The 115343-nt window shown below is 72.3% G+C and carries 95 protein-coding genes, 4 tRNA genes and 2 pseudogenes (2 of these 101 cut by a window edge); 23 read left to right on the top strand and 78 right to left on the bottom strand.

Going from position 1 to position 115343, the window contains the following annotated elements:
• Window positions 1-1195, top strand: partial view of a GH1 family beta-glucosidase gene (locus ABZ385_RS08330; protein WP_358910471.1) — the 3' portion only. The gene continues 158 nt to the left of window position 1, outside the view; only the last 1195 of its 1353 coding nucleotides appear in the window; the start codon falls outside the window, past its left edge; the stop codon is at window positions 1193-1195.
• Window positions 1196-1211: 16 nt separating this feature from the next.
• Here ABZ385_RS08330 and ABZ385_RS08325 read toward each other — a convergent pair whose 3' ends face one another.
• From ABZ385_RS08325 to ABZ385_RS08310, 4 genes are all read right to left on the bottom strand, one after another.
• Window positions 1212-1892, bottom strand: a complete 681-nt coding sequence (locus ABZ385_RS08325; protein WP_358586389.1) for a TetR/AcrR family transcriptional regulator — start codon at window positions 1890-1892, stop codon at window positions 1212-1214.
• A 214-nt stretch (window positions 1893-2106) separates the two neighbouring features.
• Window positions 2107-3060, bottom strand: coding sequence for a GTPase Era (gene era / locus ABZ385_RS08320; RefSeq protein WP_358586387.1), 954 nt, complete (start codon window positions 3058-3060; stop codon window positions 2107-2109).
• A gap of 113 nt (window positions 3061-3173) precedes the next feature.
• The gene (locus tag ABZ385_RS08315) at window positions 3174-3530 is read right to left on the bottom strand and encodes a cytidine deaminase (RefSeq protein WP_358586385.1); all 357 of its coding nucleotides are present in this window, start codon (window positions 3528-3530) and stop codon (window positions 3174-3176) included.
• Between the two features lie 47 nt (window positions 3531-3577).
• The gene (locus ABZ385_RS08310; protein ID WP_358586424.1) at window positions 3578-4405 is read right to left on the bottom strand and encodes a helix-turn-helix transcriptional regulator; all 828 of its coding nucleotides are present in this window, start codon (window positions 4403-4405) and stop codon (window positions 3578-3580) included.
• Window positions 4406-4618: 213 nt separating this feature from the next.
• Here ABZ385_RS08310 and ABZ385_RS08305 point away from each other — a divergent pair, with 213 nt between their 5' ends.
• Complete coding sequence (locus ABZ385_RS08305) at window positions 4619-6049, top strand: MFS transporter (protein WP_358910469.1); 1431 nt, start codon at window positions 4619-4621, stop codon at window positions 6047-6049.
• Window positions 6050-6218: 169 nt separating this feature from the next.
• Here ABZ385_RS08305 and ABZ385_RS08300 read toward each other — a convergent pair whose 3' ends face one another.
• From ABZ385_RS08300 to ABZ385_RS08265, 8 genes are all read right to left on the bottom strand, one after another.
• Window positions 6219-6575, bottom strand: a complete 357-nt coding sequence (locus ABZ385_RS08300) for an MmcQ/YjbR family DNA-binding protein (protein WP_358910467.1) — start codon at window positions 6573-6575, stop codon at window positions 6219-6221.
• Window positions 6572-7876: a hemolysin family protein gene (locus ABZ385_RS08295; protein ID WP_358585975.1), complete on the bottom strand. Its 1305-nt coding sequence runs from the start codon at window positions 7874-7876 to the stop codon at window positions 6572-6574. The genes ABZ385_RS08300 and ABZ385_RS08295 overlap by 4 nt, the downstream gene beginning before the upstream one ends.
• A gap of 4 nt (window positions 7877-7880) precedes the next feature.
• A complete protein-coding gene (gene ybeY, locus ABZ385_RS08290) occupies window positions 7881-8378 on the bottom strand; it encodes an rRNA maturation RNase YbeY (protein ID WP_358585977.1) in 498 nt (165 codons plus the stop codon).
• 12 nt (window positions 8379-8390) lie between these two features.
• The gene (locus ABZ385_RS08285) at window positions 8391-10478 is read right to left on the bottom strand and encodes a PhoH family protein (protein ID WP_358910465.1); all 2088 of its coding nucleotides are present in this window, start codon (window positions 10476-10478) and stop codon (window positions 8391-8393) included.
• A gap of 203 nt (window positions 10479-10681) precedes the next feature.
• On the bottom strand, window positions 10682-11785 hold the full coding sequence (locus tag ABZ385_RS08280; protein WP_358585981.1) for a PfkB family carbohydrate kinase: 1104 nt from the start codon (window positions 11783-11785) through the stop codon (window positions 10682-10684).
• A 64-nt stretch (window positions 11786-11849) separates the two neighbouring features.
• A complete protein-coding gene (locus tag ABZ385_RS08275; protein WP_358910463.1) occupies window positions 11850-13154 on the bottom strand; it encodes a glucarate dehydratase family protein in 1305 nt (434 codons plus the stop codon).
• 11 nt (window positions 13155-13165) lie between these two features.
• On the bottom strand, window positions 13166-13336 hold the full coding sequence (locus tag ABZ385_RS08270) for a hypothetical protein (RefSeq protein WP_358910461.1): 171 nt from the start codon (window positions 13334-13336) through the stop codon (window positions 13166-13168).
• A gap of 2 nt (window positions 13337-13338) precedes the next feature.
• The gene (locus ABZ385_RS08265) at window positions 13339-13509 is read right to left on the bottom strand and encodes a hypothetical protein (protein WP_358910459.1); all 171 of its coding nucleotides are present in this window, start codon (window positions 13507-13509) and stop codon (window positions 13339-13341) included.
• A 283-nt stretch (window positions 13510-13792) separates the two neighbouring features.
• Between ABZ385_RS08265 and ABZ385_RS08260 the strand changes: the two genes are divergently transcribed.
• On the top strand, window positions 13793-14149 hold the full coding sequence (locus ABZ385_RS08260; protein WP_358586010.1) for a hypothetical protein: 357 nt from the start codon (window positions 13793-13795) through the stop codon (window positions 14147-14149).
• On the opposite strand, the pseudogene ABZ385_RS08255 reads toward ABZ385_RS08260, so the two are convergent.
• From ABZ385_RS08255 to hrcA, 9 genes and pseudogenes are all read right to left on the bottom strand, one after another.
• Window positions 14071-14236, bottom strand: a pseudogene (locus ABZ385_RS08255) (DUF4158 domain-containing protein); the annotation flags it as partial. The gene ABZ385_RS08260 and the pseudogene ABZ385_RS08255 overlap by 79 nt on opposite strands.
• Before the next feature lie 25 nt (window positions 14237-14261).
• Complete coding sequence (locus tag ABZ385_RS08250) at window positions 14262-15263, bottom strand: adenosine deaminase (protein WP_358585986.1); 1002 nt, start codon at window positions 15261-15263, stop codon at window positions 14262-14264.
• 40 nt (window positions 15264-15303) lie between these two features.
• The gene (locus ABZ385_RS08245) at window positions 15304-16209 is read right to left on the bottom strand and encodes a ribonuclease Z (RefSeq protein ID WP_358585988.1); all 906 of its coding nucleotides are present in this window, start codon (window positions 16207-16209) and stop codon (window positions 15304-15306) included.
• Window positions 16210-16224: 15 nt separating this feature from the next.
• Window positions 16225-16578 (bottom strand): histidine triad nucleotide-binding protein, encoded by a 354-nt coding sequence (locus ABZ385_RS08240; protein ID WP_358585989.1) that lies wholly within the window; start codon window positions 16576-16578, stop codon window positions 16225-16227.
• A gap of 261 nt (window positions 16579-16839) precedes the next feature.
• Entirely contained in the window at window positions 16840-17424 is a 585-nt protein-coding gene (locus ABZ385_RS08235) for a hypothetical protein (RefSeq protein WP_358910457.1), read from the bottom strand.
• A gap of 82 nt (window positions 17425-17506) precedes the next feature.
• Window positions 17507-18247 (bottom strand): 16S rRNA (uracil(1498)-N(3))-methyltransferase, encoded by a 741-nt coding sequence (locus ABZ385_RS08230; protein ID WP_358910455.1) that lies wholly within the window; start codon window positions 18245-18247, stop codon window positions 17507-17509.
• Window positions 18244-19326, bottom strand: a complete 1083-nt coding sequence (locus tag ABZ385_RS08225; RefSeq protein WP_358910453.1) for a nitronate monooxygenase — start codon at window positions 19324-19326, stop codon at window positions 18244-18246. The genes ABZ385_RS08230 and ABZ385_RS08225 overlap by 4 nt, the downstream gene beginning before the upstream one ends.
• Window positions 19327-19693: 367 nt before the next feature.
• Window positions 19694-20830 (bottom strand): molecular chaperone DnaJ, encoded by a 1137-nt coding sequence (gene dnaJ, locus ABZ385_RS08220; protein WP_358585996.1) that lies wholly within the window; start codon window positions 20828-20830, stop codon window positions 19694-19696.
• Window positions 20831-21847 carry a heat-inducible transcriptional repressor HrcA gene (gene hrcA / locus ABZ385_RS08215; protein ID WP_358585998.1) on the bottom strand — a complete coding sequence of 339 codons (1017 nt, stop codon included), beginning with the start codon at window positions 21845-21847 and terminating at the stop codon, window positions 20831-20833.
• A gap of 217 nt (window positions 21848-22064) precedes the next feature.
• On the opposite strand from hrcA, the gene ABZ385_RS08210 reads away from it, so the two are divergent.
• Both ABZ385_RS08210 and ABZ385_RS08205 read left to right on the top strand, forming a co-directional pair.
• Window positions 22065-22799, top strand: coding sequence for an MBL fold metallo-hydrolase (locus ABZ385_RS08210; RefSeq protein WP_358586004.1), 735 nt, complete (start codon window positions 22065-22067; stop codon window positions 22797-22799).
• Between the two features lie 35 nt (window positions 22800-22834).
• A complete protein-coding gene (locus tag ABZ385_RS08205) occupies window positions 22835-23713 on the top strand; it encodes a DUF3097 domain-containing protein (protein ID WP_358586000.1) in 879 nt (292 codons plus the stop codon).
• 81 nt (window positions 23714-23794) lie between these two features.
• Here ABZ385_RS08205 and hemW read toward each other — a convergent pair whose 3' ends face one another.
• Both hemW and ABZ385_RS08195 read right to left on the bottom strand, forming a co-directional pair.
• Window positions 23795-25027: a radical SAM family heme chaperone HemW gene (hemW, locus tag ABZ385_RS08200; RefSeq protein WP_358910452.1), complete on the bottom strand. Its 1233-nt coding sequence runs from the start codon at window positions 25025-25027 to the stop codon at window positions 23795-23797.
• A 340-nt stretch (window positions 25028-25367) separates the two neighbouring features.
• Window positions 25368-27245 (bottom strand): SpoIIE family protein phosphatase, encoded by a 1878-nt coding sequence (locus ABZ385_RS08195; RefSeq protein ID WP_358910595.1) that lies wholly within the window; start codon window positions 27243-27245, stop codon window positions 25368-25370.
• A 417-nt stretch (window positions 27246-27662) separates the two neighbouring features.
• Here ABZ385_RS08195 and ABZ385_RS08190 point away from each other — a divergent pair, with 417 nt between their 5' ends.
• The gene (locus ABZ385_RS08190; protein ID WP_358910593.1) at window positions 27663-31781 is read left to right on the top strand and encodes a HAMP domain-containing protein; all 4119 of its coding nucleotides are present in this window, start codon (window positions 27663-27665) and stop codon (window positions 31779-31781) included.
• A 95-nt stretch (window positions 31782-31876) separates the two neighbouring features.
• Here ABZ385_RS08190 and ABZ385_RS08185 read toward each other — a convergent pair whose 3' ends face one another.
• Window positions 31877-33766 carry a long-chain fatty acid--CoA ligase gene (locus ABZ385_RS08185; RefSeq protein WP_358910450.1) on the bottom strand — a complete coding sequence of 630 codons (1890 nt, stop codon included), beginning with the start codon at window positions 33764-33766 and terminating at the stop codon, window positions 31877-31879.
• A gap of 320 nt (window positions 33767-34086) precedes the next feature.
• Window positions 34087-35958 carry a translation elongation factor 4 gene (gene lepA, locus ABZ385_RS08180; protein ID WP_358910448.1) on the bottom strand — a complete coding sequence of 624 codons (1872 nt, stop codon included), beginning with the start codon at window positions 35956-35958 and terminating at the stop codon, window positions 34087-34089.
• Between the two features lie 217 nt (window positions 35959-36175).
• On the opposite strand from lepA, the gene rpsT reads away from it, so the two are divergent.
• A complete protein-coding gene (gene rpsT / locus ABZ385_RS08175) occupies window positions 36176-36442 on the top strand; it encodes a 30S ribosomal protein S20 (RefSeq protein WP_055564969.1) in 267 nt (88 codons plus the stop codon).
• Between the two features lie 412 nt (window positions 36443-36854).
• On the opposite strand, the gene holA is transcribed toward rpsT, so the two are convergent.
• Entirely contained in the window at window positions 36855-37841 is a 987-nt protein-coding gene (holA, locus tag ABZ385_RS08170) for a DNA polymerase III subunit delta (RefSeq protein ID WP_358910446.1), read from the bottom strand.
• Between the two features lie 191 nt (window positions 37842-38032).
• Here holA and ABZ385_RS08165 point away from each other — a divergent pair, with 191 nt between their 5' ends.
• A complete protein-coding gene (locus ABZ385_RS08165) occupies window positions 38033-38278 on the top strand; it encodes a hypothetical protein (protein ID WP_358590142.1) in 246 nt (81 codons plus the stop codon).
• A 35-nt stretch (window positions 38279-38313) separates the two neighbouring features.
• Here the strand turns inward: ABZ385_RS08165 and ABZ385_RS08160 are convergent, their stop codons facing one another.
• The 6 genes from ABZ385_RS08160 to leuS all read right to left on the bottom strand — a co-directional run bounded on the left by ABZ385_RS08160 (window position 38314) and on the right by leuS (window position 48094).
• On the bottom strand, window positions 38314-39198 hold the full coding sequence (locus ABZ385_RS08160) for a YceI family protein (RefSeq protein WP_358587278.1): 885 nt from the start codon (window positions 39196-39198) through the stop codon (window positions 38314-38316).
• A 194-nt stretch (window positions 39199-39392) separates the two neighbouring features.
• The gene (locus ABZ385_RS08155) at window positions 39393-42026 is read right to left on the bottom strand and encodes a ComEC/Rec2 family competence protein (protein ID WP_358910445.1); all 2634 of its coding nucleotides are present in this window, start codon (window positions 42024-42026) and stop codon (window positions 39393-39395) included.
• Window positions 42023-43249, bottom strand: a complete 1227-nt coding sequence (locus tag ABZ385_RS08150) for a ComEA family DNA-binding protein (protein ID WP_358910443.1) — start codon at window positions 43247-43249, stop codon at window positions 42023-42025. Before ABZ385_RS08150 ends, ABZ385_RS08155 begins: the two co-directional genes overlap by 4 nt.
• A gap of 131 nt (window positions 43250-43380) precedes the next feature.
• Window positions 43381-44226: a DegV family protein gene (locus ABZ385_RS08145; RefSeq protein WP_358910441.1), complete on the bottom strand. Its 846-nt coding sequence runs from the start codon at window positions 44224-44226 to the stop codon at window positions 43381-43383.
• Window positions 44227-44333: 107 nt separating this feature from the next.
• Window positions 44334-45068 carry a hypothetical protein gene (locus ABZ385_RS08140; RefSeq protein ID WP_358910439.1) on the bottom strand — a complete coding sequence of 245 codons (735 nt, stop codon included), beginning with the start codon at window positions 45066-45068 and terminating at the stop codon, window positions 44334-44336.
• 125 nt (window positions 45069-45193) lie between these two features.
• The gene (gene leuS, locus ABZ385_RS08135; protein WP_358910438.1) at window positions 45194-48094 is read right to left on the bottom strand and encodes a leucine--tRNA ligase; all 2901 of its coding nucleotides are present in this window, start codon (window positions 48092-48094) and stop codon (window positions 45194-45196) included.
• A gap of 440 nt (window positions 48095-48534) precedes the next feature.
• Between leuS and ABZ385_RS08130 the strand changes: the two genes are divergently transcribed.
• Complete coding sequence (locus tag ABZ385_RS08130) at window positions 48535-49578, top strand: hypothetical protein (protein WP_358589849.1); 1044 nt, start codon at window positions 48535-48537, stop codon at window positions 49576-49578.
• Window positions 49575-51167, top strand: a complete 1593-nt coding sequence (locus ABZ385_RS08125) for an NADH-ubiquinone oxidoreductase-F iron-sulfur binding region domain-containing protein (RefSeq protein ID WP_358910436.1) — start codon at window positions 49575-49577, stop codon at window positions 51165-51167. The genes ABZ385_RS08130 and ABZ385_RS08125 overlap by 4 nt, the downstream gene beginning before the upstream one ends.
• 67 nt (window positions 51168-51234) lie before the next feature.
• Here the strand turns inward: ABZ385_RS08125 and ABZ385_RS08120 are convergent.
• A tRNA-Ala gene (locus ABZ385_RS08120) sits at window positions 51235-51307 on the bottom strand.
• A gap of 122 nt (window positions 51308-51429) precedes the next feature.
• Here ABZ385_RS08120 and ABZ385_RS08115 point away from each other — a divergent pair.
• Window positions 51430-52659: a glycosyltransferase 87 family protein gene (locus ABZ385_RS08115; RefSeq protein ID WP_358910434.1), complete on the top strand. Its 1230-nt coding sequence runs from the start codon at window positions 51430-51432 to the stop codon at window positions 52657-52659.
• Here ABZ385_RS08115 and ABZ385_RS08110 read toward each other — a convergent pair.
• From ABZ385_RS08110 to ABZ385_RS08070, 9 genes are all read right to left on the bottom strand, one after another.
• Window positions 52628-52861, bottom strand: a complete 234-nt coding sequence (locus ABZ385_RS08110; RefSeq protein WP_358586772.1) for a hypothetical protein — start codon at window positions 52859-52861, stop codon at window positions 52628-52630. The genes ABZ385_RS08115 and ABZ385_RS08110 overlap by 32 nt on opposite strands.
• A 3-nt stretch (window positions 52862-52864) precedes the next feature.
• A complete protein-coding gene (locus ABZ385_RS08105; protein WP_358586770.1) occupies window positions 52865-53047 on the bottom strand; it encodes a hypothetical protein in 183 nt (60 codons plus the stop codon).
• Window positions 53048-53229: 182 nt separating this feature from the next.
• A tRNA-Ala gene (locus ABZ385_RS08100) sits at window positions 53230-53302 on the bottom strand.
• Window positions 53303-53443: 141 nt separating this feature from the next.
• On the bottom strand, window positions 53444-54085 hold the full coding sequence (locus ABZ385_RS08095; RefSeq protein ID WP_358586769.1) for a histidine phosphatase family protein: 642 nt from the start codon (window positions 54083-54085) through the stop codon (window positions 53444-53446).
• Window positions 54082-54525 (bottom strand): ribosome silencing factor, encoded by a 444-nt coding sequence (gene rsfS / locus ABZ385_RS08090; RefSeq protein ID WP_358586766.1) that lies wholly within the window; start codon window positions 54523-54525, stop codon window positions 54082-54084. Before rsfS ends, ABZ385_RS08095 begins: the two co-directional genes overlap by 4 nt.
• A 99-nt stretch (window positions 54526-54624) precedes the next feature.
• A complete protein-coding gene (locus tag ABZ385_RS08085; RefSeq protein ID WP_358910432.1) occupies window positions 54625-56382 on the bottom strand; it encodes an LCP family protein in 1758 nt (585 codons plus the stop codon).
• Between the two features lie 19 nt (window positions 56383-56401).
• On the bottom strand, window positions 56402-57052 hold the full coding sequence (gene nadD, locus ABZ385_RS08080; protein WP_358586763.1) for a nicotinate-nucleotide adenylyltransferase: 651 nt from the start codon (window positions 57050-57052) through the stop codon (window positions 56402-56404).
• A gap of 81 nt (window positions 57053-57133) precedes the next feature.
• Window positions 57134-57298 (bottom strand): hypothetical protein, encoded by a 165-nt coding sequence (locus ABZ385_RS08075; protein WP_358586761.1) that lies wholly within the window; start codon window positions 57296-57298, stop codon window positions 57134-57136.
• 86 nt (window positions 57299-57384) lie between these two features.
• Entirely contained in the window at window positions 57385-57633 is a 249-nt protein-coding gene (locus tag ABZ385_RS08070) for a hypothetical protein (RefSeq protein ID WP_358586775.1), read from the bottom strand.
• Between the two features lie 100 nt (window positions 57634-57733).
• On the opposite strand from ABZ385_RS08070, the gene ABZ385_RS08065 reads away from it, so the two are divergent.
• Window positions 57734-58822, top strand: coding sequence for a M48 family metallopeptidase (locus ABZ385_RS08065; RefSeq protein WP_358586759.1), 1089 nt, complete (start codon window positions 57734-57736; stop codon window positions 58820-58822).
• 31 nt (window positions 58823-58853) lie between these two features.
• On the opposite strand, the gene ABZ385_RS08060 is transcribed toward ABZ385_RS08065, so the two are convergent.
• The 5 genes from ABZ385_RS08060 to proB form a co-directional block, all read right to left on the bottom strand.
• Window positions 58854-59918: a hypothetical protein gene (locus ABZ385_RS08060; RefSeq protein ID WP_358910430.1), complete on the bottom strand. Its 1065-nt coding sequence runs from the start codon at window positions 59916-59918 to the stop codon at window positions 58854-58856.
• Between the two features lie 66 nt (window positions 59919-59984).
• On the bottom strand, window positions 59985-60602 hold the full coding sequence (locus ABZ385_RS08055) for a hypothetical protein (protein ID WP_358910428.1): 618 nt from the start codon (window positions 60600-60602) through the stop codon (window positions 59985-59987).
• A 66-nt stretch (window positions 60603-60668) separates the two neighbouring features.
• Window positions 60669-61961, bottom strand: a complete 1293-nt coding sequence (locus ABZ385_RS08050; protein WP_358910427.1) for a glutamate-5-semialdehyde dehydrogenase — start codon at window positions 61959-61961, stop codon at window positions 60669-60671.
• Between the two features lie 81 nt (window positions 61962-62042).
• Window positions 62043-62531, bottom strand: coding sequence for a hypothetical protein (locus ABZ385_RS08045; RefSeq protein WP_358586751.1), 489 nt, complete (start codon window positions 62529-62531; stop codon window positions 62043-62045).
• Window positions 62532-62747: 216 nt separating this feature from the next.
• The gene (proB, locus tag ABZ385_RS08040; RefSeq protein WP_358586749.1) at window positions 62748-63875 is read right to left on the bottom strand and encodes a glutamate 5-kinase; all 1128 of its coding nucleotides are present in this window, start codon (window positions 63873-63875) and stop codon (window positions 62748-62750) included.
• A 265-nt stretch (window positions 63876-64140) separates the two neighbouring features.
• Here proB and ABZ385_RS08035 point away from each other — a divergent pair, with 265 nt between their 5' ends.
• On the top strand, window positions 64141-66231 hold the full coding sequence (locus ABZ385_RS08035; RefSeq protein WP_358910425.1) for a hypothetical protein: 2091 nt from the start codon (window positions 64141-64143) through the stop codon (window positions 66229-66231).
• Window positions 66232-66366: 135 nt separating this feature from the next.
• Here the strand turns inward: ABZ385_RS08035 and obgE are convergent, their stop codons facing one another.
• From obgE to ABZ385_RS07945, 18 genes are all read right to left on the bottom strand, one after another.
• The gene (gene obgE, locus ABZ385_RS08030; protein WP_358586745.1) at window positions 66367-67806 is read right to left on the bottom strand and encodes a GTPase ObgE; all 1440 of its coding nucleotides are present in this window, start codon (window positions 67804-67806) and stop codon (window positions 66367-66369) included.
• 111 nt (window positions 67807-67917) lie between these two features.
• Entirely contained in the window at window positions 67918-68172 is a 255-nt protein-coding gene (gene rpmA / locus ABZ385_RS08025) for a 50S ribosomal protein L27 (RefSeq protein WP_010986870.1), read from the bottom strand.
• Window positions 68173-68186: 14 nt separating this feature from the next.
• Window positions 68187-68507, bottom strand: a complete 321-nt coding sequence (gene rplU / locus ABZ385_RS08020; RefSeq protein WP_055566950.1) for a 50S ribosomal protein L21 — start codon at window positions 68505-68507, stop codon at window positions 68187-68189.
• A 196-nt stretch (window positions 68508-68703) separates the two neighbouring features.
• Window positions 68704-70056: a phospholipase D-like domain-containing protein gene (locus ABZ385_RS08015; RefSeq protein WP_358586743.1), complete on the bottom strand. Its 1353-nt coding sequence runs from the start codon at window positions 70054-70056 to the stop codon at window positions 68704-68706.
• Between the two features lie 223 nt (window positions 70057-70279).
• Complete coding sequence (locus ABZ385_RS08010; RefSeq protein ID WP_358910423.1) at window positions 70280-74581, bottom strand: Rne/Rng family ribonuclease; 4302 nt, start codon at window positions 74579-74581, stop codon at window positions 70280-70282.
• Window positions 74582-74817: 236 nt separating this feature from the next.
• Entirely contained in the window at window positions 74818-75618 is an 801-nt protein-coding gene (locus ABZ385_RS08005) for a TIGR03936 family radical SAM-associated protein (RefSeq protein ID WP_358910421.1), read from the bottom strand.
• A gap of 131 nt (window positions 75619-75749) precedes the next feature.
• Complete coding sequence (locus ABZ385_RS08000) at window positions 75750-77057, bottom strand: hypothetical protein (protein WP_358910419.1); 1308 nt, start codon at window positions 77055-77057, stop codon at window positions 75750-75752.
• A 6-nt stretch (window positions 77058-77063) separates the two neighbouring features.
• Window positions 77064-77555 (bottom strand): GNAT family N-acetyltransferase, encoded by a 492-nt coding sequence (locus ABZ385_RS07995; RefSeq protein ID WP_358910591.1) that lies wholly within the window; start codon window positions 77553-77555, stop codon window positions 77064-77066.
• 60 nt (window positions 77556-77615) lie between these two features.
• The gene (locus ABZ385_RS07990) at window positions 77616-79541 is read right to left on the bottom strand and encodes a TIGR03960 family B12-binding radical SAM protein (RefSeq protein WP_358590298.1); all 1926 of its coding nucleotides are present in this window, start codon (window positions 79539-79541) and stop codon (window positions 77616-77618) included.
• A 50-nt stretch (window positions 79542-79591) separates the two neighbouring features.
• Window positions 79592-81199 (bottom strand): CYTH and CHAD domain-containing protein, encoded by a 1608-nt coding sequence (locus tag ABZ385_RS07985; protein ID WP_358910417.1) that lies wholly within the window; start codon window positions 81197-81199, stop codon window positions 79592-79594.
• 48 nt (window positions 81200-81247) lie between these two features.
• Window positions 81248-82444 (bottom strand): rod shape-determining protein RodA, encoded by a 1197-nt coding sequence (rodA, locus tag ABZ385_RS07980; RefSeq protein ID WP_358582217.1) that lies wholly within the window; start codon window positions 82442-82444, stop codon window positions 81248-81250.
• Window positions 82444-84672, bottom strand: coding sequence for a penicillin-binding protein 2 (gene mrdA, locus ABZ385_RS07975; RefSeq protein WP_358697664.1), 2229 nt, complete (start codon window positions 84670-84672; stop codon window positions 82444-82446). Before mrdA ends, rodA begins: the two co-directional genes overlap by 1 nt.
• A 58-nt stretch (window positions 84673-84730) precedes the next feature.
• The gene (gene mreD, locus ABZ385_RS07970; protein ID WP_358582212.1) at window positions 84731-85405 is read right to left on the bottom strand and encodes a rod shape-determining protein MreD; all 675 of its coding nucleotides are present in this window, start codon (window positions 85403-85405) and stop codon (window positions 84731-84733) included.
• Window positions 85406-85417: 12 nt separating this feature from the next.
• Window positions 85418-86398, bottom strand: coding sequence for a rod shape-determining protein MreC (gene mreC, locus ABZ385_RS07965; RefSeq protein WP_358910415.1), 981 nt, complete (start codon window positions 86396-86398; stop codon window positions 85418-85420).
• Between the two features lie 161 nt (window positions 86399-86559).
• Window positions 86560-87579 (bottom strand): rod shape-determining protein, encoded by a 1020-nt coding sequence (locus tag ABZ385_RS07960; RefSeq protein ID WP_030564059.1) that lies wholly within the window; start codon window positions 87577-87579, stop codon window positions 86560-86562.
• A 370-nt stretch (window positions 87580-87949) separates the two neighbouring features.
• Window positions 87950-88363: a nucleoside-diphosphate kinase gene (gene ndk, locus ABZ385_RS07955; RefSeq protein ID WP_055702325.1), complete on the bottom strand. Its 414-nt coding sequence runs from the start codon at window positions 88361-88363 to the stop codon at window positions 87950-87952.
• A 79-nt stretch (window positions 88364-88442) separates the two neighbouring features.
• Window positions 88443-88808 carry a DUF4233 domain-containing protein gene (locus tag ABZ385_RS07950; RefSeq protein ID WP_358582207.1) on the bottom strand — a complete coding sequence of 122 codons (366 nt, stop codon included), beginning with the start codon at window positions 88806-88808 and terminating at the stop codon, window positions 88443-88445.
• A gap of 5 nt (window positions 88809-88813) precedes the next feature.
• Window positions 88814-90340, bottom strand: a complete 1527-nt coding sequence (locus ABZ385_RS07945) for a folylpolyglutamate synthase/dihydrofolate synthase family protein (RefSeq protein WP_358582204.1) — start codon at window positions 90338-90340, stop codon at window positions 88814-88816.
• A gap of 144 nt (window positions 90341-90484) precedes the next feature.
• On the opposite strand from ABZ385_RS07945, the gene ABZ385_RS07940 reads away from it, so the two are divergent.
• The gene (locus tag ABZ385_RS07940) at window positions 90485-91501 is read left to right on the top strand and encodes a rod shape-determining protein (protein ID WP_358582202.1); all 1017 of its coding nucleotides are present in this window, start codon (window positions 90485-90487) and stop codon (window positions 91499-91501) included.
• 257 nt (window positions 91502-91758) lie between these two features.
• Here the strand turns inward: ABZ385_RS07940 and ABZ385_RS07935 are convergent, their stop codons facing one another.
• Window positions 91759-92919 carry a histidine kinase gene (locus ABZ385_RS07935; protein ID WP_358910413.1) on the bottom strand — a complete coding sequence of 387 codons (1161 nt, stop codon included), beginning with the start codon at window positions 92917-92919 and terminating at the stop codon, window positions 91759-91761.
• Between the two features lie 135 nt (window positions 92920-93054).
• Here ABZ385_RS07935 and ABZ385_RS07930 point away from each other — a divergent pair, with 135 nt between their 5' ends.
• On the top strand, window positions 93055-93735 hold the full coding sequence (locus tag ABZ385_RS07930) for a hypothetical protein (protein WP_358582198.1): 681 nt from the start codon (window positions 93055-93057) through the stop codon (window positions 93733-93735).
• Between the two features lie 65 nt (window positions 93736-93800).
• Here the strand turns inward: ABZ385_RS07930 and ABZ385_RS07925 are convergent, their stop codons facing one another.
• Complete coding sequence (locus tag ABZ385_RS07925; protein WP_358582196.1) at window positions 93801-96425, bottom strand: valine--tRNA ligase; 2625 nt, start codon at window positions 96423-96425, stop codon at window positions 93801-93803.
• A 136-nt stretch (window positions 96426-96561) separates the two neighbouring features.
• Between ABZ385_RS07925 and ABZ385_RS07920 the strand changes: the two genes are divergently transcribed.
• From ABZ385_RS07920 to ABZ385_RS07905, 4 genes are all read left to right on the top strand, one after another.
• The gene (locus tag ABZ385_RS07920) at window positions 96562-97395 is read left to right on the top strand and encodes a hypothetical protein (protein WP_358582194.1); all 834 of its coding nucleotides are present in this window, start codon (window positions 96562-96564) and stop codon (window positions 97393-97395) included.
• A 172-nt stretch (window positions 97396-97567) separates the two neighbouring features.
• Window positions 97568-98608, top strand: coding sequence for a hypothetical protein (locus ABZ385_RS07915; protein WP_358910412.1), 1041 nt, complete (start codon window positions 97568-97570; stop codon window positions 98606-98608).
• A gap of 124 nt (window positions 98609-98732) precedes the next feature.
• Window positions 98733-99761 (top strand): hypothetical protein, encoded by a 1029-nt coding sequence (locus tag ABZ385_RS07910; protein WP_358910410.1) that lies wholly within the window; start codon window positions 98733-98735, stop codon window positions 99759-99761.
• 37 nt (window positions 99762-99798) lie between these two features.
• Window positions 99799-100605, top strand: a complete 807-nt coding sequence (locus tag ABZ385_RS07905) for a hypothetical protein (RefSeq protein ID WP_358910408.1) — start codon at window positions 99799-99801, stop codon at window positions 100603-100605.
• A gap of 86 nt (window positions 100606-100691) precedes the next feature.
• Here ABZ385_RS07905 and clpX read toward each other — a convergent pair whose 3' ends face one another.
• From clpX to ABZ385_RS07880, 5 genes are all read right to left on the bottom strand, one after another.
• Window positions 100692-101978 carry an ATP-dependent Clp protease ATP-binding subunit ClpX gene (gene clpX / locus ABZ385_RS07900; protein WP_358582183.1) on the bottom strand — a complete coding sequence of 429 codons (1287 nt, stop codon included), beginning with the start codon at window positions 101976-101978 and terminating at the stop codon, window positions 100692-100694.
• 166 nt (window positions 101979-102144) lie between these two features.
• Entirely contained in the window at window positions 102145-102846 is a 702-nt protein-coding gene (locus tag ABZ385_RS07895) for an ATP-dependent Clp protease proteolytic subunit (protein WP_358582181.1), read from the bottom strand.
• A 62-nt stretch (window positions 102847-102908) separates the two neighbouring features.
• Window positions 102909-103514: an ATP-dependent Clp protease proteolytic subunit gene (locus ABZ385_RS07890; protein WP_358582228.1), complete on the bottom strand. Its 606-nt coding sequence runs from the start codon at window positions 103512-103514 to the stop codon at window positions 102909-102911.
• Window positions 103515-103814: 300 nt separating this feature from the next.
• On the bottom strand, window positions 103815-105200 hold the full coding sequence (gene tig, locus ABZ385_RS07885; protein WP_358910406.1) for a trigger factor: 1386 nt from the start codon (window positions 105198-105200) through the stop codon (window positions 103815-103817).
• 126 nt (window positions 105201-105326) lie between these two features.
• Window positions 105327-105403: transfer RNA gene (locus tag ABZ385_RS07880), tRNA-Pro, on the bottom strand.
• A gap of 166 nt (window positions 105404-105569) precedes the next feature.
• Between ABZ385_RS07880 and ABZ385_RS07875 the strand changes: the two genes are divergently transcribed.
• Window positions 105570-105640, top strand: a tRNA-Gly gene (locus ABZ385_RS07875).
• A gap of 88 nt (window positions 105641-105728) precedes the next feature.
• Here the strand turns inward: ABZ385_RS07875 and ABZ385_RS07870 are convergent.
• Window positions 105729-105923, bottom strand: a complete 195-nt coding sequence (locus ABZ385_RS07870) for a hypothetical protein (RefSeq protein ID WP_358582176.1) — start codon at window positions 105921-105923, stop codon at window positions 105729-105731.
• Between the two features lie 622 nt (window positions 105924-106545).
• On the opposite strand from ABZ385_RS07870, the gene ABZ385_RS07865 reads away from it, so the two are divergent.
• Window positions 106546-107751 (top strand): acyltransferase family protein, encoded by a 1206-nt coding sequence (locus ABZ385_RS07865; RefSeq protein WP_358910405.1) that lies wholly within the window; start codon window positions 106546-106548, stop codon window positions 107749-107751.
• 74 nt (window positions 107752-107825) lie between these two features.
• Here ABZ385_RS07865 and ABZ385_RS07860 read toward each other — a convergent pair whose 3' ends face one another.
• The 3 genes from ABZ385_RS07860 to ABZ385_RS07850 all read right to left on the bottom strand — a co-directional run bounded on the left by ABZ385_RS07860 (window position 107826) and on the right by ABZ385_RS07850 (window position 112143).
• Window positions 107826-110285, bottom strand: coding sequence for an FtsX-like permease family protein (locus tag ABZ385_RS07860; protein ID WP_358910403.1), 2460 nt, complete (start codon window positions 110283-110285; stop codon window positions 107826-107828).
• Window positions 110285-111112 (bottom strand): ABC transporter ATP-binding protein, encoded by an 828-nt coding sequence (locus ABZ385_RS07855; protein ID WP_358910401.1) that lies wholly within the window; start codon window positions 111110-111112, stop codon window positions 110285-110287. The genes ABZ385_RS07860 and ABZ385_RS07855 overlap by 1 nt, the downstream gene beginning before the upstream one ends.
• A 143-nt stretch (window positions 111113-111255) precedes the next feature.
• Window positions 111256-112143, bottom strand: a complete 888-nt coding sequence (locus ABZ385_RS07850; protein WP_358910399.1) for a hypothetical protein — start codon at window positions 112141-112143, stop codon at window positions 111256-111258.
• A 346-nt stretch (window positions 112144-112489) separates the two neighbouring features.
• Here ABZ385_RS07850 and ABZ385_RS07845 point away from each other — a divergent pair, with 346 nt between their 5' ends.
• Both ABZ385_RS07845 and ABZ385_RS07840 read left to right on the top strand, forming a co-directional pair.
• A complete protein-coding gene (locus ABZ385_RS07845; RefSeq protein ID WP_358582226.1) occupies window positions 112490-113338 on the top strand; it encodes a helix-turn-helix transcriptional regulator in 849 nt (282 codons plus the stop codon).
• A complete protein-coding gene (locus ABZ385_RS07840) occupies window positions 113298-113645 on the top strand; it encodes a DUF397 domain-containing protein (RefSeq protein WP_358582224.1) in 348 nt (115 codons plus the stop codon). Before ABZ385_RS07845 ends, ABZ385_RS07840 begins: the two co-directional genes overlap by 41 nt.
• 272 nt (window positions 113646-113917) lie before the next feature.
• Here the strand turns inward: ABZ385_RS07840 and ABZ385_RS07835 are convergent.
• Window positions 113918-114202, bottom strand: a pseudogene (locus ABZ385_RS07835) (sulfite exporter TauE/SafE family protein); the annotation flags it as partial.
• Window positions 114203-114422: 220 nt separating this feature from the next.
• On the bottom strand, window positions 114423-115343 hold the 3' portion of the coding sequence (locus ABZ385_RS07830; RefSeq protein ID WP_358582164.1) for a PP2C family protein-serine/threonine phosphatase. The gene runs 255 nt beyond the window's last position; only the last 921 of its 1176 coding nucleotides appear in the window; its start codon lies off the right edge, out of view — the gene reads right to left on this strand; the stop codon is at window positions 114423-114425.

The raw sequence follows: 115343 nt of genomic DNA, 5'->3' as shown, positions 1-115343 counted from the left end.
GACGGCCGCCGTGGCCTGCGACCACTACCACCGCTACCGCGAGGACGTGGCGCTGCTGCGCGACCTCGGCGTGGACGCCTACCGCTTCTCCGTCTCCTGGCCCCGCGTGCTGCCCACCGGCACCGGCCGGGTGCATGCGGCGGGCCTGGACTTCTACGACCGCCTCGTGGACGAGCTGTGCGCGGCGGGCGTGCGGCCGGTCGCCACCCTCTTCCACTGGGACACCCCGCTGGCGGTGCAGGAGGCGGGCGGCTGGCTGAGCCGGGACACGGCCGAACACTTCGCCGCGTACACCGCCGTCGTCGCGGCCCGCATCGGTGACCGCGTCGAGAAGTGGATCACCCTCAACGAGCCCGCCGAACACACCCTGCTCGGCCACGCGCTCGGCCGGCACGCGCCCGGCGAGCGGCTCCTGTTCGACGCGCTGCCGGCCGCCCACCACCAGCTCCTCGGCCACGGACTCGCGGTGCGGGCGCTGCGCGCGGCGGGCGCGCGGGACATCGGCATCGCCAACTCACACGGCCCGACCTGGCCCGCGTCGGCCGCCGATGAGGACACGGCCGCCGCCGACCTCTACGACGTACTCCTCAACCGCCTCTTCGCCGACCCGCTGCTGCTGGGCCGGTACCCGGACGGCTTCGGCGCGTCGATGCCCGCCGACGATCTCGACGCCGACCTGGCGGTCATCTCCGAGCCGCTCGACTGGTACGGGATCAACTTCTACCAGCCGACGAAGGTGGGCGCCCCGCTCCCGCACGCCACCGAGTTCGCGGGATTGAGCCTGCCGCCCGAACTGCCCTTCGCGCCCCGGGAGATCGAGGGCCACCCGGTCACGGACTTCGGCTGGCCCGTCGTACCCGAGGCCCTCACCGAACTCCTCACCGCCTTCCGCGACCGCTACGGCGACCGCCTCCCGCCGCTCGTCGTCACCGAGAACGGCTGCTCGTACCAGGGGCTGGACGACCAGGAGCGGATCGCCTACCTGGACGGGCACCTGCGGGCCCTGCACCGGGCCCTGGCGGCGGGCGTGGACGTGCGCGGCTACTTCGTCTGGTCGCTGATGGACAACTTCGAGTGGGCGGAGGGCTACCGGCAGCGCTTCGGCATCGTCCACGTCGACCGCGCCACGCTGGAGCGCACCCCGAAGGCGTCCTACCACTGGCTGCGCGCGGCCCTGCGGGCGCGGCGCGCGTGACGCGCCGCGCGCCGGATCAGGGGCGCGGTCCGAGGCCGGCGGCCACGGAGTGCGCGGCGGCCGAGGGCGTGTCCCCGGCCGCCACGGCGAAGTCCCGCAGCGTTCCGGCGAGCACGTCGTCGGGGGCGTACTCACCCAGGAAGTAGCCCGCGCCGGCCAGTTGGGCGAGGCCGTGCATGGAGCCGAAGAGCTGACGCACCAGCAGGTCGGGGTCGGCGTCCGCCCGGAAGCGGCCCGCCTCGACGCAGCGACGGATCGCGTCACGCGGGAAGCGCAGCATGAACGTACCGATCCGCCGGTCCTCGTCGGACAGTTCGAACCCGGCGAGGACCGAGCCGCCGAACATCACGGCGTACACGTCGGACTCGGCGCGGGCGAACTCCTGGTAGACGCGGCAGAGTCCGGCGAGCCCGGCGACGGGGTCGGCGGGGTCGGCGCGGCGGCACTCCTCCTGGACCCGTGCGCCGAACCGGGCGAAGCCCTCCCGCATCACCTCGCGCACCAGAGCGGGCATCGAGCCGAAGTGGGTGTAGACGGCCATCGTCGACGCGCCGACCGCCTTGACCAGGCGTCGGGCGCTCAGCGCCGCCGGGCCCTGCTCGGCCAGGACGCGCGCGGCCTCGTCGAGGAGACGCCGGCGGACGTCGGCCGGCTCCCGTCCGCCGGTCGTTCGCCCGCTCGGGCTTCCGGTTGACATCCGCGCAGCATAACGCTGTGATGGCTATAACAGCGTTATGCCGTCCTGCCGAAAAAGACCGCGCGCCACCCGTACACGGGAATGCCGGTCCGCCCCGCGTGGTTGCCGAAGGCGGCGGGGCGCAGCGGCGGGACGGGGGTCCACCGCTGCGCCCCGCCGCTTTCGGATGCCGTGGGCGCCCCGCGCCCTGTGGCGCGTCCGGAGCGTGTCCTGCCTAGAAGCCGAGCTTGCGCAGCTGGCGCGGGTCGCGCTGCCAGTCCTTGGCGACCTTCACGTGCAGGTCGAGGAAGACGGGCGTGCCGAGCAGCGCCTCGATCTGCTTGCGGGACTTGATGCCGACGTCCTTCAGCCGCTTGCCCTTGGGGCCGATGATGATGCCCTTCTGGCTGGGCCGCTCGATGTAGACGAACGCGTGGATGTCGAGCAGCGGCTTGTCGGCGGGCCGGTCCTCGCGGGGCAGCATCTCCTCGACCACGACGGCGATGGAGTGCGGCAGCTCGTCGCGGACGCCCTCCAGCGCGGCCTCGCGGATCAGCTCGGCGACCATCACCTGCTCGGGCTCGTCCGTCAGGTCGCCCTCGGGGTAGAGCGCGGGCCCCTCGGGCAGCAGCGGCACGATGAGGTCGGCGAGCAGGCCGACCTGCTGGTCGCCGACGGCGGAGACGGGCACGATCTCGGCCCACTCGAAGCCCAGCTCCTTGCCGAGCTGGTCGATGGCGATGAGCTGCTCGGCCAGCGTCTTGCTGTCGACGAGGTCCGTCTTGGTGACGATCGCGATCTTCGGCGTCTTCTTGATGGAGGCCAGTTCCTTGGCGATGAACCGGTCGCCGGGGCCGAGCTTCTCGTTCGCCGGCAGACAGAAGCCGATGACGTCGACCTCGGCCCAGGTGGTGCGCACGACGTCGTTGAGCCGCTCGCCGAGCAGCGTGCGCGGCTTGTGCAGGCCGGGGGTGTCGACCAGGATCAGCTGGGCGTCCGGCCGGTGCACGATGCCGCGCACCGTGTGCCGGGTGGTCTGCGGCTGGTCGGCGGTGATCGCCACCTTCTTGCCGACCAGAGCGTTCGTGAGGGTGGACTTGCCCGCGTTGGGGCGGCCGACGAAGCAGGCGAAGCCGGCGCGGTGGACGGCCTCGGACGGCTCGGCTGATGACGGGGTACGAACGCTCATGGCGCCCATTGTCCCTGATCCCGGGAGCGCCGCCGTACCGTGCGGCCCCCGCCGCGGGCCGGGGCCGGGAAAACAGCGGCTTCGGCGCGTCCGTCCCCGTCCTCGGACCGGCGCTACTCGCCCGCGGCCACCCGGGACCTGACCTCGCCGTCGGGCCCCGCCAGGAACACCGGCACACCGGCCCCGCCGAGGTCCCGCACCGCGGCGAGGTCCTCCGCGGGCAGCTCCGGCGCGCCGGAGACGACCGCCGCGGCCTCCAGGGACTCGGCGCCCGAGGCGACCGCCATCGCCACGGCCGTCCGCAGCGCGGACAGCCGGAGCGAGTCGAGCGCGACGGTCCCCGCCACGTACGTACGTCCCGTCTCGTCCCGCACGGCCGCGCCCTCGGGCACGGCGTTGCGGGCCCGGGCGGAGCGGGCGAGGGTGACGATCTTGCGGTCCTCGGGACCGAGGTCGGTGCTCTGCGTCATGGCACGAGCATAAGGAGGCGCGGACCGGCCAGCGGGCCCCGGGTGGATCAGCCCGCGACCGAGCGGATCGCCTCGCGGCGTCCCTCGGCCGAGGCCAGCCACGCCAGCTTGCCCGCCGTGTCGGTCTCGGCGTGGGGCAGCGGGGTGTGCAGCACGATGGTGAGGTCGGGCCGCGCGGGCACCTTCAGCTGCGTGGACTCCAGGAACAGCGTGCCCGCGACCGGATGCTCGATCTCCTTGGCGACCTGCCCGCCGGGCATGATGTCCCGCCGCTCCCACAGCTCGGCGAACTCCGCGCTCACCGCCTTCGCCTCGGCGATCACCGCGGCGAAGCCGTCGTCCCCGGGCTGGTCCGAGCACGCGGCCCGGTACATCGCCACCACCTGCGGCGCGTTGCGCTCCCAACTGCTGGCGCGAGCGCGGTAGATGGGGTCGGCGAAGAAGGTGAGCAGGCAGTTCTCGGAGGTCTCCGAGCGCATGCCGAGCACGGAGGCGGCCGCGTCGTTGTACATGACGCAGTTCCAGTACGCGTCCATGATGTGCGCCGGGTAGGGCATCCACGTGTCGATGATCCGGCGCAGGCCCGCGCACATGTTCATGTCGTCCCGCGCGACCTCGGGCGGCGGCGGGTTGAGTCCGGCCAGCACGTACAGATGGCGCCGCTCGGCGCCGCTGAGCCGCAGGACGCGCGCCACGGCGTCCAGGACCTGCGGGGACACGGAGATGTCCCGGCCCTGCTCCAGCCACTGGTACCAGGACGCCCCGACGCCGGCGAGCACGGCGACCTCCTCGCGGCGCAGCCCCGGCGTGCGCCGCCGCCCGCCACCGCCCGGCAGGCCCGCCTCCTCCGGGGTGATCCGCGCGCGGCGGCTCATCAGGAACTCCCGCAGCTCCCCCAGCCTGCGCGCCTTGGAACTCTCCGCGGCGTACGGCGTCTCCGAGGTATCCGAGGTGCCCGATGTGTCCGAGGTCTCCGCGACCGATGCTGACGACATGTGTGGCGCTCCCCCAAGCCCTGACTGGTGTTCCGACCACCAGCATAAGTTCCCGCTCCCCAGCGTTGTTCCGGCTGCCGCAGGCTCATGGCCATGGCGATCGACACCTCACCCGCTCCCTCTCCCCAAGCCGCACCGCCGGCGCCGCACCCCCACGGCCCCGCGCTCTCCTCCCGTGACCGGCTCGTGCTCTTCGTCCTGTGCGCCGCGCAGTTCATGGTCTCGCTGGACTTCTCCGTGCTGAACGTGGCGCTGCCGGTGCTCGGCGCCGATCTGGGCATGAGCCACTCCGCGCTCCAGTGGGCGGTCACCGCCTTCGCGCTGCCCTCGGGCGGCTTCCTCCTCCTCTTCGGCAGGATGGGCGACCTGTTCGGGCGGCGCAGGCTCTTCCTCGCCGGGCTCGCGCTGTTCGGCCTGGCCTCGCTGCTCGCCACGTTCGCATGGGACCCGGCGTCGTTCCTGGCCGGGCGGGCGCTGCAGGGCGTGGGCGCGGCGGCCATCGTGCCCACCGGCATGTCCCTGCTGACCACGACCTTCCCCGAGGGCCCGCAGCGCGACCGGGCGCTCGGCATCTCCGGCACGCTGCTCTCGCTCGGCTTCACGGTCGGCATGGTGCTCGGCGGCGTACTGACCGACACGCTCGGCTGGCGCTCCACGATGGGCCTGCTGACCCTCTTCGCGCTGATCGTGCTGCCGCTGGCGCCCCTGCTGCTGCAGGAGTCCCGCACCCCGGAGCGCCCGCGCCTGGACCTGCCCGGGGCCGCCACGGTCACCGGCGGTCTCCTCGCCCTGATCTACGCCCTGTCCACGGCCGCCGAGCGCGGCTTCGGCGGCACCGACGTGATCGTCACGCTGGTGGCGGGCGTGGTGCTGCTCACGGCGTTCGGCTACGTGGAGTCGCGGGCCGCGGCCCCGCTGGTCTCCCTGCCCATGCTGCGGCGCCGCACGGTGGCGTGGGGCAACCTCGCCGGGCTCGTCACCTTCTCGATGATGTCGACGGTCGTCTTCGTGCTGACCCTGTACCTCCAGGAGGTCCTGCGCCTCTCGGCCTTCGAGACGGGCATGGTCTTCGGCGTGCAGGGCGTCCTGTCGGTGGTCGCCGGGATGTACGCGCCGAAGGTCATCGGCCGCTTCGGGGCGCGCCGCACCCTGGTCGGATCGCTGCTGGGCCAGGGCCTGTTCGTGGCGACGCTGCTCGGCATCGGCGAGAGCGGCTGGTCGGCGTACCTGGCCACGGCGGCGGTGTCGGTGGCGAGCATGTTCCACCTGGGCGCCATCGTCGCGTACGGCGTGACGGTCACCTCCGGGGTCCCCGACGAGGAGCAGGGTCTGGCGACGGGCCTGGTCACCTCGACCCAGCAGGTGGGCATCACGATCGGCATCCCGCTGCTCGGCATCCTCGCGACGACCGCGCCGGACCTGCTCACGGGCGTCCGGACGGTCCTGCTCATCGACGCGGTGGCGGTGCTCGCGGCGGCGGTACTGGTCTTCGCGGGCCTGCGCCGCGGCGCCGCCCGCGCCTGACGGTGCCGACGACGGCCCGCCGCTCAGCGGCGGGCCGTCGCCCCGTGCGGCGCGCGGCGGAGCACGGCGGCGGGGGCCGGCCCCGACACCATCGCACGGACCATTCCACTCCGAGGTCCTTTGCCGGGCAGCCCGGAGCGGGAGAGTGCGCCCGCGTACCAGCAGTCGCTCAGGGGCGGTCCAGGCGCAGTCGTTGTGCTCGGGGCAGGCCCGCGACCACCAGGTCGTACGAGTCCTCGATCAGCTCCCTGAGCTGCTGGTCCGGGAGGGCGCCGTCGACCGTGACGGTGTTCCAGTGGCGCTTGTTCATGTGCCAGCCGGGCACGATCTCGGGGTGTGCGGCCCGCAGCTGCACCGCCATGTCCGGATCGCACTTGAGGTTGACGGTCAGCGGGCTCCCCGCGAGGGCCGAGAGCGCGAACATCTTCCCCGCCACCTTGAAGACCGAGGTCTCCGGCGTGAACGGGAAGTCCTCCATCGCGTCGTTGAAGGACAGGCAGAACGAGCGCAGCTCCTCGGGCGTCATCCGGCTTCCTCCTCCTCGGTCGCGCCCGCGGGCTCGACCGGCTCCACGAGCACCGTGACGATCTTGTTGCGGCGGCCGGCCGCCGACTCCGCGGTGAGGGTCAGCTCCCGGCCGTCCGGCAGCGGCACGACCGCCGACGCGCCCGCGATCGGCACGCGGCCCAGCTGCTTGGCGAGCAGGCCGCCGACCGTCTCCACGTCCTCGTCGTCGAACGCGTCGAGGCCGAACAGCTCCCCGAGGTCGCCGATGTCGAGGCGGGCCGTCACGCGGTAGCAGCCGTCGGCCAGCTCCTCCACGGGCGGCAGCTCGCGGTCGTACTCGTCGGTGATCTCGCCGACGATCTCCTCCAGGATGTCCTCGATGGTCACGATGCCGGCCGTGCCGCCGTACTCGTCGATGACCACGGCCACGTGGTTGCGCTCCTGCTGCATCTCGCGCAGCAGGTCGCCCGCGTTCTTCGTGTCCGGCACGAAGGTCGCCGGGCGCATCGCGGTCGACACCAGCTCGGACTCGCTGTCGCGGTTGATGTGCGTCTTGCGGGCCAGGTCCTTCAGATACACCATGCCGACGATGTCGTCCTCGCTCTCCCCTGTCACGGGTATGCGCGAGAAACCGGAGCGCAGCGCGAGGGTGAGGGCCTGGCGGATCGTCTTGAAGCGCTCGATGGCGACCAGGTCGGTGCGGGGCACCATCACCTCGCGCACCAGGGTGTCGCCCAGCTCGAAGACGGAGTGCACCATGCGGCGCTCCTCGTCCTCGATCAGGGACTCCTTCTCGGCGAGGTCGACCATCGCGCGCAGCTCGGCCTCGGAGGCGAACGGGCCGCGCCTGAAGCCCTTGCCGGGGGTCAGGGCGTTGCCGATGAGGATGAGCAGGGGCGGGATCGGGCCCATGATCCGGGCCAGCGGCAGCAGGACGTACGCCGCCGCGGTCGCGGTGTTCATCGGGTGCTGGCGGCCGATGGTGCGCGGCGAGACGCCGACGGCCACATAGCTGACGAGGACCATCACCCCGATGGCGACCGCCAGGGCCTCCCAGGTCGCGGTGAACTCCTGGAGGCAGGCGTACGTCACGAGGGCGGAGGCGGCCATCTCGCACGCCACCCGCACGAGCAGCGCCACGTTGAGGTAGCGGGTGGGGTCGGCGGCGACCTGCGCGAGTTTCGCGCTGCCCCGGCGCCCGGAGCGCACCGCCTCGTCCGCGCGGAAGCTGGAGACGCGGGCGATGCCCGCCTCGGCGCAGGCCGCGAGCCATGCCACGACGACCAGGGCGACGGCCCCGGCGATCAGCTGGAAGCTCATGGCGCTACGAGACGGTGGGCGCCGGGGAGGGCCCGGTGAGGCCCTTCTCGGCACGCCAGCCGTCGACGATGGCGGCCTGGAGGCCGAACATCTCGGCCTTCTCGTCGGGCTCCTCGTGGTCGTACCCGAGCAGGTGCAGCACACCGTGGACGGTCAGGAGCTGGAGCTCCTCGTCCATGGAGTGCTGCGTCGGCGCCTCCTTGCCCTGCCGCACGGCGACCTCGGGGCAGAGCACGATGTCGCCGAGGAGGCCCTGCGGGGGCTCGTCGTCGTCCTTCATGGGCGGCCGCAGCTCGTCCATGGGGAAGGACATGACGTCCGTGGGCCCCGGCAGGTCCATCCACTGGATGTGCAGCTGCTCCATGGCGTCGGTGTCCACGACGATCACCGACAGCTCGGAGAGCGGGTGGATGCGCATCCGCGCGAGGGCGTAGCGGGCGATGTCGAGGATCGCCTGCTCGTCGACCTCGGTTCCGGATTCGTTGTTGACGTCGATCGACATGGTGGTGCTGGTCTACTTCCCGTCGCGGCTGTCGTGCTGCTCGTACGCGTCGACGATACGGCCGACCAGCTTGTGCCGGACGACATCGTGGGACGTGAGCCGGGAGAAGTGGATGTCCTCCACTCCCTCCAGGATCTGCTGGACCTCGCGCAGACCGCTCTTGGTGCCGCCGGGCAGGTCGACCTGGGTGACGTCACCGGTGATGACGATCTTCGAGTCGAAGCCGAGCCGGGTCAGGAACATCTTCATCTGCTCGGCGCTGGTGTTCTGCGCCTCGTCGAGGATGATGAAGGCGTCGTTCAAGGTGTTGTGCGTCAGCAGGTAATCCTGCGTGACGTACAGCGAGTCCTCGGCGGCCACCTGGATACAGACGGCCTCCTCCCGGCCCGCGGGCTCGATGCTGTCGATGAAGCGCATCGGACGCCCGCCGCCGCCGGCCGCGTGATACTTGTCGCGCTTGCGGGTGAGGCGGAATGGCTCGATGCCTTCCGGGAGGCGGATGTCGACCACGTGCGCGTCACGCCGATGGGCGGCCAGCGCGGAGCCCTGCTCGCGGCCCTCAGCCGGGCGGCGTCGGGTGTAGGCGACGCCGCCGAGGGACTGGACCAGCGCGATCACGTCGTCCCGCAGCACGATCGACGTGGTCGAGTACTGGACACGGCAGGTGCGGTCGGTCTGGGCAACCGGGCCGCCGTCCGAGTCGAGCAGGCCCTGCAGCACCGCGAGACGGACTTCCGCGGTGTTGTACAGGTAGTCGTCCGGCACGAACTTGGAACAAGAACGACTGCCGACAAGGTCCAGTTCACGCAGGATGCGGGTGACCGGGTTCTCCAGAGTGACCACGTCACCAGGCGACTTCACCCTGTTCAACACGTAATCCGGGCCGCTCTTGTGCCGGACGGTGACTCCCGGAAGCGCCGCCTCCAGGGCCTGGGCGAGCTCGTGGTCCTCGGTGGCGAACGACGGAGTGGTGGAGCCGGTCAGGCAACCGTCACCGAGAAGCAGGCCGAGCGCGTACGGATCCATGGGGACCGTGCGCTCGGGGAACGCCACGGGTGCGGTGAGCATCGGCAGCTCGTACCGGCGGGCGTGCGCCGCTCGCAGGTTGCCGATCATGTCCCGGGTCTCCAGGACGCGCCACGGCTTGTCACGGCGCTTGTCCGAGGCCGTCCTGACCGTCCACAGATGCTCACCGCAGCACAGCGTCCACGAGCCGTCCTGAGCGGTAACGCGGTAGATGTCCTTCTCGCCCTGCGGATAGACACCGAGAACCGGAGTCGGCTCACCGTGGGAACCGATGACGAGGTCGCCGACCCGCAGGTCACCGATGGGACGCCAGCCATCCGGGGTCAGGACGTTGGTGAAGCGAGGCTGCGCACGGCCCCGCATGTAGGCGAGGGGGGCCACCTCGATGGTGCCCGCCGCCATCAGGCGCGGGATCGAGTCGGGGTCGAGCATGTCGTGCAGCGCGTCGTAGAGCGGGCGCAGGTACGGGTCGATCTTCTCGTACAGGGTGCCGGGCAGGAAGCCCAGGCGCTCGCCGGCCTCGACCGCGGGGCGGGTCAGGATGATGCGGTTGACCTGCTTGGACTGCAGGGCCTGCACGGCCTTGGCCATGGCGAGGTAGGTCTTGCCGGTGCCGGCGGGGCCGATGCCGAAGACGATGGTGTGCTTGTCGATCGCGTCGACGTACCGCTTCTGGTTCAGCGTCTTGGGGCGGATGGTGCGGCCGCGGGAGGAGAGGATGTTCTGCGTGAGGACCTCGGCGGGGGTCTCCTGGTCGCCGCCGCCGTTCTCGTCCGCCCTCAGCATGGCGATCGAGCGTTCCACTGCGTCCTCCGTCATCGGCTGACCGGTGCGGAGCACCAGCATCATCTGGTCGAACAAGCGCTGGATGAGGGCGACTTCGCGGGCCGTGCCCACGGCGCTGATCTCATTGCCCCGGACATGGATGTCGGCCGCCGGGAAGGCCTTCTCGATCACCCGCAGGAGAGCGTCGCCGGAACCGAGGACGGTCACCATGGGATGCTTCGCCGGGACCGTGAAGTGGGCTCGCGCCTCGTCCTGGCCTGCGGGGGGAGTGATGGGTGTCTGCGTCATGGGCCGGCTCTGAAGGCCTGCTCATCCTCCTCGTGCGGGGCGGGGGCCGCGTGGCCTTGCGCTTCCAGGGTACGACGGCGCTGGCGCTGTGCCGTAGGGGATTTCGTGCGGGTACGGGCTGTGCCGCCGCTGCGCGGCGGATGCCTTCCCGCCCACCCACCCGTTTGCCCCGGGTCCAGTCCTTGCCGCAACCGCCTTCCCCCTTACGCCTGTCTGAAGCCGATCGTCGGGACCGCTCGGCGTAGGGGCCAGGGGCGGCTCTGGGCCGGGAGCAGGGTTTCCAGGAAGCTGTAGCGGCGCAGCGCCACCGGGTCCTGCTCGTCGAACTCGCTCACCCGCCGCCACCAGGCGCCGACCTCCGCCCAGCCGGGCGCGGACAGGGACCCGCCGAACTCCTGCACGGAGAGCGCCGCCGTGAGGCCCGCGAAGGCCAGCCGGTCGGCCAGCGGCCAGCCGGCGAGGGTCCCGGTGACGAAGCCCGCCACGAAGACGTCACCCGCCCCGGTGGGGTCCAGCGCCTCCACCTCGATCGCCGGCACCTCCGCCGTCTCCCCGGTCCGCCGGTCCACCGCGTAGGCGCCCTCCGCGCCGAGGGTCACCACGGCCAGCGGCACGTGCTCGGTCAGCGCCCGTGCGGCGGCCCGGGGGCACGAGGTGCGCGTGTACCGCATCGCCTCTTCCGCGTTCGGCAGGAACGCCTCGCAGTGCCGCAGGTCGGGGAGGGTGGCGAGGTCCCAGCGCCCGGTGTCGTCCCAGCCGACGTCGGCGAAGATCCGGGTGCCGGTGGCGGCGGCGCGGGCGATCCAGGGGGCGGGGGTGCCGGGGGTCAGCGAGGCGACGGCGGCCCTGGCCCGGGGCGGGCAGGAGGGGGCGCCGCCGTCCGGGGCGTCGGCGTCCGGCGGCGGCTCGTGGCCGTGGCTGACCATTGTCCGCTCGCCCTCGTACGCCATGGAGACGGTCACCGGGGTGTGCCAGCCGGCGACGGTGCGCGACGAGGTGAGGTCGATGCCCTCGCCCCCTTCGAGCGCGTCCCAGCAGTACTCCCCGTAGTGGTCGTCGCCGAAGGCGGCGGCCAGGGATGTGTGCAGACCGAGCCGGGCGAGCGCAGTCGCCATGTTGGCGACGCCGCCGGGGCTCGACCCCATGCCGCGCGCCCAGGACTCGGTGCCGCGCACCGGCGCGGAGTCGAGGCCGGTGAAGATGATGTCGAGGAAGACCGTGCCGGTGAGGTAGACGTCGCAGGCCGGATCGCCGGCTCTGCGGGACGCCTTCAGCGGGTCGACGGTGGGCTCTATGGATACGACCATGCAGGCAACGTAACGGACGAGGCGCCCGAGGTCCCGGGTTCTGTGATCGTCGCGTCGCCCGGCGCTACCAGCGCGGCACGGAAGGGGTCGTCCAGGCGGGGTCCGCGACCCGCATCGCGGCGGCGTCGTCCCGCTCCCGCAGGGCGCGGAAGTCCTCGTCCAGCCAGCGCGCGTGCAGGGCGGCGAGCTTGTCCCGGTCGAGTTCGACGCCGAGTCCGGGGCGGTCGGTGACGGCGATCCGGCCGGCCACGAACGGCAGCCGCTCGCGCAGCACGTCCTCGGCCTGCCAGGGGTAGTGCGTGTCGCAGGCGTGGTGCAGGTCGGGCACGGTCGCCGCCACGTGTGTCATCGCGGCGAGGCTGATGCCCAGGTGCGTGTTGGAGTGCATGGAGACGGCGACATCGAACGTCCGGCAGACCGCGGCCAGTTCGCGGGTGCGGCGCAGGCCGCCCCAGTAGTGGTGGTCGCAGAGGACCACCTGCACGGCGTCCTCGGTGAAGGCCCGCGGTATCTCCGCGAAGGTCGTCACGCACATGTTCGTGGCGAGCGGCACCGAGGTGCCCGCCGCGACCCGGGCCATGGCGGGGGTGCCGAGCACGGGGTCCTCCAGGTATTCGAGTACGTCGGCGAGTTCGGCGGCGACCCGCAGCGAAGTCTCCACCGACCAGGCGCCGTTGGGGTCCAGGCGCAGCGGCCTGCCCGGGAAGGCCTCGGCGAGGGCGCGGAGCGCGGCGATCTCCTCGTCCGGCGGGAAGACGCCGCCCTTGAGCTTGAAGGAGCTGAAGCCGTGGCGCTCGGCGAAGAGGCGGGCCTGGGCGACGATGCCGGCCGGGTCGAGGGCGGCGCCCCAGCCGTCGTCGGGCTCGCTCGCGCGGCCCGGGGGATGCTCGGCCCACTTGTAGAACAGGTACGCGCTGTACTCCACGGCGTCGCGCACCTTGCCCCCGAGCAGGGCGTGCACCGGCAGTCCGAGCGCCTTGCCGAGCGCGTCCAGGCAGGCCACCTCGAAGCCGGAGACGACGGACAGGCGCAGCTTGTCGGCGCTCTGCACGCCGCGCAGGCCGCCGACGTCCACCGCGTCCTCCACCCGTGCGGCGTCCACGGCCGTGTCGTCCGCGAGTGTGAACAGCCGGTTCACGTCCGAGACGTTCGAGCCGACCAGCCGGGCGGCGAGCGGCCGCGCGATCTCCAGATACTTCGTGTCGCCGTACGTCTCCCCGACGCCGGTCACCCCGCCCGCCGTGACCACTTCGACGACGAGGCGGGGGGTGTAGGGCTGATGGACGCCCTGGGTGTTGAGCAGCGGCGGATCGGCGACGAGGACCGGCGTGAGGCGGACGTCCGTGATGACCAGGCTCTGTCCATACATGGGAACGGAGACTAGGTATGCGAACGGTTGGCCGTCAATGGTGCGGTGCCCGGGGAGGCGGCCGTCCGGCGCCGGCAGTAGTGCACGGTGACCGCGCCCAGCAGGGGGCCCCAGAGGAGCAACGGCGCGTAGTCCTCGCGGTGGGCGAGGGCCCAGTGGCCGAAGCGTTTGCGGGCCGGCATTTTCAGGACCAGGCCGTGCGCGGTGAGGTGGTCGGCGAGTGCGGTGAGTTCGGCGGCGCGCTCGGGGTGTCCGGTGCGAGGGCGAGCGGGACCGGGGTGCCCGGGCGCCAGGGCTGGCCGGGCCCGCGGTCGGCGGGGGTGGGCACGCGCAGGAGCTTGGTGAGCCGGGGCACCAGTCACGGGAAGTCGCGACTTCGCGGGGCCTTCATCCTGGACCGGCGGGACCTTCGTCCCCTCTTGCTGCAACACGCCGACCTGCACCGTCCGTTCATCCGCCCCTTATGGCACGGTGCCGACAACAGCAGCTCTCACATCCCGACGAAGCTCCTCCGTGACCATCGCCGCCTGGACGACCATGGCCAACATCGCGACGTCGCACCGCAAGTGCCTGAAGATCAACACGTGGCTCAAGCCCGCCCAGTACAGCGGTGGATACTGCAAGTAGGAGGTAGGGACATGTCATGGTTCCGGCTGGTAGGACTCGCGGTCATGCTCGTCGCCCTGGAGACCTACGCGTACCACCGCAACCCGCGTCGCTCGGTATGGCGCCGCATCGACGGTGACCGCGTCGCCGTCACCGTGGGCCTCGCGTGGTGGGCCGCCGTTGTGGGCGTCTCGTGGGTGAACGACAACGACCCGCTCGGCGGCGCGTTCTACGGCCTTCTGGGCGCCGCGATCCTGGGCTCGTCGATCTCCATGACGCGCCGCTCGATCGCCCGCCGGCGTACGACCGCGCCGAGCTGGACGGCGAGGTACTCCACGACCTCCCAGGGCACCGCGAGCGGGTCCTCTCGCAGGAACCGGCCGATGTAGCGGACCGTGCAGATCTGCACCGCCATGCCCAGTCGGTGCGCGTCCGTACGACGCCGCCTGCTCGTCGGTCAGGAACTCCACTGGCATGCCCTGGCGGGCCCGGGGTGCGCGGTCAGTCGAACGCGTAGGCCTCGACCTCGGCGAGGTAGCGCGCCCGCAGGGCCTCGTCCGCCGCGTCGCGGTCCAGGAAGGCCGCCTCGAAGGAGTTCCGCGCCAGGGTGCGCAGCCGCTCCTGGTCGATGCCGAGGGCCTCGCGCACGGCGTGGAAGGTGTCGTCGACGTACCCGCCGAAGTAGGCCGGGTCGTCGGAGTTGAGCGTGCACATCAGCCCGGCGTCCAGCATCCGCGCCAGCGGGTGCTCCTCCAGCGTGTCGATGGCGCGCAGCCGGACGTTGGAGAGCGGGCAGAGCGTGAGCGGCACGCGCTCGCGCACCAGGCGCTCGACCAGCTCCGGGTCCTCCATGCAGCGCAGCCCGTGATCGACGCGCTCGACGCGCAGCACGTCCAGGGCCTCGGTGATGTACGCGGGCGGGCCCTCCTCGCCGGCGTGGGCGACGAGCCGCAGGCCGAGGGCGGCGGCGGCCTCGTACACCTCCTTGAACTTGACCGGCGGGTGGCCGACCTCGGCCGAGTCGAGGCCGACGCCGATGATCCGGTCGAGGTGGGGCCTGGCCGCCTCCAGCGTCTCCATCGCGGACTCGGCGGACTCGTCGCGCAGGAAGCACATGATGAGCCGTGTGGAGACGCCGTGCCGCTCCTCGCTGCGCTCCAGCGCGCGGCTCAGGCCCTCGACGACGGTGGCGAGGGGGACGCCGCGCTTCATGTGGGCCTGCGGGTCGAAGAAGATCTCCGCGTGGCGCACGCCCTGGGCGGCGGCGCGGGTGAGGTAGGCGTCCGCGAGCTGCTCGAAGTCGGCCTCGGTGCGCAGCACGGCCATCAGGCCGTAGTAGAGGTCGAGGAAGGACTGGAGGTCGTCGAAGAGGTAGGCCTTGCGCAGTTCCTCGGTGTCGGCGTAGGGCAGGTCGACGTCGTTGCGCGCGGCGAGTTCGAAGGCCAGCTCGGGTTCGAGGGTGCCTTCGATGTGGAGGTGGAGTTCGGCCTTGGGGATCGGCATGGTGCGGTCTCGCTCAGTTCTGTGCTGTGGGGGGATGGGCTCAGGTGCGTTTGGGCAGGGGGACGCGGGACAGGTCGCGGGCGATGGTGAGTTCGCCGGTGAAACCGGCGGCGCGGGCCTGCTGTGCGTAGACGTCCGGGTCGGGGTAGCGCTGGCTGAAATGCGTCAGCACGAGATGGCGCACGCCCGCGTCGAGGGCCACCCGGGCGGCCTGACCCGCGGTCAGGTGGCCGTGGTCGGTGGCCAGTCGTACGTCCTCGTCCAGGAACGTCGACTCGATGACCAGCATGTCGCAGCCGTCGGCGAGCGCGTGGACGCCGTCGCAGAGCCGGGTGTCCATCACGAAGGCGAAGCGCTGCCCGCGCCGCGCCTCGCTGACCTCTTCCAGCGTGACACCGCCGAGGCTGCCCTGCCTCTGGAGCCGTCCGACGTCGGGTCCCTGGATGCCGCGCTCGGCGAGCAGGCGGGGCAGCATGCGGCGCCCGTCCGGCTCGACGAGGCGGTAGCCGTACGACTCGACGGGATGGGAGAGCCGCACCGCGTCGAGGGTGTAGGAGGGGCCGGTGGCCAGCGGCCCGTCGGCGGCGACCGGGGCCTCGGTGAGCGAGACGGTCTCGCGGTAGGCGGTCGCGTACCGCAGCCGGTCGAAGAAGCGCTGCCCGGAGGCCGGGTAGTGGGCGGTGACGGGGTGCGGGACCCGGTCGAGGTTGATGCGCTGGATCACTCCGGCGAGGCCCAGGGAGTGGTCGCCGTGGAAGTGCGTCACGCAGATCCGGTGCAGGTCATGGGCGGCGACCCCGGCGCGCAGCAGCTGCCGCTGCGTGCCCTCGCCGGGGTCGAAGAGGATGCCCTGGCCGTCCCAGAGCAGGACGTAGCCGTTGTGGTTGCGGTGCCGGGTCGGGACCTGGCTGGCGGTGCCGAGCACCACCAGTTCACGTGACGACAAGAGGAGCCGGCCCCGCTATCCGGGGGGCCACTGGAGGCCGCGGCCGCCCATGATGTGGGCGTGGGCGTGGAAGACCGTCTGTCCGGCGCCCGTACCGGTGTTGAAGACGGTGCGGTAGCTGTCCAGGCCCTCCGCCGCGGCGATCGCCTCGGCCTCCCGCAGCACGTCGGCGGCGATCTGCGGCTCGGCGGCGGCCAGCGACGCGGCGTCGGGGTGGTGCGCCTTGGGGATCACCAGGACGTGCGTGGGCGCCTGCGGGTTGATGTCGCGGAAGGCGACGGTCGTCTCGGTCTCGCGCACCACGGTCGCCGGCACCTCCCCCGCGGCGATCTTGCAGAACAGGCAGTCGCTTCGCGCTTCACCCGCCATGGGTCCGGCCTCCTCGTCAGCAGTGATCCGTACGCACGGAATGCTATCCCTCCGCGTCACGAGGGGGCGCGGCGCCGGGGGAACACACCCCCTCGCGCGGGCGCGGGCGGGGCCACGGCGCCCCGGGGAGGTCCGGCGCCGCCTCGGCCGGGTTCTCCCGCGGCGCGGCGAGCGCGCTCCGTACCGCCTCGGCCAGCCGCGAGTCGTGGCCCACCGCGTGGGGGTGGTCACCACCGTCCGGGGGCCGGCCGGGTCACCGGGTCACTTTCCCGGGACGCAGTCGCAGGTGGGGGTCGGCCGCGGGTGCGGGGTGACGGTCACCGTGACGGTGGTCGTGGGGCCGGGCTCCGGCTCGCCGTGGGCGGGCGGCGGCTGCGAGCCGGGCGGCGGGGAGGACGCGCCGCCGCCGGCCCCGCAGTTGCCGAGGACGTCGACGCGGAACCACTGCTTGCCGTCGACCTTCGCGGTGAGGTCGCCCCGTACGCATCTGCCGTTGACGACGGCGCGCACGGTGCCCTCGACGGTGATGTCCTCGCCGTCGTCGGACTCGCCCCGGCAGTCCACCTCGACCACGGCCTCGGGCGTCGGGGCGCCGCTCTTGGGGGTCACCCGGTCCCGGTAGCGGGCGGTGCAGCTCAGCCACGCCACGTCGAGATGCCGGCGCTCCAGCTGCTTCGTGCCCAGCTGGTCGACGGTGAGCGAGACCGCCGAGGTGTTCAGGCCGCCGGCCACGGGGTCGCACGCCGTGACGCCGAGCGCGGCGGCGCCCGCGAGCCCGACGGCGCACAGGATCGGGGTACGCCGTTTCCCTGCGTTCCGTTGCCGTAACCGCCTCAATGCCCCCATGGGCGGCAGAGTGCCACTTCGGGCGGCGGTGCGGTAGACCGCATGCGGCCATGTGCGGGCGGCCCGGCGAGGGGCGGGTCGGTCAGGACCAGCGGCCGGTGCGGCCCAGGAGCAGCGCCGTCGCCGCCGTCCCCGCGGTCGAGGTGCGCAGCACGCTGCGGCCGAGACGGTACGGCTTCGCGCCGGCCTCGGCGAAGGCCGCCAACTCGTCCGGGGAGACGCCCCCTTCGGGTCCGACGACGAGCACGATCCGGCCGCTCGCCGGGAGTTCGGCGGTGGCCAGCGGCTCGCTGCCCTCCTCGTGCAGGACGGCCGCGAAGTCGGCGTCCGCGAGAAGGGCGGCGACCTGCTTGGTGGAGGCGGCGTCGGCCACCTCGGGGAAGCGGGCGCGGCGCGACTGCTTGCCCGCCTCGCGGGCGGTGGCCCGCCACTTGGCCAGCGCCTTGAGACCGCGCTCGCCCTTCCACTGCGTGATGCAGCGCGAGGCGGCCCACGGCACCACGGCGTCGACGCCGGTCTCCGTCATGGTCTCGACGGCCAGTTCCCCGCGGTCGCCCTTGGGCAGCGCCTGGACGACGGTGATGCGGGGCGACTCCTCGGGCTCCTCGGTGACCGCGTCCATCCGTACGACGAGCCGGTCCTTGCCCTCGGTGTCCAGGACCACGCAGTGCGCCCAGCGGCCCGCGCCGTCGGTCAGGACGACGTCCTCGCCGGCGCGCAGCCGCTTCACGGAGACCGCGTGCCGCCCCTCGGGTCCTTCGAGCACGTAGCGCCCGTCGGCGCGCACGTCGAAGTGCTCGACGACGAAGACGGGGGCGGTCACGGCGTGCCGTCCCGGTCCTCGCGGGCCGCCGCGTCCCTCGCCTCGGCCAGCTCGGCCGCGAGGACCTCCACGAGCTGCCCGGCGGGCAGCTCCCGGGCGAGGCGGTGGCCCTGTCCGGCCCACAGGGCCATGCCCTGGGCGTCCCCGGCCTTCGCGGCGGCCTTGCGCAGGCCGCTGGTCAGGTGGTGCACCTCGGGGTAGGCGGCGGGCGCGTACGGGCCGTGCTCGCGCATGAAGCGGTTGACGAGGCCGCGGGCGGGCCGCCCGGAGAACGCCCGGGTCAGCTCGGTCCGCAGGAAGAGCGGGTTGGTCATGGCCTGCTTGTGCAGCATGTTGGCGCCCGACTCCGGGGTGACCAGGAACGCCGTGCCGAGCTGCGCCGCGTCGGCGCCCGCCGCGAGCACCGCGGCGATCTGCGCGCCGCGCATCAGGCCGCCGGTCGCGACGAGGGGGATCTGCACGGTCTCGCGGACCTGCGTGACGAGGGAGAGCAGCCCGATCCCGGCGCCGTCGGCCTCGGGGTCGTCGCGGTGGGTGCCCTGGTGGCCGCCCGCCTCGACGCCCTGGACGCACACCACGTCGGCGCCGGCCCACTGGGCGGCCTGCGCCTCCTCGGGCGTGGTGACGGTGACGACGGTGAGGGTGCCGACGCGGGCGAAGGAGTCCAGGACGTCGCGGGTGGGGCAGCCGAAGGTGAAGGAGACGAGCGGCACGGGGTCGTCGAGGAGGATGGCGAGCTTGGCGTCGTAGCCGTCGTCGCGCCCGCTGTCGGGGTCGCCGAGCTGGGTGTCGTACCAGGTGGCCTCGCCGGCGAGCTGGCTGCGGTAGACGTCGACCGCGGCGGCGTCGGCGGTGTCGGGCTGCGGCATGAAGAGGTTGACGCCGAAGGGCCGCGACGTCAGCCCCCGGACCTGCTTGATCTCCTCATACATCCCGTCGGCGGTCTTGTACCCGGCGGCGAGGAATCCCAGCCCCCCGGCCTCGGAGACGGCCGCGGCCAGCCGCGGACAGGACGCACCGCCCGCCATGGGGGCCTGCACGATCGGATGGCGGCAGAGCTCGGTCAGCACGGAGGACATACAAGCATCGTGCCATGCCCCACCCACCCCACCGAACGCCACCCCACAGCCCCCCGCAAGGGCCACGAGCCCGCCACACGCGGGCTCCGCCACGGGACGCGAGAACCCCGTAAGGGGCACGAGGAACGGCGCGAGCAACCCCGTAAGGGGCGCGGGGAACGGCGCGAGCAACCCCGTAAGGGGCGCGGGGAACGGCGCGAGCAACCACCCACAACCCGCACGGGAAGCCCCATCAGGGGCGCGGGGCTGTGACACGTGCGGCTCCGCCGCGGGGCGCGAGCAACCAAAAGCCGACCCGCACGGGAAAAGCAGGGCGCCCCCGGGCACGGAACAACCACCCGGGGACACAGTGACCCAGCTCCAGGCGCTACCGCCCGTTGAACGCGTCCTTCAACCGCGAGAACAACCCCTGCTGCCCCGGCTGGAACTGCCCGGTGGGCCGCTCCTCGCCACGCAGCTGGGAGAGTTCCCGCAGCACCCGCTCCTGCTCGGCGTCGAGCTTCGTCGGCGTGAGGACCTCGACGTGCACGATGAGGTCACCGCGCCCGCCGCCCCGCAGATGCGTGACACCGCGCCCGTGCAGCGGCACCGACTGGCCGGACTGCGTGCCGGGCCGGATGTCGATCTCCTCCACGCCGTCCAGCGTCTCCAGCGGCACCTTCGTGCCGAGGGCCGCCGCGGTCATCGGGATGGTGACCGTGCAGTGCAGGTCGTCGCCGCGCCGCTGGAAGACGGCGTGCGGCAGCTCGTGGATCTCGACGTAGAGGTCGCCGGCGGGGCCGCCGCCGGGGCCGACCTCGCCCTCGCCCGCGAGCTGGATCCGCGTGCCGTTGTCGACACCGGCGGGGATCTTGACGGTCAGCGTCCGCCGCGACCGGATGCGGCCGTCCCCGGCGCACTCCGGGCAGGGCGTCGGCACGACGGTCCCGAAGCCCTGGCACTGCGGACACGGGCGCGAGGTCATGACCTGCCCGAGGAAGGACCGCGTGACCTGCGACACCTCGCCGCGACCGCGGCACATGTCACAGGTCTGGGCGGACGTGCCCGGCGCGGCACCCTCGCCGCTGCAGCTCGTGCAGACGACCGCCGTGTCGACCTGGATGTCCTTGGTGGTGCCGAAGGCGGCCTCGTCGAGGTCGATCTCCAGCCGGATCATGGCGTCCTGGCCACGGCGCGTGCGCGAGCGCGGCCCGCGCTGCGACGCCGTCCCGAAGAACGCGTCCATGATGTCGGAGAAGTTGCCGAAGCCACCGGCGCCGAAGCCGCCCGCGCCCCCGCCGCCCGCCTGCGACAGCGGGTCGCCGCCGAGGTCGTAGACCTGCTTCTTCTGCGGGTCCGACAACACCTCGTAGGCGGCGTTGATCTCCTTGAAGCGCTCCTGAGTCTTCGGGTCCGGATTCACATCCGGGTGAAGCTCACGCGCCAGCCTCCGGAAGGCCTTCTTGATCTCGTCCTGGGAAGCGTCGCGGCGCACGCCGAGTACGGCGTAGTAGTCCGTGGCCACTTACGACTCCGCCAGGATCTGTCCGACGTAACGTGCCACTGCGCGTACTGCTCCCATCGTTCCCGGATAGTCCATGCGGGTCGGTCCGACCACGCCTAGTTTCGCGACTGCCTCGCTGCCCGAACCGTAGCCGACCGAGACCACGGAGGTGGAGCTGAGGCCCTCATGGGCGTTCTCATGACCGATCCGTACGGTCATGCCCGAATCCGTGGCCTCGCCGAGCAGCTTGAGGAGCACGACCTGCTCCTCAAGGGCTTCGAGCACCGGCCGGATCGTGAGGGGGAAGTCGTGTCCGAAGCGGGTGAGATTGGCGGTTCCGCCGATCATCAGCCGTTCCTCGGTCTCCTCGACCAGCGTTTCGAGGAGGGTGGAGAGGACCGTGGCGACCGTGCCGCGGTCCTCGGTCTCGAATGCCTCGGGCAGGTCCTGCACCAGCTGCGGCACGTCCGCGAAGCGGCGCCCCGCGACCCGGCTGTTGAGCCGGGCCCGCAGATCGGCCACCGACGTCTCCCCGAAGGGCGCCGGGCAGTCGATCATGCGCTGCTCGACCCGGCCGGTGTCGGTGATCAGTACGAGCATCAGGCGCGCCGGCGCGAGCGAGAGCAGCTCCACGTGACGCACCGTCGAGCGCGTCAGCGAGGGGTACTGCACCACGGCGACCTGCCGGGTCAGCTGCGCGAGCAGCCGCACCGTACGCCCCACGACGTCGTCGAGGTCGACGGCGCCGTCGAGGAAGTTCTGGATGGCGCGGCGCTCGGGGGCGGTCATCGGCTTGACGCCGGCGAGCTTGTCGACGAAGAGCCGGTAGCCCTTGTCGGTCGGGATGCGCCCCGCGCTGGTGTGGGGCTGGGCGATGAACCCTTCCTCCTCCAGCGCCGCCATGTCGTTGCGCACCGTGGCCGGGGAGACGCCGAGACTGTGCCGCTCGGTGAGCGCCTTGGAGCCGACGGGCTCCTCCGTCCCGACATAGTCGTGGACGATGGCGCGCAGCACTTCGAGCCTGCGTTCACTGAGCATCGCGCACACCTCCAGCCGTCATCCGTCGCGGTGTTCCCCGCTCTGGCACTCAACGCGGGTGAGTGCCAGCTTGTCAAAGGCTCAGTGTACGGCCGTGGGGTACGGGCCCGGCAAGGCCGGACCCCACCTTGGTCCGCCGGGGGCCCATCGGGGGTCCGCCGGGGGTTCGTCGGAGGCTGCCGAGGGGCCGCGCACCGGCTAGCGTCACCGTATGGATGTGGAGCCGGCATGGGAAGCGGCGGGCTGGGAACGGCTCGCACCTGGTGTGGGGCGGTGCCGCCTGCCGGTGTGGGACTGCACGGCGGGGCTCGTCGTCGGTGCCGACGCGGCCCTGATGATCGAGGCGGGGTCGAGCCTGGCCGAGGGCGCGGCGCTGCGGACGCGGGCGAGGGAGCTCCTCGGCGGCGGGCGGCGCGTGACGCATCTCGCGTTGACGCACCCCCATTTCGACCACGTCCTCGGGGCGGCGGCGTTCGCGGGCGTGGAGGTGTACGGCGCGGTCGGCATCGAGACGGTCCTCGCCGAGGGCCGCGAGGAGCTGCGCGCGGACGCGGTGCGCCACGGCGTGGACCCCGAGGCCGCGGCGGAGGCCGCCGACCTCCTGGTCCGTCCGCACCACCTGGTGTGCGGCGAGTGGACGCTGGACCTCGGCGGGCGCCAGGTCCTGCTCGCCGACGTCGGCCCCGGGCACTCGGGGCACGACCTGGCGGTCCTGGTGCCCGCGGCGGACGGCGGGCGGGAGGTCGTCTTCTGCGGCGACCTCGTCGAGGAGTCCGGCGAACCGCAGGCGGGGCCGGACGCGGTGCCGGGGCGGTGGCCGGCGGCGCTGGACCGGCTGCTCGCGCTGGGCGGTGAGGACGCGCGGTACGTGCCGGGGCACGGTGCGGTGGTGGATGCCGCTTTTGTCCGTGCGCAGCGCGCCACACTGGCGGCCCGATTCGGCGTGTCGTAGCGGTCCGTCCGCGCTCTCTTCCTATCGTCGGGAAAATGCGCCCACCCGTCTCCCGCCGCCACCCCGCCGAGGGCCCCACGGGCCCGCAGCGCCGCCTGTACTCGCCCGACCTGACGCCTCCCTGGAAGAAGCCGAAGGCCGTTCCCGAGGTGGCGGCGGACGCCGGCCTCGTGGTGGAGGAGGTGGGTACCGGGTTCTGCGGGGCGGTGATCCGCTGCGAGAAGACGGCGCAGGGGCCGACGGTGACGCTGGAGGACCGCTTCGGCAAGCACCGCGTCTTCCCGATGGAGCCGCGGGGCTTCCTCCTGGAGGGCAGGACGGTCACGCTGGTCCGCCCCGCCTCGGCTGCGGCCGCCGCTCCCGTACGCCCCGCGCGCACCGCGTCCGGCTCGGTGGCCGTCCCCGGGGCGCGGGCCAGGGTCGCCCGCGCCGGGCGCATCTACGTCGAGGGCCGGCACGACGCGGAACTGGTCGAGCGGGTCTGGGGCGACGACCTGCGCGTGGAGGGCGTCGTCGTGGAGTACCTGGAGGGCATCGACGACCTCCCCGCGATCGTCGCCGGTTTCTCCCCCGGCCCCGACGCGCGCCTCGGCGTCCTGGTGGACCATCTCGTCCCCGGGTCCAAGGAGTCCCGCATCGCGGCGCGGGTGACCGGCGAGCACGCGCTGGTGGTGGGCCACCCCTACATCGACGTGTGGGAGGCGGTGAAACCGGCCTCGGTGGGCATCGAGGCGTGGCCGCGGGTGCCGCGGGGGCGGGACTGGAAGACGGGCGTGTGCGAGGCGCTGGGGTGGCCACCGAACACGGGTGCGGCCTGGCAGCGGATCCTGGGCTCGGTGCGCAGCTACAAGGACCTGGAGCCGGCGCTCCTCGGCCGGGTGGAGGAGCTGATCGACTTCGTCACGCTGCCTTGAGCATCGGCTTCGTCACGCTGCACTGACCATCGACTTCGTCACGCTGCCCTGGGGGCGGCTCCGCCGCCGGGACGGCTCCCCTCAGTCGACCAGGTCCCGTACCACCGCGTCCGCCAGCAGCCGGCCCCGGAGCGTGAGGACGGCCCGCCCGTCCGCGTAGGGGCGGGCCTCCAGCAGGCCATCGGCCAGTGCCTTGCGCGATGCCGCCAGACCGGCCTCCCGCAGCAGCGAGAGCGGGCAGCCCTCGCGCAGCCGCAGCTCAAGCAGGATCCGCTCGACCCGCCGGTCCTCGGCGGAGAGCACCTCGCGCCCTGCCCCGGGCGACCTGCCCGCGGCGAGCGCGGCGGCGTACGCCCCGGGGTGCTTCACGTTCCACCACCGCACGCCCCCGGCGTGGCTGTGCGCCCCCGGCCCGGCCCCCCACCAGTCGGCGCCCCGCCAGTACAGCTCGTTGTGCAGGCACCGCCCCGCCTCGGAGGTGGCCCAGTTGGACACCTCGTACCACGCGAAGCCGGCGCCGCTCAGCGCCTCGTCGGCGATCAGGTACCGGTCGGCGTGGACGTCGTCGTCCGTCATCGGCACCTCGCCGCGCCGGATGCGCCGGGCCAGCTGCGTGCCCTCCTCCACGATCAGGGCGTAGGCGCTGACGTGGTCAGGTCCGGCGCCCAGCGCCGCGTCCAGCGTGGCCCGCCAGTCGTCGTCGCTCTCCCCCGGCGTGCCGTAGATCAGGTCGAGGTTGACGTGCTCGAAGCCGGCCGCCCGCGCCTCTGCGACGCACGCCTCGGGCCGCCCGGGCGTATGCGTGCGGTCGAGCACCTTCAGCACGTGCTGCCGCGCGCTCTGCATGCCGAACGAGACCCGGTTGAAGCCGCCCTCCCGCAGCTCCGCCAGGTAGGCCGCGTCGACCGACTCCGGGTTCGCCTCGGTGGTGATCTCCGCGTCGTCCGCGAGCCCGAACTCGTCCCGTACGGCGGCGAGCATCCGTACGAGGTCACGGGCGGCGAGCAGCGTCGGCGTACCGCCGCCGACGAAGACGGTGCGCACCGGGCGGGGGTCGTCGCCGAGGACCTTTCGCGCGAGGCGCACCTCGTCGGTCAGGGTGTCGGCGTAGTTGTCGCGCGAGGCGAGCACACCGCCGGAGCCGCGCAGCTCGGTCGCGGTGTAGGTGTTGAAGTCGCAGTAGCCGCAGCGCGTGGCGCAGTACGGAACGTGCAGGTAGAAGCCGAGAGGGCGGGAGGTCGCGCCGTCCAGGGCGGACGCGGGCAGCGCCCCGTCCTCGGGCATGGGCTCACCATCGGGCAGTGCGGAAGGCATACGTCGATTGTCCCGCACCGCCGACCACACCCGGCGCCCCTTCTCGCCGGCCCACCCCACCGCCCGGCCCGCCTGCTCCTTCCCCCCCCCGGCCCGTCCACCCGGCCTGCTCCATGCACCGGCCCGTCCACCTGGTCCGTCCGCCGGCTCGTCCGCCTTGATCCATAGGCCCGGCCCATCCGCCCGGCCCATCCGCCCGGCCTGCTCCGTGCACCGCCCCGTCCACCCGGCCCGTCCGCCGGCTCGTCCGCCTTGATCCATAGGCCCGGCCCATCCGCCCGGCCCATCCGCCCGACCCGTCCACCCGGCCCGTCCGCCCCGCCCATCCACCCGGCCCGGTCTAGTCCGCCTGGAGCACCAGCAGTGCCACGTCGTCGTCCGGGGGACGCTCCGAGAACTCGTGCACGAGTTGTCGGATCCGCTCCGCGACGAGCCCCGCGTCGAGTCCCGCGCAGTCCGCGAGGGCCTGGGCGAGGCCGTCGCCGTCGTCGAGCTGGGAGCGTCCGGAGCGCCGCTCGGTCACCCCGTCGGTGACGCACAGGAGGGTGTCGCCGGTGCGCAGCTCGAAGCTCTCGCTGGTGTACGTCTCGTCGTCGATGACGCCGAGCAGCATCTGCGGGGAGGCCGCCGCCCGCACCTGTCCCGAGGGGGAGAGCAGCAGCGGCAGCGGGTGCCCGGCGCACGCGATGGTGCAGCGCACGCCGCCCTCGTAGGGGACCAGCTCGCCGTAGAGGAGGGAGAGGAAGCGCGAGGTGGGGCCGTCGGGCGACACGCCCTGGCCGCCCGCGACGGCGACGACGGCGGCCGCCGCGTCCGCCGCCTCGGTCGCGTCGTCGAGGAGCAGCTGGTTGAGGCGGTCGAGGACCTCGGCGACCTGGTAGCCCTCGCGGGCGAGCAGCCGCAGCCAGGGCCGGGCGAGGCCGATGACGACGGCGGCCTCGGGCCCCTTGCCCTGGACGTCGCCGAGGGCGAAGCACCAGCGCCCCTCGCCCGCCTGGAACACGTCGTAGAAGTCGCCGCCGGGGCCGCCCTTGTCCCGTGGCTCGTACACCAGGCCGCTCTGCACGCCGGGGATCTGCGCGACCTTGCTGGGCAGCAGGCCCCGCTGGAGGATCTGGCTGATGTTGGCCTGCCGCTGGTAGCGGCGGGCCGTGCTGACGGCGAGCGCGACGCGCCGGCTGAAGTCCTCGACGAGGCCGGTGACCTCGTCGGGGAAGGGGACGTCCCCGGCCCGTGCGCGGTGCACGGCCGCGGGCGGGGCGAAGCCCGCCCGGCCGATCACCAGAGTGCCGAGCGCCCGGCCGCCCGCGATCAGGCGGTACCCGAGCGCCGTGCCGAACGGCTCGCCGCCCAGCGCCTCGCCCGGCCAGCGCACCGGGAACGCGCCCGAGCCGGTCGCCTCGGGCAGCTGGGGCGGGTCCTTCTCCAGGACGCGGCGCAGTTCCTCTATGCGGTGCTCGCTGGTGTGCCAGACGCGGGCGAGCCGCGCGCCCGGCGCCCCGGTGGCCGCGCGGCCCGGGCCCTCCGATGCGTCCTCCAGCCAGATCGCGCACCAGTCGGCGAGGCGCGGGACGAGCAATTGTCCCGCGAGGGCGGCCACCAGGTCCTCGTCGAACTGGCCGGCCAGCAGGTCGGACGCCTCGGCGAGGAAGCTGAGCGCGCCGCGGCCCACCCACTCCGTGTCGTGCGTGACCCGCTTGGGAAGGGGCGCGAGGATCTCGTCGGTGCGCAGGCCGCCCCCCGCCGCCTGCTCACCGGCGTACGACTCGCTCTCGTGCCCCGCACCGGCCCCCTGGACGGGCAGCCGCGCCCAGACGGTCTTGGTGCCCGTGCGGTAGGTGATGCCCCAGGACTCCGAGAGCGTGGCGACCAGTTGCAGACCTCGGCCGTACTCGGGGGTGCCGGGCGGCGGCGGTCCCTGCTCGCTGCGCAGCGCGCGGGAGGGGTGGTGGTCGGAGACCTCGATGACGAGGGTCTCGGGGTCCTCGCCGGGCACGGCGCCGTCGAGACGGCACAGCAGTTCGACGGCGGTGCCCGCGTGCACGACGGCGTTCGTCACCAGCTCGCTGACCAGCAGCACCGCGTCGTCGGTGAGACGTACGGTGATCCCGGCGGCCGCGGGCACCCCCAGCTCGGTCCAGTCGGCGAGCGCCGCGCGCACGAACCGGCGGGCGGCGGCGGGCGCCAGGGGGTTTCCGGGCAGGGAGGTGCGCACCACCGCCGGTGGCCCGGGGCGGGCCTGGTTCTCGGCGGAAGCACCGAGTTCGGTCTCCCGTTGCGTCGGAATGGACCCCACGGTTGCGCTCCTGAGCAGTTCGGGTGATTACGCCTCAGGCGACACCGCCAGGGTGACAGACTGGCCGCGCCCATAAGCACCGAGTTACCGAAGTGGGCCGCCATGAGTGACAACCGTGCTATGCCCGGGCCCGCCTCCGGCCGGATCGCGGCGTCGGCACCCGCTGCCACCTCCCCCGTGCCCGCGACGGCCGAACCCGCCCTGGAGACCGCCACCGTGACCGCCACCACCGCCGGGGGCTCCGGGGACTTCGGGGCCGCCGACACCGCTGACCGCGCCCGACACTCCGGGGCCGCCGGTGCCGCCGGTGCCGCCGAGCTGCGCCCGCTCCTCGCCGCCCTGCGGGCCGCGCGGGACGGGGCCTTCACCAAGGTCGCCCCCGTCGGCGAGGGCATCACGGCCGAGCTGTACGCGGTCTTCAACGAACTGCTCGACCGCTCGCTCCACTTCGACGCCGAGCTGGTCCGCGTCCGCCGGGAGATCATCCGGCACGGCCGCCTGGGCGAGCGGTTCGACCCGAGCCCCGGGCAGGGCAGGTGGGCGGGCCGGGTCCAGGAGGTGAACTCCCTGCTCGACGCGCTGGTCGCCCCGGCCGCCAACGCCACCCGGGTGCTGAACGCCGTGGCGGGCGGCGACCTGACCCAGCGCGTCGATCTGCACGACGGCAGCCGGGAGCTGCGGGGCGACCTGCGCCGGCTCGGCCGCGCCGTCAACACGATGGTCGACCAGCTCTCCCTGTTCACCGGCGAGGTGACGCGGGTCGCCCGCGAGGTCGGCACCGAGGGGCGGCTCGGCGGGCGTGCCAAGGTGCGCGGCCTCTCGGGGAGTTGGCGGGATGTCACCGAGGCCGTGAACACGATGGCGGCGCGGCTCACCGCGCAGGTGCGGGACATCGCCCTGGTGACCACGGCGGTGGCGCAGGGCGACCTGACGCGTACGGTGACGGTGGAGGCGACCGGCGAGCTGCTGGAGCTGAAGCTGACCGTGAACACCATGGTCGAGCAGCTGTCCGCCTTCGCCGCCGAGGTGACGCGGGTGGCCCGCGAGGTGGGCACGGAGGGCCAGTTGGGCGGCCGCGCCCAGGTGCGCGGCGTGTCCGGTGTGTGGAAGGACCTGACCGACAACGTCAACTTCATGGCGTCGAACCTCACTTCGCAGGTCCGCAACATCGCCCAGGTCACCACCGCCGTCGCCAACGGCGACCTGAGCCAGAAGATCACCGTCGACGCCCGGGGCGAGATCCTGGAGCTGAAGTCGACGGTGAACACGATGGTCGACCAGCTCTCCGCCTTCGCGGACGAGGTCACCCGCGTCGCCCGCGAGGTCGGCACCGAGGGCAATCTGGGCGGCCGGGCCCAGGTGCGGGGCGTGTCCGGCGTATGGAAGGACCTCACGGACAACGTCAACTTCATGGCCGACAACCTCACTTCGCAGGTGCGCAACATCGCGCTGGTGTCGACGGCCGTCGCCCAGGGCGACCTCGGAAAGAAGATCACGGTGGAGGCGAAGGGGGAGATCCTGGAGCTGAAGTCGACGATCAACACGATGGTGGACCAGCTCTCCGCCTTCGCGGACGAGGTCACCCGCGTCGCCCGCGAGGTCGGCACCGAGGGCAATCTGGGCGGTCAGGCCCAGGTGCGGGGCGTGTCCGGCGTATGGAAGGACCTCACCGACAACGTCAACTTCATGGCGTCGAACCTCACCTCGCAGGTGCGCAACATCGCCCAGGTCACCACCGCCGTCGCCAACGGCGACCTGTCGAAGATGATCACGGTGTCGGCGCGCGGGGAGATCCTGGAGCTGAAGGACACCGTCAACACCATGGTGGAGCAGCTGCGCGCCTTCGCCGACGAGGTGACGCGGGTGGCCCGCGAGGTCGGCACGGACGGCAGGCTGGGGGGCCGCGCGCAGGTGCTCGGGGTGTCGGGGGTCTGGAAGGACCTCACCGACAACGTCAACTACATGGCGGACAACCTCACCGGCCAGGTCCGCAACATCGCGCAGGTCGCGACCGCCGTGGCGCAGGGCGACCTGTCCAAGAAGATCGACGTGGACGCGCGCGGCGAGATCCTGGAGCTGAAGACCACCATCAACACCATGGTGGACACGCTCTCCTCCTTCTCCTCGGAGGTCACCCGGGTGGCCCGCGAGGTCGGCTCCGAGGGCCAGCTGGGCGGCCAGGCACGCGTCGAAGGCGTCTACGGCACCTGGAAGCGCCTGACGACGAACGTGAACGAGCTGGCGCTGAACCTCACCACCCAGGTCCGCGCCATCGCCGAGGTCGCCTCCGCCGTCGCCCAGGGCGACATGACCCGGGCCATCACCGTCGAGACGCGCGGCGAGGTCTCCGAGCTGAAGGACAACATCAACCTCATGGTCTCCAACCTCCGGGAGACCACCCGCGCCAAGGACTGGCTGGAGTCCAACCTCGCCCGCCTCGCCGGCCTGATGCAGGGCCACCGCGACCTGATGGAGGTCGCCGACCTGATCCTGCGCGAGCTGACCCCGCTGGTGAACGCCCAGTACGGCGCCTTCTTCCTGGCCGACCCGGACGCCGCCGAGTCCCCGGCGCCCACGCAGGTCACCGCGAAGGGCCTCGCCTTCATCGCGGGGTACGGCGCGGCGCAGGACGCGGTGGTGGACACCGGCGGGATGCCCGCGCAGGGGTTGGTGCGCCAGGCGGCCCAGGAGAAGAAGCGCATCCTGGTCGAGGAGGTGCCGCCGGACTACATCAAGATCCACTCGGGACTCGGGGACGCCGCCCCCGCCACCCTCGTGATCATCCCGATCCTCTTCGAGGACAAGCTGCTCGGCGTGATCGAGCTGGCGACGTTCTCCCGCTTCTCCGACGTCCACCTGGCCTTCTTCGACCAGTTCGTGAACACCATCGGCGTCGCGATCAACACCATCATCGCCAACTCCCGTACGGAGTCACTGCTCGGCCAGTCGCAGCGCCTGGCCACCCAGCTCCAGGAGCGCTCGGACGAACTCCAGCGCCAGCAGGCGGAGCTGCGCCGCTCGAACGCCGAGCTGGAGGAGAAGGCGGCGCTGCTCGCCACCAGCTCCCAGTACAAGTCGGAGTTCCTCGCGAACATGTCGCACGAGCTGCGCACCCCGCTCAACTCCCTGCTGATCCTGGCCCGGCTGCTCTCCGACAACCCCGACGACCACCTCTCCGACCAGGAGGTGCAGTTCGCGGCGACGATCCACCGCTCGGGCTCGGACCTCCTCCAGCTCATCAACGACATCCTGGACCTGTCGAAGATCGAGGCGGGCCGGATGGACGTACGCCCGAAGAGGCTGCCGCTGATCAAGGTCCTCGACTACGTCCACGCCACCTTCCGCCCGCTCACCCTCGACCGGGGTCTGGCCTTCGAGGTGGTGGTCGACGAGGACGTGCCGCCCGAGATGTTCTCCGACGAGCAGCGCCTCCAGCAGATCCTGCGCAACCTCCTGTCGAACGCGGTCAAGTTCACCGCGGGCGGCCGCGTCGAACTGCGGGTCAGCCGCGTCCGGGACGACCGTGCCGGAGCCGGGGACAGCGCGGGCGAGGGGGCGTCCCACACCGGCGACGACGTGCTCTGCTTCGCCGTCAGCGACACCGGCATCGGCATCCCGGCCGAGCAGCTGCCGGCGATCTTCGAGGCGTTCCAGCAGGCCGACGGCACCACCAACCGCAAGTACGGCGGCACCGGCCTCGGCCTGTCCATCAGCCGCGAGATCGCGGGCCTGCTCGGCGGCCGCATCACCGCCGAGAGCCGCCCCGGCCAGGGCTCCACCTTCTCGCTGTACGTGCCGGTGGTGCACCCGGGCCACGGCGCGGCCGCCGTCGCCTACGCCGCCGCGCGCGCCCAGCAGCCACCCGAGCAGCGGGAACCCACCGCGCCGCGGCCGCACACCGCTCCCGACCCCGAACCCGACGGCTGGCCCACCCCGACCAAGCTGGAGGAGTGGAAGGCGGGGAGCGCGGGCCGCCTGCTGCCGGGCCGCAAGGTGCTCATCGTCGACGACGACATCCGCAACGTCTTCGCGCTGACCCATGTGCTCAGCCGCGTGGGCATGCCCGTCCTGTACGCGGAGAACGGCCGCGAGGGCATCGAGACCCTGGAGCGCAACCCGGACGTCGACCTCGTCCTGATGGACATCATGATGCCGGAGCTCGACGGCTACGAGACCATGGCCGCCATCCGCCGCAGCCCCCGCTGGCAGGGTCTGCCCATCGTGGCCCTCACCGCCAAGGCCATGCCGGGCGACCGCGAGAAGGCCATCGCCCGGGGCGCCACCGAGTACGTGCCCAAGCCCGTGGACGTGGACCAGCTCCTCGGCGTCGTCTGCGCCCTGCTCGACCCCGGGGACGCGGCGGCCGACGGCCGGCCCGCGCCGGCCGACGCGGCGCCCGTCCTGCCGGAGCAGGCCGGCGCCCGAGGAGAGCGGGCCGTGCCGCCGGCCGCCGACTGAGGCCCCTCGGCCGGTGCGCGGCGCCGGCTTCCCGGGCCGCGCGACGGGCGGGGCCGACGGCTCAGGCCTCGCCCGCGACGGGCGGGGCCGATCGCTCAGGCCTCGCGCGAACCCGCGTACATCTCGTCGATCAGGTGCTTGTACTCCCGCTCGACGACCGGGCGCTTCAGCTTGAGGCTGGGGGTCAGCTCGCCGTGCTCGACGTCCAGGTCGCGCGGCAGGAGGCGGAACTTCTTGATGGTCTGCCAGCGCTGGAGGCCTTCGTTGAGCTGCCGCACATGGCCCTCGATCAGCTCGACCGTGGCGGGGGCGGCGCAGACCTCGGCGTAGGACTTGCCGCCCAGGCCGTTCTCCTCGGCCCAGCCGAGGATCGCGGGCTCGTCGAGGGAGATGAGCGCCGTGCAGTAGTTCTTGTCGGCGCCGTGCACCAGGATGTTGGAGACGTAGGGGCACACGGCCTTGAACTGGCCCTCGACCTCGGCGGGCGCGATGTACTTGCCGCCGGACGTCTTGATGAGGTCCTTCTTGCGGTCGGTGATCCGCAGGTAGCCGTCGACGGACAGCTCGCCGATGTCGCCCGTGTGGAACCACCCGTCGGACTCCAGCACCTCGGCCGTCTTGTCCGGCAGCCCGTGGTAGCCCTCCATGATGCCGGGGCCGCGCAGCAGGATCTCGCCGTCGTCCGCGATGCGCACCTCGGTGCCGGGCAGCGGCTTGCCGACCGTGCCGGTGCGGTATGCCTCGCCCGGGTTGACGAAGGAGGCGGCGGAGGTCTCGGTCAGGCCGTACCCCTCCAGGACGTGGATGCCGGCGCCCGCGAAGAAGTACCCGATGTCCGGCGCGAGCGCGGCCGACCCGGAGACCGCGGCGCGCAGCCGTCCGCCGAAGGCCTCGCGCAGCTTGGAGTAGACGAGCGCGTCGGCGGCCCGGTGCTTGGCGCGCAGCCCGAAGGGCACCGAGGCCGTGCCGGTCCTGCGGAAGTTGTCCTGGCTGACCTTCGCGTACTCGCGGGCCACCTCGGCCGCCCACTGGAAGATCTTGTACTTGGCTCCGCCACCGGCCCGGGCCTTGGCGGCGACCCCGTTGTAGACCTTCTCGAAGATGCGGGGCACGGAGGCCATGTACGTCGGCTGCACCACCGGCAGGTTCTCGATGATCTTGTCGACGCGGCCGTCGACGGCGGTGACGTGCCCCAGCTCGATCTGCCCGGAGGTCAGCACCTTGCCGAAGACGTGCGCGAGCGGCAGCCACAGGTACTGCACGTCGTCGGGGCCGAGCAGGCCGGTCGCCGCGATGGCCTTCGCCATGTACGACCAGTTGTCCTGCGGCAGGCGCACGCCCTTGGGGCGGCCCGTGGTGCCGGAGGTGTAGATGATCGTGGCGAGCTGGTCCTTGGAGATCGCCGCCACCCGCTCCTTGACGGCCGCCGGGTTCTTCTCCAGGTGGGCGGCGCCCCGGGCCTCCAGCTCGGCGAGCGTGAGCAACCAGCCCTCGGGGTCGCCCTCGGCGGGGCCCGCGCCCTCGGCGTCGATCACCACGACGTGGCGCAGCTCGGGCAGCTCGGTCCGCTTCTCGCGCGCCTTGGCCAGCTGCGCGGCGTTCTCCGCGATCAGCACCCGGCTGCCGGAGTCGGCGACGATGAACGCGGACTCCTCGGCGTTGGTCTGCGGGTAGACGGTCGTGGTGGCCGCGCCGGCGCACATGATGCCGAGGTCGGCGAGGATCCACTCGACGCGCGTCGAGGAGGCGAGGGCGACCCGGTCCTCGGGGCTCAGCCCCAGCTCGATCAGGCCCGCGGCGATGGCGTAGACGCGCTCGGCGGCCTGCCCCCAGCTGAGCGACTTCCACTCGTCGGGGCCCTCGCCGGAAGGAGCCGGCACGGGGTAGCGGTAGGCCTCGGCGTCCGGCGTGGCCGCCACGCGCTCCAGGAAGAGGTGCGCCACGGAGGGCGGACGGTTCTCGATCAAGGTCTGTGTGTCGCTCACGACATCCTCCGGGCCCACGACGGTGCGGCGAACTGGCTGGCGGCGGCTTCTGCTTCTTACGTCTGCTTCGTACGTCTTCGTTCGTACGCGTGCTTCTTACGGCTGCTTCGTACGTCTACTTGCCCTGTCGGCTACTTGTTTAACTAGTGAGTAACCTACGAGTGGAGATCAGAGTAGAGCGCCGACGCCCGGTGCGTAAGGGGCATCTGCCGGTCACTTCCCGCGGACACCGCCTTCCCCGGACATGCCGCGGGCCCGGCGCGGTGGAGCGCCGGGCCCGCGGGGGCAGCGGCCGGGCCGGGGCCGGGCCGCCGGACCGGTTACTTCTTCGCCTTGCCCGGTCCGCTGTCGTCGCTGGAGAGCACCGCGATGAAGGCCTCCTGGGGCACTTCCACGGAGCCGACCATCTTCATCCGCTTCTTGCCTTCCTTCTGCTTCTCCAGGAGCTTGCGCTTACGGGAGATGTCACCGCCGTAGCACTTGGCGAGGACGTCCTTGCGGATGGCGCGGATGGTCTCGCGGGCGATGACCCGGGAGCCGATGGCCGCCTGCACGGGCACCTCGAAGGCCTGGCGCGGGATCAGTTCGCGCAGCTTGGCGACGAGCCGCACGCCGTACGCGTACGCCTGGTCCTTGTGCGTGACCGCCGAGAAGGCGTCGACCTTGTCGCCGTGCAGCAGGATGTCGACCTTGACGAGCTGCGCGGACTGCTCGCCCGTGGGCTCGTAGTCCAGCGAGGCGTACCCGCGCGTCTTTGACTTCAGCTGGTCGAAGAAGTCGAAGACGATCTCCGCGAGCGGCAGCGTGTAGCGGATCTCGACGCGGTCCTCGGAGAGGTAGTCCATGCCGAGCAGGACGCCGCGCCGGTTCTGGCACAGCTCCATGATCGAGCCGATGAACTCGCTGGGCGCGAGAATCGTGGCGCGCACGACCGGCTCGAAGACCTGGTCGATCTTGCCCTCGGGGAATTCACTCGGGTTGGTGACGACGTGCTCGGTGCTGTCCTCCATGATCACGCGGTAGACCACGTTGGGCGCGGTGGCGATCAGATCGAGGCCGAACTCGCGCTCCAGGCGCTCGCGGATCACGTCGAGGTGCAGCAGCCCGAGGAAGCCGACGCGGAAGCCGAAGCCGAGCGCGGCCGAGGTCTCCGGCTCGTACACCAGCGCGGCGTCGTTGAGCTGGAGCTTGTCCAGGGCCTCGCGCAGGTCCGGGTACTCCGAGCCGTCCAGCGGATACAGGCCCGAGAACACCATCGGCTTCGGGTCCTTGTAGCCGCCGAGGGCCTCGGTCGCGCCCTTGTGCAAGGAGGTGATCGTGTCGCCGACCTTGGACTGGCGGACGTCCTTCACGCCGGTGATGATGTAGCCCACCTCGCCGACGCCGATGCCGTCGGCGGAGGTCATCTCGGGGGACGACACACCGATCTCCAGCAGCTCGTGCGTGGCCCCGGTGGACATCATCCGGATCCGCTCGCGCTTGTTGAGCTGGCCGTCGACGACTCGTACGTACGTCACGACGCCGCGGTAGGAGTCGTAGACCGAGTCGAAGATCATCGCGCGGGCGGGGGCGTCGGCGACGCCGACCGGCGGCGGGATCTCGGCGACGACCTTGTCCAGCAGCGCCTCGACGCCCATGCCGGTCTTCGCGGAGACCTTCAGCACGTCGGCGGGGTCGCAGCCGATGAGGTTGGCCAGCTCCTCGGAGAACTTCTCCGGCTGGGCGGCCGGCAGGTCGATCTTGTTGAGCACCGGGATGATCTTGAGGTCGTTCTCCATCGCCAGGTAGAGGTTGGCGAGAGTCTGCGCCTCGATGCCCTGGGCCGCGTCGACCAGGAGGATCGTGCCCTCACAGGCCGCGAGCGAACGCGAGACTTCGTAGGTGAAGTCGACGTGGCCCGGGGTGTCGATCATGTTGAGGATGTGCGTACTGCCCTGGTCGGGGCCCTCGTTCGGGGCCCAGGGCAGACGCACCGCCTGGGACTTGATCGTGATGCCGCGCTCGCGCTCGATGTCCATGCGGTCGAGGTACTGAGCACGCATCTGCCGCTGCTCCACCACCCCGGTGAGCTGGAGCATGCGGTCGGCGAGCGTGGACTTGCCGTGGTCGATGTGCGCGATGATGCAGAAATTGCGGATCAGAGCCGGGTCGGTACGGCTCGGCTCGGGCACATTGTTAGGGGTCGCGGGCACGCAGGGTCCTGTCTCTTGAGGCGCCTGTAGCCTCGGGTCGGATCTATACGTAGCTTCCATGGTCCCACGGGTGGGGCACTGCGCTCGGTTTGGGCCGGTCCGAGAGCGACTGGTACCGTGGGCAGCTGTGTCTCGTAGCCCTCTCAAGCGTCGAGGCGCGTGTCATCACACCCATCTGCAGTACCTCTGCAGTACCTGAACCTGAGAAGGCTCTTTCGTGGCGAACATCAAGTCCCAGATCAAGCGGATCAAGACCAACGAGAAGGCGCGTCAGCGCAACAAGGCGGTCAAGTCTTCCCTGAAGACCGCGATCCGCAAGGCCCGCGAGGCCGTTGCCGCCGGTGACACCCAGAAGGCCGCCGAGCTCACGCGTGAGGCCACGCGCCAGCTCGACAAGGCCGTCTCCAAGGGCGTCATCCACAAGAACCAGGCCGCCAACAAGAAGTCGGCGCTTGCGACGAAGGCCGCGTCCCTCAAGGGCTGAACCCTTCTCCCCGGCCGGTGCGCCGGGGTCTGATCAATCCTTCCGCGAGGGTAATTCGAGCCCTCTACCTCGAATCGCGGACAGACCACGCAGTACGCCACGCTGCGCCAATGCCCCCGGCCCACTCCGGGGGCATTGCTGTATCCGGGGCGGGTTGTGCCCGGGGGCGGGCTGTGCCCGGGGGCGCTGCTGTGCCCGGGGGTGGGCTGTGAGGGGCCGGGGTATCTGTGCGGCCGGTCACGGCGTACCCCCTAAGGGGCGCGGGGAACTGCGCGACCAGCCACGACGTGCCCGTCACGAGCGCGACGGGCTAGGCACCAGCCGAGCTGCCCGTCAGGGGCGAGGAACCGCGCGACCAGCCCGGGGGCGACCCGCAGGGGACGCCGATCGGCCGGCCCGGCGGGGGCGAACGCTAACGGCGCCCTGACCGCGCCGCCCGCGCAACCGCGACGACGGCCTTCTCCAAGGCGTACTCCGGATCGTCCCCGCCCCCCTTGACCCCCGCATCGGCCGCCGCGACGGCGATAAGCGCCTCGGCCACCCCGTCCGGCGTCCAGCCACGCATCTGCTGACGCACCCGGTCGATCTTCCAGGGCGGCATCCCCAGCTCGCGGGCGAGATCCGCGGGACGGCCACCCCGCGCGGAGGAGAGCTTGCCGATGGCACGAACCCCCTGCGCGAGCGCGCTGGTGATCATGACGGGGGCGACACCGGTCGACAAGGACCAGCGCAACGCTTCGAGCGCCTCGGCCGCCCGGCCCTCCACGGCCCGGTCGGCGACGGTGAAACTGGAGGCCTCGGCCCGGCCCGTGTAGTACCGCCCGACGACCTCCTCGTCGATCGTGCCCTCGACGTCCGCCGCCAGCTGCGACACCGCCGAGGCCAGCTCCCGCAGATCGCTGCCGATCGAGTCGACCAGGGCCTGGCACGCCTCCGGGCTCGCCGAACGGCCGATGGTGCGGAACTCGCCCCGCACGAACGACAGCCGGTCCGCCGGCTTCGTCATCTTCGGGCAGGCGACCTCGCGCGCGCCGGCCTTGCGGGCCGCGTCGAGCAGGGCCTTGCCCTTGGCGCCGCCGGCGTGCAGCAGGACGAGGGTGATCTCCTCCGCCGGCGCCCCGAGGTACGCCTTCACGTCCTTGATCGTGTCCGCCGACAGGTCCTGCGCGTTCCGCACCACCACGACCTTGCGCTCGGCGAAGAGCGAGGGGCTGGTCAGCTCGGCGAGCGTGCCGGGCTGGAGCTGATCGGAGGTGAGGTCGCGCACGTCCGTGTCCGCGTCGGCGGCGCGGGCGGCTGCCACCACCTGCTGCACGGCGCGGTCGAGGAGCAGGTCCTCCTGCCCCACGGCGAGCGTGAGGGGAGCGAGCGGATCGTCGTGAACTGTCTTCCTGGCCATCGCGCCCAAGCATCCCACGCCCCACCGACAGCCGACCCCGGACACCGCGCCCCACCGACAGCCGACCCGGAGCACCGCACCGCCCCCACCGTGCCGTTCCCGGACGGGCGGCCCGGGGTCGGTGGTCGCCGGACGGGCGGTCCGGGGCGGGCGGTCGTCGGAGGGGCGGCCCCGTGTCGGAGAATGGGCCGGTGACCGACGTACGACATGTCCTGGTGCTGCCCGACCGCGATGCCGCGGAGGACGTCGCCGAAGAGCTGCCCGACCGTTTCGGCGTCGCCGAGGAACCCCAGCTCGTCCGGGACGCGCTGGCCGGCGAGGACGACGCCGAGGACGCCCAGTGGCTGGTCGTGGTCGAGGACCCCGACGCCCGCCTCGACCCCGCGGCCCTCGACGCCCTGGCCGCCGAGCACGAGGGCTGGCTGGAGGTTCCCTAGGGGTCCCGGCGTCGGCGGGCCCCGGCGCCGGGGGGTCAGCCGCTCTTGGGGATGACCTGGATGTCGAGGTCGATGGTGATGCTGTGCCCGACGGCCGCGATGCCGCGCGCCAGCATCGTCTGCCAGGTGATCGTGAAGTCGTCGCGGTGCAGCTCGGTGGTGGCGCGGCAGGCCACCCGGGTCTCGCCCTCCAGCCCCTGCCCGACCCCGAGGTACTCGGTGTCCAGGGTGACCGTGCGGGTCACGCCGTGCAGCGTCAGGCCGCCCGAGACGGCCCAGCGGCTGCCGCCCTTGTGCACGAAGCGGTCGCTGTAGAACTCCATCGTCGGAAAGCGCCCCACGTCGAGGAAGTCGCCGGAACGCAGGTGGTCGTCGCGCATCCCCACCCCGGTGTCGATGGAGGCCGCGTCGATGACGACGTGCATCGCGGAGTCCTCCATCCGCTCGCCCATCCGTATCGCGCCCGCGAAAGTGTTGAACCGCCCGTGGATGCGGGCCAGCCCGATGTGCCGCGCGGAGAACGCGACCGAGGAGTGCAGGGGGTCGATCTCCCAGTCCCCGGGCTCGGGGAGCGCGGGCGGCGGGGCCACCTGGAGCATGACGTCACCGAGCGAGGCGTGCGTGTCCTGGCCGACCGTGGCGCCTCCCCGGTACGGGGTGAACCCTTCCGCCGAGACCACAAGGCGGTACTCCCCCGCCGGGACGGTCGTCACGAACGACCCGTAGGGGTCCGTCCCGCCACCGACCACCTTGCGGCCCATGGCGTCCGACACGGCGAACTCCGCGTTGCGCACGGGTTCGTTGACGGGATCGAGCACCCGGCAGCTGAGCACCCCCGCGTTCGGCGGAACCGTGAACGCCGACATGAGTCCCGTCCGCCCCACTCGATTCGTACGGTTTCCCACCCAACGGCCGAACACGTGCGACACACCCCCGCGATCCTTGACAACACCTGCAAACTGCGACGAATAGGCATTCGATCACCGTTGTGGCTTTCGATGCAACACGGCCGTACATCACGGCAATGCTGCCGATGCGCTGGAACTGTCGCGACTGGCCCGAAATAGCCTCCGTGGGAGGTATGAGTGAGAGTGGGTCCCGGGCGGGCGGCGCGCTACGGCGGCCGGGTGGCGGCTTCGAGGCGCGGGGCCGACCTCGGGCCGGCGCTCACCACAGCGACCGCCCCGTCCACATCCGTGCGCAGCACCCGCGTCCCCCCGGCCCGCAGCGCCGCGACGGTGACGGGCGCGGGATGGCCGTACGAGTTGTCCGCCCCGCAGGAGATCAACGCCAGCCTGGGCGCCACCCTGCGCAGCAGCTCCGGGTCCTGGTGGGCCGAGCCGTGATGCGCCACCTTGAGCACGTCCACGGACGTCAGCGCCGACCCGGCCGGGGTGCGCAACAGCGCGCGCTGCGCGGGCGGTTCGAGATCGCCGAGGAGCAGCAGCGTCAGCCCCGCGGTCCGCACGAGCAGCGTGACGCTCGCGTCGTTCGGCCCGTCGGGTGCCGTCACCGGCCCGGCCGGGGGCCAGAGCACCTGCCAGTCCAGTGGCCCCGCCCGGCGCCGCTCCCCCGCGACCGCCCGCGTCACCGGAACGCGCGCGGCGGCCGCCTGCTCCCGCACGAACTGAGCCTGCTCCGGCGGCTCCCGGAACCCCGTCGTCTGGATCACGCCCACCTCACGCCCCCGCAGCACTCCCGGCAGGCCCGCGACGTGATCGGCGTGGAAGTGCGTGAGGAGCACCAGGGGCACCCGGGTGATCCCGAGCGAGCGCAGGCAGCGGTCGACCGCCACCGGGTCCGGGCCCGCGTCGACGACCACCCCGGCGCCGTCCCCCGCCGCCAGCACCGCGGCGTCGCCCTGCCCCACGTCGCACATCACCATGCGCCATCGCGGCGGCGGCCACCCCGCGATCACCCGCGTGAGGGACGGCGGCTGAACGACCGTCAGCAGGAGCAGCAGCGCACAGGCCGCGGCGAGCCACGGATGCCGGGCCAGGCGGCGGCCCACCAGGACGAGCCCCGCCGTGGCGAGCGCGAGCAGCAGTCCGCCACGCCATCCGCCCGGCCAGTCGACCCCGCTGCCCGGCTGCGCCGCGCCGGTGCGGGCGATCTCCGCGATCCACTCGACCGGCCAACTCCCGCACCACGCCAGCGCCTCGGCGACCGGCATCGCCACCGGCGCCAGGGCCAGCGCCGCGAACCCGAGCACCGTGGCGGGCGCGACGGCGAACTCCGCGAGCAGATTGCACGGCACCGCGACCACGCTCACGCGGGCGGCGATGACCGCGACGACCGGCGCGCACACCGCCTGCGCGGCCGCCGCCGCGGCCAGCGCGTCGGCGCACCGCGGCGGCATCCCCCGCCCTCGCAGCGCCGTGCTCCAGCGGGGCGCCAGGGTGAGCAGGGCGCCGGTGGCGAGCACGGAGAGCAGGAAGCCGTGGCTACGGGCCAGCCATGGGTCGTACAGGACCAGCAGCAGGACGGCGGCGGCGAGCGCCGGGATGAGCGATCTGCGCCGTCCGGTGGCGATGGCGAGGAGCGCGATGAGCCCACAGGCCGCGGCCCGCAGCACGCTCGGATCCGGTCGGCAGACGATGACGAAGCCGAGGGTGAGCAGCCCGCCCAGCAGCGCCGTCGTGCGCAGCGGAAGCCCCAGCTTCGGGGCGAGCCCCCGCCGTTCGACCCGCTGGGCGCTGCCCGGCGGCCCGATGAGCAGGACTAGGATGACAGTGAGGTTTCCCCCGCTGACGGCGAGCAAATGCGTCAGGTCAGTCGCCCGGAACGCCTCGTCCAGTTCGGCCGGTACCCGGGAGGTGTCCCCGACCACCAGCCCGGGGAGCAGCGCTCGGGCATCGGCCGGCAGCCCGTCCGTGGCCTCCCGCAGTCCGCCCCGCAGCTCCCCAGCGAGCCGCTGTGTCCCGGACGGGCCCTCCACCACCTGGGGCCCATGCCCGCCGGTCACCCGCAGCACGGCCGCGACCTTGTCCCCCTGCGCCAACGGCGGCGCCAGCCGTGCCCGTACCCGCAGCCGGGTGGAGGGCAGCAGGGCCAGCCAGGCGTCACCGGGGCGGGACGCGGCGGGACCCTGTCGAGCCCCTTCCCCGCGCGGCGGGCCTTGGCCCCGGCTGCGGGGCGGGTCCGGTGCGCTCGCGGCGCCCGTGCTCTCGCCCCGCACGACGACCAGCACCGGAGTGCGCGTCACGGTCTCCGTGCCGTCCGCCTGCCTGACGCGGACGACGTCGGCGTGGAGCACCACCGAGGGCGGCATCGCGTGCGCGCTCGCCACCCGGGGTCTGGTGCGCCGGGGGTCCGACGTCACCACCACCTCCGCCTCCACCTGCGCGTATTCCTCGGCGAGGGCGGGGACGGGGCCTCGGTGGAGGTCCGCCCCGTGCAACGCCGCCGAGGCCGCGGAGGCGGCGGCGCACAGCAAGGTCGCCGCCAGCGAGAACCGCCCCCACGGGGACCCGCGGCCACGCCGCTGCCACTGGCCTCGGCGCCACCCCCGAGCCGTCCACGCCGCCAGCACCGCGCCGGCGACCGCCACGCAGACCGCCACCGTGGTGACCGCCCACCGCGGCGGGGCGTCCAGCATCAGAGCCGCCGCCGCCCACGCCGCCAGGGCGGGCGGCACCAGGCGGAGGTCCACCGGCCCCTCCTGCCGGGGGTGTGCGGCACCGAGACGGTGTCCCGAGGAGACGTGGACCTCCGCACGTGTCGCCCTGGACCGGGACCCCGGCGTCATGGCCGCACGAGATCCTGGAGATCGGCGAACCGCCGGTCCCCGATGCCGTTGACCTCACGCAGCTCTTCGACGGTGCGGAAACCGCCGTGTTCGGTGCGGTAGTCGATGATGTGCTGGGCCAGCACCGGGCCCACGCCGGGGAGTTCGTCCAGCTGCTCCGCGGTCGCCGTGTTCAGTCCGACCGGGCCCGTGGCGGCCGGCCCCGCGGCCCCCGCCGACCCCGCGGCCGCCGAACCCGCGCCCGCGGCCGTGCCGGTGCCGCCGCCCCCGGCGGGCGGTCGCGGCGCTCCGACCACCACCTGCTCGCCATCCGTCAGGAACCGCGCGCGGTTCAGCCCCGCCAGGTCGGTGCCCGGCCGGGCCCCGCCCGCCGCCCGCAGCGCGTCCGCCACCCGGGAGCCCGCGGGGAGCCGGCGGACACCGGGGTGGCGGACCTTCCCGCTGACGTCCACGACAATCCCGCCGCCGCCCTGCCCGGCCGCCGCTCCCACCGCACCGCCCGTGTCGGCCGCCGCCCGCCCCGCCGGCGCCGGAGGTCCGGCCGAGGGAGCCGGTCGCGCGCCTCGATCGGCGGCTGCGCCCGCCGCGCGCACCACCTCCGGTGCTCGCACCGGTCGCGCCCGTCCTGTCCAGAAGTGCTGTGCCGCGAGGACGGCGGCGACGACCAGGACCACGGCGAGCGCGATGACGCCGCGCCGCTCCATGCCGCACCGCGACTGGAGCCACACCGGCAGCCGCTCCCGTACCGCGAGCCGCATCCGCTCCCGTCGCGAGAGCCCCGCCTGCGGATCCTCCAGCCCCGAAGCGGACTCCGCCTCCAGCAGCCCGCCGGGCCCCGCTTCCGGGGCGACCGGCCTCGCGCCCGCCGCGACGGGCTCGCCATGCGCCCGGCCCTCTCCCCCGTCCCCCGCGCGCCGCGCCCACGCCGGCACAGCCCCGGCCGAACGCGTCACGTCCAGCGGCTTCGCGCCCAACCCGGGTGCGGCAGGCGGTGGTTGCGGCTCGGCGAAGAGGCTCTCCGCCCGCAGCCGCACCGCCTCCACCGAGGCCTGTCCGCGCCGGACCCGGCCCGGACCGCGGCCCCGGACGTGAGGGTGCTGTGCGCGGGCCCGGCGGTGGCGCGTACGGGCCTGGCGGTGCTGTGCGCGGCCGTCGGAGGCAGGGTCCCGGCCGGGACCACTCGTCACGGAAGCCGCACGGGAGGATGCTCGAAGTGAAGTCATGCCGACGACGGTAGGCACCGCGGCGACATTGTGTTGATCTTGGTCAATTCCGGGGGATTACCCGGCAGTTGTGGATAACTCCGTCACCCGCACGAGGGAAATCACCCTCTCATCGCGAGGGGACCAACCCCTCATCGCGGGGAGACCACTGCCCCCAGCAGCCCGGGGCCCGTGTGCGCGCCGATCACCGCGCCCACCTCGCTGACGTGCAGCTCCCCCAGGCCGGGCAGCCGCTCCCGGAGGCGGTCCGCGAGGGCCGCCGCCCGGTCCGGCGCCGCCAGGTGGTGCACCGCGACGTCGACCCGGCCCGTCCCGCCGCGTTCGACGACGATCTCCTCCAGGCGGGCGATCGCCTTCGACGCCGTACGCACCTTCTCCAGCATGTCGATGCGGCCGCCGTCCAGCTTCAGGATGGGCTTCACGGCGAGCGCGGAGCCCAGCAGCGCCTGCGCGGCGCCGATGCGGCCGCCCCTGCGCAGATAGTCGAGGGTGTCGACGTAGAAGTAGGCGGACGTGGCCGCGGCGCGCTTCTCGGCCGCCGCCACGGTCTCCTCCACCGAGTCGCCCGCCTCCGCGGCCTGTGCCGCCGCGAGGGCGCAGAAGCCGAGGGCCATCGCGACCATGCCGGTGTCCACCACCCGCACCGGCACCGGCGCGTCCTTCGCCGCGAGGACCGCGGCGTCGTACGTACCGGAGAACTCGGCGGACAGGTGCAGCGAGACGATGGCCGTGGCGCCGCTCTCGGCGACCTCGCGGTACGTCTCGGCGAAGACCTGGGGGCTCGGCCGGGAGGTGGTCACCGACTTCCGCTTCTGCAGGGCGAGGGCGAGGGAGCGGGCGGAGATCTCGGTGCCCTCCTCCAGCGCCTGGTCACCCAGGACCACGGTCAGGGGCACCGCGGTGATGCCGTGCCGCTCCATCGTCCGCTGCGGCAGATAGGCCGTGGAATCCGTGACGATCGCGACATGGCGGGACATGAGCTGGAGGTTACCCGCCTGGACCACCGGGCGGCAGCCCGGCCCCCGATCCCCCTGGCTCGCCCCGTCCACCCGGTTTCCCGGGGGCACCCGGTGTCACGGGCGGTTCAGGTCGTGCTCTCGGGCTTGGCCTTCTTCTCCCACGGATAGGTGGGCCTCGCGGCGGGCGGCGTGATCGCGGGCCGCGCCGCCTCCCCGGGCTCCGGCGCAGCGGGCTCGGACCAGGACTGCTCGGTGTCCTTGGCGGGCTGCGCCGGGGGCTCGGGCCAGGCGGCCGGGGCCCGCGCCGGCGCCGGGCCGGTGGTCCAGTGCCGCAGGGCGCCCGCCTCCATGTCGATCTGTGTGCTCAGCGCGTCCAGGTCGTCGTCGGCGAACCGGTGGGCGCGGTCGCGCGCCGACCACCGCAGCGAGTCGGCCGCCTTGACGATCCGCTCCGTGCGCTCCCGCAGGCCCGGGAGCCGCTCGGCCGTGGCGGCCTTGTCCGGGTCGCGCTCCAGGCGGCGCAGCTCGCCGTCCAGCTCGTGCCCATGGGCGCTGAGCCGGTCGAAGAGCGCGAGGGACTCCTTCAGGGAGGCGTCCTCGACCGCGCCCGCCCGCAGGACGTCCTGTGTGGCCCGCATCGAGGAGCGCAAGGACAGGCGCAGCTGGGCCAGTTCGCCCGCGGTGCCCGGCTGGGCGAAGCTCTTCGCGCGCAGGGTGGTGTCCTCCACCGTGCGGCGGGCCTCGGAGATGGTGCGGTCCACGCCCCGCTTGGCCGCCTTGACGACCTTCACCGTGGCATACACCCCCACCAGCAGGAACAGCACGACGAGCAGCGCCACGATCACGCCCACGGCTTCCACATGACGCCCCTCTCCGAGTCCGGTCCCGCCCGCTCCGGCGGCGGTCCCTCCACCGTAAACGGAGAAGGCAGGTCGGAGGTTCCATCGGAACCCCCAACCTGCCCGTAAGGGAAGACCCCTATGCGCTACGCGGGAACGATGTTCACCAGTTTCGGCGCCCGCACGATCACCTTGCGGATACCCGCGCCGTCCAGCGCGGCGACGACCTTCTCGTCGGCCAGGGCCACCTTCTCCAGCTCCTCGTCGGAGATCGACGGGGAGACCTCCAGGCGCGCCTTGACCTTGCCCTTGATCTGCACGACGCAGGTCACGGACTCGTCCACGACGTAGGCCGGGTCGGCGACCGGGAAGTCCTGGTGGACGACGGAGTCGCTGTGGCCCAGCTTGCGCCACAGCTCCTCGGCGATGTGCGGGGCCAGCGGCGCGATCAGCAGCACCAGGCGCTCGGCGACGGACCTCGGTACCGCCCCGCTCGCCTTCGTCAGGTGGTTGTTCAGCTCGGTGATCTTGGCGATGGCGGTGTTGAACCGCATGCCGTCCAGGTCCTGGCGCACGCCGTCGATCGCCTTGTGCAGGGCGCGCAGGGTGGCCTCGTCGACGTCCGTCCCGGCGACGTCCGCGACGGTGACCTCGCCGGTCGCCTCGTCGACGATCAGGCGCCACAGGCGCTGCAGCAGGCGGTACTGGCCGACGACCGCACGGGTGTCCCAGGGACGCGACACGTCCAGGGGGCCCATCGCCATCTCGTACAGCCGCAGGGTGTCCGCGCCGTACTCGGCGCAGATCTCGTCCGGCGTGACGGCGTTCTTCAGGGACTTGCCCATCTTGCCCAGCTCGCGCTTGACCTGCTCGCCCGCGAAGAAGAACTGCCCGTCGCGCTCCTCGACCTCGGCGGCCGGCACCGGGAAGCCGCGGCTGTCCCGGTAGACGTAGGCCTGGATCATGCCCTGGTTGTACAGCTTGTGGAAGGGCTCGGCGGACGAGATGTGCCCCAGGTCGAACAGCACCTTGGACCAGAAGCGCGCGTACAGCAGGTGCAGCACGGCGTGTTCGGCGCCGCCCACGTACAGGTCGACGCCACCGGTGGGCTGTCCCTCGCGCGGGCCCATCCAGTACTGCTCGACGGCGGGGTCGACCAGCTGCCGGTCGTTGCCCGGGTCCAGGTAGCGCAGCTCGTACCAGCACGAACCGGCCCAGTTGGGCATGGTGTTGGTCTCGCGGCGGTACTTCTTGGGGCCGTCGCCCAGGTCCAGGGTGACGTTGACCCAGTCCTCGTTGCGGGACAGCGGGGTCTCCGGGGAGGTGTCCGCGTCGTCCGGGTCGAAGGTGCGCGGCGAGTAGTCGTCGACCTCCGGCAGCTCCAGGGGCAGCATCGACTCGGGCAGCGAGTGGGCGATGCCGTCCTCGTCGTAGACGATCGGGAAGGGCTCGCCCCAGTAGCGCTGGCGGCTGAACAGCCAGTCGCGCAGGCGGAAGTTGACGGTGCCCTCGCCGATGCCGCGGGTGGCCAGCCAGCCGGTGATGCGGGCCTTGGCGCCCGTGACGTCCAGGCCGTCCAGGGAGACCTCCTCGTTCGAGGAGTTGATCAGCTTCGCCTCGTGCGAGGAGAAGGCGTCGTCCCAGGTGCTGGTGTCGGTGCCGCGGCCGTCCGAGGGCTCCACCACGCAGCGCATGGGCAGGTGGAAGGCGCGCGCGAAGGCGAAGTCACGGCTGTCGTGCGCCGGGACGGCCATGATCGCGCCGGTGCCGTAGCCCATCAGGACGTAGTCGGCGATGAAGACGGGGACCTGCTCGCCGCTGACCGGGTTGGTGGCGTAGACGCCGGTGAAGACGCCGGTCTTCTCCTTGGCGTCGGCCTGGCGCTCCACGTCGGACTTGGAGGCGGCGAAGGCGCGGTACTTGGCGACGGCCTCGGCCGGTGTGGCGTGGCCGCCGGTCCACACCTCGTGGGTGCCCTCGGGCCAGGCCGCGGGGACGACCTTGTCGACCAGCTCGTGCTCGGGCGCCAGGACCATGTAGGTCGCGCCGAACAGGGTGTCCTGGCGGGTGGTGAAGACGGTGATGGCGTCGCCCTCGGTGCCCACGGGGAAGTTCACGCGGGCGCCTTCGGAGCGGCCGATCCAGTTGCGCTGCTGCAGCTTGATGGCCTCGGGCCAGTCCAGCGCGTCCAGGTCGTCCAGCAGGCGGTCGGCGTACGCGGTGATACGCATGTTCCACTGGCGCAGCTTGGCCTTGAAGACGGGGAAGTTGCCGCGCTCGGAGCGGCCGTCGGCGGTGACCTCCTCGTTGGCCAGGACGGTGCCCAGGCCCGGGCACCAGTTGACGGGCGCGTCGGAGGCGTAGGCCAGGCGGTACTGGCTCAGTACGTCGGCGCGCTCGGCGGCGTTCAGCTCGCTCCACGCGCGCGTGGAGCCCGGAACCGCGCGGTCACCGCTGTCGAACTGCGCGACCAGGTCGGCGATCGGGCGGGCCTTCTTGGCGTCGGCGTCGTACCAGGAGTTGAAGATCTGGACGAAGATCCACTGGGTCCACTTGTAGTAGTCCGGGTCGATCGTCGCGAACGAACGCCGCTTGTCGTGGCCCAGGCCCAGGGCGCGCAGCTGGGCCTTCATGTTCTCGATGTTGGCCTCGGTGGAGACCCGGGGGTGGGTGCCCGTCTGCACGGCGTACTGCTCGGCGGGCAGGCCGAAGGCGTCGAAGCCGAGGGTGTGCAGGACGTTGTGCCCGGTCATGCGCTGGAAGCGGGCGAAGACGTCCGTGGCGATGTACCCCAGGGGGTGGCCCACGTGCAGGCCCGCTCCGGAGGGGTACGGGAACATGTCCATGACGAACTTCTTGGGCTTGGCCGCCAGAGCGGCCTCGGCCTCGTCGCGCGCGGCCAGCTCACCGCTCGGGTTCGGCGCCTCGTAGGTGCCCTCGGCGTCCCAGAAGTCCTGCCAGCGTGCCTCGATGTCAGCGGCCAGAGCGGCCGTGTAGCGGTGCGGCGCGGCCACCTCGGAGGCGGCGGCAGAATTCGTTTCGCTCATGATCCTCAAAGCTCCATCGATCGTCTCTGCCTGCGGAATTGACCGTGTGGGTCAAACAAAAATGCCCCTCGCACAGGAGGGGACGCCGCGCCGATGCCGACCGCGATTCAGCGGCGGTCGGGAGTGATCAGCGCGGCCCGCCAAGCAGAAGGCGTACGGCACGCATGGCGTCAGGGTACCGCAGCCCTCCCGCGGCCCGCGACGAGCCGGCGGGCGGGGTGGCGCGGGTCTGCGGGCGGGGTTGCGCGGGGCCGGCGGGCGGGGCGCCGGACTTCCGCGCCCGCGACCCTTGGCCAATGGTTACTCCGCGTACCGCCCACTATCGGGGCAACACCACGAGCACATGACCCTTTGATAACAACGCAATAACTCAAACCTCGTACCCACCGGTATGGAGCGACTTAGCATGCGGCGGGACCGAACCTTTCGGAGCCGCCCCCATGAACTCATCGCACCCTCATCGCCGCAGCCGTCTGCTCGGCGCCGGAGCACTGCTGCTGATACCCCTGCTCGTCCTCGCGGGCAGTGACGGCTTGCGGGCCGCCCTGGACTTCACCACCGGCGTCCTGTGCCTGGTCTCCCTCACCGCGGCCGTGGTGTGGGGCCTGGTCGCCACCGACCGCCTCTTCCTGCGCTCGCGCCAGCGGCTGCTCGCCCAGGCCGTGCACCGGGCCACGGCGGTCGCCTCCGTCGGCTTCCTGCTGCTCCACGGCACCGTCAAGGTCGCCCTGGACCATGTGCCGCTCCTCGGCGCCCTGGTGCCCTTCGGACTGGGCGTCACCGGCGGCGCCGGGCTCATCGGCCTCGGCTCCCTCGCGGGGCTGCTCATGGTGGTCACAGGGGTCACCGGCGCCCTGCGCAGCGCCTTCGCCTCCCCCGCGCGGGTCGCCTCGCGCTGGCGGGCGCTGCACACGCTGGCCTACCCCGCCTGGTGCGCGGCGCTCGTCCACGGCCTGTACGCGGGCCGGCCGCCGAAGCCGTGGGTGATCACCATGTACTGCCTGTGCCTCGTCGCCGTCGCCGGGGCCGTGGCCCTGCGCGCGGCACCACCGCCCGTCAAGCGGGAGGTCGCCGCCCGCCTCCTGGCCCTGCTCGAACCGGAGCTCGGCACCCCGCCGCCCCCGGGCCACCCTCCCGTACGAGGCCCCCTGTTCCCGCCGCTGCCCGACGCGAGCCCCGAGCACGCCCCCGCCCCCGGTCCCGTCGCCGGCATCTGGGCGGCCTACCGGGCGCTGACCGAGCCCGCGCGCCCCGCCGGCCCCCCGCCACCGCGCTCGGAACCCGCGGAGCGCTGGCCCACCCCCTGCCCGCCCCCGCCCGCGCAGGCCCCGTACATCCCCCCGCAGCCCGCGTACGACACGGCGCGGTGGCCCCGCCACGACTCCGGGTACGACAGCGGCCCCGCCACCGAGCCGCTGCCCCGGCCCTATCAGGCCCCCAGCACGGGCGAGCCCTGGAACGCCGCCACCGGAGGCCACCCGTGAACGCGCCGCTGCCCGACGTCCCCGAGGTCCGCGTCGTCGGCCTCCCCCTGCTCACCTCGGGTTTCGACCTCGTCGAACGCCTGGACCTGACCATGCACCTGAAGGTGCACGGCCCCCTGGAGCCGATGGCGGGCGAACCGCTCGCCCGCCTCGCCGAGCACATCGCGCTGCGCGGCCGCGGCGGCGCCGGGTTCCCGTTCGCCCGCAAACTGCGGGCCGTCGCCGAGGCGGCGATACGCCGCGGGGTGCGCCCCGTGGTGGTCGTCAACGGCAGCGAGGACGAACCCGCCTGCCGCAAGGACACCGTCCTCATCAACCGCGCCCCGCACCTCATCCTGGACGGCGCCCTGCTCGCCGCGGAGGCCCTCGGCGCCCGCACCCTCGTCATCGGCGTGACCCGCGACTCCACCGAGGCGTCGATGCACGCCGCCCTCGCCGAGCGCGGCCTCGGCAACCGGCGCGGCTCGGCCCTGCGCGCGCGGGTGCAGCGCAATCCGGTGCGCATGGTCACCGGCGAGTCCTCCGCCCTCGTCCGCTCGGCCGACGGCGGCCCCCCGCTGCCGCCCGGCCGCAAGGTGCGTACGTCCGACTCCGGGGTCGGCGGCGCGCCCACGCTGCTCTCCAACGCGGAGACCTTCGCCCAGCTCGCCGTGGCCGCGCGGATCGGCGCCGACCGCTACGGCCGCACCGGGCTGCGCGAGGAGCCCGGCACGGTCCTGCTGACCCTCTCCGGAGCGGTCGCCCGGCCGATGGTCGTGGAGGTCCCCACCGGAGTGCCCCTGCGGTACGTCCTCCAGCTCGCCGGCGCCCCGCCGCTCCCCCAGGGCGTGCTGACGGGCGGCTATCACGGCAAGTGGCTGGACAGTGTCACCGCGCACGACGCGGTCGTCTCGCGCGCCGGCCTGGAGGCCTGCGGCGGGACGCTGGGGGCGGGCGCGATCCTGCCGATCGGTGAGGGCACCTGCCCGCTCGGCGAGTCCCTGCGGGTCGCCCACTGGCTGGCCGGGGAGAGCGCCGGGCAGTGCGGTCCCTGCTACCTCGGGCTGCCCGCGGCGGCCCGCGGCCTCGCGGACGTGCTCCAGGGGGGCGGGCCGACCGCCCTGGAGGCGCTGCGCGAGGTGACCCGGGCCGTGAAGCGGCGCGGGGCGTGCAAGCACCCCGACGGCTCCGCGGCCTTCCTGGAGTCCACGCTCGCGGCGTTCACGGACGACCTCGCGGCACATGTCCTGGGGGACGGCTGCGGCCGCCCCGTCGAGGGCGTCCTGCCGCTCCAGGCCGAGGCTCCGCCGGTCACGGCGCCCAGCGGGCGCAAGCTGGCCGTCGACTGGACCCTGTGTGAAGGGCACGGGCTGTGCGCGGACATCGTCCCGGAGCTGATCCAGCTCGGCCCGGACGGCTTCCCCTCCGTGGCGGAGGCCTCCGTACCGCGCTACTCCGAAGCACGTGCCTCGCGCGCGGTGCGCCGCTGCCCGGCGCTCGCCCTGCGCATCGAGGAGGACCCGAAGGCGGCGCCCCCTGCCCGGCCCTCCCCGCCCGCCGCGCTCCCGCCCGGCCGGGGCCGGCGGGCGCTCGGCAGCGGGCGGCAGTGAGCGGCGGAGAATGCGCCGGAAACGAGAAGTGGGCCACCCGATCCGGGTGGCCCACTCTCATCTGCTGTGGAGCTAAGGAGAATTGAACTCCTGACCTCCTGCATGCCATGCAGGCGCTCTACCAACTGAGCTATAGCCCCTTGCTGTGTCCGCCCGGTTTCCCCGGCGGCTCCGCCAACATTACACGGTCATACCCGTGCTCCACCAAATCGTTTCCGGTCTGGACCGATACCGCCCGATAAGGCCGGTACTGTCAGCCTGCGTGACCGTGATCGCGTTCGCCGCCACCCGCCGCCGCGTCCCGCTGGCCGCCGGGGCCTGCCTGTTCTCCTTCACGGCCTTCTGGCTCGCGCAGCGCGCCGCCGACGTCTCGATGATCGACCTCATGGTCTACCGCGCCGAGGGCGAGACGGCGCGCGCGGGCGGCGACCTCTACGCGCTGCGCACCACCGAAGCCCATCTGCCGACCACCTACCCGCCGTTCGCGGCGCTCCTGTTCACGCCGCTGACCCTCCTGGAGATCCCGGACATGCGCGCCCTGGCGACCCTGGGCAACCTGTTCCTCCTGTGGGCGTTCGTCGCCCTGTCCCTGCGGCTCGTCGAGGAGGGCGGCCACGCGCGCGTGGAGCACGTCCGCGCGGAGAGCGCCCTGTGGGTCTCGGCGGCCGCCGTCTGGTGCGAGCCCGTGTGGACGACGCTGCGCTACGGACAGATCAACCTGCTGCTCGCCGTCCTCGTCCTGTGGGACCTGTCCCGGCGGCCCGGGCACCGCTGGACGGGGGCGGGCATCGGCATCGCCGCGGCGATCAAACTCACCCCCGGCCTCTTCGCGGTGTTCCTGCTGCTGACCGGGGCCGCACAGGCACTGCGGCGCGGCGGGTGGCGGCCCCCGGTACGGCACGCGTGCGTGGCGGTCGTCTCGTTCACCTGTGCGACGCTCCTCGCGGGGGTCGTCCTGCCCCGCGACTCGTGGCGGTTCTGGACCCGGATGGTCTTCGAGGCGGGCCGGGTCGGGCTCGTGGAGGACACCGCCAACCAGTCGCTGCGGGGTGTCCTCGCGCGGCTCCTGCACACCACCGAGCCCGGCGTCTGGTGGATGGTGTCGGCGGCGGCGTGCGGTGCGCTCGGCCTCGGCGTCGCGGTGGCCGCCGCGCTGCGCGGGGAGCGGGCCCGGGCCACGCTGTCCTGCGCGGCGACGGCGCTCCTGGTGAGCCCGGTGTCGTGGTCGCACCACTGGGTGTGGTGCGTGCCGATGGTGCTGCTCCTGGGGACCGAGGCGGCCCGCCGGGGCGGCCGGGTCCGCTGGACGGGCGCCGGGGCCGTCTTACTCGTCTTCTGCTCGTACGCCCTGTGGTGGGTGCCGCACGGAGCCGGGCGTCTCGAACTCGGCCAGAATTATGGCCAGATGACGCTGTCCGCCCTCTACGGAGTGACCGCTTTGGGGTTTTTGCTGACCGAGGTCACGCGGTGGCGAACGAGTAGAACCGCTTGAGGGTGCAGTGCTCGTCGAGCAACCGGCCGTAGATCGGCTCCCCTTCGAGCTCCCGGTAGGTCTCGATGGGGTCGCCTTTTATGATCAGCGCGCGGGCGCATTCCTCGCACCAGTACTGGTACTCGGCGTTGACCGGCTCCATGTCGCGGACGATCGGTGTGCCACTGCCGCACCAGTCGCATTTCCGCCTGTGTGCACCCATCGATCAGCTCCAGCTGTGGCCGCAGGCGGTACAGACGTAACTGACCCCGCCGTTGTCACCGAGTACTTGGGCGACGTGGGCCGAGCCGCAGGAAGGACACTTGAGGAGCGTTCGGAGCGCGGCACGGCCTCGTGTCGCCGCCGCGTCGAAGAGGCGGTCGACCTCTTCGAGGATGCTCGCAGGCATCGCGCTCTCCCTCCCTCGGGCTGCGTCCCCTTCCGGCCGTTTGATTCTGCCACGCTCCGAGCGGGCCGGTCAGCGACGCCTTCGTACCAGTCCGGACACGGCACCGACGCCGGGAGGCCGGCGAGCGCGGGGCGGCACAACAGAAAATCCCGCCCCCTGACGGGGACGGGATTTCCGAACTGTGGAGCTAAGGAGAATTGAACTCCTGACCTCCTGCATGCCATGCAGGCGCTCTACCAACTGAGCTATAGCCCCTTGCCCCACGCGGATCGAGCCGCGTGGTGTTCCGGCCCGCTCTGCGGGCCGAACAAGAAGAACTTTAGCCTGCGACCAGCCGGAATGTGAAATCCGGGTCCGGTGCCCGCCCGACCGGGCGGCCGAGCGGTCCGCGGGCGCTCAGTCGTCGTCGCCGAGCACCGGCTCCGGCAGCGTGCCGGCGTTGTGCTCGAGCAGGCGCCAGCCGCGCGCGCCCTGGCCGAGGACCGACCAGCAGCAGTTGGAGAGACCCCCGAGCCCTTCCCAGTGGAGGGACTCCAGACCGAGGAGGCGGCCGATCGTGGTGCGGATGGTGCCGCCGTGGCTGACCACGACCAGCGTGCCGTTGTCGGGCAGCTTGTCCGCGTGGCGCAGCACGACGGGCGCGGCGCGGTCGGCGACCTCGGTCTCCAGCTCGCCGCCACCCCGGCGCACCGACTCGCCGCGCTTCCACGCGGCGTACTGCTCGCCGAAGCGGGCGATGATCTCGTCGTGCGTCAGGCCCTGCCACGCACCGGCGTACGTCTCCCGCAGGCCCTCCTCGTACGTCACGGGGAGGCCGGTGACGGCGGCCAGCTCGCTCGCGGTGGCCGCCGCCCGCTTGAGGTCGGACGCGATGATCGCGTCCGGCTTCAAGGAGGCGAGCAGCCGGGCGGCGCGCCTGGCCTGGTGGACACCCGTGTCGGTCAGCTCGATGTCCGTGGAGCCCTGGAAGCGGCGCTCAAGGTTCCAGGCCGTCTGGCCGTGCCGCCACAGGATGATCCGGCAGCCGCGGTTGTTCACCGAAGCTCACCGTCCAGGTCAGCCTCCTCGGCCCGCTGCTGCTCGGCGTGCTGGGCGGCCTTGCCGCGGGTCGCCTTCGCCTCCTCGGGCAGGTCGATCTCGGGGCAGTCCTTCCACAGGCGCTCGAGCGCGTAGAAGACGCGCTCCTCGCTGTGCTGGACGTGCACGACGATGTCGACGTAGTCGAGGAGGATCCAGCGGGCGTCGCGGTCGCCCTCACGGCGGACCGGCTTGGCGCCGAGCTGCTTGTTCAGCTGCTCCTCGATCTCGTCGACGATCGACTTGACCTGGCGGTCGTTGGGCGCGGAGGCGAGCAGGAAGGCGTCCGTGATGGAGAGCACGTCGCTGACGTCGTACGCGATGATGTCGTGCGCGAGCTTGTCGGCAGCCGCCTGGGCGGCGACGTTGATGAGCTCGGTGGAGCGGTCCGTGGCGGTCACTGGTGAGCTTTCCTTCAGATGGTCAAGACACCCCCAGGGTCTCACGGACCGCCGCCCCCGCCCCAGACGATTGCGTCACCGCCCCCGCGACCCGCGCTCTCACCTCGTCGCGTAGTCCTGTCCGAGGATCACGGAGACGTCGGCGTTCGCCGTGGTGCGGCCCTTGCGGACGGCGCCGGTGGGCAGGCCGAGGGTCTTGGCGACCTCGGTGGCCTGCGCCTTCCGCGCCGCGTCGGCGTAGGTGACCCGGGAGGCGGTCCTGGCCGCGGAGCCCGCGCCGCCGTCGACGAAGGTGTAGCCGCCGTTGACCAGGGAGATCCGGGCCTCCTGCGCCGCGCCCTTGGCACCGGAGGCGTTCGTGACGGCGACCCGGACGGCCGCGCCCTGCTCGGGGCTCTTCACCGCGCCGCCGAGGATGTCCTTGACCACCCGGTCGCCGGCCTGGTCGGCGAGGGTGCCGTCCGCCCGTACGGGGAGCAGCGTCGTCTTGTAGTCGCCGCCCTTCGCGCGTTCGGCGAGCTTGGCGAGGAAGGCGCCGAGGTCCTTCTCCTTCAGCGAGGGGTCGAGGATCTGGGTGAGCGACTCCACGGTGGTCGTGGCCGCCTGCGGGTCGGAGGAGAGCTTGCGCAGGACGCCCTGCATGACCTGGCCGAAGCGGGCGAGCTGCGCGCTCTCGCTCTCGCCGGACGCGCGGTAGGTGGCGTAGGCGACGGCCATCGGCCCGCTCAGGGTCTGCCGCTCGCCCTTCTTCACCAGGGGCGCCTCGCCCTTCCCGGCCTTCGGGTCGGGCACGTCGGCGTCCGTGTCGACGTCGATGTTGCCGACGAGCTCCACGAGGTTGTCCAGATACGGGGTGTCCAGGCGCCAGGTGCCCTCGACCTCGGTGCCGAGGACCGTGTCGATGGCCTCCCTGGTGCCCGTCGAGCCGTCGTCGTCGACGGACTTGCCGAGCGTCGTGGCGCTGCCGTTGTCGTCCGAGACGGACAGGGAGTTCGGGAGCAGGACGGTGGCGCCCTGGCCGGTGGTGGTGTTGTTCACCAGGAGCGCGGTGGAGGTGCCACCGGCCTTGGTGTTGTGCAGGTGCAGGACGATCACGTCGCGCTTCTGCGGTCCGCCCGCGCCCGCGGCGCCGTCCTCGCCGCCCGACCGGCCCGGTAGCAGGCCCGCGAACCACAGGTAGCCGACGCCGCCGGCGACGACCAGGGCGAGGACCACGGCGAGCGCGACGACGCGGGAGCGTCCGCGCCGCTTGGCCTCCTCGCGCCGCTCGGTGCGGCTCTCGGTGAACTTCAGCCAGTCGATGACGTCTTCGGAGTCCTCGTCGGGCTCCTCGATGAACGAGAACTGCTCGGTCTTGTAGTCCGGCTGCGACGCCGTCCGCGGCTGCGGCTCAGGCTCCGGCTCCGGTTCGGGCGGAAGGTCCTGCGGGGGCCGCGGGGCCTGCGGTTGCTGCTGCTGAGGGACCCAGGCGGTGTTCTCGTACGAGGTCGCGGTGGGGGCCTGCGCGTCGTACGCCTGCTGCTGCGCGCCGGCGTACGGGTCGTACCCGTACCCCTGGTACTGCTGGGGCACCTGCGGCTGCTGAGGCGCCTGGTACTGCTCGGGCGCTTGAGACTGCTGGGGCACCTGGGGCTGCTGCCTCTGCTGCTGCCCCTGCGGCTGCCGCACCAGCTGATACACCGGCTGCCCGTACTCGTCGTACCCGACGACCTCGTACTGATCGACCCCGTACTGGTCGGCCCCGTACGGGTCGCCCCCGTACTGGGCACCCCCGTACTGGTCCGCCGCGTACGCACCCCCGTACTCGCCCGCATACGGGTCGCCGCCCGCATAAGGGTCGTACTGTCGGTCGTTCACCGGTGGTGCCCCTCTCGGCTCATTCGCCGCGGTACAGCTCGCGCTTGTCGATGTAACGCACCACGCCGTCCGGCACGAGGTACCAGACAGGATCGCCCTTGGCGACCCGCGCGCGGCAGTCCGTGGACGAGATGGCCAGGGCCGGCACCTCCACCAGGGAGACACCGCCCTTGGGGAGGCCGGGGTCGGCCAGGGTGTGGCCGGGCCGGGTCACACCGATGAAGTGCGCGAGGGAGAACAGCTCTTCCGTGTCCCGCCAGGTGAGGATCTGGCCGAGGGCGTCGGCGCCCGTGATGAAGAAGAGGTCCGTCTGCGGATTGAGGGCCCGCAGGTCCCGCAGCGTGTCCGTGGTGTAGGTCGCCCCGCCGCGGTCGATGTCGATGCGGCTCACGGAGAACTGCGGGTTCTCCGCGGTCGCGATGACCGTCATCAGGTAACGGTCCTCGGCCGGGGACACCCGCTTGTCGCTCTTCTGCCACGGCTGCCCGGTCGGCACGAACACCACCTCGTCCAGGTGGAACTGCGCGGCGACCTCACTGGCCGCCACGAGGTGTCCGTGGTGGATCGGGTCGAACGTGCCGCCCATGACGCCGAGGCGGCGCTTGCCGTTGCTCACCGGACCGGTCCCCGGAAAGTTCTCCGGACCGGTAGGCATGTCCTGCTCTCCCATGCGTGCAGACCCTACCGGCCCGGCCGAGGGGCCCCGCTCCGGTCCCGCCGGTTCCCGGGGTCCCGGCGGCCCCGACGGTTCCTAGCGGTCCCGGTTGAAGCGCGTGGTGATCCACAGGAGCAGCAGGAGGGCGGCGAACGCGCCGCCACCGGTCAGGAGGGGGCTGAGGCTTTCGTGGTTGCCACCGTGCTCGCCGCCCTCGGAGGCGAGAGTGACCAGCTGGGCGGCGGTGCTGTGGAGGCTCATCTCAGGCAGGACCTATCCGGGGGTGGGATGGACATAAGGACTTCCGGGCCATCGTATGCGGGGGCCCGGCTCCGGCTCACGCCGACTCAGCTCTCGCGGCCGTCGCCGCCGTCTCGCGGGCCCCGCCCGTCGCCCCGATGGCCCTGCTCGCCGCCGGGCCCGCCCGGCTGGTCCTCGTCCCCGCCCCGGCGGTACCCGCGCAGCAGGAACCACCCCACGAGGACGCATCCGACGACCATGACGATCAGCACGATCCGCAGCAGATTGCCGGCTCCCTGCTGCTCGGCGGCCTTGGCCGCCTCCGTGAACCAGGCTGCCCCGGCGTTGTGCTCCATGACGGAAGACTCCTTCTGTGCGCTGCCCTGTCACGGTATCTCCGCCTAGGCTGGGCCCCACCTCGGGGGCATGAGGAGGATCAGACATGGGGGAATCGGCATGACCGACGGCAACCACCACGGCACCGGCGCGCGCGGCGAGGGCCACGAGCGCGTGCCGGGCCGGCAGCGCAGGCGTTTCCCCGGCATCTCCTCGCGGGCCTACGAGCATCCGGCGGACCGCTCGGCCCTGGTGGCCCTGCGCAAGCTCAGCGGTTTCGACACGGTCTTCAAGGCGCTCAGCGGTCTGCTGCCCGAGCGGAGCCTGCGGCTGCTGTTCCTCTCGGACTCCGTGCGGGTCTCCGACGCGCAGTTCGCGCACCTCAACACCATGCTGCGGGACGCCTGTTACATCCTGGACCTGGAGAAGGTCCCACCGATGTACGTCAACCAGGACCCCAGTCCCAACGCGATGTGCATCGGCCTGGACGAGCCGATCATCGTCGTGACCACCGGCCTCGTGGAGCTGCTGGACGAGGAGGAGATGCGGGCGGTCGTCGGTCACGAGGTGGGGCACGCCCTGTCCGGCCATTCGGTGTACCGCACGGTCCTGCTGTTCCTGACCAACCTCGCGCTGAAGGTCGCGTGGATCCCGCTGGGCAATGTCGCGATCATGGCGATCGTGACGGCGCTGCGGGAGTGGTTCCGCAAGTCGGAGCTGTCCGCCGACCGCGCGGGCCTGCTGGTCGGCCAGGACATCAAGGCCTCCATGCGCGGCCTGATGAAGCTCGCGGGCGGCAACCACCTGCACGAGATGAACGTGGACGCGTTCCTGGAGCAGGCCGAGGAGTACGAGGCCGGGGGCGACCTGCGCGATTCGGTCCTGAAGATCCTGAACGTCCTGCCGCGCACGCACCCGTTCGCCACGGTGCGCGCCGCCGAGCTGAAGAAGTGGGCCGAGTCCCGCGACTTCCAGCGGATCATGGACGGGCACTACCCGCGCCGCGACGAGGACAAGGACACCTCGGTCTCCGACTCCTTCCGGCAGTCGGCAGCCGCGTACGCGGACGACGTGCGCAGCAGCAAGGACCCGCTGATGAAGCTGGTCAGCGACCTCGCGGGCGGCGCGGGGGACCTGGGCGGCAAGCTGCGCGGGAAGTTCACGGGGCAGGGCGGCCAGGACACCGACCGCCCCTCGCCGGACAAGTAGGGCGCCGGACCCGGGCGCCCACGGGGGCCGGTCAGAGCGAGGGCTGGGCGGCGGCCGCCAGCGAGCCGCACAGCGCCGTCGCCCGCCCGGTGGCGTACGGGTCGGTGCCGGCCGGGCCGCCCGCCTTCGCCCGCTCCCCGGCGAGCAGCGGCCGCAGCTGGTTCGCCGAGTCGGCCGCGCAGGTGAGCGGCCCGGCCTGGGTCGTGGAGGCGGCCAGCTCGGCCCGGTGCGTCCGCAGGTCGTCGCGGTCGAAGCGGAAGTGCAGCTCACGCCGGACGGTGAACAGGGACGCCTTGGCCCCGCCCGTGCCCAGGGGCCGCAGCGCGTAGACGAAGGTGTGGTCCGCGCTCACCTCCAGGGTGTCGCGGTCCGTCTCGGCGAGCCGCAGCGTGCCCCGGACCCTGACCTGCTGGTCGGCGAGCGCGGTCCTCGTCGGGTCGAACCGCACCAGCCAGCCGGTCGGCGCGTGCCGCCCGTCGGCGGCCGGCCGGGTGAAGCTCTGGTCGAACTGCCCGAACTGCCGCGGGTCGAGGAGCATCCGCACGGAGCGCGGTGAGCCGCCGGTGAGCGTGGCGGGGTCGAGGGAGGAGGCGACCAGGTAGTCCTTGGCGGTGGTCAGGGCGGCCGTCACCTGACTGTCCGAGAAATGCGCGGTGCGGTGCGCGTCGGGCACCTCGATGCCGCCCGCGCCCGCCCGCAGGCGCCCGGCGGGGCTGTGCGCGTACAGCTCGGCGACCTTCGCGGAGCCGGGCACACGGCCCTGCGGAGCGAGCGGGATCACGGTCATCCGCAGTGACTCGGAGCGCTTGGGCCCAGGGCCCTGGTAGGGGTGGCGGATGCCCATGAAGATCGCCGTGCCGAAGGCCAGGGCGATCAGGACGACGAGGAGGGCGGCCTGCCGGGACAGGCCGCGGTGGAGCACCGGGATGCGGCGCACGGCGCGTGTGTGGTCCCCCATGCGCTCCTGAGCGGAGAACTCCTGCAGGCGCGCAGCCCGTACGAACGACTCGTCGAAGACGACCGAGCCGTACTCGTCCTCACCGCCGCCGGGAGCGCCCTCGGGGGCTCCGGCGGGTGGCTCTGCCGGCCCGCCCATACCTTCAGAGTAGGTCGGCGGGCGGCCGGGTAAACGCCCCACCGCACGTCGGGTTCCGCCCCGGCCTCATGGGGTGCGGGGCTCCGCCGGGACGGCCGGACGGCCGAATTCCGCCGGGGCCGAGGAGGTCGGGGTCAGCTCCTTCCCGGCGGTGTCGGCGGTCGGCCCCCTTCCGGTGGAGGCGGGGGCCGGCACGTGGTCCTGGCGCTCCGAGGAGGCTCCCCGGTAGACCGCGGCGAAGGCCAGGGCGACCATGCCGACGCCCAGCAGGAGGGCGAGCACCCAGGCGACGGGGCGGTGCCAGCGGGCCGGGTGGCGGCCGGGGCGGCCGTAGCCGTCGGGGTCGTCGGCGTCGTCGATGTGGGCGTCGTCGAAGTCGTCGGGGCCGTACCCGGTGCCGTCGTGGAGGCCGAGGACGTCGTCGTAGAAGTCGTCGTCCGCCGTGTCGTGGCCCGGGCGGCGGGGGCGGCCCCGGCGCGCTTCCGCCTCGGAGGCCTCGGCGCGCGCCTGGGCGGCGGCCAACAGCCGCTCCACGGCCGACGGTTCATGGATCGCGGCGGCCCGGACGAAGTCCTCGTCGAAGACCACGGAGGCGAACTCTTCGTCCGCGCCCCCGCGGTCGCGCTCGTCGTCGGGCTCCCGGCCGTCAGGGAACGACGGCGTGCCCCCCACGTCCTCCGGCACCCTTCCAGCCTAGACCTGGAAGGGGCAATTTGGGCAGGGCGCAAGGGAATTCGGCGTGCGCGGATCTCACCGCACGTGGCCGTCGCCCGTCACGATGTACTTGGTGGAGGTCAGCTCGGGCAGTCCCATCGGGCCGCGCGCGTGCAGCTTCTGCGTGGAGATGCCGATCTCGGCGCCGAAGCCGAACTGCCCGCCGTCGGTGAAGCGCGTCGAGGCGTTGACGGCGACCGTCGTGGAGTCCACGAGCTGCGTGAAGCGGCGCGCGGCCTGCTGCGAGGTGGTGACGATGGCCTCGGTGTGCCCGGAGGTCCACAGCCGGATGTGCTCGACGGCCTGCTCCAGGGTGTCCACGACGGCGGCGGCGATGTCGTAGGAGAGGTACTCGGTCTCCCAGTCCTCGGTGGTGGCGGGCACGACGGTGGCCTTCGTCGCGTCGCCGTACGCGAGGACGCGCTCGTCGGCGTGGACGGTGACGCCGGCCTCCGCGAGGGCGTCCAGGGCGCGCGGCAGGAACGCGTCGGCGATGTCCTTGTGCACCAGCAGGGTCTCGGCGGCGTTGCAGACGCTGGGGCGCTGCGCCTTGGAGTTGATCAGGATGTCGACGGCCATGTCGATGTCGGCCGCCGCGTCCACGTAGACGTGGCAGTTGCCGGTGCCGGTCTCGATGACCGGGACGGTGGACTCCTCGACGACGGTCTTGATGAGTGAGGCGCCGCCGCGCGGGATGAGCACGTCCACGAGGCCGCGGGCGCGCATCAGCTCCCGCACGGAGTCGCGGCTCTCGCCCGGCACCAGCTGGACGGCGTCGGCGGGCAGCCCGGCGCCGTGCACCGCGTCGCGCAGGACGCGCACCAGCGCGGTGTTCGACTCGTACGCCGACGACGAGCCGCGCAGGAGCACGGCGTTGCCGGACTTCAGGCACAGGACGGCGGCGTCCACGGTGACGTTCGGGCGGGCCTCGTAGATGATCCCGACGACGCCGAGGGGGACGCGGACCTGGCGCAGGTCGATGCCGTTGGGGAGCGTGGAGCCGCGGACGACCTCGCCGACCGGGTCGGGCAGGGCGGCCACGTCCCGCACGTCGGCGGCGATGGCGCGGACCCGCTCGGGGGTGAGGGTGAGCCGGTCGACGATCGCCTCGTCGGTCCCGGCCTCGCGGGCGCGCGCGACGTCCTTGGCGTTGGCCTCGACGATCTCGGCGGTCCGCACCTCCACGGCGTCGGCGATGGCGAGCAGCGCGTCGTCCTTGGTGGCGCGCGGGAGCGGCGCCAGCGTGGCGGCGGCGCCGCGGGCGCGGTAGGCGGCCCGCGCGACCGGGGAGAGGTTGTCGTAGGGCGAGACGGGAGAGAGCGACGTCATGCCCGCAGGGTAAACCCCGCGCGGGGAGCGTCCACCCGGTGTTCCAGTGGCCGAGACCGGCTGTCCGGGGCCGGTGGCGGCTCAGAAGGGGTGCACGCCCACCGGAGTGGCCGGAAGCGGCCCGTACCCCTCGGCGATCCGCTGGTGGTAGGTCTCCCGGTCGATCACCTCGAGCCCCACGATCTCCCAGGCCGGCAACCGCGCGCTCTGCCGGTGCTCGCCCCACAGCCGCAGCGCGACCGCGGCGGCGTCGTGCAGATCGCGGGCCTCTTCCCAGTAGCGGATCTCGGCGTGGTCCGGCGCGTAGCGGCTCGTGAGGAGGAAGGGGTGGTCGTGGGCGAGCTGCTCCAGGCCCCGGCGCAGCTCGTCCAGCGGCGTCCGGGCGCCGGAGACGCTCAGGGTGACGTGCCACAGCCGGGGCAGCTGCGCCGGCTCGCTCTCGCCGCTCTCGCGCGCCTGCCCCTCGTGCCCGGCGGCCGCCTCGCCGTCGTACGCCTCGCCCGCGGCGACGCTCGTCAGCGCCCGCCCGGCCGACCCGCGGGACGCCGCCCCAGGGCGCACTCGTCTCACGACGGCCTCCTTTACGCAGTGTCGGTGCGGCCACGCAACGGTCGTACGGAACTGTCTTCCACAGAGTTGAGCAGGCCAAGGGGCCCCGCGGGGCGGTTTTGGGGAGTTTCACCTCGCGCGGGCCGCCCGGCGGGGGCCGCGTCCGATCGTTTTCGGCCGGGGACGGGTGCGTTCCGTGGGGCGCGTGGCCGGACGGGACCTGGGTCTTTCCCGGCGTTATCCGTGGAGCAGGACGAGGTCGTCCCGGTGCACGACCTCGCGCTCGTACGCGGGTCCGAGGTCCCGGGCGAGGTCGTGCGTGGAGCGGCCGAGGAGCCGCGGGAGCTCCTTGGCGTCGAAGTTCACCAGGCCGCGCGCGACGGCCCGCCCCCGGGCGTCGCGCAGCTCGACCGGGTCACCGGCCGAGAAGTCGCCCTCGACCGCCGCGATGCCCGCGGGGAGCAGCGATTTGCGGCCCTCGACGACCGCGCGCACCGCCCCGTCGTCGAGCGTGAGCGCGCCGCGCGGCTCGGAGGCGTGCTGGAGCCACAGGAGCCGGTCGGCGGAGCGGCGGCCCGTGCGGTGGAAGTAGGTGCCCGTGGCGCGGCCCGCGAGGGCGTCGCCGGCCTGGCTGGCGGAGGTCAGCACGACCGGGATGCCGGCCGCGGCGGCGATCCGCGCGGCCTCGACCTTGGTGACCATGCCGCCGGTGCCCACGCCCGCCTTGCCCGCGCTGCCGATCTGGACGTGCGCTATGTCGGCGGGGCCCGTGACCTCGGCGATCCTGGAGGTGCCGGGTTTCGCGGGGTCGCCGTCGTACAGGCCGTCGACGTCGGAGAGCAGGACGAGCAGGTCGGCGTGGACGAGGTGGGCGACGAGGGCCGCGAGGCGGTCGTTGTCGCCGAAGCGGATCTCGTCGGTCGCCACGGTGTCGTTCTCGTTGACCACGGGCAGCGCGCCCATCGCGAGCAGCTGGTCCAGGGTGCGGGACGCGTTGCGGTGGTGGGCGCGGCGGGCCATGTCGTCCGAGGTGAGGAGCACCTGGCCGACGCGTACGCCGTAGCGGGCGAAGGAGGCGGTGTAGCGGGCCACGAGGAGCCCCTGTCCGACGCTGGCGGCCGCCTGCTGGCGGGCCAGGTCCTTGGGGCGCCGTCCAAGGCCCAGCGGGGCGAGCCCCGCGGCGATGGCGCCGGAGGAGACCAGGACGATCTCGCGCGCACCGCCCGCGCGGCTCTTGGCCAGTACGTCGACGAGGGCGTCGACGCGGTCGGCGTCCAGCCCTCCCGAGGCGGTGGTCAGGGACGACGACCCGACCTTGACGACGACCCGCTGGGCCTCTGCCACCGACTGCCTTGCCGCTGTCACGCGCTTCCCCACATCGTCCCGACGTCCCGGATCTGCAATCTACGTGAGGACCCGGAGGGCGCGCGCACCCGTTTCGCGGAGCGGACCCGGGTGTCCGAGGGACCGGGAGGGGAAAAACGGCCCTGGGGTTCCGTCTTCTTTGCCCCCATATCCGGTGATTGATATCACGCAAGATTGCTAGGGAGCCACCGCGCGTCATACGGTCAGTGGTCGACTTCGACTTCCCCCTCCATTTCCTCACCATCCCCGCCAGGAGCCCACGCCCGTGCCCTCTGCCGGACTCGTCCCTCGACGCATCGTGCAGCTCTCCGCGCTGTTCACGATGCTCGCGCTCTTCACGGCCCAGCTCGTGAGCGCGCTGCTCCCCTGCGTCCCGGTGTTCATCGCCGCGGCCGCCGCGAACCTCGCGCTCGACATCTATCTGCAGTACAAGCAGCCGGGCCTCCTGTCGCTCCTCGGCAAGATCCGTTTCGACGTCACCGTCCGCCAGCTCCTGCGCGACATGCTGGTGCTGGTGGGTCTGCTGCGCATAGACGGCATCGAGCCGCTGGCCGAGCAGTCGCCGCTGACGATCGCACTGCTCGCCTTCTACGCCCTGCACTTCGGCTGCCAGGCCGTCGCCGTGCTGGTGCGCCGCGCCCGCGCGCTGCCCATCGTCACGCGCAACATCGACGCCTCGGCGCTGCACCTGACGGCCGCCCCGCCGCGGCTCCTCCACCGTCGCCAGGCCCACCGCCTGCTGACGTTCTCGGTGCCCGCGACCGTGGGCCTGCTGCTCACCGCGGCCACCACGGACGCGCTCTGGGGCGGCCTCGGTCTCGGCGTCTCGATCGCGCTGATCGGCGGCGGGGCGCTGTACCTCGCCACGTGGCTGCTGCCCAAGAAGCGGGCGAAGAACGACGAGCGGGTCCTGGAGTGGCTCGACCAGTGGCTGGCCGAGTACAAGCCGACCGTCGCCATGTACTTCTCGGGCGGCACCACCTCCGCGTACCAGGCGAACATGTGGCTCTCCACGCTCTCCAAGCTCGACGGCAAGCCGCTGATCGTGCTGCGCGAGCGGTTCATGGTGCAGAAGATCGACGCCACCGACGTCCCGATCATCTGCTTCCCGAAGGTCGCGACGATGTTCTCCCTGGAGACCTCGACGCTGAAGATGATGCTGCACCCGGCGAACGCCGCGAAGACCTCGCAGGTCCTGCGCATCCCGACGATCAAGCACGCCTTCATCAACCACGGCGAGAGCGACAAGCTGTCGTCCTGCAACCCGTACGCGAAGGCCTACGACGAGGTCTGGGTGGCCGGTCCCGCGGCCCGCGACCGCTACCAGCTCGCGGACATCGGCGTCGACGACAAGGACGTCGTGGAGGTGGGCCGCCCGCAGCTCTCCCCGATCCTGCCGTTCTCCGGCGCGCCCACGGGCCCGTACACGACCGTGCTGTACGCCCCCACCTGGGAGGGCTGGGACGGCAACCCCGGCAACACCTCGGTCGTCCTGGCCGGTGAGAACATCGTCCGCGAACTCCTCGCCGACCCGGGCGTGCGCCTGCTCTACAAGCCGCACCCGATGACCGGCTCCCAGGACCCGCGCGCCGGCGCGGCCAACGAGCGCATCAAGGCGATGATCCTCGCGGCCAACACCAAGCGCTCCGGTGCCCGCCCCGGCCCCGAGGTCGCCGCCGAGCTGGAGCGCCGCACGGCCGCCCTGGACGAGCTGACCGCCCGCAAGTTCCGCAAGAGCGCCGACGAGCAGGAGCGGATGATGCTCCAGGGCACTCCGGACGGCGACGCGCAGGCCGCGGTGGCCGAGGCGACGGCCGCGTGGGAGAGCGCCTTCTGGGCGTCCTTCCCCGAGTGGGAGCACCAGATCATCACGGGCGCGCGCCCGGCGATCTTCTCCTGCTTCAACCAGGCGGACCTGCTGATCAGCGATGTCTCCTCGGTCGTCTCGGACTGGCTGAGCAGCGAGAAGCCGTACGCCGTCGCCAACACGGCCGGCATGTCGGAGGCCGAGTTCCGCGCGAGCTTCCCGACGGTGTCCGCGGCGACGATCCTCGTCCCCGAGGCGGACGGCGTGGCGGCCCTCCTGAAGTCCGTGCGCGCCCCGGAGCTGGACGTCCACGCCGAGGCCCGCGCCGAGCTGAAGGAGCACCTCCTGGGCCCCTCGGACCCGCCGTCGCTGACCCGCTTCAACGCCGCGGCCCTGGCCCTGTGCGCCAAGTCCGACGCCCGCCGCGCCCGCATGGCCTCCCGCATCGACGCGGACATCCCCGGCCAGCGCGTCGCGGAGGAGGCGGCGGAGGAGACGGCGCAGGACCCCTCGGAGTCCAACGGCGCGGAGGACTCGGTCTCCGCGTGAGCGTCCCCGCCTGACGTACGGGTCCGACGCGCACACGATCCGACGCGCACATGAGAAGGGCCCCGGAGCTTTCGCTCCGGGGCCCTTCTCATGTGCCAGGGGGAAACCTGCTGCTGCCAGGGGGAAACCTGCTGCCTAGAACGGCTCGAAGTCGTCGTAGGCGCGCTGGGCCTCGTCCCGCTCCGCCTCGCGGTCCTTGCGGCGCTGGGCGGCCGGGCGGGGCGCTTCGAGGCGGTGGTCCTCGCCGCGCCGGCCGAGCATCTCGGCGCCGGCCATCATCGTGGGCTCCCAGTCGAAGACGACCGCGTTCTCCTCCGGGCCGATGGCGACGCCGTCGCCGGCGCGGGCGCCCGCCTTCATCAGCTGGTCCTCGACGCCGAGGCGGCTGAGACGGTCCGCGAGGTAGCCGACGGCCTCGTCGTTGTTGAAGTCGGTCTGGCGGATCCAGCGCTCCGGCTTCTCGCCGCGCACGCGGTAGATGCCGTCGTCCTCGCGGGTGACGGTGAAACCGCTGTCGTCCACGGCCTTGGGCCGGATGACGATGCGGGTCGCCTCCTCCTTCGGCTTCGCGGCACGCGCGGCGGCGACCAGCTCGGCCAGGCCGAAGGACAGCTCCTTGAGGCCCTTGTGGGCGACGGCCGACACCGCGAAGACGCGGTAGCCGCGCGCCTCCAGGTCGGGGCGCACCATCTCGGCGAGGTCCTGGCCGTCGGGGACGTCGATCTTGTTGAGGACGACGATCCGCGGCCGGTTCTCCAGGCCCGCGCCGTACAGCCGCAGCTCCTCCTCGATCACGTCGAGGTCGGAGACGGGGTCGCGGTCGGACTCCAGGGTCGCCGTGTCGAGTACGTGCACGAGCACGCTGCACCGCTCGACGTGGCGCAGGAATTCGAGGCCGAGGCCCCGGCCCTGGCTGGCACCCGGGATGAGACCGGGCACGTCGGCGACGGTGTAGACGGTCGAGCCCGCCGTGACGACACCCAGGTTCGGGACGAGCGTCGTGAAGGGGTAGTCGGCGATCTTCGGCTTGGCGGCGCTCAGCACGGAGATCAGCGAGGACTTGCCGGCGCTCGGGTAGCCCACCAGGGCGACGTCGGCGACGGTCTTGAGCTCCAGGACGAGGTCGCGCTCCTCGCCGGGCACACCGAGCAGCGCGAAGCCGGGGGCCTTGCGCCGGGCGGAGGCGAGGGCCGCGTTGCCGAGGCCGCCGCGGCCGCCCTGGCCGGCGACGAAGGTGGTGCCCTGGCCGACCATGTCCGCGAGGACGTTGCCCTCGCGGTCCATGACGACGGTGCCGTCGGGGACGGGCAGGACGAGGTCCTGGCCGTCCTTGCCGGAGCGGTTGTCACCGGCGCCGGGCTGGCCGTTGGTGGCCTTGCGGTGCGGGCTGTGGTGGTAGTCGAGCAGCGTGGTGACGTCCTGGTCGACGACCAGGATCACGTCACCGCCACGGCCGCCGTTGCCGCCGTCCGGGCCGCCGAGCGGCTTGAACTTCTCACGGTGGACGGAGGCACAGCCGTGGCCTCCGCTACCCGCGGCGACGTGCAGCTCGACGCGGTCCACGAAGGTGGTCATGGTGGGGTGCCTCCAGAAGGAACGTGCGGGGGGTGTCTCTTACGTAACACGCGAAAGGCGGACCCGCTTCCCCGCCGGGGAAGTGAGGTCCGCCTCGCGATGTGGAACCGATCAGGCGACCGGAACGATGTTCACGACCTTGCGGCCGCGGTGGGTACCGAACTCCACCGCACCGGCGTCGAGCGCGAACAGCGTGTCGTCCTTGCCACGGCCGACGCCGGAGCCCGGGTGGAAGTGGGTGCCGCGCTGGCGGACCAGGATCTCACCGGCGTTGACGACCTGACCGCCGAAGCGCTTCACGCCGAGCCGCTGAGCATTGGAGTCGCGACCGTTCCGAGTGGACGATGCGCCCTTCTTGTGTGCCATCTTGTCTCAGTCCCTTACTTCGCAGCCGTGGGGATACCGGTGATCTTGATCGCCGTGTACTGCTGACGGTGACCCTGACGACGGCGGTAACCGGTCTTGTTCTTGTAGCGAAGGATGTCGATCTTCGCGCCCTTGTGGTGGTCCACGACCTCGGCCTGGACCTTGATGCCGGCAAGGACCCACGGGTCGCTGGTCACGGCGTCGCCGTCGACAACGAGCAGGGTCGAGAGCTCGACCGTGTCGCCAACCTTGGCAGTGGAAATCTTGTCAACCTCAACGATGTCGTCGACAGCAACCTTGTGCTGGCGACCACCGCTGCGCACGATGGCGTACACGCGGATCTCTCTCTCGCTCGGAACGGGACCCCCGCAGTCCAGCCACCCGGGAGCAGGCGGCCTCTCCCAGTCCCGGGACAGTGCCCGCGGCTCGGGAGGAAAAGGGTTTACAGGGGGTGGGCGTGCATAGGAACACGCCGACGGTCAAGGTTACGGGGCCCCACCTGTGGGGTCAAACCGGGCCCCGCTCCCCCGCTCACGTGGTCGGCTTCTCACCGTCCGGCGGCAGCGGCTTGACGCCCTTGCACAGGTCCGTGGCGTCGGCCGCGCCCGGCCAGGCGACGGTCCGCGTGCGGTTGAAGTGCGCGCGGTAGGTGTCGTGCACCGAGTCGTCGTCGATCTTGACGATCGCCTCGTCGTTCTCGCGCAGCGCGGGCGCCGTGTAGTTCTGCGAGCCGGTGAAGGAGACCTTGTTCCGCTGCCCGTCGTACATGCCGTCGATCAGCAGGTACTTCGAGTGGATGATGTAGGGCGTCACCAGCTTGGTGCCGGGGTTCAGCGGGTCCCTGTCGTCGTTGTAGCAGCGCACGGAGGGGCCGCCGGACGCGTGCAGCTGCTCCCAGGTGCCGGGGGTGCCGCCCTGGCTCTTGGCGCTGTCGGTCTCCGCGTACAGGAGGCTGACGTCGCAGCCGGCCTTCTTCAGGGAGACCAGCTTGTCGGCGATCTGCTCGCGCGTGATCTTGAATATGGCCGCGCGGACCTTGGTGTGCTGCGTGACGCCCGCCGCGTCCTTGTAGGTGCACCGGATGTTGTTCATGACCGAGTACATGGTGTCGGTCTCGTTGACCGTGCCGTTGCGCGGGAAGAAGTAGGCCTTGTAGCGGCCGCTGCTGACCGTGCGGTAGTCCCAGCCCTGCCAGTCCCTGCCGAGCATGTCCGAGAAGTACTCGGCGTACGCGTCGTACATGGCCGGGTTGTCCGGCAGCAGCAGCGCGTCGTTGAAGAACTTCGTGTGCGCGGACGGCGTGGAGTTCGACGTGGTCTGCACGACGACGTCCCTGGCGCCCTCGACCTGCGAGAACAGCCAGAACTTGTTGTGCATGATCGACTTGCCGTACCGCGGGTCGCCCAGGCACGACTTCCCCGTCGGGCAGAGCCGCACGAACGACGACTTGGCCGTGCTCGTGCCGAGCGAGGCGACGAGCCTGGCGTACGCGCCGTTCGCCGGCCGGTCGGTCTTGCTGGTCTCGTCCAGCAGGATCTGGACGTGCACGCCGCGCCGCTTGGCGGCCACCAGCGCGTCGACCACGGGGGCCTCCCACACGTGGTAGACCGCGACCTTGATCGTGGAACCCGGCACCGCCGCGTTCGTCAGCTCGATCAGCCGGGTGCGGATCGCGTGCTGCTGGTCGACGTCGCCCTTCGGATCGTTGAAGATCGGGCCCTCGGTCCAGGTCGGCGTGCCGTCCGCCGAGGCGGTCCCCGCCGTGCCCGCGGCCTGGATCCCCGCCGCCGACAGGACCGTGGCCAGCGCCACCGCCCGGCGTCCGCCCTTGACCGGTTTCACCGCACGGTGCCGTCCCGTGCCTCGCAGGCGCACGTGCGCCATCTGTCATCCCTCCCTGGCCCGGGCGCGCTGTCTCCCCATAGACGCGCCCACGCCCCTGTTCATCCGTCAGACCGCATGAGTTTTACAGGTGTTGCTTCCGCGCTCAAAGGCGAGGGTGGCCTCTTCACGCTTTCGAGCTGTGGTGCCACTGTTTTCCGGACACGGCGGTGCCCCCCTGCTCAGCCCTCGCGGGAGAACAGGGGGGCACCGGAGCGCGAAGCGGTCAGCCCTCGTCGGAGGCGGTCGCGGAGACGCCCGAGGGCGCCTGCTCCGCCGCGGTGGCCTTCTTCGCGGTCGCCTTCGACGCCTTCTTGGCCGTCGTCTTCTTCGCGGCCGTCTTCTTGGCCGCCGTCTTCTTGGCGGCGGCCTTCTTCGCGGGCGCCTTCTTGGCGGCCTTGCGGGCCGTCTTCTTCGCCGGAGCCGTCTCCTCGGCCGGGGCCTCGGGGGCGGCCGGTGCGGCCTTGTCCGCGGACGGGACGACCACGACGGCCGCCTCCTCGGACGCGGTCGGCGCGGCGGCCTTGCGCACGGCGCGGCGGCGCGGACGGGCCGGGGCGGCGTCGGCGGCGGGCGCCTCTGCCACGGGCTCGGCGGCGGGCTCCGCCACCGGCTCGGCCTTGGGCGCCGGGGTCACGACGACCTCGGCGGCCTCGGGCTCGCTCTGCGCGGCCTTCGGCGAACCGGCGGGCGACGTCGCCTTGCGGACGGCACGGCGGCGCGTACGTCCCTTCGGCGCGGCGTCCTCGGCGGGCGCCTCGTGCGCCGCCTCGACGGCCTCGGGGCTGCCCACCATCGGGTCCTCGGCGGCCGGCGCCACGGTGCGCGCGGTGTCGGAGGCGACGACCGGGACCTCGGCCTCGACGGCCTCCGTCTCGGCCCTGGCGGCCGCGGCCTTCTCGGCGGCCTTGGCCCGCTTGCCCGAGCGCTTGCGCGGCTCGGCCCTGGGGGCCTCGGCCTGCGGGGCCTCCTCGGGCGAGTCCTCCGCCGGGGCGCTCTCGGCGCGCGGGGCGACCGCGGGGGCCGAGGCCCGTCGCGTGGCCCTGCGCCGGGAGCGGCCACCGCGCGAGGCGGCGGCCTCGGCCTCGGCCGGGCTGCTGTACAGCTCCTCGTCCGGGACGAACTCCGGCTCGGGCAGCGCCACCGGAGCGGCGGCCTCCGCCGCGACCTCGGCCTCCGTCTCGTGGATGTCGACGATGTCCACCACGTCGTCGGCGTCGAGCTCGTGGCCCTCGTCCGTGTCGTGGGCGTGCTCGTGACCGTGGTCCTGCTGGTCCGCGCCGCCCCGGCCGCGCTTCTTGCGCTTGCCGCCGCCACCGACGGAGGTCGGCTGCTCCATGTGCACGATGACACCGCGGCCGTTGCAGTGCACGCAGGTCTCGGAGAAGGACTCCAGGAGCCCCTGGCCGACGCGCTTGCGGGTCATCTGGACCAGGCCGAGCGAGGTGACCTCGGCGACCTGGTGCTTCGTACGGTCGCGCCCGAGGCATTCGAGCAGGCGGCGCAGGACCAGGTCCCGGTTGGACTCCAGGACCATGTCGATGAAGTCGATGACGACGATGCCGCCGAGGTCGCGCAGCCGCAGCTGGCGCACGATCTCCTCGGCCGCCTCAAGGTTGTTCCTCGTCACCGTCTCTTCGAGGTTGCCGCCCTGGCCGGTGAACTTGCCGGTGTTGACGTCGACGACGATCATCGCCTCGGTCTTGTCGATCACCAGCGAGCCGCCGCTGGGCAGCCAGACCTTGCGGTCCAGGGCCTTGGCGAGCTGCTCGTCGATCCGGTACGTCGCGAAGACGTCGACCTCGGACGTCCACTTCGAGAGGCGGTCGGCCAGGTCGGGCGCGACGTTCGCGACGTAGCCGTGGATGGTCTGCCACGCCTCGTCACCGGAGACGATGACCTTGGAGAAGTCCTCGTTGAAGATGTCGCGCACGACCCGGACGGTCATGTCCGGCTCGCCGTACAGCAGGCCCGGGGCGCTCGTGGAGGCCGCCTTCGCCTTCTTCTGGATCTCTTCCCACTGCCCCTGCAGACGCTCGACGTCGCGGCGCAGCTCGTCCTCGCTCGCGCCCTCGGCGGCGGTGCGCACGATGACGCCCGCGTCCTCGGGGACGATCTTCTTGAGGATGGTCTTCAGGCGCGCGCGCTCGGTGTCGGGCAGCTTGCGGCTGATGCCGGTCATCGACCCCTCGGGGACGTAGACCAGGTAGCGGCCGGGCAGCGAGACCTGGCTGGTCAGGCGGGCGCCCTTGTGGCCGATCGGGTCCTTGGTGACCTGCACGAGGACCGACTGGCCGGACTTGAGGGCCGACTCGATGCGACGGGGGCCGTTGGCCATGCCGAGCGCCTCGAAGTTGACCTCGCCGGCGTAGAGCACGGCGTTGCGGCCCTTGCCGATGTCGATGAAGGCGGCCTCCATCGACGGCAGGACGTTCTGCACCTTGCCGAGGTAGACGTTCCCGACGTAGGAGGTCGCCTGTTCCTTGTTGACGTAGTGCTCGACGAGGACGTTGTCCTCGAGGACGCCGATCTGGGTGCGCTCGCCGTTCTGGCGGACGACCATGACGCGCTCGACGGCCTCGCGGCGCGCCAGGAACTCCGCCTCGGTGATGATCGGGACGCGGCGGCGGCCCTGCTCGCGGCCCTCGCGGCGGCGCTGCTTCTTGGCCTCCAGGCGGGTCGAGCCCTTGATGGACTGGACCTCGTCGGCGCCCGTGCCCAGCTCGCGCTCGGGGTCCTTCGCACGCCGCTCCCGCGGCTCGCGGACCTTGACGACCGTGCGCTCCGGGTCGCTGTCGCCCGGCTCGCCCTCGGCGGAGTCACCGGCGCGACGGCGGCGGCGACGGCGGCGACGGCTGCTGCTGGAGCCGGAACCTGCGCCGTCCGAAGCCGCGTCGTCCGCCTCGTCCGCCTCGTCGGCGTCCTCGGCGTCCTGCTCGGCGGTGTCCTCGGCGTCCTGGTCCGCCTGCTCGGCGGCGGTGTCGTCGGACTCGGCGGCGTCGTGCTGCTCGTCCTGGTCGGCCAGGTCACCGCGGCGACGGCGGCGGCCACCGCGACGGCGACGGCGGCCCTGGCGCTCGCCGGACTCCTCCGCGTCGTCGTCGAGGTCGGCGGCGTCGGCCTGCTCGGTGCTGTCCTCGGCCTCGTCGGCCGGCTGCTCCTCGACGGCCGCGACGGGCTCGCGCTCCTCGGCGGCGGGCTGCTCCTCGGCGGCGCGACGGCGGCGGCGACGGCGCGGGCCGGTCTCCTCCTCCGCGACGGGCGCGGGAGCGGCGGCCCGGGCGGGGGCCGCGGGCTTCTCGGCGGCTTCCTCCGCGGCCTCGGCGGCGGCCGCGGCGGCGGCGCTCTCCGGGGTCTGGAACATCGGCGCGGAGAAGACCGGCGCCTGGAAGACGGCGACGGCGGGGCGGGCGGGCTTGCGGCCGCCATCGGCAGCGTCGTCGGCGAGCTGCGCCTTGCGGGCCTTGTGGCCGGCGGGCGCGGAGAATCCGGTGGCCGCGGTCTTGCGGGTGGCGCGGCGGCGACGGCCGCGGGGGGCGTCGTCCGTCTCGTCGGCTTCCTCGGCCGGGGCGGCCTGGGCGGCGGGCGCCTCGGGGGCCTGCTCGGCGGGCTGCGGCTCAGCGGCGGGCGCGGCGGTGCCACGGGTGGCGCGGCGGCGCGCACGGCGCGGGGCGGCGTCCTCGGCGGCCGGCTCGGGCTCGGGCTCGGCGGCGGGCGCCTCCTCGGCGACGGCGGGCGTCTCTTCGGCGACGGCGGTCTGCGGAGCACCGGCGGGCGCGGAGGCGCGACGGCTCGCACGACGACGGGCACGCGGCGCCGGAGCCGCCTCTTCCTCGACCTCGGGCGCGGCGACGTCCTCGGCGACCGAGACGGCCTCCGCGACCTCGGCGGCCTGCGGGACACCAGCGGGCTCACCCTGCGGAGCACCGGCGGGCGCCGAAGCACGACGGCTCGCACGACGACGGGCACGCGGCGCGGGGGCCTGCTCCTCCTCGACCTCGGCGGCGGGCGCGGCAACGTCTTCGGCGACCGAGACGGCCTCCGCGACCTCAGCGGCCTGCGGAACACCAGCCGGCTCACCCTGCGGAGCACCAGCGGGCGCCGAAGCGCGACGGCTCGCACGACGACGGGCACGCGGCGCGGGGGCCTGCTCCTCCTCGACCTCGGCGGCGGGCGCGGCAACGTCTTCGGCGACCGAGACGGCCTCCGCGACCTCAGCGGCCTGCGGAACACCCGCCGGCTCACCCTGCGGAGCACCAGCGGGCGCCGAAGCGCGACGCGTCGCACGGCGGCGCGCACGCGGCGCGGGGGTGGTGTCCTCGGCGGCGGCGGGCGGCGGCGTGGTCTCGTCGCTCTCGGCGGCCTCTTCGGCGGCGGGGGCGGCCGGTATGGCCGGCGCCGCCTGCTGGGCGGCGCCCGTCGGCGGGCCCGCGGGGCGCGAGGCCGCGCGGCGCCGGCGGCGCGGCGGCAGGGTGTCGCTGGGGCTGTCGTTCTGCGGACCCTCAGTGGGTTCGTTCGGCTCAAGCATGCGGGCGGTTCTCCCGTCACGCTCCCGGGCGCCGCGCCTTGTCCGGTGATGTCCGCGGCTCGCGCTAGATGCGCGGGGCCGCCATCCGGGGGCGTGGGCGCCGCACGGGAGCTCTCTATGTCTTGTCTCGCCGGTTCCGTACGCCCAATTGCGGACGGCCTGGCGAAAGTCTCGGTCAGTGCGCTGCCCGACCCAGGTGGCTCCCGAGTACGAGGGCGGCGCTTCGACGTACGTCCTTACCGGGGGCCTTCCGGCGCCGGCGCCTTCGCGGCGGCAGATACGGCGGCCGTGGGTGTGGCGGCCGTGACTGCCTCGCGGTCGGGCGCGAGCGGGTCGGTCACCGTGCCGGTCTCTTCATCGAAAAGCCCCTGCGCCAGCCTGGTCACCGCTGCGGGGACCGGCGGCGCCAGGTCGGCCACGGCTCGGAGACCGGACAGGACGTCGTCAGGTCGTACGGCAGGTGTCACGTGCCGAACAACCAGCCGCAGTATCGCACAGGGCTTGTCGCTCGTCCTATCGGCGGCGCGGGCGATCCCCTCGCCGTCGGTGACCGCCTCCAGGCTCACGACGGCCTCGCGGGCGTCGAAGGTGCGCATGCCGTTCTTCGTGCGGCGCTGCACCTCGACCGACTCCGCGGCGCGGAACAGCTCGGCCGCGCGCTGCGCCCGCTCCGGTTCCACGCCTTCCAGGCGCAGTTCCCAGACGGAGGCGGTGAGCCGGTCGGCGAGGCCCGAGGTGCGGGACTCGACGGCGTCGATGATGTCCAGACCGTCCGGCAGCGACTCGTCGAGCAGCTCGCGCAGCTGGTCCGGGTCGCGCGGCGCGGTGAGCGCGATCTCCAGGTACTCGGCCTCACTGCCCGTGCCGGTCGGGGCGGCGTTGGCGTACGACACCTTGGGGTGCGGGGTGAATCCCGCCGAGTACGCCATGGGCACCTCGGCGCGGCGCAGCGCACGCTCGAAGGCGCGCTGGAAGTCACGGTGACTGGTGAACCGGAGGCGGCCGCGCTTGGTGTAGCGCAGGCGGATGCGCTGCACCGCGGGTGCGGGCGGCGGGCCTTCGGGCTGTCGCTTGCCCAGGGGAACTTCTCCTTGTGTGCGGTCCGGGAAACCCCGCGTCGGCGGGGAGCAGTCCTGGATGACGCCTACCCGGCATTCGCCGGTCGACATCACCCCCGCACAGGCGGGGAAACTGCTTTCCCAGAATTCTTCTCCAGATTACGCGGCTCCGGCGTGTCGGTGGTCCGCCGGGGAGCCGGCACCGCCACCGGCACCGCTTCCTTCGGCGCCCCGAACAGCGCGCGCCGCACATCGGCCCGTGCCTGGCGCACGCTGTGCCGCGCGGCGGCGAGGGCCTGGCGCGTGGCGCGCCGGACCTCCGTGGCGGCCCGGGCGGCGGGGCGCCACACGGCGTCGCGGACCAGGTGCCCGACGGGGGTGAGGAGGGTGCGGTACACCCACCGCACCGGCTCGACGAAGATCCACCGAAGGAGTTTGGCGAGGAAGCGGCCGACGACGAGGGAGAGGTGCCCGGCGACGCGCCAGGCGTGGCCGAGCGCGTCGCCGATCTCCCGCGCGACGACGGCGACGGCCCGGCCGAGCGGCGCGAGCACCCAGCGCCACACGGCGACGACGGGGACGACGAAGATCCAGCGGAAGAGGGTCGCCAGGACGGTCCAGACGCCGCCGGCCAGCCACGCGACACCGCGGCCGATCCCCAGGGCCAGCCAGGCGAGGCCGTGGCCGAGCGGGGTCAGGACGGTGCGGTACAGCCATGCGGCGGGCACCACGACCAGCACCCGCCCCAGCCAGGCGAGGCCGATGCCGACCGGCACGACCACGTACCGCCACAGGGCCACCCACGGCCAGACGAAGACCGCCTTGAACAGCCACACCAGGGCGGCGCCGATGCCGCGCCCGGCGAGCGCCGCGCCGCTGCCGACGGCCCGGGCCAGCCAGACGATGCCGTGGCCGATCGGCGTCAGCACGCGCGCGTAGAACCACGCGGCCGGGATCGCGACGAGGTGGCGCCACAGCCAGGCGCCGCCCGCGCCGATGCCCCGGGCCAGCCGGGCGATGCCGTGGCCGATCGGGGCCAGGACGGCCCGGTGGAGCCATGCGGCGGGCACCACGACCAGCATCCGCCCGAGCCAGGCGAGGGCGGTGCCCACCGGCACGGCCACGTACCGCCACAGGCCCACCCAGGGCCAGACGAAGACGGCCTTGAGCAGCCAGGTCAGCACGGCGGCGATGGCGCGTCCGACCGGTCGCAGGCCGCGGAGGTACACGAAGCGGCCGCAGACGGCGAGCGCGTCCCAGACCAGGCGCACCGGCACGACGAGCACCAGCACCACGATCCGCACCGGCAGCCGGATCGCGACGGCGAGACACCCCTCGGCCTGGGGAGGCCGGGGGTCGGCCTGCCCCGCCGGGGGCTGTCCGGCAGTCGCGTGGGGAGGTCGCTTTTCCAGGTCCATGTCGTCCTAGACGCGCGAGAGTCCGGTTCGGATCCAGTAGCGCAGCTTTCCGCCCCGCTCGTCCTCGAAGACGCCGCCCGCGGCCTCGATGACCTTGCGGGAGCCGGTGTTGTCGGTGTCGCAGGTCACCAGCACGGATTCCAGGCCCAGTTCGGCCGCGTACGGCAGACAGGCGCGCAGCATGCCGGTGGCGTGGCCGCGGCGGCGGGCGGTGGGGCGGACGTCGTAGCCGATGTGGCCGCCGTACTCGCGCAGGAAGCGGGTGGCGATGGTGTGCCGGATGGCGAGGCGGCCGAAGTAGTCGGCGCCGTCGACGTACCAGAGGGTGGTGACGGGGACGGAGTGCGGCACCGCGGGGTGGGCGGCGGCGTCGACCTCGGCGAGGTACCGCGCGAAGACGGCGGGGTCGTGCCACTGGCCGCCGTAGTCGCGCAGGGTGCGGCCGAGCGTGGTGTCGTCGTCCGGACCACCCCGCCCCTCGGCCCGGAACTCCTCCATCGCGGCGATGTAGGAGTGGTGTACCAGGGAGGTGGGCGGGGTCAGTCGCGGCACGTGCGGCTACTTGACGACCGTGAGCGGCAGGAGCTTCTTGCCGGTGGGGCCGATCTGGATGTGCGTGTCCATCTGGGGGCACACCCCGCAGTCGAAGCACGGTGTCCAGCGGCAGTCCTCGACCTCGGTCTCGTCGAGCGAGTCCTGCCAGTCCTCCCAGAGCCAGTCCTTGTCGAGACCGGAGTCCAGGTGGTCCCAGGGCAGGACCTCTTCGTAGGTGCGCTCACGCGTGGTGTACCAGTCGACGTCGACGCCCATCTCGGGCAGCGTCTTGGCGGCGCAGCGCATCCAGCGCTCGTAGCTGAAGTACTCGCGCCAGCCGTCGAAGCGGCCGCCCTCCTCGTAGACGGCGCGGATGACGGCGCCGATGCGGCGGTCGCCGCGCGAGAGGAGGCCCTCCACGATGCCGGGCTTGCCGTCGTGGTAGCGGAAGCCGATCGAGCGGCCGTACTTCTTGTCGCCGCGGATCTTGTCGCGGAGCTTCTCCAGGCGCGCGTCGGTCTCCTCGGCGGAGAGCTGCGGGGCCCACTGGAACGGCGTGTGCGGCTTGGGCACGAAGCCGCCGATCGACACCGTGCACCGGATGTCGTTCGAACCGGAGACCTCGCGGCCCTTCTGGATGACCTTCGTCGCCATGTCGGCGATCTGGAGCACGTCGTCGTCGGTCTCGGTGGGCAGGCCGCACATGAAGTACAGCTTCACCTGGCGCCAGCCGTTGCCGTAGGCCGTGGAGACGGTGCGGATGAGGTCTTCCTCGGACACCATCTTGTTGATGACCTTGCGCATGCGCTCGGAGCCGCCCTCGGGGGCGAAGGTCAGGCCCGACCTGCGGCCGTTCCTGGTCAGCTCGTTGGCGAGGTCCACGTTGAAGGCGTCGACGCGGGTCGAGGGGAGGGACAGGCCGATCTTGTCCTCCTCGTACCGGTCGGCGAGGCCCTTGGCGACCTCGGCGATCTCGGTGTGGTCCGCCGAGGAGAGCGAGAGCAGGCCGACCTCTTCGAAGCCGGTCGCCTTGAGACCCTTCTCCACCATGTCGCCGATGCCGGTGATGCTTCGCTCCCGCACGGGGCGCGTGATCATGCCGGCCTGGCAGAAACGGCAGCCGCGGGTGCAGCCGCGGAAGATCTCGACGGACATGCGCTCGTGGACGGTCTCCGCGAGCGGGACGAGGGGCTGCTTGGGGTAGGGCCACTCGTCGAGGTCCATGACGGTGTGCTTGGAGACCCGCCAGGGCACGCCCGACCTGTTGGGCACGACGCGGGCGATCCGCCCGTCCGGGAGGTACTCGACGTCGTAGAAGGCCGGGATGTAGACGGACCCGGTCTTCGCGAGGCGCAGCAGGACCTCCTCGCGGCCGCCGGGGCGGCCCTCCGCCTTCCAGGCGCGGATGATCTCGGTCATGTCGAGCACGGCCTGCTCGCCGTCGCCGATGATCGCCGCGTCGATGAAGTCGGCGATCGGCTCGGGGTTGAAGGCGGCGTGGCCGCCGGCGAGCACGATCGGGTCCTCGACGGTGCGGTCCTTGGACTCCAGCGGGATGCCCGCGAGGTCCAGGGCGGTCAGCATGTTGGTGTACCCCAGCTCGGTGGAGAAGCTGAGTCCGAAGACGTCGAACGCCTTCACGGGGCGGTGGCTGTCCACGGTGAACTGCGGGACCCGGTGCTCGCGCATCAGGGCCTCCAGGTCGGGCCACACGCTGTACGTGCGCTCGGCGAGCACGCCGTCGCGTTCGTTCAGCACCTCGTAGAGGATCATGACGCCCTGGTTGGGCAGTCCGACCTCGTAGGCGTCGGGGTACATCAGCGCCCAGCGGACGTCGCAGCTCTCCCACGGTTTGACGGTGGAGTTGAGCTCACCGCCGACGTACTGGATGGGCTTCTGCACATGCGGGAGCAGGGCTTCGAGCTGTGGGAAGACCGATTCGACAGACATCGCGAACCTTCATGAGCCGGCAGGGGTGACCATCAAGCGTACCCCGGGGTTCACCTGCCCAATGACGCCCGCGTCCTCCGCCGGGACGCCTCGGCCCACGCGCCGGGCAGCGCGCGTTCGCTGTCCGTCGCCGCCGCCTCCTCCTGGCCGAACAGCAGACCCCAGGTGAACGCGGACTCCCCCGCCAGGTGTGCCTGGACCGCCAGGGCGCGCAGGGCCTCGCGGGCGACGACGCTGTCCTGGTGGTCGCCGAGCACGCTCTGGACGGCCTTCATCCGCTTCGCGAACCGCTGGGCGGGCCTGCCGAGGGCGGGCACCGCCGCCTCCCCGGCGTACCGGGCGCGCTTGGCGGCCTTGCGGGCGGCGTGCAGGGCGCGGTCGCGCTCCTGGCCGGGGGCGAGCGCCAGGGCGTGTTCGACGCGGGTGGCGAGGCGGGCGTAGTCCTTGAGCAGGGCCTTGGGGAGCGCCTTGGCGGGCGGCGCGGAGGCGGCGGGGCGCAGTGGGGGCGCGGCGAGCAGGGCGTCGACGGCGTCGAGCAGGGCGAGGTAGCGCCGGCTGTCCAGGGCGGCGAGGGTGCCGGCCCGCGCGTCGGTGCGCCGGGCGACGGACCAGGCGCGCAGCCGGCCGCGCACCGGGCCGAGGGTCAGGGTGCCCGGCAGCGCCTCGACGCGGGCGGTGAGCCGCTCGGTGAGGACTTCCTGGTCGCGGTCGACGCCCAGCTCGCCCGCGAGCCACTTCAGCTCCTCGCCGAGGGGGTCGGTGGCGGTGCGGTCGAGGATCTTGCGGTACGACGTGAAGGCGCTGCGCATCCGGCGGGTGGCGACCCGCATCTGGTGCACGGAGTCGGGCAGGTCGCGGCGGACGGCGGGGTCGAGCGACACGATGGCGTCGCGCTGGGCGCGCAGGTAGGCGACGAGGTGGTCCCCGGCGCTCCCGGGCCCTGCGCCGACGGCGTCGCGCACGGCCTCGGCGACTGCGACGCTCTTGCCGGCCTTCTTGCCGCTCGGCGCCGCGCCCTCCGGGGGTCGTACACCTGGCGCGGTCGCGGTGAGGGCCCGGCTGAGCTTGGAGGACGAGGAGGAGCGGCGTACGCCCGCCTTCTTCAGCTTCTTCTCGACCTTGTCCAGGACGGCGGGGTCGGCGCCGTCGGCCAGTTCCACCTCGATCTCGGACCAGGCGGTGGTGGTGCCGCCCGGGGTGAGGCGCTCGGCCCGCACCGCGTCGACGCCGACCTCGGCGAGCAGCTTGCCGCGCGCGTCGAGGAGGTGGCGCATGTTCCGCGAGGTCAGCAGGCGGACGACGGGGGTGAGCCGGATCTCGCGGACGCGGGAGCGCACGAGGGCGAGCAGGGCTTGCGGCACCTCGTCGGACAGGGGCGCGTGGATCTCGTCCCGCACGCCTTCGGCGAGGGAGACCGGCAGTTTGAGGTGCCAGCCCTCGTCGGGGCCGCCGGTGCGGCGCCGCAGGGTGATCGCGGCGGCGGCCAGGCGCTGGTCGGGGGTGTCCCAGTAGACGGCGTCCAGTTCTTGGACGCCCTTGTCGACGACCTCGCCGACCCCGGGCACTCCGGTGAGGTCGGGCGGCTCGGCGTCCGCCCCGACGTCGTACTTCCGCTCGATCTCGCGCTTCGTCCCCGTCTCGTGCTTCGTGTCCGCCATGAAGTGAATCTAGACGCGAAACGCGAACCCAAACAGGGTTGGGCGGGCCTATGCGGACATCGGGCGCTGCACCTTGATCGACTGGAGCAGTCCGACGGCCACCCAGACCGCGAACATCGAGGAGCCGCCGTAGGAGACGAAGGGCAGCGGAAGGCCCGCGACCGGCATGATGCCGAGGGTCATCCCGATGTTCTCGAAGGCCTGGAACGCGAACCAGGCGATGATCCCGGCGGCGACGATCGTGCCGTACAGCTCGGTGGTCTCCCGCGCGATGGCGCAGGCCCGCCACAGGACGACGCCGAGCAGGAGCAGGATGGCGCCGGCGCCGACGAAGCCCAGTTCCTCGCCCGCGACGGTGAAGACGAAGTCGGTCTGCTGCTCGGGCACGAACTGGCCGGTGGTCTGGGAGCCCTTGAACAGGCCGGTGCCGGTCAGGCCGCCCGAGCCGATGGCGATGCGCGCCTGGTTGGTGTTGTAGCCGACGCCGGCCGGGTCGAGCGCGGGGTTGGCGAAGGCCGCGAAGCGGGCGATCTGGTAGTCGTCCAGGACGCCGAGCTGCCATATGGCGACGCCGCCGGCGACGCCCGTGCCGAGCAGTCCGAAGACCCAGCGGTTGGAGGCGCCCGAGGCGAGCAGCACGCCGAGCACGATCATCACCATGACCATGACCGAGCCGAGGTCCGGCATCAGCATGACGATCGCGATCGGTACGGCGGCGAGGCCGAGGGCCTGCACCACCGTGCGGTGGTCGGGGTGTTCCCGGTCGCCCGCGTCGACGCGGGCGGCGAGGAGCATCGCCATGCCCAGGATGATCGTGATCTTCACGAACTCGGAGGGCTGGAGCGAGAAGCCGCCGCCGAGGACGATCCACGCGTGCGCGCCGTTGATGGTCGCGCCGAGCGGGGTGAGGACGAGCAGGACGAGGAAGACGGAGATGCCGTAGAGGATCGGCACGGCGGTGCGCAGGGTGCGGTGGCCGAGCCAGACGGTGCCGATCATCAGCGCGAAGCCGATGCCGGTGTTCATCAGGTGCTTGAGCGCGAAGGAGTACGGGTCGTCGCCGACCAGCTCGGTGCGGTTGCGGGTCGCGGAGTACACGAGCGCGGTGCCGATCGCGGAGAGCGCGATGGCCGCGAGGAGCATGGGCCAGTCGAGCCGGCGCACTATCGAGTCGCGGGCCAGGAGCCGGGACATGTTCGAGCGCTCGGGGCCGTACCCGGGGACGGAGAAGCCGTTGCCGGTCATCAGTCACGCCTCCAGTCGGCCGGGGCGCCGGCGAGTTCCTGCTGATCGTCCTGAGGTCCGTCCGGCCGGCCGGCCGGCTGCTGTTCCTCCGGGCGGCCGCCCGGCGGCTCGGCCGTGTCGGGCTTGTAGGGCTTGACCTTGGGGGCGTCGATGGAGCCGTCGGGCTGGATCTTCGGCAGGGTCTTCTGCGGCTCGGGCAGGAGCGCCTTCTTCAGGTTCTGCCTGCCGCTGTCGTCCAGGCCGTAGATCGCGTCGTAGATCTTGCGGACAGCGGGTCCCGAGGCGCCGGAGCCGGTGCCGCCCTGGGAGATCGTCATGACGATCGTGTAGTCCTTGGTGTAGGTCGCGAACCACGAGGTGGTCTGCTTGCCGTAGACCTCGGCGGTACCCGTCTTGGCGTGCATCGGGATCTTGTCCTGCGGCCAGCCGCCGAACCGCCACGCGGCCGTACCGCGCGTGGCGACGTCCGCGAGGGCACCGTCTATGTCCTTCTGGAGTGCGGCGTCCATCGGCAGCCTGCCGTGCGACTTGGGCTGGATCTCGCGGATCCGCTTGCCGTCGGCGCTGATGATCGCCTTGCCGACGGTGGGGTCGTGCAGGGTGCCGCCGTTGGCGATGGCGGAGTAGATGGTCGCCATCTGGATCGGCGTGACGAGGGTGTCGCCCTGGCCGATGGAGTAGTTGACGGAGTCACCGGCGCGCATCTTCATGCCTTCGAGGCAGTTCTCGTACGCGATGCGCGCCGCGTAGTCGCCGCCGCTCTTCTTGCCCTGCTTGCACCAGGCGTCCTTGTTGGCCTTCCAGTAGTCCTTCTTCCACTGGCGGTCGGGGACGCGGCCGGTGACCTCGTTGGGCAGGTCGATGCCGGTCTCCTTGCCGAGGCCGAACTGGTGGGCGGTCCTGTAGAACCAGTCCTTGGCGTCGGGCCGCGGCTTGTTGCCGCCGTCCTTGGCCCACTGGTCGTGCGAGAGCTTGTAGAAGACGGTGTCGCAGGAGACTTCGAGGGCCTGGCCGAGGGTGATGGAGCCGTGGCCCTTGGACTCGAAGTTCTTGAAGGTCTGGCCGCCGATGGAGTACGAACTGGGGCAGGGGTAGCGGCCGTTGAAGTCGTAGCCCGCGTTGACGGCGGCGGTCGTCGGGATGACCTTGAAGATCGAGCCGGGGGCCGCCTGGCCCTGGATGGCGCGGTTGAGCAGCGGGTAGTTGGACTTCTTGCCGGTGAGCCGGGCGTAGTCCTTGCCGGAGATGCCGCCGACCCAGGCGTTGGGGTCGTACGTCGGGTTGGAGGCCATGGCGACGACGCGGCCCGTCTTGTTCTCCATGACGACGACGGCGCCCGCGTCGGCCTTGTAGTTCTCGCCGGTGTTCTTGTCGAACTCCTGGCGGGCCTTCTTCATCGCGTCGTCCAGCCAGTACTCGGAGACGGCCTGGACGCGCGCGTCGATGCTGGTGACGACGTTCGCGCCGGGCTCGGCCTTGTCGGCCTTCGCCTTGCCGATGACCCGGCCGAGGTTGTCGACCTCGTAGCGGGTGACGCCGGCCTTGCCGCGCAGCTGCTTGTCGTACGTGCGCTCGAGACCGGAGCGGCCCACCTGGTCGGAGCGCAGGAACGGGGAGTCGGTGTCCTTGGCCTTGTTGATCTCGTCGTCGGTGACGGGCGAGAGGTAGCCGAGGACCTGCGCGGTGTTGGACTTGCCGGGCGCGGGGTAGCGGCGCACGGCGGTGGGCTCGGCGGTGATGCCGGGGAAGTCCTCGGAGCGCTCGCGGATCTGGAGGGCCTGCTTGGGCGTGGCCTCGTCGGTGATCGGGATGGGCTGGTAGGGGGAGCCGTTCCAGCAGGGCTGCGGGGTCTTCGCGTCGCACAGGCGGACCTTGTCGGCGACGTCCTCGGGATCCATGGCGAGGACGTCGGCGAGCTTGGCGAGGACCGCCTTGCCGTCGTCCTTCATCTTCATCAGGTCCGTGCGGGAGGCGGAGACGACCAGGCGCGTGTGGTTGTCGGCGATCGGCACCCCGCGGGCGTCGAGGATCGAGCCGCGCACGGCGGGCTGGACGACCTGCTGGACGTGGTTGCCGGAGGCCTCCTTGGCGTACTCCTCGCCGTTGCGCACCTGGAGGTACCACAGGCGGCCGCCGAGGGTGAGCAGCAGGGAGACGACGAGGATCTGCAGGACGATGAGACGGATCTGGACGCGCGGGGTCCGGCCGGTCTCCGGGATGTTGGTCACTGCTGCCCTCCCCGGGTGCGAGCGGCTGCCCTGACGTCGTCGGCGGCGTGCTTCGCCCTCACAGTCGCTTGACCCCCTTGATGCGTCCGGCGCGGGCGACGCGGGCCTTGGCCGTCTTGGCACGCAGGCCGCCGCGCCGGCCGCCGCCGATGCTCAGTCCGGTGCCGGAGGCGAGCCAGCCGGAGGAGACGTCCGAGGCCTTGTTGGCCGGGGAGCCCTCGCCCAGCGGGTCGTTCTCGGCGCGTCTGGCGAGCGCGATGATCAGCGGCACCGTGAAGGGCGCGAGCAGCAGGTCGTAGAGCGCGGCGGTGAACAGCAGCCCGCCGAGGCCCACATGGCGGGCCGCGGTGTCCCCGACGAGGGCGCCCACGCCCGCGTACAGCAGCGTCGAGCCGAGGGCCGCGCCGACGACCACGGTGAGCGGCCCGGTGGCGGAGCGCAGCCGGCCGGTCTCGGGCTTGGCGAGGCCCGCGAGGTAGCCGACGACGCAGAGCACCAGGGCGTACCGCCCGGCGGCGTGGTCGGCGGGCGGGGCCAGGTCGGAGAGCAGGCCCGCGCCGAAGCCGACGAGGGCTCCGCCGACGTGGCCGTAGACCAGGGCGAGGCCGAGGACGGTGAGCAGCACCAGGTCGGGCACGGCGCCCGGCAGCTGGAGCCGCGCGAGGACGCTGACCTGGATCACCAGGGCGACGACGACCAGGGTGGCGGAGAGCAGGATTCGGTTGAAGCGCATGGGTCCGGTCTCCTACTGCTCGTCGCCGTCGGGCACCGCGCCGCCGGGCACCGTGCCGTCGGCCGCGCCGTCGGACGGCTTTCCCGACGGGGTGGCCGTGACGGTGACCGTCGGGGTCGGCTTGGGCTTGGCGGGCTTGGGCGGCAGGACGGTGTCGCGCGGGTCCTCGCGGGGTGCCTCGACGACGATGCCGACGATGTCGAGCTTGGTGAAGCCGACGTAGGGCTTCACGTAGACGGTACGGGTGAGGTCGCCGCCCGAGGGATCGACGCGGACGACCTCGCCGACGGGGACGCCGGGCACGAACGGCCTGTCCTTCTGCGAGCCGAAGGTGACCAGGCGGTCGCCCTTCTTGACCTTGGCCTTGCCGTTGAGCAGCTGGACGGAGAGCGGGCGGTCGCCCTGGCCGGTGGCGAAGCCCAGCTCGTCGGTCCGCTCCATGCGGGTGCCGACGGTGAAGTCCGGGTCGTTGGCGAGCAGCACGGTGGCGGTGTCCGGGCCGACCGTGGTGACGCGGCCGACCAGGCCGTCGCTGTTGAGGACGGTCATGTCGCGCCGGATGCCGTCGTGCGCGCCGGCGTCGATGGTGACGGTCCAGGAGAAGCCCTGGGCCGCTCCTATGCCGATGACCTCGGCGCCCTTGATGCCGTACTGTCCGGCGCCGGCCTTCTTGAGCATGCCGTCGAGCTGGCGCACGCGGCTGCGGTTGCGGTCGTCGCTGCCGAGCTTGGCCTTCAACGCGGCGTTCTGGCGCTCCAGTTCGGCGATGCGGTCGTGGCGGTCACCGGAGTCGCGGACCGCGCCGATGGCGTTGCCGATCGGGTCGACGGCGGAGGACATCCCCTCCTCGACCGGGCCGAAGACGGTGGCGGCGGCCCGGCGGGCACCGTCGACCGGCGAGTCCTCACCGCCGCGGATGTCCACCGTGATCAAAGCGAACGCGATGGCGATCAGCAGCACCAGGAGCAGCCGGCTCTCTCGTGTGTCCCTCACGTGCGGCGGCGTGCCTTCCTCGATCGGATTCCGCGGAAGCTGCGCGTTCCACGGGGTTCTGGGGAATTGTTCTGCCTTGCCTGAATTCTTCTTGTGCCTCTATGTCAACGATCCGCCGCACGAGGTGGCGGCACCCGTACGGCGGATCTTTTCACGTCACGTCATCTGCGGGGCTGGGCGTCCAGCACCTGCTGCAGCGCCTCGAACTCCTCCACGCACTTCCCGGAGCCGAGCGCCACGCTGTCCAGCGGGTTCTCGGCGATGTGGATCGGCATGCCGGTCTCGCGGCGCAGCCGCTCGTCCAGGCCGCGCAGCAGGGCGCCGCCGCCGGTCAGGACGATGCCGCGGTCCATCACGTCGCCCGACAGCTCGGGCGGGCACTTGTCGAGGGTGGTCTTGACCGCGTCCACGATCGCGTTGACCGGCTCCTCGATGGCCTTGCGGACCTCGGCGGCGGAGATGACGACCGTCTTGGGCAGCCCGGAGACCAGGTCGCGGCCGCGGATCTCGGTGTGCTCGTCGGCGTCCATGTCGTAGGCCGAACCGATGGTGATCTTGATCTGCTCGGCCGTGCGCTCACCGAGGAGGAGGGAGTACTCCTTCTTGATGTGCTGGATGATCGCGTTGTCCAGCTCGTCGCCCGCGACGCGGATCGACTGTGCCGTGACGATTCCTCCGAGCGAGATGACGGCGACCTCGGTGGTGCCGCCGCCGATGTCGACCACCATGTTGCCCGTGGCCTCGTGGACCGGCAGGCCGGAGCCGATGGCCGCCGCCATGGGCTCCTCGATGATGTGCACCTGCCGGGCGCCCGCCTGCGAGGAGGCCTCGATGACGGCGCGGCGCTCCACGCCGGTGATGCCGGAGGGCACGCAGACGACCACGCGCGGACGCGCGAGGTAGCGCCGCTTGTGGATCTTCAGGATGAAGTAGCGGAGCATCCGCTCGGTGATCTCGAAGTCGGCGATCACGCCGTCCTTCAAGGGACGTACCGCGACGATGTTGCCGGGCGTGCGCCCGATCATCTTCTTCGCTTCCGCGCCGACCGCGAGGATGCCACCGGTGTTGGTGTTGATCGCGACGACGGACGGCTCGTTGAGTACGATCCCCCGACCCCTGACGTACACCAGCGTGTTGGCGGTCCCGAGGTCGACAGCCATGTCACGGCCGATGAACGACATGTTGTTCCCCATGAGGATGCGTCTGGCCTTCCCTAGTGGAGCTTGTGATGGCTTTTTAGGTAGGCGAGGTGGGTGCTGAGTGGCAGTGGAGGCTTCCATCGTAGTCTCGGCCGCGCGAAGACGGCGCGAGGGTCTTCGCCATTGTCAGCAGATGATGCGCCGCCCCGCTTGTGGAGACGTGCCATAGGGGGCACGGGTTCCCCCGATCGGGGCGCGTGCGCCGGGGACGGCCGGATCGCTCCGGCCGTCCGGGTCGCGCGGCGTGTCGCTGACACCTCGTCAGCGAGCGGTCCGGCGGACGCGCGGACGACTCGCGAGGGGCTCGCGGGAGTCGCGCGGGAGGCGCGGGAGGCGCGGGTGGCGCGGGTGGTTACGCCACGCCGGGGAAGAAGATCTTCAGCTCGCGCTCGGCGGACTCCTCGGAGTCCGAGGCGTGGATCAGGTTCTCCCTGACGATGGTGCCGAAGTCGCCGCGGATGGAGCCGGGCGCGGCGGCGATCGGGTCGGTCGGACCGGCCAGGGCGCGCACGCCCTCGATGACCCGCTCGCCCTCGACGACCAGCGCGACGACCGGACCGGAGGACATGAACGCGACCAGCGGCTCGTAGAACGGCTTGCCCTTGTGCTCGCCGTAGTGCTGCTCCAGGGTGTCCTGGTCCAGCGAACGCAGCTCCAGCGCGGAGATCGTCCAGCCCGCCTTGCGCTCGATGCGGCCGATGATCTCCCCGATCAGGCCACGACGGACGGCGTCGGGCTTCAGCAGGACGAGGGTGCGCTGGCTCATGTGCGGCTCCAAAAGGTGTGCTCACGATCGGTCGATCTCCGCGATCGCATGGGATTGGGCCGCACGATACCGGGGGTGGCTACGCGGTGTTACCTCCGGCCCGTGCCTGCTCCTCGGCCATCGCCGCGAACCGGGCCTTCGCCTCGTCGATCTGCCGCCCGAAGTGGACCGACGCCCACCACAGGGCGGCGAACACGGCGCCCATGAAGAACATCGTGGGCACCACGAAACCGCTCGCGATCAGCGCGATCTGCAGGGCCCAGCCCAACTGCACGCCGCCGGGCCGGGTGATCATGCCGCACAGCAGTACGCACAGCAGCATCGCGACGCCGCTGACCGTCCAGACCGTGCCCATGGTGAGGTCGGGGTCCTTCATGGCGACCAGTCCGGCGAAGCCGATGACGAAGAACTCGCCGATCAGCGTCGAGGCGCAGAGCGTACGCACGGGGGTCAGCCCCTTCCCAGGAGCAGCCGGGCCTCGCCGACCGTGATGACGGAACCGGTGACGAGGACGCCGCCACCGGCGAACTCGCCCTCTTCCTCGGCGAGGGTGATCGCCGCCTCCAGGGCGTCCGGCAGGCGCGGCTCGACCTGGACGCGGTCGTCGCCGAAGACCTCGACGGCGAGGGCGGCGAGCGTGTCGGCGTCCATCGCGCGGTCGCTGGTGTTCTGCGTGATGACGACCTCGGCGAAGAGCGGCTCGAAGGCCTCCAGGACGCCCCGCATGTCCTTGCCGTCGCTCGCGCCGACCACGCCGATGAGGTTGCTGAAGTCGAAGGCCTCGCTGATCGCGGCGGCGGCGGCGCGGGCGCCCGCGGGGTTGTGCGCGGCGTCCAGGACGATGGTGGGCGAGCGCCGCACGACCTCCATGCGGCCCGGCGAGGAGACCGAGGCGAAGGCCTTGCGGATGGCCTCGATGTCCAGCGGGCGGGCGTGCTGGGAGCCGATGCCGAAGAACGCCTCCACGGCGGCGAGTGCCACCGAGGCGTTGTGCGCCTGGTGCTCGCCGTGCAGGGGCAGGAAGACCTCCTCGTACTCCCCGCCGAGGCCGCGCAGGGTGAGCAGCTGGCCGCCGACGGCGACCTGGCGGGCGACGACGCCGAACTCCAGGCCCTCGCGGGCCACCGTCGCGTCGACCTCGACGGCCTTCTTCAGGAGCACCTGGGCGGCGTCGACCGGCTGCTGGGCCATGATCACCGTCGCGCCCTGCTTGATGATGCCGGACTTCTCCGTGGCGATCTCGCCGGGCGTGGAGCCCAGGCGGTCGGTGTGGTCCAGGTCGATGGGCGTGATGACGGCGACGGAGCCGTCGATCACGTTCGTCGCGTCCCAGCTGCCGCCCATGCCGACCTCGACGACCGCCACGTCCACCGGGGCGTCCGCGAAGGCCGCGTACGCCATGCCGGTGAGGACCTCGAAGAAGGAGAGGCGGTACTCCTGGGCGGCGTCGACCATCTCCACGTACGGCTTGATGTCCTGGTAGGTCTCCACGAAGCGCTCGGCCTCGATGGGGGCGCCGTCCAGGCTGATCCGCTCGGTGATCGACTGGACGTGGGGCGAGGTGTAGCGCCCGGTGCGCAGCTCGAAGGCGGAGAGCAGGGCCTCGATCATGCGGGCCGTGGACGTCTTGCCGTTCGTCCCCGTGATGTGGATCGAGGGGTACGCGCGCTGGGGCTCGCCCAGGACGTCCATCAGGGCGGCGATGCGGCTGACGGAGGGCTCCAGCTTCGTCTCGCCCCAGCGGCCCGCCAGCTCCGTCTCGACCTCGCGCAGCGCCCTGTCCACCTCCGGGTCGGCGGGGCGGCCGGGGATGTCGCCCTGCGGCGGGCCGGCCAGGGTGCGCAGGGTGCGGCTGCCCGCCTCGATCACCGCGAGGTCGGGGTCCCGGTCGGTCTCGGCGCCCACGATGGTCTCGAAGGCGTCGGCGTCGTCGGCGGGGTGGTCTGCGTGCTCGTCGCGCGGGGGGAGGTCACTCACGTACGCCAGTCTACGGAGCGCCACCGACACTCGGCGTCCGGACCTGGCGGACGGGGCCGGGCGGGAGCGTCGGGACCTTCGGCCCGTCCGATTCGGGACCTTGGTCCCTCCGCTTCGGCGGGCCGCCCGGCAAACTTGGCGATCATGGACATAGGTATCGACCTCGGCACTGCGAACACCCTCCTCTACGTGCGCGGCAAGGGGATCGTGCTCAACGAGCCGTCCGTCGTCGCCGTGCGGTCGGACCGGGGAGGCAGGGGCGGCGTGCTGGCCGTGGGGACGGAGGCCAAGGAGACGATCGGGCGCACGCCCGGGTCCATCACCGCGATCCGTCCGCTGCGGGACGGCGTGATCAGCGACTACGAAGCCGCCGAGGAGATGATCCGGCACTTCGTGCGCAAGGCGGTGCCCGGCCGGCGGCCCCGCATCCGCATGGTGGTGTGCGTGCCGAGCGGGGTCACGCCCGTCGAGCGGCGGGCCATCGTGCACGCCTCGCAGCGGGCCGGCGCGCGCGCCGTCCACCTGGTGGAGGAGCCGATGGCCGCCGCGATCGGGGCGGGGCTGCCGGTCGCCGAGCCGCGCGGGTCGATGGTCGTCGACATCGGCGGCGGCACGACCGAGGTCGCCGTCATCTCGCTGGGCGGGATCGTCACCGCGCAGTCGCTGCGCGTCGGGGGCGACCGGCTGGACACGGCGATCACCGACTTCGTGCGCAAGGAGCACTCCCTGCTCATCGGTGAGCGCACCGCCGAGGACATCAAGGTCGCGATCGGCTCGGCGTGGCCCGTGCCGGGCGAGGACGCCCTGGAGATGCGGACGTTCACCGTGCGGGGCCGGGAGAAGGTCGCGGGTCTGCCCAAGACGGTGGACCTGACGGCGCGCGAGGTGCGGGCCGCGCTGGACGAGCCCGTGGAGCAGATCATCGCGGCGGTGAAGACCACGCTGGAGGAGTGCCCGCCGGAACTGTCCGGCGACATCATGGAGCACGGCATCGTGCTGACCGGCGGCGGGGCGCTCCTGCCGGGCCTCGACCTGCGGATCGCCTCCAACACGGGCATCCCGGTCTTCGTGGCCGAGACCCCACTGGACAGCGTGGCGCTGGGCTGCGGCAAGTGCGTGGAGGACTTCGACGGCCTGGAACGGGTGATGTCGGCGGCGTAAGGCCCTCCGGGCCGGGTGAGCGCCGGGCGCCGGCGAGGCCCTGCGGGACGGATGCACGCCGGGTAACGGGCGAAGTCCTTCGGGACGGGTCAGTGCCGGGTGACGGGGGGGGTGGGTGGGAAAGGTCCCTGCGGGACGGGTGCACGCCGGGTGCCGGCGAGGCCCTTCGGGACGGTTGAGCGCCGGGTGCCGGGCGAGGTCCTTCGGGACGGGTCAGTGCCGGGTGACGGGTGGGTGGGTGGGAGAGGTTCCTGCGGTCAGGACAGCTCCCCCGCGGGCAGGCAGGCGACGACCTCATACGCCCCGTCCACCGGCCCCGCCGAGAACTCTCCGCCCACCGCCCGGACCCGCTCCGCCATCCCCGTCGTACCGCTCCCCGAGGAAACCGGCGCCGACGCGGGCGCCGCCACCGGCAACGCGTTGCGGACGGCGATCCCAAGGCGCCCGTCCGCCACCTCCACCCGGACGGTGACCCGCTCCCCCGGCGCGTGCTTCGCCGCGTTCGTCAGGCACTCCTGCACCACCCGGTGGACCGCGGCCTGCCGCAGCGGCGAGAGCCGGTGGGCCGCGGGAGCCACCAGCAGCTCCACGGGGCTGCCCGCGCGCCCGCTGCGCTCCGCCAGCTCGGGCAGCGCGTCGAGGCCGGGCGTGGGCGCCCCGTCCACACCGCGCTGGACGATGATCTCGTTGAGCATCCGGTGCGCGCTGCGCGCCGTCTCGGACAGCTCCTCGAAGCCGTCCGCGAAGGGCCCGCCCTCGGCCCGGCGGGCGAGCACCTGGGAGCGCACGCTCAGCAGCGTCAGCTCGCGCCCGACGAAGTCGTGCACGTCGCGCGCGATGCGGGCCCGCTCCTGCTGGACGGCGTGGAGCATGTCCGTCTCCGCGCGCTGCGTCTCCAGCGCGCGGACGAGGTCCTGCCGGTTCGCGGCGACGCCGACCCCCGCCGCGAGCACGCCGATCGGCACCACGAGGCTCAGGAACTCGCTGAGCGTCTCGCCCCGGTGCGGCGGCCAGCCGGGGAGCAGGAACATGGCGTAGGCGAAGGCGACGTAGCCGAGGACACCGAGCGTGCCGGCCCGGCGCCCGCGATAGCGCGCGAGCGAGTACAGCGCGAACTGCACCAGCGTCAGCTCGTGCAGCCAGCCGAGCAGCAGCAGCGCGACGGCGTACGGCAGCCAGGGCGCCGCCCGCCGCAGCAGCAGGGAGGCGGCGCCCGCCGTCAGGACGAGCGCGGCCGTGGAGCCGGTGAGGGAGTTGTCCGCCGCCGCGAGGCCCGGCACGTCCAGGCTCATCAGCGCCAGCGCGCTCAGCGCGGTCACCAGGTCGAGGAGGCCGGCCGTGCGCGCCCAGCGTCCGGCGAGGCGACGGCCGGCGGCCGTCGCCCGGCGGATCGCCTGGGCGGCGGGGCGGTCGTGCATGCTCTCCATCATCCAGGGCCCTTCAGCCCGATTCATCAGACTTATGGCACTGATTTGGTGATTTGCGGCACGGGCTTGTCCGGGCGCCCGGCGCGGCTGACCGGCCCTCGCCCGCGCCGGGGGTCAGATCTGACCATGTGGTATGCCCAGAATTCCGCCCGGCGGACCCATCAGCTCGCCGGTGACGCCGGGGTCCTGCTGTGGGCCGCGCTGTGGGCCGCCGTCGCCGTGGCCGCGTACCGGCTGGCCTGTCTGCTCGCCCTGCCCCGCGCCCTCCAGGAGCGCAGGGTGCCGCTGCCGCTGGTCGGCGGGCGCTTCGACACGGCGCTGCGGCGCGTGGCGGACGCCGTCGACGCGATGGATCCGGTGACCGTGCGCACGGCGGTGGCCGTCGGCGCCGTCGCCCTGTTCGTCGTCCCCGTGGGCCTGGTCCTCGTGGTGTGGCTGCCGCGCCGGCTGCGCTGGATCCGGCAGGCGGGCGCGGCCCGGGACCTGGCCGCCTCGGACGACGGCCGCGACCTGCTGGCGCTGCGTTCGCTGCTCCGGCCGCTGGACGAGGTGGCCGCCACCGCCTCGGAGATCCCCGACGCCACGCCGGGCAGCCTCGCCTGGGGCTGGCGGCACGGCGACCCGGAGATCCTGGAGGCGCTGGCGGGCGCGGAGCTGGAGCGGCTCGGCCTGGAGATCGCGCCGCGCGAGGACGGCCCTGTCGTGCCGCGCGGGGGCCGCCTCGCCGGGTTCTTCGAGCCGGTGGACCTCATCGGCCCGGCGGGTCCCGCCGACGAGCGGGCGCCCGACCGCCGTCCCATCGGCTGACGGCGTACGACGAAGGCTCCCGGGACCGATCGTCATCGGTGCCGGGAGCCTTCGGTGTCGCATGCCTACGCGGCCGGCAGCGCCGCCAACTGGGCCGTCAGGCGGGCGATGTCGCCCTCCGCCTTCGTCAGGCGGCCGCGGATCTTGTCCACGACCTGGTCCGGCGCCTTGGCGAGGAACGCCTCGTTGCCCAGCTTGGCCTCGGCCTGCGCCTTCTCCTTCTCGGCGGCGGCGAGGTCCTTGGCGAGGCGCTTGCGCTCGGCGGCCACGTCGATCGTGCCGGACAGGTCGAGCGCGACCGTGGCGCCCGAGACCGGCAGCGTCGCCGTCGCCGTGAACGCGTCGCCCTCCGGCAGCAGGCGCAGGAGCTGGCGGATGGCGGCCTCGTGCGGGGCGAGTGCCGTGCCGTCCAGGGCGAGGCGGGCCGGGACCTTCTGGCCGGGCTGGAGGCCCTGATCGGCGCGGAAGCGGCGCACCTCGGTGATGACCTGCTGGAGGGTCTCGATCTCCCGCTCCGCGGCCGGGTCGCGGAAGCCGCTGTCGGCGGGCCAGTCGGCGATGACGAGGGACTCGCCGCCGGTCAGCGCCGTCCAGAGCGTCTCCGTGACGAACGGGACGATCGGGTGGAGCAGGCGCAGCGTGACGTCGAGGACCTCGCCGAGGACGCGGGCCGAGACCTTGGCGCCCTCGCCGCCCGCCATGAACGTCGTCTTGGACAGCTCGACGTACCAGTCGAAGACCTCGTCCCACGCGAAGTGGAAGAGGGCGTCGGAGAGCTTGGCGAACTGGAAGTCGTCGTAGAGCGCGTCGACTTCGGCGACCGTCGCGTTCAGGCGGGAGAGCACCCAGCGGTCGGTGGCGGACAGCTGCTCGGCCGGGGGCAGGTCGCCCTCGATCGTGGCGCCGTTCATCATCGCGAAGCGGGTGGCGTTCCAGATCTTGTTGGCGAAGTTGCGCGAGCCCTGGACCCAGTCCTCGCCGATCGGCACGTCCGTGCCGGGGTTGGCGCCGCGGGCCAGGGTGAAGCGCAGGGCGTCCGAGCCGTACTTGTCCATCCAGTCCAGCGGGTTGACCGCGTTGCCGAAGGACTTCGACATCTTCTTGCCGAACTGGTCGCGGACCATGCCGTGCAGCACGATCGTGTGGAACGGCGGGGTGCCGTCCATCGCGTACAGGCCGAACATCATCATCCGGGCGACCCAGAAGAAGAGGATGTCGTAGCCGGTGACCAGGACGGAGTTCGGGTAGAACTTCGCGAGCGACTCGGTCTGTTCGGGCCAGCCGAGGGTGGAGAAGGGCCACAGGCCGGAGGAGAACCACGTGTCGAGCACGTCGTTGTCCTGGCGCCAGCCCTCGCCGGTGGGGGCCTCGTCGTCGGGGCCGACGCAGACGATCTCGCCGTTCGGGCCGTACCAGACCGGGATGCGGTGGCCCCACCAGAGCTGGCGCGAGATGCACCAGTCGTGGAGGTTGTCGACCCAGTCGAAGTAGCGCTTCTCCATCTCCTGCGGGTGGATCTTGACCTTGCCGTCGCGGACCGCGTCGCCGGCGGCCTTCGCGAGCGGGCCGACCTTGACCCACCACTGCATCGACAGGCGCGGCTCGACGGTGGTCTTGCAGCGCGAGCAGTGGCCCACGGAGTGGGTGTACGGGCGCTTCTCGGCGACGACGCGGCCCTCGGCGCGCAGCGCCGCGACGATGGCGGAACGGGCCTCCAGGCGGTCCAGGCCCTGGAAGGGGCCGTGCGCGGTGATGACCGCGTGCTCGTCCATGACGGCGATGTTCGGCAGCGAGTGGCGCCGGCCGATCTCGAAGTCGTTCGGGTCGTGGGCCGGGGTCACCTTGACGGCGCCGGTGCCGAACTCGGGGTCGACGTGCTCGTCGGCGACGACCGGGATGGTGCGGTCGGTCAGCGGCAGCTTGATCTGCTTGCCGACGAGGTGCTGGTAGCGCTCGTCGTCGGGGTGGACCGCGACGGCGGTGTCACCGAGCATCGTCTCGGCGCGGGTGGTGGCGACGACGAGCGTCTCCTCTCCCTCGCCGTACTTGATCGACACCAGCTCACCGTCGTCGTCCTGGTACTCGACCTCGATGTCGGAGATCGCCGTCAGGCAGCGGGGGCACCAGTTGATGATGCGCTCGGCGCGGTAGATCAGCTCGTCGTCGTAGAGCTTCTTGAAGATGGTCTGGACGGCCTGCGAGAGGCCCTCGTCCATGGTGAAGCGCTCGCGCTGCCAGTCGACGCCGTCGCCGAGGCGGCGCATCTGGCCGGAGATCTGGCCGCCGGACTCGCCCTTCCACTTCCAGACGCGCTCGATGAACGCCTCGCGCCCGAGGTCGTGGCGGGACTTGCCCTCCTTGGCCAGCTCGCGCTCGACCACGTTCTGCGTGGCGATGCCCGCGTGGTCCATGCCGGGCTGCCACAGCGTCTCGTGGCCCTGCATGCGCTTGCGGCGGGTCAGGGCGTCGATCAGCGTGTGCTCGAAGGCGTGGCCGAGGTGGAGCGCGCCGGTCACGTTCGGCGGGGGGATGACGACGGCGTACGGCGGCTTCTCGCTCTTCTCGTCGGCGGAGAAGTAGCCCCGTTCCACCCAGCGCTCGTACAGCGGCCCCTCTACCTCGGCCGGCGCGTACTGGGTCGGCAGTTCGGGAGTGGTCGCTGGGGGCTGCTGCTGAGCGTTCTCGGTCACCCGGTCAGTTTAGGGGGGTCGCCGGGCGGTCCCGAAACCGGAATGTTCGACAACGCTTGCCGTCCGGGGCGCCACGGGGGCCCCGCGTCCTCCAGGATGTCCGGGACACATCAGAGTCCGGAGGGGGACCCCCACGATGAGCGACCACCAGCCCGGCCCGTACGACGGTCAGCAGCCCGGCCCGTACGGGCAGCAGCCCCAGCAGCCCGGCCCTTACGGGCAGCAGCCGCCGCAGCCGGGGTACGGCTTTCCGCCGCCCCCGCAGCAGGCGCCGCAGCAGGCGCCGCGACAGGGCGGCGGCAAGAAGACCGGCCTGATCATCGGCGCCGTCGCGGTGGTCGCCGCGCTCGGCGTCGGCGCGTACTTCCTCTTCGGGGCGGGCGACGGCTCGGTCTCGGTCGAGGACGACGGGGCGCACCGGCTGGTGCCGCCGTCCTCGGTGGGCGAGTTCAGGAAGAACGCCAAGGACAACGTCGACGACGGTCCGCTCGGCCCCGGCGACAAGAAGAACGCCGAGAAGATCGGCATCAAGAACCCCCACAACGTGTCGTCCGCCTACATCTCGGGTTCGGCCGACAAGGGGAAGCAGCTGAGCTTCCAGGGGATCTACGGCGAGATAGCCGACCCGGCGGAGGCCCTCGACGCGGGCTTCGCCAAGGTCGCCGCGAACACCGAGAAGGAGTCGCACGCCGGCAACGGGGGCGGCGAGCGGATCAAGCTGGCCGGCAGCCCCGAGAGCGTCGAGCCGGACGCGCTCGACAACGCCCTCATGAAGTGCCAGACGGCCGAGCTGACGGACGGCGGCAACACGGTCGAACTGCCGATCTGCATCTGGGCCGACCACAGCACGTACGGCGTCGTCGTCGGCGTCGACATGGCGGCGATGGCAAAGGGAAGCGGCGGCATGGCCACCACCGACGTCGCCCACTTCGCGGCCACCCTGCGCAAGGCGGCCCGCGTCGAGGAGTGAGCGCGGACGGCGGGTGAGCGCGGACGGGAGGTGAGCGCGGACGGGGGGGTGCGTTCGGGGTGTGGAACAGCTCTTCAACAACTGCGCATCGATCCGCTCCGGTGGCGTCGTCCTCCCGTGTTCGTCCGACAGGATGTTCGGAACGCGTAAGCATCGGGAGGGAACCCAAGCAATGAGTCACAACCAGCCGGGACCGTACGGCGGCGGTCAGCCCCAGCAGCCCGGCCCCTACGGGCAGCAGCCGCAGGCCCCGCAGCCCGGCTACGGGTATCCCCCGCAGGCACCCCAGGGCGGCTACGGGTACCCCCCGCAGGCGCCGCAGCAGGCGCCCCAGCAGGGTGGGTACAGCTCGCCCGAGCAGCCGGGGTACTACGGGCAGCAGCCGCAGGCCCCCTACGGGCAGGTGCCGCCGCCTCCGCCGCCCGGGGGCGGGAAGAAGAAGACCGGCCTCGTCATAGCGGCGGTCGCCGTGGTCGCCGCCGCGGCGGTCGGCGGGTACTTCGTCCTCGCGGGCGGTGACGACGACAAGGGCGGCGGCAAGAACGGCGGCTCCTCGAACGTGGCGGGCGGCGGGAAGGACGACTCCGGCGTCAAGGACGACGGCCCGCACAAGCTGACGACGCCGGAGACGGTCCTCACCGACTACAAGAAGGACCCGGGCCGCTCCAGCGGCCTCAACGGCGTCGACCTCGACAAGGCCGAGGCGGCCGGGGTGAAGAACCCCAAGGACGTGCAGGCGCAGTACCAGTCGGGCAGCAAGGACAACCCGATGGCGCAGAAGGTGCTGACCTTCGGCGGCGTCTACGGCGACATCAAGGACCCCGAGGGCGTCGTGGACCACATGTTCACCAACGCCGAGAAGGAGGCCGGGGAGGGCGGCACGAGCGGCGGCAAGGTCACGCTGGTCGGCAGCCCCAAGGAGTACAAGCCCGCCGAGCTGGACGGCGCGGTCCTCAAGTGCCAGGAGATGAAGGTCGACCTCGGTGCCGCCCTCGGCGGCGGCTCCACGAGCGGTTCCACGAGCGGCTCCACGGCCGGCGCCTCCGGTCCCAGCGAGATGTCCGCCTCGACCTGTATCTGGGGCGACCACAGCACCATCGGTTACGTCGTCACCACGGACGTGGCGAGCGCGCTGTCCGGCGGGGCCGCGGATCTGGACGAGGCCGCGACGACGACCGCCAGGTTCCGCGGGGAAGTCCGCGTCAAGAGCTGACACCGGCGGGCCGCCCGCGCGCGGTCCGGCCGCCTCCGGTCCAGGGCATGGGCCCGGTCACCCGACCGGGCCCCCTTGCGTCAGGATGTCGGGAACACCTAAGCGTTTCGGAGGGGAACACCCCATGAGCTACCACCAGCCGGGCCCGTACGGCGAGCAGCAGCCCCAGCAGCCGGGGCCGTACGGCGGCGGCCAGCCCCCGCAGGGGCCGTACGGTCAGCCGCAGCAGCCCGGCCCCTACGGGCAGCCGCCGCAGGCCCCGCAGCCCGGCTACGGCTACCCCCAGCAGGCGCCGCCGCCGCAGCCCGGTTACGGGTACCCCCACCAGGCCCCGCCGCAGGCGCCCCCGCAGGGGCCGTACGGCCAGCCGCAGCAGCCCGGCCCCTACGGGCAGGTCCCGCCGCAGGCCCCCTACGGGCAGCAGGCCCCTTACGGGCAGGTGCCGCCCCCGCCGCCCGGTGGCGGCAAGAAGAAGACGGGGCTGATCATCGGCGCCGTCGCGGTGGTCGCCGCCCTCGGTGTCGGCGCGTACTTCGTCCTCGGCGGCAGCGACGGCGGCGGTGACGGGGGCGGTTCCTCCTCCGTGGCGGACGACGGCGCGCACAAGCTGGTCACGCCCGAGACGCTGCTCAGCGAGTACAAGAAGGACGCGAGCCAGACCGGCGGCTTCAACTCCAGCGACATCGCGGCGGCCGAGAAGGCCGGCGTGAAGGACCCCAAGGACGTCGACGCCGGGTACAAGACCGAGTCCGCCGACAACCCCCTGGCGCAGAAGGCCATCCAGTTCATGGGGGTCTACGGCGAGGTCGGTGACCCGGGCAAGGTCGTCGACAGCATGTTCGCCAAGGTCAAGAAGGACTCGCAGGAGCCCGGCGCGCAGACGGGCAAGCTGGTCGGCAGCCCGAAGGACTTCAGCACGGACGACGTCGTCCTCAAGTGCCAGGAGTCCATGATCAAGAACGACAGCGCGGGCGGCAGCAGTTCCTCCGCTCCCAAGGAGATCCGCATGCCGGTCTGCATCTGGGGTGACCACAGCACCGTCGCCGTCGTCGTCCCCATCGAGGTCGCGGACGCCATGGCGGGCAAGGTGTCCCTGGACGACGCCTCGGCCACCGCGCTCAAGGTCCGCAAGGAAGTCCGCGTCAAGCTCTGACGCCCCAGCACCGTTCACGAGGGGAACCCCGAACGCAGTGAGCCACAACCAGCCCGGCCCGTACGGCGCTCAGCCGCCCCAGCAGCAGCCCGGCCCGTACGGGCAGCAGCCGCAGGCCCCCTACGGGCAGCCCCCCGCGCCCCCGCGGGGCGGTGGGGGCAGGAAGAAGACCGGGCTCGTCATCGGCGCCGTGGTGGTCGTGGCCGCCGCCGCCGTCGGCGGGTACTTGCTCTTCGCCGGGGACGACTCCTCCTCCGTCGCCGACGACGGCAAGACGTACAAGCTGACCGCTCCCGCGACCGTCCTCGGCGGCTACAAGAAGCTGGACGCCTCGGCCGGCGGGGGCGGCATGTCGTCCGGCGACCTGAAGGACCTGGAGAAGCGGGGTGTCAGCGACCCCAAGGACGTCCACGCCGCGTACCAGCACGGCGAGGGCACGACGATGAAGACCTTCAACTACCTGGGCGTGTACGGCGAGGTGGACGACCCGGAGAAGGTCGTCGACGCGATGTTCGCCGAGATGGAGAAGAACTCCCTGAACGGCTCCGACGGCGGCATGAAGCTCATCGGCAGCCCTAAGGAGTTCACGCCGGACGGCTTCGCCCACGGCGTCATGAAGTGCCAGATGGGCGAGTTCTCGATGGGCGGTGAGGGCGGCACGGAGGACTCCGGTGTCCCCGACAGCTTCCAGACGCCGATGTGCGCCTGGGGTGACCACAGCACGGTGGCCTACGCCGTGTTCTCCGACGCCGGCGCGACCGGCAGCGGCAAGGACATCGCGCTGAGCGACGTCGCCGCGCAGGTCGCCGAGCTCCGCGACGACGTACGCGTCGAGGTCAAGTAGCACCCGGACCACCCCGGACCACGACAAAGGGGGCGCCCGGCGAGCGAATCGCCGGGCGCCCCCTTTCGCGTACGTACGGCCGGGGCCTACGCGGACTTCTGCTCCCCGGTCCCCGGGCCCCGCACCTCGCGCGGCACCAGCGTCGGGTTCACGTTCGAGCGGACGACGTCCGCGGTGATGACCACGCGGGCGACGTCCTTGCGGGACGGCACCTCGTACATCACCGACTGGAGGACCTCTTCCATGATGGCGCGCAGGCCGCGCGCGCCGGTCTGGCGGAGGATCGCCTGGTCCGCGATGGCCTCCAGGGCCTCGCGCTCGAAGTCCAGCTCCACGCCGTCGAGTTCGAACAGGCGCTGGTACTGCTTCACCAGCGCGTTGCGCGGCTCGATGAGGATCTGGAGCAGCGCCTCGCGGTCGAGGTTGTGGACCGAGGTGATCACGGGGAGGCGGCCGATGAACTCGGGGATCATCCCGAACTTCACCAGGTCCTCCGGCATGATGTCCTCGAACTGGTCCTTCTCCTCCAGCTCGCGCTTGGAGCGGATGGTGGCGCCGAAGCCGATGCCCTTCGCCCCCGCCCGCGACTCGATGATCTTCTCGAGGCCGGAGAAGGCGCCGCCCACGATGAAGAGCACGTTCGTCGTGTCGATCTGGATGAATTCCTGGTGCGGGTGCTTGCGGCCGCCCTGCGGCGGGACCGAGGCGGTGGTGCCCTCCAGGATCTTCAGCAGGGCCTGCTGGACGCCCTCGCCGGACACATCGCGGGTGATCGACGGGTTCTCGCTCTTGCGGGCGACCTTGTCGATCTCGTCGATGTAGATGATGCCCGTCTCGGCCTTCTTGACGTCGTAGTCGGCGGCCTGGATGAGCTTCAGGAGGATGTTCTCGACGTCCTCGCCGACATAGCCCGCCTCCGTGAGCGCCGTCGCGTCGGCGATGGCGAACGGGACGTTGAGCATGCGGGCGAGCGTCTGCGCCAGGAGCGTCTTTCCGGAGCCGGTCGGGCCGAGCAGCAGGATGTTGGACTTGGCGAGTTCGATCGCGTCGTCACGGCCCTGCGCGCCGCCGTTCTCCCCGGCCTGGACCCGCTTGTAGTGGTTGTACACCGCTACCGAGAGGGCCTTCTTCGCGGGCTCCTGGCCCACGACGTAGCCCTCAAGGAATTCGTAGATCTCACGAGGCTTGGGCAGTTCCTCCCAGCGGACCTCGCTCGTCTCCGCGAGCTCTTCCTCGATGATCTCGTTACAGAGGTCGATGCACTCGTCGCAGATGTACACACCGGGGCCTGCGATGAGCTTTTTGACCTGCTTCTGACTCTTTCCGCAGAACGAGCACTTGAGCAGATCGCCGCCGTCACCGATGCGTGCCACGAGGTGCTTCCCCTTCGCCTGGGAGACGCCACGTTCAGCGGCTCCTGGTGCCTCATATCCGACGGTACCTTGCCGGGCCCCCCGTTCGGGCCCCCCTTGGCACGGTTCGCTTCGACGACGTCGTGCGTGAACCATGCCAAGGAGCGGCAGATGTTACAGCGCCTCCTCAGACAACCGCGGCGTTGTTCATCTTCCGGGTCGAGATGATCTGGTCGATCAGGCCGTACGCGAGGGCGTCCTCGGCCGTGAGGATCTTGTCGCGCTCGATGTCGTCGCGGATCTTCTCGATCGGCGTCGTGGAGTGCTTGGCCAGCATCTCCTCCAGCTGCGCGCGCATCCGGAGGATCTCGTTGGCGGCGATCTCCAGGTCGGAGACCTGACCGCGGCCCGTCTCGCTGTAGGGCTGGTGGATCAGGACGCGGGCGTTCGGCAGCGCCATGCGCTTGCCCGGCGTGCCGGCCGCGAGGAGGACCGCGGCGGCCGAGGCGGCCTGGCCCATGCACACGGTCTGCACGTCCGGCTTGACGAACTGGAGCGTGTCGTAGATCGCCGTGAGCGCCGTGAAGGAGCCGCCGGGGCTGTTGATGTAGATGGAGATGTCGCGGTCCGGGTCCATCGACTCCAGGCACAGGAGCTGCGCCATGACGTCGTTGGCCGAGGCGTCGTCGATCTGCACGCCGAGGAAGATCACGCGCTCCTCGAAGAGCTTCGCGTACGGGTCGTACTCGCGCACGCCCTGCGAGGTGCGCTCGACGAAGCGCGGGATGACGTAGCGGGACTCGGCGCGGGCGCCGGTGAACTCCGCCTGCGGGGACTGGTACTCGGCGCGGGTGCGCTCGTAGAGGCCGCTGCCGGGGTAGTTGTTCATCTGTGTGTGTCTCCTAAAGGAGCGTGGGCTGGGTTTCGGCTGTCGGGGCGCTGAGGGGTGCCTCAGGCTCCCGTGCCGCCCCCGCCCGGCATGCCGGCGGCGGTGGGCATGATGTCGTCGATGAGGCCGTACTCCTTGGCCTCCTGCGGGTCGAACCAGCGGTCGCGGTCCGAGTCGCGGGTGATCTGCTCGACGGTCTGGCCCGTGTGGTGGGCGGTCAGCTCCGCCATCCGCTTCTTGGTGTGCAGCAGCCGCTCGGCGTGGATCTTGATGTCCGAGGCGGAGCCGGCCAGGCCCGCGGAGGGCTGGTGGATCAGGATCTCGGCGTTCGGCAGCGCGAAGCGCTTGCCGGGCGTGCCGGCGCTGAGCAGGAACTGGCCCATGGAGGCGGCCATGCCCATCGCGATCGTCACCACGTCGTTCTTGATGTACTGCATGGTGTCGTAGACGGCCATGCCCGCGGTGATCGAGCCGCCGGGGCTGTTGATGTAGAGGAAAATGTCCTTGTCGGGCTCTGCGGCCAGCAGCAGCAGCTGCGCGGTGATCCTGTTGGCGATGTCGTCGTCCACGGCCTGGCCGAGGAAGATGATCCGCTCGCCGAGCAGCCGGTTGTAGACCTGGTCGCCGAGGCCACCACCGATGGAGGGGTCGCCGGCGGCGGAGGGCATCAGATTCATCACGTATCCACCTGCTCGTCTTGCGACGGCGCCGGGCCGTCTCACTCTTCACTGGGGCTGGGACCCCTCGTGCTCGCCGCTCCGGGCGGCTCCGGGGACTCCCCTGCCCTCGTATTCATGGACCCTAACGCGCGGGGTCCTCCGGGGAATCCCGCAGAGCCAACTGTTCGCTGTGAGCGCAGGTAGCGCCGGGATGCTCGCGCGGTTCCCCGCGCCCCTGACGGGGCACGACCGCGGGCCCCCGGGATCGTGTCCCGGGGGCCCGCAGTACGTACGTCAGAGCTGGAGGGCTCAGGCCTCGGTCTTCTCCTCGGCGGAGGCTTCGGCGTCGGCGGAGGTCTCGGCGGCGGGCGCCTCGTCCTCGTCCTCGTCGCTGAGGTCGATGACCTCACCCTTCGTGTCCTTGACCGTGGCGGCCTCGACGACGACCGCGAGGGCCTTGCCGCGGGCGACCTCGCCGACCAGCATCGGGACCTGGCCGCCCTCGACGACGGCCTGGGCGAACTGGTCGGGGGACATGCCGGAGGACTGCGCGCGCCGCATGAGGTGCTCGGTGAGCTCCTCCTGGTTGACGTTCAGCTTCTCCTTGTTGACCAGCTCGTCGAGGACGAACTGGGTCTTGATGCCCTTCTCGGCCTGCTCCTTGGTCTCGGTGTCGAACTCTTCCTCGGTCTTGCCCTGGATCTCCAGGTACTTCGCGAGGTCGAGGCCCATCTGGCCGAGCTGGTGGTTCACCAGGTTGTGCTTGCGGGTCTGGATCTCGTCCGCGAGGAGCTTCTCGGGGACGGGGACCTCGACCAGCTCGAGGAGCTTCTCCAGGACGCGCTCCTGGGCCTGCGTGGCCTGGTCGTACTGCTTCATGTTCTCGAGGCGCTTGCGGCTGTCGGCCTTCAGCTCGTCGAGGGTGTCGAACTCCGAGGCCAGCTGCGCGAAGTCGTCGTCCAGCTCCGGCAGTTCGCGCTTGGCGACCTGGGTGACCTTGACGGTGACCTCGGACTCCTTGCCGGCGGCCGAGCCGCCCTTCAGCTCGGAGGTGAAGGTGGCCTCGCCACCGGCCTCCAGGCCCTTGACGGCGTCGTCGATGCCTTCGAGCAGCTCGCCGGAGCCGATCGTGTAGGAGACGCCGGACGCGACGCCGTCCTCCAGGACCTCGCCGTCGACCTTGGCCTGCAGGTCGATCGTCACGACGTCGCCGTCCTCGGCGGCACGCTCGACCGGGGACGTGGAGGCGAAGCGCTCGCGCAGCTCCTCGACGGCCTTGTCGACGTCCTCGTCGCTGACCTCGACCGCGTCGACCTCGACCTCGATGCCGGAGTAGTCCGGGATCTCGATGGTCGGGCGGACGTCGACCTCAGCGGTGAAGTTGAGGGTCTCGTTGTCCTTCAGCTCGGTGATGTCCACCTCGGGCTGGCCCAGGACGTTGAGCTCGGCCTCGTTGACCGCCTCGGTGTAGAACTTCGGGAGCGCGTCGTTGACGGCCTCCTCCAGCACGGCGCCGCGGCCGAACCGCTGGTCGATGATGCGGGCCGGGATCTTGCCCTTGCGGAAGCCCTTCACCGTGACCTGCTGGTTGATCTTCTTGTACGCCGCGTCGAGGCTGTCCTTGAGCTCCTCGAAGGGCACCTCAACAGTGAGCCGAACCCGAGTCGGGTTCAGGGTCTCCACGGCGCTCTTCACGGTTCGGTCTCCTTGGTGGGCTGACTGCTGGTTTCTGCCCGGATCAGAGACACACGGGCACACAGCTTGCATAGTAACGGCAAGCGGGAGCCGACCCACAACGCGATCTTGTGGGGAGAGACCTGCTGGTCGGGGTGGCGGGATTTGAACCCACGGCCTTCCGCTCCCAAAGCGGACGCGCTACCAAGCTGCGCCACACCCCGTCGGTGCGACACGTAGGGTACATGCCCGCAGGCCGTGCGGCCCCCGGTCGCGCGGGGGTCGTGGGCTGGGCCCGGAGGGCGTGTGCGGCGCGGGGGGTGTGCGGCGCGGGCCGGGGACCCGCTACGATGCCTGTCGTACCGCGGCCCGAGGGCCCTGGTGCGGCGTGCGGGCGTAGCTCAATGGTAGAGCCCTAGTCTTCCAAACTAGCTACGCGGGTTCGATTCCCGTCGCCCGCTCTGGTGAGACCTCCGGCCCGGCCCGCTGAATCCAGCGGCCGGGCCGGCGGCGTTTCCCGCCGCGCGGCCGATTCAGAAGCCGGCCGATTCAGAAGCTGATGGAGTTGATGGTCTCCGCCAGTTGCTGCATGAACCGCTCTATGGTGGGCGCCATGCCCGTCGAGGCGAGGAAGAAGCCGAAGAGCGCCGCGACGATCGCCGGGCCCGTCTTGATCGACCCCCCGCGGATCATCACTACGAGGATGATCGCCAACAGCAGTACCACTGACAGCGAAATGGCCACACTGATCACACCCTAGGTCGGTCGCTCTCCCGGCCCGGGGGGTACGACCCCGCACGCCCCCGCCACCGACCATGGTGCCACCAACAGGCGTACTCCATGCGGCCCATGACGCATCGTCGGCCCCCACTTCGCGCCCCGGAGTGCGGCGGCGCCCCCGGGGGCGCGTGCCACGGCGCGGTGCCGCACGGGAATTCGCGGACCCGTGCCCATAGGGAATTCACCGTGATGCCCGCGAACACCACACACGATGTTCGCAGGAAATTCGAATTGTTGCGGGCGGCACAGCGCGGGTTCTCGGACCGCCGACCAAACGGACATTCCACCGGAGTCGACTGCGGGAGTTATGCACCATTTAAGGCGCATGAATACGGACGTAGGGGACGTAATCGCGGCCGAATCCCTCTGCCTACCACCGTCATTCCCGGGTATGCGGACCCGATAAGCGGTAATCGCATCGGGGCCCGACCGAGGGATTGACAGGGATCGTGTTGACGAAAGTGACGAGGGTTTTACGAAGACCGCGCGGCGACGCTAGGGTGCGTCAGATGTTCCACGCTGCCACCACCCCCGTAGGCGCAGTGCGGTCCCGGATCGTCTCACCGAGCTCTTGGTGGGAGGGCCTGTGACCAACTCCGTGCAACCGCACGGACGTCACCGTGCGCCGCTCCCCCCGGCCCAGGTGCCGGCGGCCGGACCCCCGCCCCCGCGCTTCCCCCATCCGACCCATCGGGCCGCCACCGCTCCCCCCACCCCGGCCGGCCATCGCGCGGCCGCCCGCTCGGCGAAGCCCGCCAAGCAGCGCGACGCCTTCTTCGACAACGCCAAGTACCTGGCGATCGTCCTCGTGGCGATGGCCCATGCGTGGGAACCCCTGACGGATCACAGCCGCGCCGCCGAGGCGCTGTACATGACCGTCTACACCTTCCACATGCCGGCGTTCATCCTGATCTCCGGCTACTTCTCGCGCAGTTTCGACATGCGGCCCGACCGGCTCAAGCGCCTGGTGACCGGGGTCGCCGTGCCGTACGTCATCTTCGAGGTCGCCTACACCCTCTTCAAGCGCTGGGTGGACGACGATCCGGGCCAGCCCATCAGCCTGCTCGACCCGTGGTACCTCACCTGGTTCCTCGTGGCGCTCTTCGTGTGGCGGCTCACGGTGCCGCTGTGGAAGATCGTGCGCTGGCCCGTGCCGCTCGCGCTGGCCATCGCCATGCTCGCCGTCATCTCGCCCGACATCGGCGACGACCTCGACCTCCAGCGCGTCCTGCAGTTCATGCCGTTCTTCGTGCTCGGCCTCTTCCTGAAGCCCGAGCACTTCCAGCTGGTGCGCCGTCGTGAGGTGCGGGTCCTGTCCGTGCCGGTCTTCGCCGCCGCCGTGCTGCTGGCCTACTGGGCGGCGCCCCGCATGACGTCCGTGTGGTTCTACCGCCGGGACAGCGCCCAGGAGCTGGGTGTGCCGTGGTGGGTCGGCATCGTGATGACGCTGGCGCTGTTCGGCTGCTCGGTGGTGCTGACCGCCTGCTTCTTCGCGTGGGTGCCGCGCCGCAAGATGTGGTTCACGGTCCTCGGCGCGGGCACGCTGTACGGCTATCTGCTGCACGGCTTCCTCGCCAAGGGCTCGCGCTTCTGGGGCTGGTTCGAGGACTACGCGTGGCTGCACAAGCCGCTCGGCGAGGTCTTCGTGACGGCGGTCGCCGCGACGGTGGTGACGCTGCTGTGCACGCCTCCCGTGCAGCGCGTGTTCCGTTTCGCCATGGAGCCCAAGATGGAGTGGGCCTTCAAGCGGGACGCGGCGGAACTGGCGCGGCAGCGCACCCGGTCCATCTAGGGGGACGACTTACGAGGGGCGCGCCCGGCGGCGTATTCGCCGCCGGGCGCGCCCCTCGTCGTGTACGGGTGGGGTCAGGCCGCCGATTTCAGGGCCGCCCGGGCCGGGATCGTGGTGGCGGCCAGGCCGAGGAGCAGGACGGCGCCGACGAAGGAGCCGTAGACCAGCGGCGGGATGTAGGGGGCCTCGCCGGTCAGGCCGTTCATCATCGGGACGAGGGTGGCCAGGGCGATGGCCGAGCCGATGGCGATGCCCGCGACGGCGACGATCAGGGCCTCCCAGCGGATCATCCGCATCACCTGGCGGCGGGTGGAACCGATGAGGCGCAGGGTGCCCAGTTCGCGGCGGCGGTCGAGGACTGTCATGACGAGGGTGTTGACGGCGGCGACGGCCGCGAAACCGCCGAGGACGGCCGCCATGGTGGTGTTGGCCCAGGCGTTCAGCTCGCGGTCCATGGACTGCGCGGTGGTGTAGCCGGCGCGGTCCTTGAGGGTGCCGAGGCCGGCGAGGTCCCGGGCCGTGCCGCCCTTGGCCCACAGTTCGGTGCTGAAGGCCGAGGTGACGTGCCGCCGCACGTCGGCGGCGGGCAGGGTGAGCTGGGAGAGGCCGAGTCCCCTGCCGTACGTCGCGACGATCTTCGGGGACGCCTTGGTGCCGTCGGGCAGGAGCAGGGCGAGGCGGTCGCCGGTGGTGACGTGGGCGGAGCGGGCGAGCGCGGTGTCCACGGCTATCTGGCCCCGGCCGAGGGTGAGGCCGCCGGTCTCGATCTTCAGGTCCTGGACCTTCCGCAGGTCGGCGGCCGTGCCGGTGATGCCCTGGGTGGAGGCCGATTGCAGCCAGCGGTCGCCGCCCGAGCCGACGGGGACGAGTACGGACGTCTTGAGCAGGGTGACGGCGGAGGTGACCCCGTCGGTGTTCCTGGCCTTGGTGAGGGCGCCCGGGGGGAGTCCGCCGTCGGAGGTGACGATGTGGTCGGCGGTGATGGCGGCGCGCTGCTGGTCGGCGGCGACCCGGTCCTCGCTGGTGTGCATGAAGACCAGGACGGAGGAGAAGGCCATGGCGAGCACGATGGGGGTGATCGCGGAGGCCAGCCGGCGGGCGTTCGTACGGGAGTTGGCGGCGGCGAGGAAGCCGGAGGCGTCGGCGCCGCGCAGCGGGAGGCCGAAGAGGGCGGCGCAGCCCCGGGCCACCAGGGGGCCGAGCAGGGCCACGGCCAGCATGAAGAGCATGACGACGCCGAGTGCCGCGTTGGCCGCGTCCTCGCCGGCGGCGCTCGCGGCGATGCCGGAGAGGACCACGCCGCCGACTGCGGCGGCGACGCCGAGCGGCGTGCGTATCCAGCCGACGCGCACGCGCTCCACCGAGGCCTCGCTGAGGGCCTGGCCGGGCTTGATGCGCGAGGGGCGGCGGGCGGCCAGGTAGCCGGCGCCGAGGGCGGTCAGTACGGCGACGCCGACGGCGGCGGTGAGCGGCAGGTAGGAGACGGACAGGTCGACGGCGCGCGGGATGGCGCCCTTGTCCTTCAGTTGCCCGAACCACCAGGTGGCGAGGGCGATGCCGGGCAGCAGGCCGGCGGCGCCGGCGAGCGGGGCGACGAGCAGGGTCTCGGTGGCGATGGTGCGGCGGATCTGGCGGGGGGTGGTGCCGATGGCGCGCAGCAGCGCGTATTCGCGGGCGCGTTGGCCGACGGAGAGGGCGACGGTCCCGGCGGCGGTGAACACGGCGGTCAGGGCGGCGATGCCGCCGAAGGAGCCGCCGAGGGCGACGAGCATCTCCTTGGCGTAGCCGAGGAGGGAGTCCTCGGTGGCCCCTCGGTCGTCGCCGGTGTGGACCTCGGCCTTGGAGCCGAGGGCGTGGGCCACCCGGGACCCCAGGGTGGTGGCGGAGACGCCGGGCTCGGGCAGGACGGCGATGGCGTCGATGCGGCCGGGGTGGCCGGACAGGCGGATGGCGTCGGAGTCGGTGAACCAGGCGGTGGGGGTCTCCTGCCCGCCGCTTGTGACGGTGCCCGAGACGCGGAAGGCGCGCGGGCCGTCCGAGGTGGTGAGCGTGACGTGGTCGCCGACGGCGGCGCCGGGGGCGGCGAGGGCCACCTCTCCGGTGCGGGGGGCGCGGCCCGCGCTCAGCTTTTCGCCGGTGAAGGCGGTGGAGCCCCAGCCGTGGGCGGTGACGTCCTTGTCGCCGGACCGGACGGGGAAGGTGACGTCGGCGACGGCGGCTCGGGCGCCGGGCACGGCCCCCGCCTTGGTGACCAGGGAGGCGTCGAGGCGGGCCCGGTCGGGCAGCGGGGTGGCGGTCTCGGAGCGGGAGTCGCCGCTGCCGGTGACGAAGTGGGCCTCCTGGTCGGCGGCGGCCACGACCGGCGCGTTCGCGTACCGCACCGGGGGTACGGAGGCGCGCAGGCCGGTCTCCAGGAGGATGCCGCAGGCGGCCACGATGAGCGAGGCCATCATCAGGGCGACGAAGGTGCCCGCGAAGGCGGCGGGTTTGAAGCGGACGGCGGCGCGGGCGAGGCCGTTGGGGACGAAGGCCATTACGCGGCCACCCCCGCGTAGGCCGGTGCGGTCAGGGCGGTCATGCGGGCGGCGATCTGCTGGGCCGAGGCGCGCTCCAGGCGGTCGACGATGGCGCCGTCGGCGAGGAAGAGGACGCGGTCGGCGTAGGCCGCCGCGGCGGGGTCGTGGGTGACCATCACGACGGTGGCGCCCATGGCGTCGACCGCCGAGCGCAGCAGGCCGAGGATCTCGGTGGCGGTGGTGGTGTCGAGGGCGCCGGTCGGCTCGTCCGCGAAGATCACGTCCGGTTCGGTGATCAGGGCGCGGGCGATGGCGACGCGCTGCTGCTGGCCTCCGGAGAGCTGCCCGGGGCGGCGGCGCCCCTTGTCGCCGAGGCCGACGCGGGCCAGCATCGCGGCGGCTGCGCGCCGGTCGGGGCGGTGGCCCGCGAGGCGCATGGGCAGGACCACGTTCTGCTCGACGGTCAGGGACGGCAGCAGGTTGAACGCCTGGAAGACGAAGCCGAGTCGGGTGCGGCGCAGGGCCGTCAGTTTGTTCTCACTCATGCCGGTGATCTCGGTGCCACCGAGGTGCACGGTGCCCGAGCTGGGCCGGTCCAGGCCCGCCGCGCACTGGAGGAACGTCGACTTGCCGGACCCGGAGGGCCCCATCACGGCGGTGAAGCTGCCGCGCGGCAGGGCGAGGTCGATGCCGGCGAGCGCGTGCACGGCGCCCGCGCCGCGCCCGTACTGACGGCGGACCCCGCGCAGTTCGACGGCCCAGTCGCCGGGCCGGGTGCCCGGCACCGGAGGCGTCACGACGGCTCCCGCGCGCTCTTCGGTCCGATGCTTCCGTCGCAGCCCCATGGCTGTGCCGCCTTCCGTTCGTCCGCCGCCGAGCCGTCTCGGAGACATCCCTGATCGATGTCTCGAACCTACGGATCAAGCAGTGGCCGCCACCATGAGGACGGCTGGCGAACCGAGGGTGGGGTTAACCCCCGTGACCTCCTTCAGCTTCCGCCGCCCAGTGCCGCCTCAACGCTTCCGCCGCCCAGTGCCGCCTCGACGCTTCTGCCGCCCAGTGCCGCCCGCAGCCGTTCCACATGGCCCCGGACCCGTTCGGCGGGGAGCGCCGCGCCCGTGCGGCAGCCGCCGCACAGGCCGCCCGGCAGCGCGGCGGCGGACTCCCCCGGTTCGCCGCACGCGGTGCACTCCACGATGTACCGGGGTGCCGGTGTCGGCGGGGGCGGCGGGAGTTTGGCCAGCAGGCGGGCGCGTACGAAGCCGTAGGGGTGGGCCACCTCGGGCGGCAGACCGGCGGCGAGCGCCCGCAGGAGCTGCGCCTCGGTGGCCTCCCGCGCGAACCACTCGGCGGCCAGCGGCGCGAGGGCCTCGCAGTCGGTGGCGGACAGCATCAGGCGCGGGTCGGTCCGGCCGAGCCGGGCCAGCAGGTCGTACGCCTGTCCGGTCGGCGCCTCTGCCACGGGTGCCGGGTCCGCGTCCCGCGCCGGGTCCCCGGCGAAGAAGGCCGCCCACCAGGCGTCGTCCCGTGGCGTGCGGGAGAAGAAGGTGTGCCAGACCCAGCGCGGGCCGCCGTCCGCGCCGGTGACGGGCCGTCGTACGCGCCGCAGGTGCCCCGCGCCGGACAGCACCCGCAGGACGGTCGAGAGCGCGCACTGGCCGTACGGCAGGTGCTTGGCGAGGGTCTTGATGGACATGTCGGCGCCCTCGGGAAGCCGGTCCAGGTACCCGGCGACGGCGGCCTCACGCTTGGGCAGATGTGCGAAGTCCCGCCGGGAGCGGGGCGCTTGCCCCGGGGCGGACTTCTTCCCGTAGCCGGGGTTGGCCAAGGGATGCGCGCTGGGGCGCAGGGCAGGACTAAGCTGGTCCACAGCCATCCGATCGGTCTCGCGATCTTGTGGTCAGACCCTCGCGTGGTGCTAGGAACACCGCACGGGGGTCGCTTTATGCGACTTGTGCGGCGCACGCTACACGGCGGCAGCCCTGCGTGGCGACTCGGTCACGAAAGGTCATCTGCGGCCTGCGGTGCGCCCCAGGGAGGGTGGGCGGGTGAGACCGCCCACCCATTCCTTGCAAAAGTGGCTCGAATCCCGTGCCCCGAAGCTCAAGCGTCAACGAGCCGGGCCTTGACAGCAGTTGGGGCATTCGCCTGACCGGATAGCTACGGTGTGCTTACGCTTGAACACGATTCGAAATCGACCCTCCGTGACGCTGGAGGCAGGCGTGACACAACCCCGCGCGCTCGACGCGAGCGCCTCACCACTCGACTATTACGGCGCCGAATTGCGCCGCCTGAGGAAAACGGCCGGACTGAGCCAGGCGCAGTTGGGCGACTGCATCTTCTGCACGGGGTCCCTGGTGGGCCAGATCGAGACGACGAAGAGGGTGCCCACGCGGGAGTTCTCCGAACGGGTGGACGCGGCGCTGGGGACGGACGGCCAGCTGTCGCGTCTGGTCGGCCTTGTGCTGCGCAGCCAGCTGCCGAGCTGGTTCCAGGCGTTCGCTGAAATGGAGGCGCGGGCCGCGTACATCTCTACGTATCAAGCACAGTTGGTGTACGGGCTTCTCCAGACGGAGGCCTACGCGCGGTCCGTGCTGGGTGTCACGACGGACGACAACCTCGCTGCGCGGGTTGAGGCCCGCATGGACCGGCAGCGCGTCTTGGCGAAGGAGAACCCGCCACTGCTGTGGGTGGTGCTGAGCGAGGCAGTACTGCATCAGGAGATCGGGGGCCACGAGGTCATGCGAGAGCAGCTCGCCCACCTCCTGCGGTTCCGCGACAAGCAGTGGGTGAACCTCCAGGTCCTTCCCTTCACGGCAGGTCAACACGCGGGCCTGCCTGGCACGTTCACCACGCTCCGCTTTGATGTCGACCCTGACCTCATCTACACCGAGGACTTCGTTCAGGGGCACATGACGGCCCATCCCGAGAAGGTCAAGGAAAGCTCTCTTCGCTACGCTCGCTTGCAGGCATCCGCCCTGTCCGTGGAGGACTCGGCGGAACTGATCGCGCGCGTAATGGAGGAACGGTATGGGGACCAACCAGCGGCTGACGGGCGCGACATGGCGTAAGTCGAGCTACAGCAGCGACACGGGTGGCGAGTGCATCGAGTGCGCGCCGCTCGGCGCTGTGGCTTGGCGCAAGTCGTCGTACAGCGGTGACACCGGCGGTGACTGCGTCGAGTGCGCCCCGCTCGGTGGTGCCGCCTGGCACAAGTCGTCGTACAGCGGGGACACCGGGGGCCAGTGCGTCGAGGTCGCCGACCTCAGCGCGCACGTCGCCATACGCGACTCCAAGAACCCGGAGGGCCCCGCCTTCACCGTCGCGCCCGGCGCCTTCGCCGCGTTCGTCTCGGCGGCGGCCAAGGGCGTTATGTGACCCAGGAGACGGTCGCGGCGGGCCGCTGGTATCCCGACGGGACAGCCGGTCTCGTCATCTTCCTCGTCGCCATGGCGACCCTGGTCGCCATGGTGTTCTACGGGCGATGGAAGAGGAAGCGCGGCGGTCAGTGAGGTGACGCGCGCCCTGGCCGGGCCTGCCCCACTAGCTCGGTTCGTGCAACGGACGCTCGCGGGGCGGCCTGCGGTCCAGGTCCGCCGCCGCCCACGACGTGGCCTCAGGGGCGGGTGCCGGGCGAGTTTGACCGCCGAGACGAGCAGGATCACGGCCAGCGCGGGGATCAGGACCAGGTCCGGGAAGACGCCGAGGAGGAGTCCGCCCGCCACCGCGCCGACGCCGGAACCCAGGGCCATGACCGCGGTGAAGCGCAGATTGGCGCCCAGGACGGCGAAGCTGCCGTCGCGGCTGTAGCGGGCGAAGGCCACCAGCATGGTCGGCGGGGAGACGAGCAGGGACAGGCTGCCGGCGGCCTTGATGTCCTCGCCGAACAGCAGCACGACCGTCGGGATCAGCAGCTCACCGCCGGCGACGCCCATGATCGCCGCGACCACGCCGATACCGAGCCCGGCCGCCACGCCGGAAGGGATCTGGGCCCAGAGCGGCAGCGCGAGCGCGTCCGGCGTGGTGGTGTGCGTGAGCACCCAGGAGGCTCCCGGCCAGCAGGTTGACCGCGACGGGCCAGCGGGCGACGACCCCGGCGGCCGGGACGGCGCTCCGCCCGGCGCGGGGGGGCGTACGGGGTGCCGTACCGCCCGCTCACGCCTCCCGGCAGATCAGCAGCAGCGCCCTGTCGTCGTTCACGTCCTTCGCGACCGCCTCGATGAGGTGCCAGGCCGCGCCGTGGAAGCCGCCGGCCACATAGCGGTCGGCCTCGCCCGTGAGGCGGTCGATGCCCTCGGCGATGTCCCGGTCGGAGGTCTCCACCAGGCCGTCGGTGAAGAGCATCAGGACGTCGCCGGGGCGCAGCGTGCCCTTCACCGGGTCGAACTGCGCGCCGTCGTAGACGCCGAGGAGCGGGCCCTGGCCCGTCTTCTCCTCCCAGCGGCCGCTGCCCGCGCTGAGCTGGAGGCCCGGCGGGTGGCCCGCCGAGAAGAGTTCGTAGTCGCCGGTCTCCAGGTCCAGGACCAGATGGATGGAGGTCGCGAAGCCCTCCTCCCAGTCCTGGCGGAGCAGGTAGCCGTTGGCGGCGGGCAGGAAGGAGTGCGGGGGCAGCGAGCCGAGGAGGCCGCCGAACGCGCCGGACAGGAGCAGCGCCCGCGAACCGGCGTCCATGCCCTTGCCGGACACGTCGGTTAGGACGACCTCCAGGGTGCGGCCGCCGTTCGTCCGGGCCGCGACGACGAAGTCACCCGAGAACGACTGCCCGCCCGCCGGGCGCAGCGCCATCTCGCGGTGCCAGCCGCGCGGCAGCTTCGGCAGCTTGCTCTGCACCCGGATGCGCTCGCGCAGGTCGAACAGCATCGTGCCGCCGCCGCGCCAGGGCACGCCGACCCGGCTGCGGAACTGGGCGACGACCAGGCCGAAGAAACCGCAGGCGGCGACCACCAGCACCACGCCCGGCGTGACGCGCGAGGGCCCTTCGGCATACGGGCCGAGCCGGACGGTCTCCACGATCAGCGCCACGGCGGTGGCCGCGTACAGGCCGAGGAGGCTGGCGGGACGCAGCAGCAGTCCGCC

Source organism: Streptomyces sp. NPDC005898 (assembly GCF_040629635.1).
GTDB lineage: Bacteria > Actinomycetota > Actinomycetes > Streptomycetales > Streptomycetaceae > Streptomyces.
The sequence above is the reverse complement of the archived record's forward strand: the minus strand, read 5'-3'. Positions and strand labels throughout refer to the sequence as shown.

What these genes read in the sequence shown, in the direction of transcription:
- ABZ385_RS08325 (WP_358586389.1), bottom strand. Translation starts at nt 1,892, where the DNA reads ATGTCAACCGGAAGCCCGAGCGGGCGAACGACCGGCGGACGGGAGCCG.
- era (WP_358586387.1), bottom strand. Translation starts at nt 3,060, where the DNA reads ATGAGCGTTCGTACCCCGTCATCAGCCGAGCCGTCCGAGGCCGTCCAC.
- ABZ385_RS08315 (WP_358586385.1), bottom strand. Translation starts at nt 3,530, where the DNA reads ATGACGCAGAGCACCGACCTCGGTCCCGAGGACCGCAAGATCGTCACC.
- ABZ385_RS08310 (WP_358586424.1), bottom strand. Translation starts at nt 4,405, where the DNA reads ATGAGCCGCCGCGCGCGGATCACCCCGGAGGAGGCGGGCCTGCCGGGC.
- ABZ385_RS08305 (WP_358910469.1), top strand. Translation starts at nt 4,619, where the DNA reads ATGGCGATCGACACCTCACCCGCTCCCTCTCCCCAAGCCGCACCGCCG.
- ABZ385_RS08300 (WP_358910467.1), bottom strand. Translation starts at nt 6,575, where the DNA reads ATGACGCCCGAGGAGCTGCGCTCGTTCTGCCTGTCCTTCAACGACGCG.
- ABZ385_RS08295 (WP_358585975.1), bottom strand. Translation starts at nt 7,876, where the DNA reads ATGAGCTTCCAGCTGATCGCCGGGGCCGTCGCCCTGGTCGTCGTGGCA.
- ybeY (WP_358585977.1), bottom strand. Translation starts at nt 8,378, where the DNA reads ATGTCGATCGACGTCAACAACGAATCCGGAACCGAGGTCGACGAGCAG.
- ABZ385_RS08285 (WP_358910465.1), bottom strand. Translation starts at nt 10,478, where the DNA reads ATGACGCAGACACCCATCACTCCCCCCGCAGGCCAGGACGAGGCGCGA.
- ABZ385_RS08280 (WP_358585981.1), bottom strand. Translation starts at nt 11,785, where the DNA reads ATGGTCGTATCCATAGAGCCCACCGTCGACCCGCTGAAGGCGTCCCGC.
- ABZ385_RS08275 (WP_358910463.1), bottom strand. Translation starts at nt 13,154, where the DNA reads ATGTATGGACAGAGCCTGGTCATCACGGACGTCCGCCTCACGCCGGTC.
- ABZ385_RS08270 (WP_358910461.1), bottom strand. Translation starts at nt 13,336, where the DNA reads ATGCCGGCCCGCAAACGCTTCGGCCACTGGGCCCTCGCCCACCGCGAG.
- ABZ385_RS08260 (WP_358586010.1), top strand. Translation starts at nt 13,793, where the DNA reads ATGTCATGGTTCCGGCTGGTAGGACTCGCGGTCATGCTCGTCGCCCTG.
- ABZ385_RS08250 (WP_358585986.1), bottom strand. Translation starts at nt 15,263, where the DNA reads ATGCCGATCCCCAAGGCCGAACTCCACCTCCACATCGAAGGCACCCTC.
- ABZ385_RS08240 (WP_358585989.1), bottom strand. Translation starts at nt 16,578, where the DNA reads ATGGCGGGTGAAGCGCGAAGCGACTGCCTGTTCTGCAAGATCGCCGCG.
- ABZ385_RS08235 (WP_358910457.1), bottom strand. Translation starts at nt 17,424, where the DNA reads ATGGGGGCATTGAGGCGGTTACGGCAACGGAACGCAGGGAAACGGCGT.
- ABZ385_RS08225 (WP_358910453.1), bottom strand. Translation starts at nt 19,326, where the DNA reads ATGTCCTCCGTGCTGACCGAGCTCTGCCGCCATCCGATCGTGCAGGCC.
- hrcA (WP_358585998.1), bottom strand. Translation starts at nt 21,847, where the DNA reads ATGCTCAGTGAACGCAGGCTCGAAGTGCTGCGCGCCATCGTCCACGAC.
- ABZ385_RS08205 (WP_358586000.1), top strand. Translation starts at nt 22,835, where the DNA reads ATGCGCCCACCCGTCTCCCGCCGCCACCCCGCCGAGGGCCCCACGGGC.
- hemW (WP_358910452.1), bottom strand. Translation starts at nt 25,027, where the DNA reads ATGCCTTCCGCACTGCCCGATGGTGAGCCCATGCCCGAGGACGGGGCG.
- holA (WP_358910446.1), bottom strand. Translation starts at nt 37,841, where the DNA reads ATGGCCAGGAAGACAGTTCACGACGATCCGCTCGCTCCCCTCACGCTC.
- ABZ385_RS08155 (WP_358910445.1), bottom strand. Translation starts at nt 42,026, where the DNA reads ATGACGCCGGGGTCCCGGTCCAGGGCGACACGTGCGGAGGTCCACGTC.
- ABZ385_RS08150 (WP_358910443.1), bottom strand. Translation starts at nt 43,249, where the DNA reads ATGACTTCACTTCGAGCATCCTCCCGTGCGGCTTCCGTGACGAGTGGT.
- ABZ385_RS08145 (WP_358910441.1), bottom strand. Translation starts at nt 44,226, where the DNA reads ATGTCCCGCCATGTCGCGATCGTCACGGATTCCACGGCCTATCTGCCG.
- leuS (WP_358910438.1), bottom strand. Translation starts at nt 48,094, where the DNA reads ATGAGCGAAACGAATTCTGCCGCCGCCTCCGAGGTGGCCGCGCCGCAC.
- ABZ385_RS08130 (WP_358589849.1), top strand. Translation starts at nt 48,535, where the DNA reads ATGAACTCATCGCACCCTCATCGCCGCAGCCGTCTGCTCGGCGCCGGA.
- ABZ385_RS08110 (WP_358586772.1), bottom strand. Translation starts at nt 52,861, where the DNA reads ATGGGTGCACACAGGCGGAAATGCGACTGGTGCGGCAGTGGCACACCG.
- ABZ385_RS08105 (WP_358586770.1), bottom strand. Translation starts at nt 53,047, where the DNA reads ATGCCTGCGAGCATCCTCGAAGAGGTCGACCGCCTCTTCGACGCGGCG.
- nadD (WP_358586763.1), bottom strand. Translation starts at nt 57,052, where the DNA reads ATGGGAGAGCAGGACATGCCTACCGGTCCGGAGAACTTTCCGGGGACC.
- ABZ385_RS08075 (WP_358586761.1), bottom strand. Translation starts at nt 57,298, where the DNA reads ATGAGCCTCCACAGCACCGCCGCCCAGCTGGTCACTCTCGCCTCCGAG.
- ABZ385_RS08070 (WP_358586775.1), bottom strand. Translation starts at nt 57,633, where the DNA reads ATGGAGCACAACGCCGGGGCAGCCTGGTTCACGGAGGCGGCCAAGGCC.
- ABZ385_RS08065 (WP_358586759.1), top strand. Translation starts at nt 57,734, where the DNA reads ATGACCGACGGCAACCACCACGGCACCGGCGCGCGCGGCGAGGGCCAC.
- ABZ385_RS08060 (WP_358910430.1), bottom strand. Translation starts at nt 59,918, where the DNA reads ATGGGCGGGCCGGCAGAGCCACCCGCCGGAGCCCCCGAGGGCGCTCCC.
- ABZ385_RS08050 (WP_358910427.1), bottom strand. Translation starts at nt 61,961, where the DNA reads ATGACGTCGCTCTCTCCCGTCTCGCCCTACGACAACCTCTCCCCGGTC.
- obgE (WP_358586745.1), bottom strand. Translation starts at nt 67,806, where the DNA reads ATGACCACCTTCGTGGACCGCGTCGAGCTGCACGTCGCCGCGGGTAGC.
- rpmA (WP_010986870.1), bottom strand. Translation starts at nt 68,172, where the DNA reads ATGGCACACAAGAAGGGCGCATCGTCCACTCGGAACGGTCGCGACTCC.
- ABZ385_RS08015 (WP_358586743.1), bottom strand. Translation starts at nt 70,056, where the DNA reads ATGGCGCACGTGCGCCTGCGAGGCACGGGACGGCACCGTGCGGTGAAA.
- ABZ385_RS08010 (WP_358910423.1), bottom strand. Translation starts at nt 74,581, where the DNA reads ATGCTTGAGCCGAACGAACCCACTGAGGGTCCGCAGAACGACAGCCCC.
- ABZ385_RS08000 (WP_358910419.1), bottom strand. Translation starts at nt 77,057, where the DNA reads ATGGACCTGGAAAAGCGACCTCCCCACGCGACTGCCGGACAGCCCCCG.
- ABZ385_RS07995 (WP_358910591.1), bottom strand. Translation starts at nt 77,555, where the DNA reads ATGGAGGAGTTCCGGGCCGAGGGGCGGGGTGGTCCGGACGACGACACC.
- ABZ385_RS07990 (WP_358590298.1), bottom strand. Translation starts at nt 79,541, where the DNA reads ATGTCTGTCGAATCGGTCTTCCCACAGCTCGAAGCCCTGCTCCCGCAT.
- ABZ385_RS07985 (WP_358910417.1), bottom strand. Translation starts at nt 81,199, where the DNA reads ATGGCGGACACGAAGCACGAGACGGGGACGAAGCGCGAGATCGAGCGG.
- rodA (WP_358582217.1), bottom strand. Translation starts at nt 82,444, where the DNA reads ATGACCGGCAACGGCTTCTCCGTCCCCGGGTACGGCCCCGAGCGCTCG.
- mreD (WP_358582212.1), bottom strand. Translation starts at nt 85,405, where the DNA reads ATGCGCTTCAACCGAATCCTGCTCTCCGCCACCCTGGTCGTCGTCGCC.
- ABZ385_RS07960 (WP_030564059.1), bottom strand. Translation starts at nt 87,579, where the DNA reads ATGTCGTTCATCGGCCGTGACATGGCTGTCGACCTCGGGACCGCCAAC.
- ndk (WP_055702325.1), bottom strand. Translation starts at nt 88,363, where the DNA reads ATGAGCCAGCGCACCCTCGTCCTGCTGAAGCCCGACGCCGTCCGTCGT.
- ABZ385_RS07940 (WP_358582202.1), top strand. Translation starts at nt 90,485, where the DNA reads ATGGACATAGGTATCGACCTCGGCACTGCGAACACCCTCCTCTACGTG.
- ABZ385_RS07935 (WP_358910413.1), bottom strand. Translation starts at nt 92,919, where the DNA reads ATGCACGACCGCCCCGCCGCCCAGGCGATCCGCCGGGCGACGGCCGCC.
- ABZ385_RS07930 (WP_358582198.1), top strand. Translation starts at nt 93,055, where the DNA reads ATGTGGTATGCCCAGAATTCCGCCCGGCGGACCCATCAGCTCGCCGGT.
- ABZ385_RS07920 (WP_358582194.1), top strand. Translation starts at nt 96,562, where the DNA reads ATGAGCGACCACCAGCCCGGCCCGTACGACGGTCAGCAGCCCGGCCCG.
- ABZ385_RS07915 (WP_358910412.1), top strand. Translation starts at nt 97,568, where the DNA reads ATGAGTCACAACCAGCCGGGACCGTACGGCGGCGGTCAGCCCCAGCAG.
- ABZ385_RS07910 (WP_358910410.1), top strand. Translation starts at nt 98,733, where the DNA reads ATGAGCTACCACCAGCCGGGCCCGTACGGCGAGCAGCAGCCCCAGCAG.
- ABZ385_RS07895 (WP_358582181.1), bottom strand. Translation starts at nt 102,846, where the DNA reads ATGAACAACTACCCCGGCAGCGGCCTCTACGAGCGCACCCGCGCCGAG.
- ABZ385_RS07890 (WP_358582228.1), bottom strand. Translation starts at nt 103,514, where the DNA reads ATGCCCTCCGCCGCCGGCGACCCCTCCATCGGTGGTGGCCTCGGCGAC.
- ABZ385_RS07860 (WP_358910403.1), bottom strand. Translation starts at nt 110,285, where the DNA reads ATGGCCTTCGTCCCCAACGGCCTCGCCCGCGCCGCCGTCCGCTTCAAA.
- ABZ385_RS07855 (WP_358910401.1), bottom strand. Translation starts at nt 111,112, where the DNA reads ATGGGGCTGCGACGGAAGCATCGGACCGAAGAGCGCGCGGGAGCCGTC.
- ABZ385_RS07850 (WP_358910399.1), bottom strand. Translation starts at nt 112,143, where the DNA reads ATGGCTGTGGACCAGCTTAGTCCTGCCCTGCGCCCCAGCGCGCATCCC.
- ABZ385_RS07840 (WP_358582224.1), top strand. Translation starts at nt 113,298, where the DNA reads ATGGGGACCAACCAGCGGCTGACGGGCGCGACATGGCGTAAGTCGAGC.